Genomic DNA, 115,343 nt, shown 5'->3' with positions numbered 1-115,343 from the left:
CCGGCCCGCCAGCGTCGCCTCCGACAGGGGAGATCGATAGTGCGACCCGGTTGGAGGTCATCGATACGCTGATTGCCAAGCTGAATGCCCACTACGTTTTTCCAGACAAAGCTCAACAAGCCGAAGTCGTCTTGCGCCAGCACCAGCGCGAGGGCAAGTACGATGGGATCACAGACGGTAAACAGCTGGCCAAACAGCTGTCGGATGATATTGAGGGCGTTGTCCACGACAAGCATATGGCGGTATATGTCAGCACCCGCCCGGTGCCGCCCGACGATGCAATGCCGCCGCCACCCCAGACGCGGGCGGAGTGGGAAAAACAGGTGCCGCCTGCCGCTCTTGAAAAGATTCTCGCATCAAACCTTGGCGTGGAAAAGGCTGATCACCTTAGCCCCAATGTTGGCTACCTGCAGATTTCCTCTTTCGGGCCAGTTTTCCTCATATCCGACAAGTTCGCCGCAGTGATGAATAAACTCGCTGACACCGATGGCCTCATCATCGATCTGCGCAACAACGGTGGTGGCGGGGGAGACTCAGTGGCGCTACTGATCAGCTATCTGGTTGACGAGCCCACCCGCCTCAACGACACCTGGGAACGTACGACCGGCATCACCACGCAGTATTGGACACAGGATAAGCTTGACGGCAAACGCTATGGTGGCAAGAAGCCGGTCCTAATCCTGGCAGGCCCCAACACGAAGTCCGCCGCCGAATCCTTCGCATACCAAATGCAGGCATTGAAACGCGCCACGGTGATTGGCGAACGCACTTGGGGCGGCGCTAACGCTTCGCGCCCATATCGTCTCAGCGAGTATTTTGCTGCCTTTATACCAAGTAGACGCTCAATCAGCCCAATCACCCATACAAACTGGGAGGGCGTGGGCGTCATCCCGGATGTTGCGACAAAGCCGGACGATGCACTCGCGGCGGCCAAAGATCTGATGCAGCGACAACTTAATGGCGGCGCACCATCTGCTGCTACGGGTCATTAAAACCTGCTATCAACATGCAGCGTGCAAAGTTCATGTTTTTCACGATGAGGTGCTTGAACTTCCTTCAAGAGAAGACGCCATCGCCTGGGCCGCAGGTATCGCCAAAGCCTGCCGCTGTGATCAGGAACTCAGGGTATTTGGCCTTGGCCCAGAGTCCTGAGGGCGGAGTGTTGCAGGACATTCAAATCAAGTGTTTAGCGATGCAGGCCCGATTAATTTATTTGATGTAATTAACGTCGCGCAAAAACTATCCCTCAGCTTTCCGGAAAAAACGCAGAAACGCATTCAGGGTCTGTTCTGGTGCTTCTTCTGGCAAGTAGTGTCCACATGGCAGCGCGCCACCGCTGACTGCGCCATCAATAGATTTTTCTTGCCAGGTTTTGAGCACATCATAGGTGTTGCCGACAACGCCCTTGGCTCCCCACAATACCAGCAAGGGTGACTGGATTTTTTTGTCGGCGTCGGCGGCGTCGTGTTCAAGGTCTATCGATGCTGCGGCCCGGTAATCTTCGCAGACTGCGTGCAGGGTTTCGGCGGTGTAGCAGCGACGATATTCTGCATAGGCTGCGGGCGTGATTGCGCCGGGGGTTTTGTTTTGCTTGTTGATATGGTGTTCCAGATAAAATTCCAGGTTGGCGCCTATCAATTTTTCTGGCAGCGGTGCTGGTTGTATCAGGAAGAACCACCACACGTAACGGCTGGCAAATGCCATGTTGGTGGATGCATACATGGTGGCAGTGGGGGCGATGTCGAGGAGGGCTGCGCGTTCTATGGCGTCTGGATGATCAAGCAGCATGCGGTGCACAACGCGCCCGCCACGGTCATGACCAGCCACCTGGAAACGTGAAAAGCCCAGTTGCTGCATGACTTCAACCTGGTCTTGCGCCATGAGCCGCTTCGAATATCCTATGTGATTGTCGCCGCCTTCTGGTTTGCCAGAGTCCCCATAGCCGCGCAGATCGGTCAGCACGACCGTAAAATGCTGCGCCAGTGCTGGTGCGATTTTATGCCAGCAAGCCAAGGTTTGCGGATGACCATGCAATAGCAGAAGTGCCGGGCCCTGACCACCCACCAGGGTGTGAATCGTGGTGCCGCTGGTTTTGAGTGTGCGGCTTTTGAAGCCCGGAAACATGCTGGCAATTGCTGATCCTTGTGGAGGCGCGGGTGTATTCACAGGGTATCCTTTACTGGGTAATGTCAGCGTTGCCGCCGATACTGCACCGGCAAGCAGGCTTCTTCTGCGAGTATTGATTTTACTCGCTTCAGTGCTTTCTTTAGTGGTAGTTGCTACTATTGTTTTTGGGGATTCTGGCATGGCGCTCTCCTGATTTTTTCTTATCTGCATCTGTCAACAATTTCTCCAGCGTTTCAGCTAAAAATCTTCATCAATATCGTCGCCATGACTATCATAGCTGCGCCGCCTATGCGGGTAGAAATTTGCGCGAAGGGCATCATCTCCATACGGTTCGAAGCAGACAGGATCGCTACGTCGCCTGTGCCACCAAGCCCGCTATGGCAGGCAGTAACGATTGCTGATTCAACAGGGTACATTTTCATCAAAAAGCCTATGCCAAAGCCACTTGCCACCATCGCCAGAACGATGGAAGCGCAAATCACGAAATAAGAAAAACTCAGCGAATTGACCATCTGGTTCCATGGAACAAACAAAGTCCCCAACCCCACCAATATCGCAAATGTCAGGTTGTTCGTCATGAAGCGGTATATCTGGTAAGCACCAAGCTCCATATTCGCTGGCATGATCTTGCTGACCTTGACCAGGGCCGCACCGATGATCATCAGGATAGGGCCAGGGATGCCCGTCACTGGTGCCAGTACCGAACCCAGAATGAAGAATGCACAGGTCAGCAACAGGCCAGCCCCCATCAGGCTGATGTTGAGTGGCGCTTCGTTTTGTTTGGCCAACAATTCCTGGTCATTACCATTTCTTACCAGGGTGCCGTTCCCACTATATTGCGGGCGCTTCTTGCCAAACCAGCTCAGCGCACCAGCCGACAAAATTGCCACCACATTGCCGATCAGTGCAGCCGGGATCAGGGTGGCAACAATTTGCGCTTGTGGCGTCGTCGTGATCTCTGAATAAGCAATCGACAAGGGCAGGATGCCTTCACCAATACCGCCACCAAGAATGGGAATGATGATGTAGAAGAACACATGCTTCATCTCATAACCCAGCAACATGCCAACAGCCAGGCCAGCACCAACTGCGGCAACAGTACCAACCAGCAGCGGGATGAACATGCGTATGAAACCCTGGACTAGCACCTTGTGGCTCATGCCCAATATGCTGCCGACAACCAGGCAGGCAATGTACAGGTATTGCAGGTTCGCCGTCTTCATTGCTGTCGTCAGTGCCTTGTGCATATCTTGGTCAAACAGGTTGTAGCCAAGCAGCGCCGAAGGCACGAACAGGCAGAGTATGGCTGATCCGCCTATGTGTTTTAGTAGCGGGATTCTGCTGCCCAGGTCACCGAGCAAAAAGCCCGCTAACATCATGACCGCCAAACCACCGATCAAGTCATTTGGCAAACGATGATTGATGGCGGCGGCGATAGTGATTACTGCCAATACGATATACACCGGCAATGGCAATGGCCCGATGCGGATCGCCATCAATTTGTTCCAAAAACCTGGTCCTGCTGGTTCGGCAGGCAAAGCTGTTTCTATATGCATTTTTGTCTCCATTATTTTTAATATTACGCCGCACGAATGTCCGGTCGTATTGCCCGTTATGGTTTGTTCAAACCAGGCTGTCTCTGGTCTTGCTTGCCAGATTTTTTAGCCATGGGCGCTTCTGCCAATGACTTGTTGCAAATTCATTGATCTGCTCTTGCATGGCCAGTGTTGCGCCCACCATATCCAGGCCTTCAAGGAACATGCGGCGATGGCGTTCAGACAGAGAGAATGAGGCAGTCAGACTTTTGCTGCGCACTGTCATGGTCTCAACATCAATCAGCACATGCTTGTCTGAAGGGCTGCTGATATCAGCAAGAAGCAAGTCAATATCAGCCTGCGCAAGTGCCACCAGCATGAGCTTGTTGTTCATGGCGTTGGAATAAAATATCTCTCCAAAACTTGGGGCAATGACAGCGTCAATCCCATACTGTTGCAGACCCCAGACCGCATGTTCACGGCTGGAACCACAACCAAAATTGGGGCCACCCACCAAGATTCTGGTGCCAGCGTATTCAGCCTGGTTAAGCACGCATTCAGGGCGGCTGTTTCCATCCAGATCAAACCGCATATCGTAGAGCAGCCCCTTGGCCAGGCCAGCCTTGTCGATACGCAGCAAAAATTGCTTGGGCATGATTTGATCGGTGTCCAAATTGGCGACTGGCAAGGGGGCAGCAATACCTTCGATTCGGGTTTGAACAGTCATGCCGGTACTCCTAATTTGCGCACATCAGTAATACGGCCAGTCACAGCCGCCGCAGCAGCCATGGCCGGGCTCATGAGATGGGTGATCGCACCGCGACCCTGACGGCCTTCAAAATTGCGGTTAGTGGTAGATGCGCAGCGTTGGCCTGGGCTCAATACATCGTCGTTCATGGCCAGGCACATCGAACAACCGGGTTGACGCCATTCAAAACCGGCATCGATAAAAAGTTGGGCAAGGCCTTCTGCTTCAGCCTGCCGCCTGACCTCGCCTGAACCCGGCACAATCATGGCGCGAACGGCTGGGGCTACGTAGCGCCCTTTGACAATCGCGGCGACTGCACGCAAGTCTTCAATACGCGCATTGGTACAAGACCCAATAAAAACCACATCGACTGGCAAACCTTCTACGCCATCACCAGCCTGTAAACCTGTGTAGTGAAGCGCACGTTCCATAGTGTGACGCAGGGCATTGCCACTGTCTGCTGGCATGGGCGGGATGCGGGCAGTGATGGGAATTGCCTGGTCAGGGCTGGTGCCCCAGGTGACGTAAGGCTCTACATCATTCGCATCAAAATGCAGTTCAAGGTCAAAGCGGGCATCGTTGTCGCTGCGCAGATCAGCCCAGTCCGCTAGTGCCATGGCCAGCATATCGCCGACCAGATCAGGGCAATGCGCTTTCACATAGCCTATGGTCGTCGCATCTGGCGCAATCAGCGCACCGCGTGCGCCTGCTTCGACAGCCATATTGCACAGGGTCATGCGCGCTTCCATGGACAGCGAGCTTATTGCTTCACCACAGAACTCAACAACATAGCCCCGCGCACCTTGCGCGCCGATTTGCCCAATAATCAGCAAGATCAGGTCTTTTGCCGTTGTGCCTGTGGGCAAGCGGCCAGTAACATGGATGCGCATGTCCAGCGCAAGGCGATACACCAGCGTCTGCGTAGCCAGCACATGTTCCACTTCTGACGTGCCGATGCCAAAACCCAGTGCGCCAAAAGCCCCATAGGTGGTGGTGTGGCTGTCGCCACAAAGTATCACCATGCCCGGCCTGACCATACCAAGTTCAGGCGCGATGACATGCTCTATGCCCTGGTAACGGTCATTGGTATCAAACAAGGGTATGCCATGGAAATCACAATTGCGCTTCAGGTTTGATGCCTGCAAGGCAGAATTTGGTTCGGTAATCGTGCGTATCGCCAGTGGGTGGGTGGGGATAATATGATCGACCACCCCCAGGTTCTGGCCAAGCTGGGCAGCCTTCCTGCTGGCATGGGTCAAGGCTGCAAATGCCTGGGGGCTGGTGTATTCGTTCATGATGTGCAGATCGGCATACAGCAACACGTTTTGCGCATCCAGGCGGGCTACCGTATGGGTTTCCACCAGCTTCTGGTATAGCGTTTTTGCTGTACCTGGCAATTCAGTCATGCAAGTCTCCTGTAGATTTAATCTGGATAAACTTCTTGTGCAGGACAAGTTAATTTATTGCGAATTGATTTACAATGACTTGAAAATCAAACTGTTTTTAACTTAAACGCAAAAATGAGCTCAGTATCTGATGTCGCTTTCTTCACCGAAGTAGTGAAAGCAGGCACGCTCTCGGTGGCCGCGCAGGAGCTTGGCGTATCCACCGCCGCCGTCAGTAGGCGGCTCGCCAATCTGGAAGCGCGCCTCAGCATACGTCTGCTGAACCGCACCACCAGACGGGCCGTCGTCACGCCTGAAGGCGAGTTATATCTGGCCGAAGGCCAAAAAATCCTGGCCGCACTGGAAGAGCTGGAACAACGCCTGTCCAGCAGCAAGGCCGTCCCCAAAGGCCTGCTGCGCGTGAACGCCAGTTTTGGATTTGGCAGACAATTCATCGCACCCGCCATCGCAGGCTTTGTAGAAATCTATCCGGATGTTGAAGTGCAGATGCAATTGACAGACAGACCCGTCAATCTGTCCGACGATGGCTTTGATGTCTGCATACGGTTTGGTGAAGTCCCTGACGCCAGGGTCACCTCAAAAAAAATCGCCAGCAACCGCCGCCTCCTGTGCGCATCCCCCATCTACCTTGAACGCCACGGTACACCGCTGACACCAACTGACCTGCAACGCCACCGCTGCATCGTCATTCGCGAAAGTGATGAGACCTACGGCACCTGGCATCTGCACAACGCAAATTCGCAGGCAACCGTAAAAGTGCGCGGCACGGTATCAACCAATGACGGCGAATCAGCAGTCAGTTGGGCCTTGCAGGGCCAGGGCATCTTGCTACGCTCAGACTGGAACGTCGCCCCCTACCTGCAATCCGGCCGGCTGCGTGAAGTGTTAAGCGACTGGAAGCTACCCAATGCAGACATTCACGCTGTGTATCCCATGAAGAACAACCTGTCTGCCAAAGTGCTGGCATTTGTGGGTCATCTGGAAAAATATTTCAGGCAGTATCGTTCGCAGGATGGGGTTGGTAGTGGGTGGTAGAAGGGCTTGAATGGGTAAGCAGGTATCTACGTTTCGCAGGTGGCGTTGATGAGACAGTTACACCCGTTTTAGAATCGGCCAAATGGGGCAATCGTTGAGAAAGGTTACCCTTGCGCGCCTCCACTCAATGGTGGATTAACTATACTTGAGTGTCCTTCGAGAGAAGACGCCATCACCTAGGCCGCACGTCTTGCCAATGCCCGTCGTTGTGATAATCAGCTTCGGATATTTAGGTTTGATCCGGAGTCTTGAGCTTTGAGTGTGTTTGTAGATTCTGCTAGGTCATGACCAGAAAGCCCATGGTAGTCACTTCAAAGAACTGGGCATGTGCCTGTGCAATGTATTGGTCGATTCTTTGTCAGACTGAAATACGGGCTGATATGTACTTTGTTAGGTGATATGTCCTTTTGCATAATGACTGAAAGCGGCGTGAACATTTGACTGTTAGAAATGCTGAATAGCTATTCAGCACTCAACAATAAATAACGATATACTGTATAAAAATTCAGTTGTTGCGGCGAAGGTGGTTAATTTTGCTAGAGTTTTAATCCTATGCAGTGTTATGCTGTAGGTCAACTCCTACATCTAAACGCTTTGGATGAGCTCAATTTCGAAAAATGTTTCCAGTCAGCATCCTCGAAAATCGTTTTCGCCGACGACTATTTTGGCTCTCTGTGCTCAGGTAAGTCAAATCTGCCCTAAATGCGCGAAGCCATTGTTTATTGCTAAGCGGTCTCAGTCAGTCAAAGATTTCGAAATTGCACACATTTATCCTCTGAATCCGACGCTTGAGGAAGTAAAGCTATTGCAAAGCGAATCCAAGCTGTGTGATGAGCCAAACGACGAGCGTAATTTGATACCTCTTTGCTTCACATGCCACAAGCTCTACGACACAGCAAAAACCCTGCAGGATTATCGGGAACTGAAAACGATCAAAGAACAATTGATCAGTCAAACTGCGCAATTACGGATTTTTCACGATTATCAGATCGAAAAAGAAATTACGTTAGTAATTGACGCTCTCATGAAAGATGAGCATCAAGGTGGAGATGAGGTTGAGTATGTCGCAAAAAACATTGACATCAAACTGAATGGAACTATCTCTGGAATGACCAAGCAGAAGATAAAAAACGATGTTTCATCATTCTATTTATTTATCCGCGAGCAGTTTGCGGAACTTGAACGTAAGACGCCGATGCAGGCGGTACTTATCGCAAGTCAAGTGAAAACTTTCTACTTGAAGCAGAAGAATCAGAACTTAAGCCAGCAAGAGATTTTTCAGAACACTGTTCGATGGATACGAAGTAAATCGCCTAACGGAACAGATGAAGCTGCTGCGGCTGTAGCTGCTTTCTTTGTACAAAACTGTGAGCTATTTTGATGATAACCCCAAATAAATTCATTACCCTCAAGCAGTCTGTACTTGGACGATTGCCACTTTTACTAGCTTCATCCAGCCCAATTACATTACATCAGCTATATATGGATCTTGAGAGCGAATTTCCAGATATTAACGAGTTCATTTTTGCACTGGACTCGTTGTATGTGCTGGGTCGTATCCACGTTGATCTGGAAAACGGGATAGTACGACATGTTAATTGAGTTAGAGTCTGACGCCTTTCGCGTGCCAAAAATTGTTCTGCACGAAGGGCTTAACGTTGTTATTGGCGATGCGTCTGCTGCGAATTCGATCGGTAAATCTACTGTTCTAATGATTGTCGATTTTGTTTTTGGTGGTGACTCATTACTAGAGCTAAACGACGATATCGTTCGTAACGTTGGCGAGCACGAGTATCGGTTCACATTTCGCTTTTACGAGAAGCTTTATTATTTTAAACGCGCTACCAAAAACAAGGAATTCGTTGACGTTTGCGATTCAAGTTATGTTTCGGTTCGAACTATTAGTCTCAGCGACTATACATCTTGGCTGATGGATGTCTATGCAACCTCAAAGAGTGAGTTGAGTTTTCGAGCCATGGTTGGCCCGTATTCGCGCGTTTGGCCTAAAGAAAACGTGACAAATGTTCATCGACCTTTGCATGCAGTTCCTCGGCAATCTGCTGGAGATTGCATCGAAACTTTAATTAAGCTATTTGGACGATTCAACGAGGTTCAACAATCGTCGGCAATATTTTCAAAGGCGGAGACTGAGCGTAAAATCTGGCGTAAAGCGGAAGGGCTTGACTACGTTCCAAAGATTAACAAAAAGGACTATTTAGCAAACGAGGTAGAGTTAGAACTGATTAGCGATGAGGTCGCAGAGATCAAGAAGGACTTGGCTCAATATGCACTTAATCTGCGTGCAATTGTCGATCGAGAAGTTATGGATTTGGCACAAGACAAGGATTTGCTGCTTAGAGAGAGATCAAAGGTTCAGCAGCGATTATCTCGAACCCAACAAAACCTGCATTCAAACAAACACGTCAATAGTAGTCAACTTGAGTCGCTGAAAGAATTCTTTCCTGACGTTCAGGTAGATAAGATTGTACGAATTGAAGAATTCCATAGTGCAGTCGCGAGGCTGCTTAAGCAAGAATTAACGAATACTGAGAAGTCTCTCGAATCACAGCTTAGCTCGCTTGATGTCGCGATCGCGCAGGTCAATGCAAAGGTTGCAACAAGATTGTCGGATTATGAAAATCCTAATGTAATTGTCGATAGGGTCTATCACTTGTCTGAGAAATGGCAGGGTCTAAAAGGCGCAAACCGCAATTATGAGAAAAGTTCTTCACTAGACCTTGCCTACAAAGAAGCAAAACAAGATCTAGAGATGATCAAGCAAAAAGTCTTGGACGAAATCGCAGCAAAAATAAATGCAGAATTGGCAAAATTAGTTAGCGAAATTTACGGTCAAGGCGCAAGTGCTCCAAAGCTCACTCTCAGTCAAAATTCATATAAATATGAAATTTTGGATGATACTGGCACTGGTACGGCTTTTGCCAACCTTGTTCTTTTTGATTTGGCAATACTTTCCTTAACTGATCTTCCCTTCTTAGTTCATGATCTTCCGCTTTTCAAGAATGTGGAAAATGATGCTGTGGCCGCATTTATTGTTGAGTACACGAAGTTTTCAACGAAGCAAATATTTACCGTCTTGGATGAGATCGAAAAATATGGCCAAACTACTGTCGAGGTGTTGCGCCGTCGCTGCATATTAGAATTGACTGAGCAAGACGTTCTTTACAAGGTAAAGTGGCGTTCGAGATAGAGGAGGTATCAAGACGATCACTTCTACCTTTTCCGATCACAAAGATAACTGAGATAACTTACATAACTTGAATCTCAAGTTATGTAAGTAAAAAAACCAGCTCTAATCAACAGACTATTCCCACCAGATTACCTGCCCACCTCAGAAAAGACGGATAATACCGCCTACACGATTTTGAACACTATTCTGGAACTCCCCCATGGAAATTAAGGTTAACTTTCTCGATAAGCTTCGTCTTGAAGCCAAGTTCGATGATTTTACGGTGGTGGCTGATCAGCCTATCCGTTATAAGGGGGATGGTTCTGCGCCTGGTCCTTTTGATTACTTTCTGGCTTCGTCGGCCTTGTGTGCGGCTTATTTTGTGAAGCTGTATTGCAATACGCGCAATATCCCTACTGAAAATATACGGTTGTCGCAGAATAATATTGTTGATCCTGAAAACCGTTACGCGCAGATTTTCAAGATACAGGTGGAATTGCCTGCGGACATTTCTGCCAAAGACCGTGAAGGTATCTTGCGGTCCATCGACCGTTGTACGGTCAAAAAAGTTGTACAGGCGGGGCCGGAGTTTGTGATTGAAGAGGTCGAAAACCTGGATGCCGATGCACAGGCTTTGCTGACCTTGAATCCTTCTGCCGATGCGGCGACCTATATCCTGGGCAAGGATTTGCCGCTGGAGCAGACTATTGCGAATATGTCTGGCTTGCTGGCGGGGCTGGGTATCAAGATAGAGATTGCTTCGTGGCGCAATATTATTCCGAATGTGTGGTCGCTGCATATACGCGATGCGCATTCGCCCATGTGCTTTACTAATGGCAAGGGGGCGACCAAAGAGAGTGCGCTGGCATCGGCCCTGGGTGAGTATATCGAGCGTCTGAGTTGCAACCATTTTTATGCGGGTTCGTTCTGGGGTGAAGACATCGCCAATGCCGCCTTTGTGCATTACCCGGAAGAGCGCTGGTTCAAGCCGGGCAAGAGGGATGCGCTGCCTAAAGAGATACTGGATGAGTATAGCCGGGAGATTTACAACCCCGATGGCGAGCTGCGTGGCGCGCATTTGGTCGATACCAATTCCGGCAATGCAGAGCGCGGCATCTGTTCGCTGCCTTATGTTCGGCAGTCGGATGGCGAGGTCGTGTATTTTCCATCCAACCTTATCGAAAACCTGTTCGCCAGCAATGGCATGAGTGCCGGTAATACCCTGGCTGAAGCGCAGGTGCAATGTCTGTCTGAAATTTTTGAACGTGCCGTCAAACGCGAAATCCTCGAAGGTGAGATGGCTTTGCCGGATGTACCGCAAGAAGTGCTGGCGAAATATCCTGGCATTGTGGCTGGCATACAGGGGCTGGAAGAGCAGGGCTTCCCGGTGCTGGTGAAGGATGCATCGCTGGGTGGTCAATATCCTGTCATGTGCGTGACCCTGATGAACCCACGCACGGGTGGTATATTTGCTTCTTTCGGCGCACACCCCAGCCTGGAGGTGGCGCTGGAACGCAGTCTGACGGAATTGCTGCAGGGCCGCAGTTTTGAAGGCCTCAACGATTTGCCGCAGCCTACCTTTGTCAGCAATGCGGTGACTGAGCCAAATAATTTTGTTGAACACTTCATCGATTCCAGTGGTGTGGTGTCGTGGCGCTTTTTTAGTGCCAAGGCGGATTACGAATTTGTTGAGTGGGATTTTTCTGCGCAGGGCAAAGGTGACAAAGCCAGCTCTAACGCCGATGAAGCCGCGACCTTGTTCGGCATACTCAAAGAGATGGGTAAAGAAGTTTACATGGCGGTGTATGACCACCTGGGTGCTACCGCCTGCCGTATTCTGGTGCCGGGATATTCCGAAGTGTATCCGGTGGAAGACCTGATCTGGGATAACACCAACAAGGCCCTGCTGTTCCGCGCTGATATCCTGAATCTGCACACGCTGGATGACGAGCAACTGGAAGATCTGCTGGACCGTCTGGAGAATAATGAACTCGACGAGTACAGCGACATCGCTACTTTGATAGGTATAGAGTTTGACGAGAACACGGTCTGGGGTCAGCTCACGGTTGTTGAATTGAAGCTGCTGATCAACCTCGCCTTGCAGCAATTTGAAGAAGCAAAAGAGCTGGTCGAAACCTTCTTGCAATACAACGACAATACCGTTGATCGCGGCCTGTTTTATCAGGCCCTGAATGTGGTGCTGGAAGTGACGCTGGATGACGAACTGGAGTTAGCTGATTACGTCGTCAACTTCCGCCGCATGTTTGGCAATGAACGTATGGATGCGGTATTGGGTTCAGTCGATGGCAGTGTGCGCTTCTATGGCTTGACACCAACCAGCATGAAACTCGAAGGGCTGGACAGGCATGCGCGCCTGATCGACAGTTACAAGAAACTGCATGCGGCGCGCAGCAAGGTGGCTGCATCGAAGTAAGCTGTTCATGTATGACTGGTCTGCAATGATGATGTTCATTGCAGACCAGGCTGGTGCTTATCCAGTTGCATATTCACTCGTCTATCCACCCTCATATGCAACGACGAGTTTCAGGCCAATGCTCTTTCTCCAGGCCGCAAGGTCAATACTTGTACACCGCTTTTTGTAACGGCGACCGTATGCTCGAACTGGGCTGATAATTTGCCGTCCATGGTGACGACAGTCCAGCCGTCATCTTCTGTGCGTACGGCATGGTGGCCCTGGTTGATCATGGGTTCTATGGTGAAGACCATGCCTTCTTTTAACAACATGCCGGTGTTGGGTTTGCCCCAGTGCAGTACCTGTGGCGGTTCATGCATTTCCTGGCCTATGCCGTGGCCGCAATATTCCCTGACGACGGAGTAACCGCTGCGCTTGGCATGCCGTTCTATGGCATGTCCTATGTCGCCCAGCCTGGAACCGGGGCGCACGGCTTTGATGCCTTTCCACATGGCTTCATAGGTCACTTGCACGAGCCGCCTGGCTGACGGTGATACTGCGCCGACGAGATAGGTTTTGCTGGAGTCGGCGATATAGCCATTTTTTTCGAGGGTGATGTCGAAGTTGACGATGTCGCCATCCTGCAGGATTTCTGCCGGGGACGGCACACCGTGGCAAACCGCATTGTTGCGCGAAGAGTTCAGCGCATAGGCATAACCGTATTGCCCCTTGCTGGCCGGGCGCGCCTTGAGTTCATTGACGATATAGCTATCGACGAGGTCATTTACCTGCATGGTCGATATGCCGACCAGGTTCAGGGTGTCAAGGTGGGCAAATACGCTGGCCAGCAATTTACCAGATTCTGCCATCAGAGCGATTTCTTCGGGGCGCTTGGTCATGCCACTGCCGCCCGGAAAGACTGTGCCTCATCCACCCCGGCGGCGCGTAGCTCGCGCACGACGATTTCGTTAAAACTCAGGGTAGGATTCATTTCGCACAACATACCTATCTTGATCCAGAAAGCAGCTTGTGCATTGATGGAGCGGCAAGCTACCGCGCTTGCCTTGCGTATCTGGTCGTGCAGATCGTCGTCGATGTTGACTATGCCCATGTGGCACCTTTATATATGAAACGTATATGGATTGTATATGCTTCACATGCAGCAATGCAAGCAGCTTTTTGAGTGCAAATCTTGCCTGGGATGTGCTGCGGTGTGATTTTGTCATTGCACTCTGGTCAACAAAGGCACTTGCCTATATAGTCTGGCATAGCCAGTTCTGGTGTTTTACTGGCAAGTTTGACTGGCAATGAGTTGACGAGAATTCTGTTACCCCTGCATCCATCAAAAAAGGAAGAGAATATGGGACCGACCAAGATCATGATCATCCGCCATGCAGAAAAGCCTGGCACTTATGGCACAAGTGTTTATGGTGGCGTCAATTTGCTGGGGGCCAGCGATAATGAGTCCTTGATTACGCTGGGCTGGGAAAGAGCGGGTGGCGTCGCCAGTTTGTTCAACCCCAGCTATGGTCAGTTCCAGAATGCAGAACTGGCTGTGCCCAATTTCATTTATGCGTCCAATCCCGCGACTGCTGGTGGCAAGGAGCCCAGCCAGAGACCGTATCAGACTATCTCTGCACTGGCTGCGAAGTTGAACCTGACGCCGAATACTTCTTTCGACAAAGATCACTATAAACACAGCGATGGCATGGTCGCCAGTGTGCTGGCGCAATCGGGTACGGTGCTCATTTCCTGGCAGCATGAGGACATCTGGCAGGGGCCAGGTCAGGACTCGGTACTGAACGAATTGCTCAAAAAGACAGGCACGGCCAACTTTTCTAATTTGCCGACGCAGCCATGGCCTGGATCGCGTTACGACATGGTGTTCGTGCTCGACAGGACAAGTGGCACGGGTGTGTTTACTGCTTTCACCCAGGTGCCGCAAATGCTGCTTGCGGGTGATAGTACTGCACCGTTTAAATAGCCTGGCAGTTCGTTATGGCAGATTATTAAAGCCAGCCTGCATCACTGGCTATCCTGTAAGCCTCACCGCGGTTCCTGACGTGCAGTTTGCCGATGGCATCTGACAGGTAATTGCGTACTGTGCCTTCGGACAGATGGATTTGCCTGGCGATGTCGGCATTGCCTGCGCCTGAACCTGCCAGGCGCAGTACCTGGCGCTCACGTTCTGACAAGGGGTCGTGCGGGCCGTTCCAGCCTTCCATGGCGAGTTCAGGCGCAATCACGCGGCCACCTGACTGCACGGTACGTATCGCTGCTGCCAGGCTGTCTGAAGGTGAATCTTTGAGCATATAGCCGCGCACACCGCTGGCGGTGGCACGGCGCAAATAGCCTACGCGGGCGAAGGTGGTCAGCATGATGACTTTGCAGGGCAGGCTTTGCTCTGCAATGCTGGCGGCCAGCTCCAGCCCTGTCATGACGGGCATTTCTATATCCGTCAGCAAAATATCCGGGCACTCTTGCTGACAGACTTCCAGCGCTTGCTGGCCATTGCTTGCCAGCGAGATGACTTGCATATCAGGCTCAAAGCGCAGCAGGGCGGCCAGCGCACCCGATACCAGCGCATGGTCTTCAGCAATCACTATGCGTATCATGCTGCACCTTTGACAGGCAGTGAAATTACTATACTCAGGCCATTTGCCTGATGGATATGGATGCTGCCCTTCAAGGCGTGTATGCGTTCTGTCATACCGCCCAGGCCGCAGCCTTTTCTGATTGTCCTGTTGGCATGAATGGTGCCGTCATCTGCGATAGTGAATCTGATATTTTTTGCATCTGACGACAGCGTGATCTTGCATTTGCTTGCCCCGGCGTGACGGATAATATTGGTTACGGCTTCGCGCAAAGCAAGGGCGATGACATTTTCCAGTAACGGCGGGATGCTGCATTGTTCAATCAGGGCAGTCATGTTGACACCGGCTGCCTGCAAGGCTTTTTTTGCTGCATTCAACTCCGCGTTCAAACTGCGAGTACGACAGTTGCGCACTGTTGTGCGCACTTCTCTCAAGATGTTACGTGCACTGTGTTCTATGTCTATTAATTCGTGGGAACAGGCACCTGAATCAGTGTTGATCAGTTTGCGCGCCAGGTCAGCTTTCAAGACGATAACTGACAAGGTATGGCCAAGCACATCATGAATATCGCGGGAAATTCTTTCACGTTCGGCGAGACGGGCCTTATTGGCGATCTCCTCATGCTTCACGAGTAATTGATCGTCTGTGCGGCTATGCTTGTCGAGCAAGATACTGACCAGGCCAACCGGGATGCAAAACAGCAGCGCTGGCAGGAGAAAATCAGATGGTAATTCCAGGGCGGCATTTGCCATCAGCAAAATTGCACACACAATCGACAAGGCAGTGCAGGCTGCGCGGGTATTCTCCAGGCGCTGGCACATGCCAACACCGATCATGACAAATGCGGCAGCACCGGCATTGCAAGGTGCCCACAAAATACCTGTCATGGTGGCAGCGATGATGCAGGCCAGCAGGCGATTGCCATTCACCTGCAAGCTGTATTCAAACAAGATGATGAAGCCAGCCAGCGTCGCGATGACTATCAGCAGTTCGCCTGTTTGCGGGATAGTGCCAGTGTATTTCAATAAAAAGAAGACTGGCAGGATCAGCCAGAAAAAGGAAGATGTTTTACCTTTTTCAGTTCTGACATTTGCATCGCGCATCGCATTCTTTGTTTCAGTCAAAGGCAAAGGCACTGCAGATGCAGTGCTAAAATCGCCGGACTTTTTAAACGCTAAGTTCACTTTGGCATTCCTTTTAAAGCACACGCAAAAAATACATGACTCAGGCCGCTACCGTTGCGCGTGAGGCTGTGATCATGACATTGGCCATCACACCATATACGGTGGCCCACGCATCCCTGGTTTCGCTGGTGAAGCGATCACCCAGGCCTTGCCCCAGTGTTTTAAGCAGTGCAGCACCAACTGTCTGATAGTGTGATTCCTTTACGCCGTAACCATCATGGCGCACGGCCAGGCCCTGCAGTACTGGCACCAGATTATCCAGGTCATTGAGCTTGCCAACCGCTGCACCTATCATCTGCATGAGTTTTCTACCCTGCTCTGTCATGTCACCACGGAACATGGGTTTCAGTGAGGGGTCGGCTGCAAACAGGTTTTGATAAAACAGGGCGGCTGCCTGTGGGGCGATAGTAGCAACTTGTTTCCACGAGTCTTGTACAAGGGTGACGGTGTGTTGATTCATTTTTAAACTCCGGTTGAAATGATAATTGGATTTACTGAAAGTGGATTTGCTGAAAGTTAGTCTAGTCTGCCGTGGCAGCCTTGCTTTGGTACATCTGCAAGTCAGCAGCTTGCAGCCAGGCCTTGGGCGGGCCCTGGGATGTATTCACTTCAGCAAAACCAAGCGCAAATTCCAAAGGAATGGCTACCTGCTCCTGTGAAAAATTCATTTGTAAAACAGGTGTGGCCTGCAATAATTTATTGATGATGGTTTGCGTTTCCTGGGCATTGGTATGCGGCAAAATTACGGCAAACTCATCACCACCAAGTCGTCCCAGTATGTCAGTGGATCGCAAATTGTTTTGCAGATAAACAGCAACCAGTTTCAATGCCTTGTCACCAGCCTCATGTCCATAATTGTCATTGATCTGTTTAAAGCGATTCATGTCCAGCACGATCAGCGTGGTTGGTACTGCATAACGTACCCATCTGTCCCATGCCGTATTTAACTCAGCGATAAAACCACGGCGGTTCAACAGGCCTGTCAATATGTCGGTACGGTTTTCAATTTCCAGATCAGAAATAAAGCGCTTCAGTCGCGATATTTCTTCCATGAGTGCAGCAGTATTCTTGCTGTCATCCTCAGCATGACGCGTATATTCTTTGCCATTGCAAACGGACGCTGCACAGTCGAAATGTGGCGTATGTTTTTTATAAATGAGTCTTTGCGTAGCTTGCATACAATTTCTTTTCATAAGCGATAAATGATGACCTGGCTAGTGGACTGTAACAGTGAAATCGAGAGTGAAGGACATGTGCCCGGCGCATCAGGGCAAGATGCAAAACACAGCGATAGCGGGGCTATCGCGAGTATTTGCAACGCAGCCATGATAGTCGCGCACATGGCAGGCACTCCGATTTTCACTGTTACAGTTCACTAGTATTGGCGAAGGGCAGATGCATTGTTAGATACAAGGCTGTGCTTTCCGCATGAATACAAGAAATTTTCAGAAAGTACGGCGCGCTCAAGGCTTGTTCAGCAGAGTCTGATCATGCCTTAGCATGGGAAGAAGTATGTTGGAGAGGGGATTTTGCAGATAGATACAAGCACTGCTTTTGTCGGTAGATACAAAATAAAAAAACGGGGATTGCCCCGTTTTTTTTGTGCGTCATCTTATGGAAAAGCGCTAATAGAAACCGCGCAGATAAAAACAGAATGCAGTCAATGACTGGCGCAGAGGATCAGTCAGCGGTATCGACGTATTCACGCACACGCCATTCGAGACCAGTGCAATCTGTGGTGTATCGGCTTCTTCCAGCAATGGCCAATTGGCGCGGATTTGTGTCTGTATTTCTTCTGCGCTGATCTTGCCCGGGAGGGGCAACCAGTAACTATAACCGCCGGGCATATCAGCGAGTTTGACGGTATTGCCCAACACCAGCCGCAGTATGGATAAATATTCACCAGTGCGTGTTTTTAATTGCTGGCGGTATTTGCGCAAGTGTGGCACATGGCTGCCCTGTGCCAGGAATTCTGCCAACACGAGTTGTGATAATTCATTGACACTGCTGGCCGATGCGCTTTTCAAATACTCTATGCGTTCACGCCAGCTACCAGCGGCCAGCCAGCCTATGCGCAAACCGGGTGCCAGGGTTTTGGAGCAAGAGTTGACGTAGATGACATTGCCTTTGAGGTCAAAGGATTTCAATGTCAGTGGCCGTGCACCATCATGCTGCAGGTCGCCATAGACATCATCTTCTATGATGGTGACGCCATGTTTTTCTGCCAGCCTCAAGAGATTGCGTTTCACGGGCAAGGGCATCAGTGCACCAGTGGGGAAATGGTAATTGGCGACCAGTAAAAAAACCTTGGGTGGATCTTCACCTTCCAGTATGGCCTGTACTTCTGCCAGAAATTCTGGTGCGTCCACGCTGCTGTTCACGGTCACCGGGGTCAGGGTGAAGGTTTCCAGCAGGCGGCTATACAGGACGCTGACGGGTGCCTGCACCAATACCTTGCTGCCAGCCTCGCTGGTTGCACGCAAGGCCAGCAGCAGTGCTTCTGTCGCGCCCTGGGTCACGATCAATTCATCTTCCTTGAGGAAGCAGCCATTCTCTGCACTGCGCTTGGCCAGCTCCGAACGCAGGCGCGGGTGACCATAGCCCTGAGCATGGCGGGTAGATAAAAAAGGATGGCGGCGTATCACGCTGCCCAGCAGGCTTTGCCAGCGCTGTTCAGGGAACAGGTCTTCTGCCGGCCCCCATTTGAGTACATTGGCAGACATGTTTTGCAAATCTGCCTGGGTATGTGCGGCAGTCGCCACGGCTTCTTGCTTCGCTGGCGGTTTAACAAAATAGCCAGCTTTGCCACGTGGTTCAACCAGACCTTTTTCTTCCAGGGTGTGCAAGGCATTAGTCACAGTGGCAAGACTGAGCTGATGCTGCTGCATGAGTTCACGTACTGAAGGCAGGCGAGCATTAGCCGCCAATTTTTTGTTCAATATCGCATCAGCCAGTTCATCTGCCAATATTTGATACTTGTTCTTTGTCACAAAAAATCCTCAATTTGCAAGAATGAATCAGGCTGCACGCTGATGTACCAAGGGGAGGGGGGCAATGGGGTCTGATGAAATCGTGCCGCAATATTGCCAGCGATACTTATAACATATCCACTACGGGCTTGCGTATCAAAAAGTGCTTCTGGCCGTGCATACTGAAGTATGTATATGCCTGTGCCGGGGTGCTGATTTCTTCTATGTCAGTGAGGATAAGGGATATACTAAGCAACAAATCCGCTTTCAAGTTCATACAAGTCCTCAGACTATTTATCCATCAACGCCAGAATTTATTAATGACTAAAGCACCAGCAGAAAAACCGGCTAAACCAGCCCTTTCTTCCCGCGCGCCGAATAAGGCCCAGCTCGCAGCGGCTGAGCAATGGTTGATGACTATTCAGGACGATGTCGCCGGGCTGATCACATCGGGCTGGGCGGCGGCCATTGTTGCCCCTGGTGATCTGGCGGTTGATTTTTACCGGCATCTGTTTGCTGCAGCGCCTGCGGTGATTGAATTATTTGCCGGTGACATGACAGAGCAACAGGGCCGCCTGACTCACACGCTGGAAGAAACCGTGGCGCTGGTACATCAGCCTGAACATCTGTTGTTGTTATTGCGTGCATCTGGCGTTCGGCATCATCATTACCAGGTACAGCAAGCTTATTTTGGTGTGATGCGCAATATCTTGATTGATACTCTGGCGACGCGCGGCGGTGCCGGGTTTACAGCTGCGCACCGTGCTGCCTGGGAAGGTTTTTTTGATAATATGGCGACCATCATGCAGCATGGCATGGCCAGCGCTGCAAAAAATTAATTGAGAGCTATTGCCGCATGATCAGCTGTCTTTATGAGGCTGCCTTGATACGTTCGCCTGCATTGTATTGCGCGTTTTTATCCGTCGCATCGATCTTGCCGTCAAAGCGTTCAAGCATGCCAAAACTGGCAGCATCTGCCCCCTTGATCAATTTTCCATAATAGAAAACCTGGCGTGAGGTTTTTGCATATCCCATCGCCAGATACTGCAATGAGGCAGCATCGTCTTTGCTGATGACATCGCCACGGTAATAGGCCTTGGTGCCATCAATAGCATAGCCTTGTTCTATTGCTTTGAAGTTGTCGTAGATTACGCCTTTGATACTGCCGTTGACGGTGTAGCCATCGACGTAATAAATTTTTGTGCGGTCCCTGGCATAGTGGGCGTCTATGGGGGAAAAGCTAAGCCCGTCACTGCCTGCAATTTCATTTTCGCAATAATAGCCGCGTAATTTATCTTTGGCAAAAAAATGATCCAGTAGCACAAAGCTGTCTATATCTTGCACCGGCACGATCTTGTCTTGCCTGAACAGGTGTGATTTATCCCTGGCGAGATAGCCATCGCTCATCATGCGAAAGCTGGCTGGGTCGGCATCCCGTATTTTTTTGATGACCGTGCGTTTGATGCTCCAGTATTCTTTGCTGTCACGCTCGGTATCGCAAAAAAATACCATGGACTTGTCCTTGGCATAGTATTTACTCAGAACCTGGAAACTGGCACTGTCGCTGGCATCATTGCCGTTAAAAATAGGCGTGCCCCGGTAATAAGAATAGCTCGCATCTTTGGCAAAATAGTCGTCTATGGGCGTGAAGTTGATGGGCTCATGCTGGCTGTCAATGACCACACCGTCGTAATGCCATTTGCCCTTCTTTTTGTAATAGGCGGATTCATTGCCGCAACCGAACAGGAAAGAGACGATGCCCATGAGGATGACCCAGGGTGGATATTTTTTGAGCTGCCTTAACATCTGCCTGAATCCGGGTTCAGTAAACTACGCAGATAATTCGTGTACCTTGCCAGACTGCTCAAGCCAATGAAGTCAAGAGTCTGGGTAAGTGTGTTTTCATTGGCAGGTGAAACCTGCAATTGCGTGTACACAGTATCAGGATCGCTCTGGCAGCAGTAGCGAAAGAACAGGTTTGGTTGCTGCCCTGCAAAGTGCTGCGCAACCCCTACCGACGCATCTATCATGACGCGGGGTTCCTGCCACTGCTGGGCCAGCACACCTATCGCCTTGATCTGGCTTCCTGAGGATTCTATGACCCAGGTCGCCTTGCCACCGCTGATAGAGGGCAGAAATCTCGCCATGCGGATTTGTTCGAGCAAGGCAGCCAGGCTGGTGTTGGCGGGAACGGCAATATTTTCTGCATGCGACACTGTGTCGTCGCCTGCGTGCACGCTGTCTCTGTCTATGCGTATGTGTAGCATGATTTGTTCTGCATGCCTGCGCGGCTCTTGTCGCGTATTTGACTTGTATCGCCAGCCATAGGCCAGGCCCAGGACAGCGAGACATATTATCCAAAATGCCAAGTCAGACATCGTTTTCTCCCTGATGCTTAAGTGTGGATTCTGTGTCGATGAAGTGTGGATTAACGATGCCTGATCCCGGCAAAAGGAATCAAAATGCTGCGGAGACGCCATCGATACGGTCGAGGCGGATGACGATGCGGCTGGCTTGCTGGTTGCGTCCTATGACGTATTTCTCATCCAGCGCAGTAACGACCATGGCGACATTGGTGCCACTGGCATGCACGGTAACACCCTTGTTTTTCTCCTTGCTTTCCAGCAGCGTGGCACGCAACGGGTCTTTTTCATTCGCAGAAACCGGATCAGCAGCGCCAGCACTGCCCGTGGCGACGACGGACGTGATGACCAGTGCCTGCAGCAGGTGGGTCAGTTTCAGACGGGTCAGTTTGATCATGATATGTCTCTTTCTTGGTTGCTTGATATGGTTTGAATTAAAGCCTGGCAAGTTTGCACCTGGCCGTTGATTAGCGATAGATACAAGCCTTGGTCTAGTGAATAGATACAAGGGAATTACAGGAGAAACACAAGGTAAGAATAATGTTTTCTTTCGTACATTTCTTGAATGAATCTGCAAGACAACATTCTCAGGGCAACTGCGCTTGCCAGATACAGTCTTTCACAGACCGGGGCAGAACTCAATATGCTTAATGTCATATAAAAAAATGACGGCCGACACTTACTTTACAAATTCAGGCTTGTGATGATGCTTGCCAGATTTGAAATTTGTATCTTCATTTTATTGCGGCAGGGTGCATTTTTCATATGTTCATGTCGCTTCGTCAGGAGAAATAGTATGAAACTGCATCAAAATTTACTTCAAAAACTGTCCAGTGCATTGGCCTTTGGCTGTTGTCTGGCCGTCACTTCAGTGACCATCATCTCGCTGTTTGTACAGACAGCAAATGCAGCTACCAGCCCGGCTCGCATAGGTTTTTCATCCAAGGCCGTGGGTTTTGAGGCCAGCAATGCACGTAATGCGGGTTCGATGGAGTATGCACTTATAGAATTTATTACCGAAACCGGCACGACAGATGCGTCGGTGGCGATTACGGTCAGCAGCAGTAATCCTGCGCTGATTACCGTCAGTAAAGTTGCTGTCGCTAATGCATTAGGTAATTATTTGCTGGCAGTGCCGGCCAGTGCACATTCAGGCAGCGCCACCATTACGGCCAGCGTGACTGTGGCGGGTGTAACTTATACCCGTTCACGGGTATTTGTCATTACGGCGGCCAGCACCAGCATCCCGCCGGTTTCCGGTTCATCGACTATCACCAGGGCGACCACGCCGACGATGAATGCAGACCAGTCTGGCTGTGCTGCCATCAACTACTATGATGTAGGCGTGGGCAAGACTTATACCGCATTGGGCCAGTTGCCCTGGAGTTTATTGAAAGGCTGTGATACGGTCAGGATTTATGCCAAGCCAAACAATCTGCCTTACCATGAAATGATCTTGATTTCAGCGGGTACCAATCTGACGCCAACGGCACCGAATAAATTCATGCGTGTGATCGGCATGCCTGATCCTGTGACTGGCGCGCGCCCCATCATTGATGGTGCGCCAGACGCCCAGGGCAAGCTGGCAACGCAACTGGAGACACTGCCAGGCCAGGCTGCCCGCACCCTGCAATATCATGACAATGCCAGTACCACGCGTGCGCTGTATAAACTGGGCCTGGTCATGGTGGGGCCGCAGGCTGGCTACAACTACAATAATGGGCCAGTGGGTTATATCGGCATCGAAAATCTCGACATACGCAACTCTGTGTATGGCAATTCCTTTTCTGATGCACAGGGCAAGAAAACAGATAGCTATGCGTCTTTCGGCACTTGCCTGTTTGTCGAAGCCGCAGCACATTTGGTGGTGAAAAATAATGTCATGCACAATTGCGGTAACGGCCTGTTCATTAATTCCAAAAATGGTACTCTGGTAGAGTTGTCGCAAGATGTGCTGATCGAAGCTAATACCTTCTACAACAACGGCAATGCACCTATTGCCAATGTGACTAACGGTTACTCGGAACACAATAGCTATACTGAAGCACGCGATATTATTTTTCAGTACAACTACTTTGGTGATGTACGCCCTGGTGCTTTTGGTGATTGTTTGAAAGACCGTTCATCTGGCCTGATTGTGCGCTATAACACTTTTGCATCAAGCTGCGGCCTGCAACTGCACTTGATGGATTCTACTGGTGGCAATGCGCTTATCTATGGTGAACCAAACTATGCATCAACCTATGTCTACGGCAATCTTTTTGATGTGACGCCAGGCAGTAATAACACCAACCTGGTCAATTATGGTGGTGACAGTGGCCTGACAGCAAACTACCGTCAGGGTACCCTGTTCTTTTACAATAATACGATGGTGGTAAGGGGGGACGCTACCCATGGTATTTATCCAGAGACACTGATGTTTAATCTGGGTATGCCCAATGCAGTTGCCGACGTCAGGAATAATCTGTTCTACGCACTGCCAGTGACACCCGGTGCGCCAGGCAAAGTGCAGGCCATGGCACTGGGTAAGGGCACCGTCAATATGACGAATAACTGGGTCTCGCCCAATGCCGCACAGTATTGGGAGGGGCATCTGACAGGTGCAGTCGTGAATGGCTGGAGCAGCAATCTGGGTGCCAATAATAATCCGGTATTGGCGAATATTGCACAGCATGATTATCGCCCGGCACTTGGTTCACCCCTGATCAATGCGGGCAATGGATTGGGTAATCTCACATCCAGCTTGCTGCCAGTGGCACAACCTGGTGCGGTGATCTTGCGCAAGCAGGATGGCATGATAGACATTGGTGCGTTTGAATTTTGATGAAGCGATGATTCAGTCATCGTCGATATTGCAGATGTAAAAAAGCCCGCTGCTTGCATGATGATTAATGCAAGCAGCGGGCTTTTAGTTTGCGCTTGGTCTATGAACAGGTCGTCACAGGATTACCGCAATATGAGCCAGGCGGCATCCATGCTTTCGTGTTTTTATATTGTATCTCCAGCCATTCACCATTGCAGCTTTGTACTGATGCGCCAGCATCGGCAGGGATTTTTCCTGTCATGGCGCTCTGCGCCGTCGGGCTGGCACGCAGGCTGACACTTGCTTTTGCATTGATGCCTGTCAGGGGTGCGTATACCCAGCCTTCTCCTTTGAAATATACTTCGCCGCCCACGCCGCTGACCTGGCGAACCCGCAGCCATTTTCCGGCAGAGCCTGTGATTTCCATTTGTGAATCACTGTCTTTGATAGTGGCTATCACCTTGTGTTCAGAACCCGGGCCGCTGCGGATATTGTTGCCTTTGGTGTCAGGGTCAATGGAAAAAACTTTGAGTTTGCATGCGGTCACTTCAGGCTCGGCATGCGCCACATTGCTGCACAGCGTGCTGCTCATGAGCAGTAAGCTGCAAAAACAGCAGGCGCTAGTTTTGGATAGAGAGAGTGGCGTATTCATAGTCACCGCAATTGAGTGTAAAGGTATTAAGTGGATGGAAAACCAGCGCGAAAAGTCTAGCATGCTTTAACCACGGCCAGACAGGAATTGCAGCAGATAAGACAGTTGAATTGAGTTCTGGCTCTTCAAAGAGTGAAACGCTAGGTAATCGCAGCTATGCCAGTGTTTTTTCCTGATGACAGCTTATACTATGCGTCATCCCCAAAAAAATAAATACCTAAGCAATGACTACCTCTACGATCCAGAAAAAAACTGTCCTGCAAGCCACTGATCTGACTTTTCAATATCCCGATCATTCATTGTTTACAAACTGGTCGTATGATATACCCGCAGGTATTACGCTGGTGCTCGGTGGTGATGGCCGGGGCAAGACCAGTTTGCTGCAATTGCTGGCAGGTGACTTGCTGGCACAGAGCGGAAAATTGCAGATTGAAGATGTATCTTTGTCTGCGCAGCCTGAGGCATACCGCAATCAGGTATTCTGGGTAGATCCGCGTACAGATGTTTATGATCAAATGCCGGTGCCTGTTTACTTCGCTACCGTCCGCAAGGCGTATCCTGGTTTTGACGAAGTCATATTGACGCAAGCCATAGAAGGTCTTGGTTTGACACCGCATATCAACAAGCAGATGTTCATGTTATCGACAGGCAGCAAGCGCAAGGTCTGGCTGGCGGCAGCTTTTGCTGCCGGTGCGACCATCAGTTTGTTGGATGATCCTTTTGCTGCACTGGACAAGTCATCGATAGAATTTATCACGGCCATGCTGAATCAGTTTGCCGGGGACGCAGCCAGGGCCTGGGTGCTGGCAATGTATGTGAGGCCGCAAGGCCTGCCCTTGTCTGGCGTGATAGATTTAGGTGACTGAGCTTGGTAACACAATTGATTGACCGAGCTGAGTAAGCGAATTCAGTGCGCTGCATTCGGATAGCTCACAATAATGCTCAGAGCTTCTGTCCCTGTTTGTTTTATACCCACTACTGCACCCTTGTACAAGTATGCGGCCATGCCCGCTTTCAGGGTGGCAGTCTTGCCATCTGAGGTCACGCTGCCTGTACCGGAAAGCACATAATAAACTTCGTCATGGGCAATAGGGTGCAAACCTATTTCTGCGCCGGGGTGCAGTATGCGTTTCCTGAATTCCATGCTGCGCGGTGCAGGTGCTGCATCACTGATGCGGTAAGCCGTGGACATACCTATCGCGCCGTGGGGCGGTGGTTCATCGCGTTTGACTTCTTCTTCATTGATAATGCTCATGACGGGGGCAGTATCCGCTGCTGCGGCCATGCATGTATTGCTGTTTGCCACCAGCACGCAGCAAAATAAGGTGAGCGCTATTCTCATTGATACCTCTGGCTATGTGTTTTGATTTCCTGCACTGGCAAATTCTGCTACCAGCAAGTCGATGAACAGGCGAGTGCGTAGCGGCAGGTAGTGGCGCGATGGATACATGACTTGTATCGGTGCGCTGATATCTGCCCACTCCGGTAAAACTTCAAGCAACTGGCCGCTTTTAAGGGCCGCTGCCATGTCCCAGCAAGAACGCCTGACCAGACCAAGACCCGCACATGCCCAGTCATGGGCCTGTTCGCCATTATCGGTCAGCCAGTTGCCGCGTACCCTGATTGTTTGTTCTTCGCCAGATGTGCTGGAATGAAAATGCCAGTCTGCGTGCATGGCTGCCGATGGCTGCATGAGTATGCAGCTGTGCTGCAACAAGTCGGCAGGTTTAATGGGTTTTCCATGCCTGGCGAGATAGGCCGGGGCAGCGCAAACGATGCGCCTGTTATCTGCCAGTGTGCGCGCAAGCAGGCGTGAGTCGGTATTGGCCCCTATCCTGATGGCGCAATCGTAACCGGATGCGACCAGATCAATGAGCTGGTCGCTGAGCGACAGTTGCACCTGCAGACCGGGATACTGGCCTGCAAATTTCGCCAGTGCCGGGCCTATGTAGTGTCGCCCCAGAGCGACTGGCGAAGACACCCGCAGCATGCCACGCGGTTCTGCCTGGCCTTGTCCCAGTTCAGCTTCTGCATTGGCAACATCCAGCAAGATGGCCTGGCAGCGCTCGAAATACATCGCCCCTTCTTCGGTCAGGCTCAGGTGACGTGAACTGCGTTGTAGCAGGCGTGTGCCCAGCGCAGCTTCCAGCCTGCTCATGCGCTTGCTGCCTACGGCTGGTGAAAAGCCGAGTTCACGGCCCGCAGCAGACAGGCTGCCACTCAGCACAGCCTGGACAAACAGCTTCATATCGGCCAGTTCTATCATGCGTAAATACCTTATCTTTTCCAAAGTGGAATAGATGCTTTGATTATTAAGTATATTTTCAATTAATTGGAATGGTAGCACAGTAGTGTTCAGGCGAATTTCGCTTTACAACTTAGTGAGCTAGCAATGAAAGGAAATATCATGCATGCCAAATTTTTAGCAGGTCTTGGTTTATTATTAAGCATTAATATTTATGTAAGCACAGCTTATGCGCAAGACGACTTGCCGGTGCCGCGTAACATCGTTGCCGACAAGTCCATCCCGGCAGTGCAGCAACAAAGTATGGCACTGGCGGCGCGGCGTTACTATGCTTTCTGGAATACCGGCGACGCGCAGTTTGCACAAGCGGCGCTGGCAGATAATTTCATGGACAGGAATTTGCCTGCGGGCCGGCCACAAGGTCCTCAGGGCGCCTTGTTTGCCTCAAAAAATTTTCGCGCAGCCGTACCTGATCTTAAGCTGGAGGTGGAAGAGATGTTGCTGGTCGGTGACCGTGTTGTAGGCCGCCTGCATTTTACTGGCCACTTCAGTGGCAGCTTCCATGGTCAGCAAGGCGATGGTCGCAAGGTCGATTTCATTGCAACCGATATTTACCGCGTCGCCGATGGCCGCATCGCAGAGAACTGGCATCTGGAAGATAACCTGGCTTTGTTGCAGCAACTTGGCATCATCAAAAATTAATAGAGGGAGTTGACAATGACAAACAAGATCAATCTGCCTGATGGGCAGTTCTGGCCAGATGGCATACGCATGGTGGTCTCTGTTTCCATGCAGTTTGAAGCTGGTGCGCAATCAGAGCACGAGAATGGTTCACCTTTTCCTGCCATGGCAGACACCAGTCTGCCTGATTTGCCAGCCCGCACCTGGTTTGAATATGGCGCACGTGAAGGCATACCGCGCATGCTGGATCTGTGGGACAAATTCAAGATACCCGTGACTTCGCATATGGTTGGGCAGGCGGTATTGCAAAGACCGGAGCTTGCCAGAGAAATCGTGCAACGTGGCCATGAAGCGGCCGCGCATGGCCATAGCTGGACGCCGCACTGGACCATGACTGAGGCAGAAGAGCGCGCATCGTACATCGCCAATATCGCAGCGATAGAAAAAGCAACAGGCACGCGGCCTGTCGGTTTTAATGCCTTCTGGTTACGTGGCACTCCGCGCACACTGGGGATATTGCAGTCACTGGGTTTCACTTATCACATCGATGATCTCAGTGCTGATGAACCGATGACGACCATCGTCAATGACCAGGCCTTTGCGATTGTGCCTTACACCTTGCGCAATAACGACATTGCCCGCTTCGGGGCTGAGGGGCCATTGACAGCACAAGCCTTTGGCCAGGAGTTGCGTGATGAATTTGATCAGTTGTATATGGAGTCAGGATACAGGCGGCGCATGATGTCGCTTTCCCTGCATGACCGCATAGGCGGCACCCCGGGTCGTGTAAAAATCCTGGGAGAATTCTTGCAATATGCGCTGCAACATCCCGGTGTAGTTTTCATGCGCAAGGACAAAATAGCTGAACTGGCATTGAATCTGCCGGATGTACCAGTGAAGTAATTAAGGACTAAGCTGGGAATGGGGGATGCTGTGTGTGAAAGCATCACCCAGTCAAAAGCTGTTGAATGCCAGAGTCAATCTTTGGTTTATACACCGCCAAAAAAGCGTACCCATTTCGACACTTCATCATCAGGGCCTACACTGCGCTCAGTGCAGATGTTTCTCCGGCCTGCGCCATTGTCTTTTAACTCGCCGGTATCGGTGATGTAATACGCAGTGCGATACCACTCTTCTTCATTCTTGAAGTTGGGTTTGTGGATGATCATGGTTTGTATCATGGTCGGCATGACTTTGCCTTCCTTGGTTTTACAATTCCATTTGACGGCTGCACCGGTGTCATCCCCTTTGATGCCAACCACCTGATTGCCATTGAATTGCTGCCAGCGTATCTGGTAAGTCACATAGGGCAGCTTGCTGGCAACCGCCTTGAATTCGGGGTTATCTTTATTCGCGGGCACGGTATCGACGACAACCAGCAAGATCTCAACATTGCGTTTGAAGGGCATCGTGCGTCGGTTTGGGTATTCCTTTACCCAGTAAGAGACAAAATACTTGCCTGCCCTGGCTTCATAGACTTTGCGTAATTTTTTATCCGTGAACAATGCGTCGCGTGATTCCAGCACCAGTTTGTAACCTAGCTGTTCGCCGCGGATATTGATGGCAGCGTAGGCAAATTCACGGTATTTCTTGTCAGTTGCCATGCGGCTGTATATGGGGCTGTCAGCACGCTGGGTGATGACATCGGCTTTCTGGTCTATGCTTGGCAGGTCAGTCCAGATTTGTGCTTGCGCTGCCGCACTGAGACCGCAAAGGGCAAGGCTGATTAACTTGTGTGAAGTTTTCATTCTGTCGCTATAAAAAACTATTCGTTGTCATGGCCTGTCGTCAACGAGAAATGTTGTCACCGTAATGAAGCCCTTGTTTTACAAGGGTAGTACTTGCGCCATATTTTGCGTGTAGATTACCCGCACTGGCTGACCTATGTAATAGGAATCGCGCCCCTGTTGTTCCTGGGTGACAGTGATGAGGCTGCCGTTACTGCGCAGGCGCACTACAATTTCCAGTCCTGGCACGTTAACCATGGAGTTTTGTTCAGCAACAGCATTGCCAACCACACCACCGACGACGCCGCCTAATACTGTGCTGACTTTCTTGCCGTTGCCTTTGCCAATCTGATTGCCCAGCGCTGCACCGGTGACCGCGCCGACCACTGCACCAGTCGCACCTGTCCGGCCTTGCTTTTGCAGTGTCGTTCTGCGCATGTCCTGGATATCACCTACTTCAGCATTCTGCTGATCCTGAAATCCACCAGCCCTGACATTACGCGGTTCATTTTGTGCTGGTGATGTTGTACAGGCAGATGCAACGAAAATAAACATTGCCAGTGGGATATATTTTTTCATTTTATATAGCAGCCTCATGCGGGTTTCACGGAAATTTGATTGTGTTTTTCCGACCTATTATAAATATCAAACTATAAATAATTGCCGCTTTATATTGTAAGTTTGTATTTCAAATTCAAACTTAATGAAATTTTTGACAATGTTTTTATTGTAATATTATCCAGCATTCTGAATAGTGGCCGCATGCGCTATTTGCTTGTTGCATGCCGAAAATAAATTCCGGGCTGGGGCTGGCTTCATTTTCTTGATAAGCAAATTCGAAATGCTTCCTTGTTATTTAAAGACAGTATTTTTATGATCAATTTCCTCATCCGAACGCATTATTAAAATAAAAGGACATCTTGATGAAGCTGGAAACCATAGCAGTACATGGTGGTTACACACCTGATCCGACTACGCGCGCGGTTGCCGTGCCTATTTATCAGACCGTCGCCTATGCCTTTGACAATACCCAGCATGGTGCGGACCTGTTTGATCTCAAAGTGCAGGGCAATATTTATTCACGCATCATGAATCCCACCAATGATGTGCTGGAAAAGCGCGTGGCTGAGCTCGAAGGCGGTATTGCTGGCCTGGCCCTGGCATCTGGCCAGGCTGCAATTACCTATGCGATACAAACCATTGCCGAGGCAGGTGACAATATCGTCTCTGCCTCTACCCTGTATGGCGGTACCTATAATCTGTTTGCCCATACCCTGCCGCAATTCGGCATAGAAACCCGCTTCGCTGATTACCGTGACCCTGAGTCCTTTGCCAAACTGATTGATGGCAAAACCAAGGCTGTGTTTGTGGAATCTATCGGCAATCCACTAGGCAATATCACTGATATTGAAGCCATCGCCAAAGTCGCCCATCAACATGGCGTTCCATTAATTGTGGATAACACCGTGCCTTCCCCTTATCTGTTGCGCCCAATAGAATTTGGTGCCGATATTGTCGTGCATTCGCTGACTAAATACCTCGGCGGGCATGGCAATTCCATAGGTGGCATCATCGTTGATTCTGGCAAATTCCCCTGGGCTGAGCATAAAGAAAGATTCAAACGCCTCAATGAGCCTGACGTGTCTTATCACGGTGTGGTGTATACCGAAGCGCTGGGGCCTGCAGCGTATATAGGCCGCGCCCGCGTCGTACCTTTGCGTAATACTGGTGCTGCGCTGTCGCCCTTCAATGCCTTCCTGATCTTGCAAGGCATAGAAACCCTGGCCTTGCGCCTGGACAGGATTACCGACAACACCATCAAGATTGCCCATTACCTGGACAAGCATGCGAGGGTGAAGTGGGTCAATTATGCCGGCCTGCCTGAACACAAGGACCATGCGCTGGCGCAGAAATATCTGGGCGGCAAGCCTTCCGGAATCCTGACTTTTGGTCTCGAAGGCGGGCGTGACGCCGGTGGCCGCTTCCAGGATGCCCTGCAATTATTCACCCGTCTGGTGAATATAGGCGATGCCAAGTCGCTAGCCTGCCATCCGGCCAGCACTACACATCGTCAATTGAACCCTGAAGAGCTGGCAAAAGCCGGTGTCACTGAAGACACCGTGCGTCTGTCAATAGGCATAGAACACATTGATGACCTGATTGCTGATCTGGAGCAGGCATTGGCTGCAACCTAGTCGACAGCCTTTCAGCCTAGCTTGCCTCAATGACGCTGGCGGCACTTGATGAAGTGGTACCAGCCAGCGGCAGTTCAAAAAAGAACTGGCTGCCTACATCCACCGTGGAGGTGAAGCCTATGCTTCCTTCCATTTTTTCTATGATGGTTTTGCAGATATTCAAACCCAGGCCAGTGCCACCTTTTTTTCGGGTGTTGGAACCATCGACCTGACTGAATTTCTGGAATATCTTGCTATGGAAATTGGGCGGTATGCCGCAGCCATGATCAGTAACAATCACCTTCACTCTTTGTCTGGCCAAATTCATTTCCACTGTCACTTCTACTTCGCCCCCTTTGTGCGAGAACTTGATTGCGTTTGACAAGAGATTGGCAAGTACCTGGCCAACGCGATGGCGGTCAACGTTGACCATCATCTCGGCATACGCTTCGTGCCAGTTGATGCTGACACCATATTGATCCGCATAGGATTTGTTGGCACTGATGGCATCCTGGATCATGGGACCAATCTGGCTGAGCTGGAAATTGAATTCCATCTTGCCGGAGGCGATTTTTTCCAGGTCGAGAATATCATTGATCAAGTGCAGCAGGCGGTCACCATTGCGCATGGCAACCGTGATCAGTTCCTGGGCTTTCTCCGGTACTTGCCCGGCAACACCAGCAGCCACCAGGCGCAGCGAACCATTGATGGATGTCAATGGTGTACGCAGTTCGTGGCTGACCATGGAGACGAATTCATTCATCATCATCTCTACCCGCTTGCGGTCAGCAATATCAAAGCTCATCGCATAAAACCCCGTGACTTGACCGGCATCGTCATAGGCTGGTACATACACAGACTGATAATAGTAGGTACGTTTATTTAATTTACCCTCGCCTTCAAAGCTGACACGTTCACCCGCCAATACTGCCTGCACATGAGGTGCATGGGCCTTGTAAAATTCATCGCCAACAGCTTCACGCAAAGTGCGCCCCAACAGATGCTCGGGCTTGATGCCAAATTCTGTCGTGACGAAAGCATTCACGAATAGATAGCGTTCTTGCCTGTCCATGAAAGTGATAATGCAGGGCAGGTTATCTGTAATGGCTTGCAAACGGTTTTGTACAACGCGCTGCTCTTGCAAGGCATTTTCCAGCTGGCTGGCTTTCAGTTCAATTTCTCGCGTGCGTTCAACCACGGTTGCTTCAAGGTCTTGATTGCTGCGTTCGATCTTGGTCAGGTACTGCTCTTCTTTTTCCAGCATTCCCGCTATCGTGGTCGATAATAGCTGGGCTTCATGAAAGCCGTGAACCACAACCGGGAAGACAGGTTGCGCTGCCTGTGAGTCGCGGTTTTGGGTACGCTGCTCCATGAAGCTACTGAGTTTGGTGAGCGAAGACGACATGCGTCTTGCCATCAGTGATGCCAGCAGTGCCAGCACGACGCACAGTATGGCGCCAGAAATCAGGATTTCACGCTGCAGGTTATACAAACCAGCCATGGCAACATCTTTGGGCTGGCGTACCAGTATGCTCCATTGCAAGGCAGGATAATTGCGTGCCTGTCCACTCATGGTATAGGCAGTCAGATATTTCTGCGGGCCGTCCCATACTTCTTCCGTCACGCCACTCTTGCCAGAACGCGACAGCTTCAGGCTGTTCGGGGATATTTTGCTTTCTTCCATCTTCAGAGGACCGAGCAAGACGGTACCGTCTTCCCTCGCCACCATGATTTCTGCCGCATATTGTTTGTCAGCGGGTGCCAGTATGTTTTGCACCAGATTGCGCGTCCAGTTCCAGCTCAGGTGCACGCCCAGCACGCCGCGCAGCTTGCCTTCAGAATTGTAGACGGGGATAGATACATCGACAAAGCGCCAGGGGTCTATGCTGTAAGGCAGCAGCTTCTGCAACAACAGGGCAGGGTGGTAATCACCCGCATACAAGGCCTTCTTGCCTTCAATAAACCAGGGCCGCTTGCTGACATCTTGCCCTTCCAGCATACCCTTGGTAGATGCCAGCACTTTACCGTCGGGGTCGGCCAAACCTATCCAGGCATAGTCAGAGAAGTTGTGTTGCAAGTGATCAAGGATACGGCGTACATCGGCAGGCTCTTTACCGTCTTTGACTTCATTCAGTTGCGATAGCAGTTGCACATCGCTGACTGATTTTTGCATGACCTGGTCTAGGGAATCGCGCATTTGCCAGGCAACTTGCTGCAGTCTTTGCTCTGCTTCTTTCTGTGCATAGTTTTTAGCGAAGTGGTCAACCAGCAGCAAGGCCGACAGGACGGTACACAATACTACCGCACTGACGCCCAGCGTCAGCAGTGTCGTTAGCCTGGGATACGAGGTAGATTTAGCTGTAGCCATAGTAGCGATAAAGTAGTGGGATTCTAATATCATACGCCTAACAGACTGCAATACCATATTTGCGCAATGCAGCAAATGTCGGCTTTGTGGCAATAGCTACAGCATATTTGAATTTCGGATAATTAACTTCATTTTTATTCGTTTTCTGTCTTAGGTATTTTCTGTACATTCAATCTCTGTGATGAAAAACATGAATACAGAGAACGTGTATGACAGCTTCCCCCACAATCGAGACTATAACTGAATCACCTGTGCTGGCTGCGGCCCGCCAGCGCGCCAAAGATGCCGGCCTGCCATTTGCTGGCAGCGTGTCCCCGACAGATGCCTGGGAGTTGCAGCAGCAAGGCCTGGCCGTGATTGTTGATGTACGTAGCAATGAAGAACGCAAGTTCGTCGGTCATTTGCCAGACAGCCTGCATGTAGCCTGGGCGACAGGTACAGCACTGACACGTAACCCGCGCTTTGTCAAAGAGCTCGAAGGCAAGCTTAAGGAAAAGCAGGCCGTGGTCTTGCTGCTTTGTCGCAGTGGTAAACGCTCGGCATTGGCAGCAGAAGCCGCCAGCAAGGCCGGTTTGTCGAATGTCTTCAATATAGAACAGGGTTTCGAAGGCGATCTGGATGAGGCGCAGCAGCGCGGGCATCACGGGGGCTGGCGCTTCCACAAACTCCCCTGGGTGCAGGATTGAATCAATTCAAAAATCAGTAATAGAGAAGGCAGCTCATCATGGGACAAGTATTGCAACAGACTAAAGAGATACGCGCCTCGCTGTTCGGCATAGAGCAGGTTGTCAGCGAGCTGGCAGTAGTGCGCCATGCCTGGCGGCGTCGCCAGCAAAGATCAGCCGAACCTGGCGGGCGTGAATTGCCATCGCGTGATGCACTGGCAAAAATCCTCAATGACTTGCGTGGTGCCTTGTTCCCCATGCGCTTGGGGCCGCCTGAATTGCGGCAAGAGAGTGAAGACTTTTATGTAGGCCATACACTCGATACTGTCCTGCATTCTCTGCTGGGTCAGGTCAGGCTGGAACTCAGCTATGCCTCGCGCTACCACGAAGAAGAAGGTCTGCATATCGATGACCGGGCCCTGACGATAGTACGTGAATTTTCCCGCGCTTTGCCTGGCATACGCTCATTACTGGACAGCGATGTCATCTCAGCCTATCAGGGTGACCCGGCAGCCCGCACGGTCGATGAAGTCTTGTTGTGCTACCCCGGCATACTGGCGATGATACATCACCGTATTGCCCATCAACTGTACCAGCTCGGTGTGCCACTGCTGGCGCGTATTGTTGCCGAGATTGCCCATGGACAGACCGGCATAGACATCCACCCCGGTGCCAGCATAGGGGCAGGCTTTTTTATTGATCATGGTACTGGCGTGGTGATAGGAGAGACTGCCGTTATCGGCCAGCGTGTGCGTATCTATCAGGCCGTTACGCTGGGGGCAAAACGCTTCCCCAGCGATGATGATGGCAAGCTGCAAAAAGGTTTGCCACGCCATCCCATCGTTGAAGATGATGTGGTGATCTATGCCGGTGCCACAGTACTGGGCCGCGTCACCATAGGCCGTGGTGCCATCGTCGGCGGCAATGTCTGGGTCACCAGCGATGTGGCAGCAGGCAGCCATGTAAGCCAGGCCAGCTTGAGGCACGAACAGCAAAATCCCGTTTCTTTGGTTTGAATAAGTGAGCTTCAAATAAACAGCCGTGAACTACATAACACGGCTGCTTATCCCCGCACGCCTGTTCATGTTTATTTTTCGATACACTGACTTTCATGGAGTAGAGTAATGACAGATGTAAGTAATGAAGTAACTGCAGGTAATTTCGCCCTCAGCGACAATGCCGCCAGACAGTTAGCAAATGCGACCAAGACCGTTCCACAGTTATCCACCATCTCGCCACGCTGGCTGGTGCATCTGCTGCAATGGTTGCCGGTAGAGGCAGGTATCTACCGGCTCAACAAAGTAAAAAATCCCAAGGATGTGCGGGTAGCTTGTTCACAGCGCGATGAATCTGAATTGCCGCAAACCTTTGTCGATTATGACGAACAGCCGCGTGAGTATTTCCTCAATGCGGTAGCGACCGTGCTGGATGTACATACGCGCATTTCTGATCTGTACAGCAGCCCGCATGACCAGATCAAGGAGCAATTGCGTCTGACAGTAGAAACCATCAAGGAAAGGCAGGAAAGCGAACTCATCAATAATCCTGATTATGGTCTGCTGGCAAATGTGCATGATGATCAACGCATCTCCACACTGACAGGTGCGCCTACACCGGATGATCTTGACGACTTGCTGACCAAGGTCTGGAAAGAGCCTGGCTTCTTCCTCGCACACCCATTGGCGATTGCTGCTTTTGGTCGTGAATGCACACGCCGTGGTGTGCCACCTCCGACAGTCAGCCTGTTTGGTTCGCAATTCCTGACCTGGCGCGGCGTGCCATTGGTACCGTCTGATAAATTGCCTATCGAAGACGGCAAGACAAAAATTATCCTGTTGCGTGTTGGTGAAAAACGCCAGGGTGTGGTTGGCTTGTTTCAGCCTGGCCTGGCGGGTGAACAAAGTCCTGGTTTGTCTGTGCGCTTCATGGGCATCAACCGCAATGCGATTGCCTCTTACCTCATTTCCCTGTACTGCTCGCTGGCAGTATTGACAGATGATGCAGTGGCTGTTCTCGATGACGTAGAGATAGGTAAATACCATGACTATCCTGACACCTACAAATAATACTGGCGCGGCAAACTCAGGTTTGCCGGATGAAGCCGCACTGAACCGCATGGCATCAGAATTTTTTGCGCTGGTGCCAGGTGCGGCGCAAGCGGCTGCGCAATTCTTGCCGGGCTTTAGCCAGGGCAATACACCTGAAGCACCACCGTCGGCGCGTACGCCAGTCCACGATAGCACCTCGGTACAAAGCCAGCCTTCTGTCTCTGCCAGTGGCGTACCACAAAATGCTGGTAGCAGCCTAGCACCATCGCGCCCGCAAGCGGGTGGTGCCAGTTCCAGCACGCCCTATTATTTTGTCGGGCAAGAGCATGGCTATCCAGTTGCTGACAATAATCTTGATAGCCTGGCGGCGCAAGGAACAGGTGCGGGCACAGGCAAGCAATCCGGCGCGAGTGCTTTCAACGTGCCGGGGCAAGAGCAATTGCAACGCATACTGGGTGAACTGTATTCAACAACGCCAGCTACGTCGGCCACGTCTGTGCCCGCACCGCAATCTGGTGGCAATGCTACACAGCCAGCGTATTATTTCCAGCAAGGCGAGCAAGACTATTGGGATCAGGCACCAAGGGCAGCTAATCCATCCTTGGCCGCACCCTTTGACATCAATGCCGTGCGCAGGGATTTCCCTATCCTGGCTGAGCGTGTCAATGGCAAGCAACTGGTGTGGTTTGATAATGCCGCCACCACGCACAAGCCAAAGTCGGTGATAGACCGTATCAGTTATTTCTATGAGCATGAGAATTCAAATATACATAGAGCGGCGCATGAACTGGCTGCACGTGCCAGCGATGCTTATGAGTCTGCACGTAAGAAGGTAGCCAAATTTCTTGGTGCTGCCAGCGAACAGGAAATCATCTTCGTGCGTGGCGCGACTGAAGGTATCAATCTGATCGCGCAAACCTTTGGCAAGAAGTTCATAGGCGCGGGTGATGAGATCATCGTCTCTGAGCTTGAACATCATGCCAATATCGTGCCCTGGCAACAACTGGCGGCTGAGAAGGGTGCAGTCATACGCGTCATTCCCGTGGATGACAGTGGCCAGGTCTTGCTTGACGAGTACCGCAAGCTCCTGAACAGCAAGACCCGTCTGGTGGCGGTAACGCAAGTGTCAAATGCCCTGGGTACTATCGCCCCGGTGCATGAGATTACTGCCCTGGCCCATGCTGCCGGTGCCCGCGTACTGATCGATGGGGCGCAAGCCGTGTCACATCTGCGCGTGAACGTGCAGGCGCTGGATGCTGACTTTTATGTCTTCTCCGGTCACAAGATATTTGGCCCGACTGGCATAGGCGTGGTGTATGGCAAGAAGGCCTTGCTGGAACAACTGCCACCCTGGCAGGGCGGTGGCAATATGATTGCAGATGTGACTTTCGAGCACACCCGTTATCAGCCAGCACCGGCACGCTTTGAAGCTGGTACTGGCAATATCGCCGATGCCGTCGGCCTGGGAGCCGCGCTTGATTATGTCGAGCGCATAGGCCTGGAAAATATCGCCCTGTATGAACATGCCTTGCTGGAATATGCAACGCATGGGCTGAAGAGCATACCTGGTGTACGCCTGGTCGGTACCGCGCATCAAAAAGCCAGTGTCGCTTCTTTTGTGCTGGCAGGATATGAAACGGCAGAAGTTGGCAAGGCACTCAATGAAGAGGGAATCGCAGTACGTTCCGGCCATCATTGCGCCCAACCCATCTTGCGTCGCTTTGGTCTGGAAGCAACGGTACGGCCTTCGTTTGCTTTCTACAATACTTGTGAAGAGATAGATCGCCTGCTGGCTGTGGTACGCAGGCTGGCGAATAATCGGAAGTGAATTTACAGGGGGGTAAATTGATTTAATGCATCATCTGCCCGTTAGAAATAACGGGCAGTTTTTTTACTTCTTTATTATTTCTGTACCGCTTTCAACACAAATTCACTGGTGTCACGCAATACTGCTTTGGCATTCGCCGGTTTGTCCATCATGCGGGACAACAGCAGGCCACCTATCAGCGAAGACAAGACGCCATGCGCGGTAGCCGCGTCATCCTTAGCACCTGAACGCTGCAATTGCTTGCTGATGATGGCTAACAGCTGATCAACCCCTTGCGCCATCACTTCCTTGCTTGCCGCCTCGCCACGCGCTGCTTCTGCCCCCAGTGCCGCAATCGCACAACCATGGCCGGGATGCTCACTATGTGCCCGGCTCAGGTAGCTATGCACCAGGCTGGCGATGGCTTCTTCGTCGCTGACCAGTTCTGTCTTGCGCAGCAGTTCTGTACGTGTGCTTTCGAGCGCGGTACTGCAGGCTTCGGCAATCAGGGCTTCCTTGGATTCAAAGTGCTTGTAAAAACCGCCATGCGTGAGCCCGGCTTCTTTCATCAGGTCTGCCACACCTATGCCATTGATGCCATGTTCACGATACAGGCGGGCAGCGGTTTCTACTATGCGCTCGCGGGTTTGCGCAGCTTGTTCGCGGGTAGTTCTCATTTGCTCTATTCCTAAAAAATCTGCCAACCAGAGTTTTCATTTTAATACTGGTTTTAATCAGGTTTGACATGAATCTCTATTTTAGATGATAATCAACATCCATTGGATTATATTCGTCATCTAATTTTGAGGCCAGCATGAATACACCAGTCAAAGAAGCAAATAATGCAACAAATAAGCCCATCATCGACATGATCTTGCAGGCATTCACCCGGCCGCAAAGGCAGGCAGAAACTGAAGATGATAAAAAGGCACTGGCGCAAGCGCGCCTCGTCAGCATTCCCTATGCCGGGCTGGAATTGCGCGCCTGGACCTGGGGACAGGGGCCGCAAGTCTTGCTGCTGCATGGCTGGGAAAGCCGGGCCAGCCACATGGCAGGCTTTGTCGTCCCTTTGCTGCGGGCAGGTTTTAGTGTGACGGCGCTGGATGCACCCGCGCACGGTGCATCGCAAGGCGAAACGACCAATGTACTCGACTATGGCAAGGCCGTCGTCGCGGTAGCAAAACATCTGGGGCCGCTGACTGCCACGATCGCCCATTCAGTAGGCTCCGCCGCCAGTCTGTATGCATTTGCGCAAGGCGTACAGGTCAAGGCCAGTGTGCATCTGTGCGGCCCGGCCTCGCTGACGCGAGTATTCCAGCATGCGGCCAGGGCAGGTGGTCTGGATGAAACAGCCAGGCAGCAACTGGAAGACATGCTGGCAAGCAGCATAGGCGTACCACTGTCAGCCATGGATTTGTCCCAATTGCAGCAAGGCATGCGTCACCCCGCCCTGATCCTGCATGACCCGGAAGATAAAGAAATGCCCTACACCGAAAGCCAGGCCCTGGCTGCTGCCTGGCCGCAAGCCAGTCTGGTGCCAAGTGCAGGAACCGGACACAGACGCATCTTGCGCACGCCAGAGATACATGCGGCAGCAGTCAGCTTCATCATTAATAAACTTGCCGCCGATATTGTTGAACGAGTGGTAGAAGCCGGAGAAACATCATGAAAAATATCAGCCCCTGGCCGACCTTTGCCCTTGCCAGCGTTGCCGTATTTCTGGTGTCGCTTGATGCCACCATAGGCTTCGCAGTTTTCCCTGCCTTGCGCCATGCCTTTCCCGATGTCCGGCCTAGTGAGCTGTCCTGGGTACTGAACGCCTATACCATCGTCTATGCGGCATTACTGGTACCCGCCGGTCGCCTGGCAGATTTATTGGGACGCAAGCGCTTGTTCATACTTGGTGTAGGCGTGTTCACCCTGGCATCCGGTTTGTGCGGCGTGGCTGGCAGTACAGGCATGCTGATCTTCTTCCGTGTCTTGCAAGCTGTTGGTGCGGCCCTGCTGACGCCAACTTCGCTGGCGTTGGTGTTGCAGGCTTTTCCTATCGAGAAACGTGCCATTGCCGTCAGCCTGTGGGGAGCGGTTGCTGCGCTGGCCGCTGCAGTCGGGCCTAGTGTGGGTGCGCTCATCATAGAGAGCATTAACTGGCAATGGGCATTTTTGATCAATGTACCTATAGGCATCATCGCCATGATCAGGGCGGCGCTAAGCCTGTCAGAATCGCGTAACCTGGAAACCGGCCATCGCTTTGACTGGCCAGGTGTGTTTTTGCTCATTGCAGGCAGTGGCTTGCTGATACTGGGCATAGTCCAGTCTGACAGCTGGGGCTGGCTGGCGCCATCTACTCTCGCCACCATTAGCGCTGGCGTAGCTATACTTCTTGTCTTTATTTTCTGGGCCAAGGGCAAGCCACATGCGGCAGTCGATTTGAGTTTGTTCGAGGACAGGAATTACCGCTTTGTGAATGCCGCCACTCTGGTATTTGGTGCAGCTTTTACCGCCATGTTCCTGAGTTTCTTTTTATTTATGACAGCAATCTGGCATTACGGTCTGACCAAGGCTGGTTTTGGTATCACGCCTGGCCCTTTGATGGTCATGCCGGTGGCAATTATTTCTGGCCGCTATGTTGCACGCTTTGGGCACAAACCCTTGCTGGTCGCCGGTGGATTGATCTATGCCCTGAGCGGCTTGTGGTTTTATCTGAATACCAGTCTGACCGCCGATTATCTGACTGTCTGGCTGCCCGGCATGCTGCTCAGTGGCATAGGTGTAGGCCTGGTGTTGCCATCGCTGTCAGGCGCAGCTGTGGCACGCCTGCCTGCCAAGCGCTTTGGTGTGGGTAGTGCAGTGAATCAGGCGGTACGCCAGTTTGGTTCTGCCCTCGGTGTGGCTTTTACGGTGACCATACTGGGTGGACAAGTACAAAATCTGCAGCAATTCCGCTATGTTTATCTTTTCCTGATTGCGGGTGGCGTACTGACTGCCTTATTAAGTATGTTCATCAGGACGCAAGCCGTGCAGAAACCTCAGGTACAAACCGATGCAACAGCAACAGCCTGATCCAGATCGCCAGGCTCATGCGTCGGGATAAATCAACAAATCCCGTGCATGGGCAAGCGCATCATCGAGCCTGTCATTGCCCCAGTACATCTGCTCGCCGACAAAAAAAGTCGGCGCACCAAAGATGCCCTTGCTCATGGCCAGTTCGGTTTGCTTGCGTAACTTCAATTTGTTTTCATCGCTCAGGGCTTGCGCGATGATTTCAGTTGCGGGCAAGCCCATGTCGTTCAGCACAGCAGCGACCACTTCTTTGTTATCGATATCCCGGTCATGCGCAAAATTCATTTGCATGATGCGGCGACAATAATCTGCCATCCAGTTTTGCTCCGCACCCAGTACCGCTACCCTTAGAGGCAAGATTGCCGGGCGCGGGAAATTGCCGGGCTTTTTCCAGGGCAGGCCATACTTGCGGCATTGTCTCTCCATATCCAACCAGACATAATCGCCTTTGGCTTTCTGCAATACAAAGGGCGATGTCTGCCATCCCAGAGCCTGGAATATGGGGCCAAGCAGGAACGGTTGCCAGCGCACCCTGACACCCGCCCTGGCCGCATCCTGCTCTATGCGCATGACGCTGAGGTAACTGTAATTGCTGCCAAACTCAAACCAGAAGTCAATGACAGGCATGGTCGTAATGGGCGTATCCATCATGATCTCCTTTTCAAAATACCACCAGGCAGCGCAGCTCTATGCTTTCTCTTGGTGGTGCATCATCAGGAGCATGTGGGTGATCAAATGCAGCATGCGGTGTAAAGCGTGAGACGCCGCTGAACTGGCTGTCATATTGCTTGAAGATCAGTGCTTCATGCGGCTGCATTTCAGCGAAGTAAGACCAACGATGTCTTGGTGAAAATCTGGACAGATAAATTTCACCAGTGCGGTTAGGGTACTTGACATCGCAAGCCAACAGATGCGATTGCCGGACAGTGCGTGCATCACAAATTGCCAGCGGCGTATCAAGCACGGTGTTGTGGGTAGGTCGCCAGATGTTGATGATGCAATAGCGCCGTATCTGCGCCATCACTTCCAGATCCCGGATCACCAGGCCAAGGCGCTTTTGCCCAGATTGTTCAGTGTAGTCATTATGTATGCGCCCATTGGCGGCCGCCAGACCATTCTCTGCCCGCTTGCCAAATGACAGCGTGACTTGCCTGGTTTCGCGTCGCCTGACGAGGTGGTCAAAGACATAGGCTTGTTTACCGCCAGTAACTGCCAGCGCGAGTTCACGCGCTTCCTGATAATAGTCAGATCTGACTTCTTCATGGTCCATGAAGTTTTTGACGGAAGTGGGCGCATCCCATAATTCAAAACCCTCACGTTCAAGCTGCGGTTCCTGTTCGGCCTGCCGCGCATCATGTATCGCCACCTCACGCAAATCGTAAGTGGCGTTTTCCCAAGGGATGCCGGCCGGTGGCTCAAAGGTATAACTGACAGGTCGCTGACCATCAGGCAAAACATAGCTCATCGGCGCCAGCACATAACTGCTGCCAGGCATTGATACCGGTAGTGAGAATTCCCTTTGATGTTCAGTAAAGACATCCATATTGCCTCCGTCCATATTGCGACGAAGCCGGGCTTCCGGATGGTAAGTTCAGGGCTGTCGTCTATGGATATTTAAACGGATGCGAGGCTGATATTCAAACGAGATTTTTGCGTGATTCGCATGCTTGGTGTGCATGTCAAACGCAGGAACGATAAATGGATTCAACTGGCATCAATAATTGCTCCTGCTGATCAACATGCGGGAGCTGCTGCAACACAAACGGCGTGACATCGATGATTTCCAGTATTTCTTTTTTCCCATAGCGTGCCAGCATTTCTCCGCGCAAACCTAATTGCAGCGCGCGCCGTGGCAGGCAGTTGCCCGCAGGGTCGTGATCAGGGTCCCACTGCAAACGCACGTCTGAGGTTTCTATCGCCTGCTTCCATACTTCTTGTGTGGCAAATTCTGAGGCGGCAAAAGAGGATGGAATAGCCTGCGATAAAATTTCATCAAAAAAGCTGCGCTTGATGCGTATTGCCAATACGCGTTCCTGACCAGGTTTTTGCGCCCAGCCAGAGCGGAACATCATCCATAAAAAATTGGGCTTGATCCAACTCATGCGTGTATAGCTGTATGCACCGCCAAAGTATTGGTGCTCAATTGCAAAATCGGCGATGGCATCAGAATATGCCTGATAGACGATAATAGTATCCTCGTCAAATTGCGCCATGATGTGCTTGCCATTCTCTGGCCATTGTTTTACTTGGTTTCTATAAGCTTCAAATTTCATTTTTCAATATTTTTGTTCAGACAGTAGTCTGCTCCTGACTTCCATCAAGGCAAAACCCAGCAAATTCAAGCCTTGCCAAAGTTGCGGCTTATTACTGTCAGCATGATCTTGTGCCAGACCCGTACCCCAGATTCTATCCAGCGGGCTGGCTTCGACGATGATCTTGTCTGCGGTACTTAACAGATACTGCTTCAGTTTTGGGTTTTGTGAAAATTTCGCATAATTGCCTTCGACTACTATCTGGAAGCGGTGTTGTACCCATGTTGCTTCATCATAATTTTTCACCTTCCTGCCCAGGCGTTTCACCATATCCGGGTCGCTGGTAGCCAGTATTTCTTTGAACACGACCTCGTCACCGAACAGCCTGGCCTTGCCAGCCATCATATAATGTTCAGCCGTAGGGTAAGTGATGCCATCGATCTTGAACGGCGCAACAAACCATTGACTGAAGCAGGCTTTATCCGCTTGCAAACCGCGCTGTTTATGACCCCAGAAATGCAGATAGTTGAACTGCTTGCCCTCGTCTATCTGCTTTAATAATTCTTCTCGTGTATTCATGTCTTTCCTGTACGGTCTGAATTGCTATCCACAGGCCAGGCCAGTACCCAGGCATGCTGTTCTGTGGTTTGTGGTGTCTCTGGCCAAAAGTTTTTCTTTTCCATCTGCTGCCATAATTGCGCCAGTTCCTGCAAACCTGCCTTACTGTTCTGATGTTGCTCTGCCAGATAGCAGCCGATGACCGTGCCAGTCCGGCCTATGCCGCCAAAGCAATGCACATACACGGTATGCTGCTTTACCAGTGCTTCGTGCAGTGTTTGCAGAATTTCCTGCATCTGCCCTCGCGACGATGGTGTATGTCGGTCTGGTATGGCAAAGCGGCGGTGCTGGGCCTGCATGCCGCGTTCTTTCGCCAGCTTTATCAACAGCGGTGCGTAAGGGTCCAGTTCATCTTCTTCTGTCAGGTCGATAAAATAATCAACGCCGCAATCGAGATATTGCCCCAGCCTTTGCTCTGCCGTGTTTGCATCCAGTGCGCCCGGATATTCACCTGCCAGTAATTGTCCGGGCCTTACCCAATAAGTATTCTGATGTGGTCGCTTGGTTGTCATCATTCAATTCATCCTGATCAAATATGTTGGTGGCACGCTGTCGCATAACCATACACCATTTGCCGATACAAAAAACTGAAAGCCGTCTTCCTGCATCTGTTTTGCCATGACCTGCAAGATAACCGGCGTACCGTGCCGCGCGCCTACCGTGCGCGCCGTTGTCGTATTTGCCGACAGGTGCACATGATGACGCGAGCCCGGGCGCAACCCGTCTTTCATGATGGAAGCGATAAAACGGCTGGCCGTACCATGATATAAAACGTCTGGCGGCACTGTCACAGGCAATGCCAGATCCACCGCTACTGAATGCCCCTGGTTTGCACGTATGCGCAAACCATCTTCACTGAGGGCAAAGCGCTGTTTGTCAGAAGTGCGCACCGCTTCATACAAGTCTTCCAGCTTGAAACGCTTGCCATGCTTCGCGGCCTGGCTCATTAATGTAGTTATTTCTGTCCAGCCCTGTGCATCCAGTGTAATGCCTATGGAATCTGGCTGGTGGCGCAGTACGTAGCTGAGGAATTTGCTGAAGTTTTTTTGAGATTGAGTTATTTGCATTTTATTTTTCTTTTTATGAGTTACCTGTCTTGCAGGATTAAACTCACTATAAATCAAGTTAGTTGTAAAAATCAACTAAGATAGTTTCATAATTTAACTAAGATTTATCCAATTGTTGTTTTCACGCATTTCCAAGACGGAGTAAATGCTCAATTAGGATTAAGTGACATCAGAAAGTAAATGCATTGAACGTGCAATTTATTGTATTTTTTGATTCAAATCCTTCGACTTTGCAAGTAATTGTAATCGCCAGGGGCAAGGAACATGCGAAGTGTGAAACCTAAGATTTATGCTAAGTTATTGAAAATAAAAACTTATTTTTCACTCTGGACGCTATTTTTAGCATTGATAAGGCGAGCAAAAAGAAAATACGGCGACTTAGTTGCAAAAAATAACTAAGTGACCTACAATAGAATCAGCCTCACAAGAAAAGGAAACATCATGAAACGCAATTTGCAAGTCCTCATCATTGATCCGCAAAATGATTTCTGTGATTTACCGCCAGCTTATCTGGCAAGGGATGCGCATAGCGCTGAACCATTATCGCCAGCCCTGCCTGTGCCTGGCGCCCATGCCGATATGTTGCGTGTGGCCGAGCTCATCAATAAAGGTGCGGATGGCATCAGCGGTATCAGCATCACTCTGGACGCTCATCATCGCTATGACATTGCCCACCCCACTTTCTGGAGGACAGGGCAGGGCGCGGCAGTGTCACCTTTCACAAGCATTTCTGCAAGCGCGGTACGCGCTGGCGAATATCAGCCACGCCAGCCAGAGGCTTTACCTCGTGCGCTGGCTTACCTGGATGCACTGGAAGCCGAAGGCCGTTATCAACTGATGATATGGCCAGTGCATTGCGAAATTGGCTCTTGGGGGCAGAATGTGCATGCCGATGTGCGTGCAGCCTATAATGCCTGGGAAGAAAAACAACTGGGCGTGGTCAACAAGATCAACAAGGGTTCCAATCCGTGGACTGAGCATTATTCAGCAGTGAAGGCAGAAGTACCAGATGCCACTGACCCGGATACGCAACTGAACCAGCAATTGATTACCGAACTCAGTAAGGCTGACCGCGTGTATATTACTGGCGAAGCAGGCAGCCATTGTGTGAAGGCGACCACAGAACATCTGGTAGAAAATTTCGACGCAGCTGATTTGCACAAGCTGGTATTGGTGACTGATTGCATGAGTGCAGTCACAGGTTTTGATGCACAGTTTGAAGGCTTTGTGCGCGACATGGGAGCCAAAGGTTTGCAGATTGCGAAGATGGCAGATGTATTGCCTGAGTTGTTGGCGAATGCATAAAGGCTAAGAAGATAAACGCGTAGGGTGCGCCGTGCGCACCGCCTCTTTGTCAAAAAAACGAGAGTTGATTTTGCTTGTGAGTACGTCAAACAATGTTGCGTATGGCGTATCCTACTTGCCGGTCATGCTTCATCTTGCAACAGCTTTTAAGTGACACTAGAAAAGAAAAATATGAAACCCGTAGTTCAAAGTTTGCTGGAAACTGATTTATACAAATTCACCATGTGGCAAGCCTTGCTGCATAGCCATCCAAATGCCCAGACTGAATATGCTTTCGTTTGCCGCAATTCCACGGCTTATCCACTGGCTGAATTGAAGGAAGATGTTGAACGTGAACTTGATCACTTGTGCGCATTGAACTTTACTGAAGATGAACTCGATTATCTGCGTTCCTTGCGCTTCATCAAAAGTGATTTCACTGACTTTTTAACGGTTTTTCATTTCCAGCGTAAATTCATCAAGGTCAGTACCGATGGCGACAATTTGCAAATCGTGGCAACCGGCCCGCAAGTGCATGTCATGGGTTTTGAAATCTTTGTACTGCATATCGTCAATGAATTATATTTCCGCCGCTTGCAAACAGAGCAGTCTCTGGTTGAGGGGAGAAACAGGTTGGCGGCCAAGATAGAACAAATTCGTGAATTTGGAAAAGAAGCGCCAAGAGCTCACACTTTTGAATTCTTTGATTTTGGTTTGCGCAGGCGCTTCTCTGGTGAATGGCATGATGAAGTCGTGGCCACGCTGGCGCGTGAAGTACCGCAATTCTTCAAGGGTACATCGAATGTCTATCTGGCCAAGAAACACAAGCTGGTGCCGATAGGTACGATGGCGCATGAATACCTGCAGTCTTACCAGTCCTTTGGCGTGCGTCTGCGTGATTTCCAGAAAGCGGCGCTGGAAGACTGGGTACAGGAATACCGTGGCGACCTGGGCACTGCCTTGACAGATGTGGTCGGCATGGATGCCTTCTTGTCTGACTTTGACCTGTACTTTGCCAAACTGTTTGATGGCCTGCGTCACGACTCTGGTGATCCTGTGGTCTGGGGTGAAAAGGCCCTTGCCCACTATACCAAGTTGCGTATAGATGCGCACACCAAACGCCTGGTGTTTTCTGATGGTCTGAATCTGGAAACTGCTTTCAGTCTGTATCGCCATTTTGCTGACCGCACCATGACGGGTTTTGGCATAGGCACGAACCTGACGAATGACACAGGCATCAAAGCCTTGAATATCGTCATGAAGCTCATGTCCTGCAATGGCCAGCCAGTCGCAAAATTATCTGATTCTGCCGGCAAGACCTTGTGTACTGATGAAACCTTCCTCGCTTACCTGCGTCAGGTTTTTCATCACCCTATAATTTAAATTCAGGACTTTTTCATCATGTTGAAACTGGCAGTTGCACAATTAAATTATATGGTGGGTGATTTTGCTGGCAATACTGCCGCGATCATCCAGCATATGCAAAAAGCTGCGGCGGCAAATGCCGATGTCGCGGTGTTCAGTGAACTCTGTGTATGCGGCTATTACCCCGGCGATTTGCTCGAAGACAGCGCTTTTTTATCGAAGGCTGAACAGGCATTGGCCAGCATCATGCAGGCTTCCAAAGATTGCCCTGATCTCGTCAGCGTTATCGGCACCGTGCGTCCAAACAAAGGGCAGGGCAAAGCTTTGCATAATGCTTTGCTGGCGATACGCAATGGTGAGATTGTTGCTGAATACTATAAACAATTGCTGCCGACTTATGGCATCTTTGATGAGCGCCGCCATTTTGAACCGGGGCGGGAAGTTGCCAGCACGCTGGATGTCGCTGGTCATAAACTGGGTTTCATGGTCTGTGAAGATGGCTGGAATGATGAAGAGCATGATTACCAGGTTAATCCCTTCAACGCACTGACAGTAGCCAAGGTCGATTTGATCATCAGTATCAATGCCAGCCCTTCAGATATAGGCAAACGCCAGCAACGACATACGATGTTTGCCAAGGCCGCTGCGCATCATCAATTGCCCCTGCTGTATGTGAACCAGGTTGGTGGGCAAGATCAACTGGTGTTTGATGGCGCTTCTTTTGCGGTCACAGCTGATCATGGCGTGACTTTTGAGGCAGCACGTTTTGAAGAAGATTTTCAGTTGCTGGGATTTGCAGACAAGCAGTTTTCTGCGATCGATGGTACTGCATTAGTCAAACCGGATAGTGCGGGCTTGACTGTGCCAGAATTTACCCGTCGCCAGATCGTTTTGGGTCTGCAAGACTATGCGCGCCGTTGTGGCTTCAAGCAAGTGGTAGTCGGTTCTTCTGGCGGTATTGATTCAGCATTGACGATTGCCCTGGCAGTACAGGCGCTGGGGGCAGAAAACGTCATCGCTATCACCATGCCATCGGCGTATTCAAGCGCAGGCTCAGTATCTGACTCCGTCAAATTATGCGATAACCTGCAAGTCAAACTGTATACACATCCGATACTGAGTTTGGTGGAGCAGTATGCCAAGGGTTTTGAAGATGCATTTGCATTACCCTTGCGTGGATTGACGCAAGAGAATTTGCAGGCCCGCATACGCGGCACCATACTTATGGAATACTCAAATGCCTTTGGTGCGCTGTTGCTGACGACAGGTAACAAGAGCGAGATATCGGTGGGTTACTGTACCCTGTATGGCGACACCAATGGTGGCCTTGGTTTGATAGGAGACTTGTACAAGACAGAAGTGTATGCCTTGTCGCAACATGTCAACAATGCAGCCGGGCGTGAAATTATCCCGCAAGATGTATTGACCAAGCCACCGTCAGCAGAGCTGGCACCTGATCAGCTTGATACAGACAGCCTGCCACCTTATGATGAGCTTGATGAAATGCTGAAATGGCATATAGAAGGCAAGCGCCTGCCTGCCCATGAATTGGTCAAGGCGCAGGCCTTTGTGGAGAAATTGCAAAAGACTGAAGCTGGCCAGAAGAGCCTGAGCCGTATCATGGGCATGGTGGCGCGCAATGAATACAAGCGCCGCCAGGCACCGCCCATCATCCGCGTGCGTGGTCGTGCTTTTGGTAGTGGACGCCAGATGCCGATTGCGGCAAAGTACAGCAATTAAGATTAATCAAAGTTTTATTTTATGAAGTCAGCCATGCAAATCGACGTTGCAGTATTGATAGGACGCTTTCAACCATTTCATAACGGCCATGCCACACTCTTGCAACTGGCGCTGGAAACGGCAGAAGAAGTGGTCGTGGTACTGGGTTCATCCTTCCATGCGCGCAGTACCAAAAACCCTTTCACCTGGCAAGAGCGGGCAGATATGATCAATGCGACGCTGACGCCTGCTGAGCGTGACCGGGTGTCGTATATTGCCGTGCGTGATTATTATGATGATGCGCGCTGGGCGACAGCGGTGCGTGGCAAGGTGGAAAGGCACTTCCCCTATGCAAAACGCATTGCCTTGATAGGTCACTTCAAGGATGCTTCCAGCTATTACCTGAACCGTTTCCCGCAATGGCAACTGGTCGCTGCTGAACAATTACTGGCGATAGATGCCACTGTCATACGCAAGGTATTGTTTGAGGCAGAAGACATGCGTGTGTCACTTGATGTGATTGCCCATTACCTGCCACAGAGTGTGCGCCAGTACCTGAAGGCCTGGAGCATCTTGCCGCACTACGCGGTGCTGGTGAAAGAGCATGCGCAATTGCTGGCTTATCAGGAGGCATGGAAGGCAGCTCCCTATGCACCGACATTCGTGACTCTGGACGCCGTGGTCAAGGCGGCTGGTCATGTCTTACTGGTGCAGCGGGGAGGTTTTCCGGGCAAGGGCTTGTGGGCACTGCCTGGTGGCTTTCTCGATCAGAATGAAAGACTGTTCCAGGGCGCGATACGCGAATTGTTTGAAGAAACCAATCTGGCGGTACTGGCATCCACGCTTGAGCATGCTTTGGTCGATGTCAAAGTGTTCGACCATCCAGGCCGCAGCCTGCGTGGCCGCACTATCACTCATGCGCATTATTTTGATTTGCAGACTGATCACTTGCCCGATATTCGCGCAGCCGATGATGCAGCCCAGGCAGCCTGGGTCAGCATAGACAAACTGGAAGGCATGGAGGAATTATTCTTTGATGACCACTTCCATATTCTTGACCAGTTCCTTGACCTGACGGCTGGTGAATGAAAAAGGGCAGACAAATAAACTTTGTCTGCCCTTTTGATTTTGCAACAGCTTCTTATTTCCTGGTTTAATCTTTGTATTGCGGCGTCGTCAGCAAAAAGCCACCGCCCTGATAAATAGTAGTGATATCGTCTTTGGCCGGATACTCACTGCTGTCTGGATACAGATGAGAAAAAACCGTAGAACTGTCTTTTGCCTTGTAACCCAGATGTGCAGCCTTTTTGTTGTCCCACCACTTGCCCGGATTTTCAGATACACCAAAGGCAATAGTGTGACCCACGCGCTGTGCAAAGATAGAGCAGCGCAGCATTTCAACCAGATCATCGTAACTGAAATAAGTCACCAGCATACGGCGTGTCGTTGGCACAGGGAAGGATGAACCTATGCGTATGCAGACTGTTTCTATACCAAATCTGTCATAGTAAAAACGGGATAAGGATTCACCAAAACATTTGCTGATGCCATACATGCCGTCAGGACGGGTAGGCATGTCAGCATCGATATAATCCGTAGTACGATAAAAACCGACTGCATGGTTAGAGCTGGCAAATACCACGCGCTTGACATTGTGCTTGTGCACCGCTTCATAGATATTGTAGGTGCCCTGTATGTTCGCATGCATGATGGCTTCAAAATTGGCTTCAGTAGAAATACCGCCAAAATGCAGTACCACATCCACGCCCTCCATCAATGCCAGCACCGCAGCTTTGTTGGCCAGGTCACATTGGACGACTTCTTCGCCTTCACCCGCTGGGCCAAGATCGGCGATGTCGCTGAGGCGCACGATATTGGCCCAAGCCTTGATACGTTCACGCAGAACTTTGCCTAGGCCACCGGCTGCACCGGTCAGCAAAATGCGATTGAAAGGTTTTTCAGTAATATTGGTGTTCATGGGATTCTTTCTCTTCTATTGAATTCTTGAAACGCGTTTTTGCTTAGATTTCCTGCTGAGACTATTGATCAGGTAATCGGTGCCGGGTTGAACAACACCAACGCATTATGCAATTTCCAATGCTCGGCCCAAGTTTCCTTGCCACTGGCGACATCCAGCAGCATCTGGAACAATTCCCAGCCCACATCAGCTATCGTGGCTTCGCCGCTGGCGATTTTACCGGCATTGATATCCATGAGGTCATTCCAACGTCTGGCCAGATCATTCCTGGTCGCGACCTTGATGACGGGGACTGCGGCAAGACCATATGGTGTGCCACGCCCGGTGGTGAATACATGCAAATTCATGCCCGCTGCCAGTTGCAAGGTGCCGCAGACAAAATCGCTGGCTGGCGTAGCAGCATAGATCAAGCCTTTTTGTGTGAGCTTGTCGCCCGGTGACAAAACGCCAGAAATGGTGGAGCTGCCAGATTTGACAATGGAACCCATGGCTTTTTCAACGATATTTGACAGTCCACCTTTTTTATTGCCTGGCGTGGTATTCGCGCTGCGATCGACGCCGCCACGTTTCAGGTAATCGTCATACCAGGCCATTTCCCTGATCATGGCGGCGGCCACTTCCGGGTTGGCGGCGCGTGAGGTTAACTGGTCTATGCCGTCACGTACTTCTGTCACTTCAGAAAACATGACCGTCGCACCGGCACGCACCAGCAAATCTGTCGCAAAGCCGACAGCCGGGTTGGCTGTCACGCCTGAGAAGGCATCGCTGCCGCCACATTGCACACCGACTACCAGCTCTGACGCAGGGCAGGGTTCGCGGCGGCGCTTGTCCAGCTCGGCCAATTGTTTTTCTGCGGTGTTCATGATCGATGCGATCATGGAGTTGAAGCCTACGTGCACCTGATCCTGCAGACATACAAGTGCAGGTTCGCCGCTGCCTTCATCTCCCTTCTTGATGGGAATACTGCCCTTGGGGAATAAACGTGTTGGTTGCAGTTTTTCACAGCCCAGGCTGACTACCATGGCTTGCCCACCAAAGTTAGGGTTCAGGCTGATATTGCGCACCGTGCGTATGGGAATATTGGCATTTGGTGCGTCAATCGCGACGCCGCAGCCATAAGTATGCTCCAGGCCGACGACATCATCAACGTTGGGGTACTTCGGCAAGAGTTCTTCCTTGATGCGCTTTACTGCATGCTCAACCACACCGGATACACATTGCACTGTCGTCGTGATGGCTAGTATATTGCGCGTACCTACACTGCCATCTGCGTTCCTGTAACCCATGAAGGTATAGCCTTCCAGTGGTTCAGTGTTGGGAGCATGCACGGTAGCGATGGGCAAATCTACCAGTTCTCTGGCGGGGGGCATGCGTATCAATGACTCTTCTACCCAGCTGCCCTGTGGGATGGCGCGCACCGCATAACCTATGGTGACGTTATAGCGGTTAATGGCGGCACCCTCAGCAATATCCTGCAAGGCCAGTTTATGCCCTTGGGGAACATGCTCCAGCAAGCTCAGGCCACAGGGGAAAACCGTCGCCGCTGGCAAACCACCATCATTGGCAACAATCGCCACATTGTCCTTGTCATGCATGCGTATATATAGCGGCGAGCTGAGTGGCCGGCTGATGCTGGATACCGTCATTTTGTATTCCCCCTTCTTTGCCACTTGTGGCTATCAATGCACAAAGAGATGAGCTGTGCACAATTATTTTTATTGAAAAACCTGGTTTTCATCAAAGTGGTCATACCAGAAAGCAATTGGCATGAAACTTTGCAAATATAGTTCTGGCCGCGTTGGTAATTTGCATCATTACTGCCAAGAGACCGGCTTCCCCTATGAAAACCTTCTATTTATACCGTCAGATTTTTCTTTTTCTACAGGAGGAAATGCAGAGTCCGCTATAATCCCTCTCGTATCATTTGTGGCGAGTATGCCACCAAATAAAAAATCTGGCTAGTCCACATTGCAAATTTGGTCTGACCACATTAGAATGGTCTGACCGAATTGCTTTTATTAAGCTTTTCTACGGGTAGCAAACACCATGATGAAAAAAAATAGTTCACAGAACGAAGGGCTGACGCATGAGCCCAGGTTGTACCGCGTGGTAGCAGACAGGATCCAGGCCCTGATCGCTGAAGAAAATATAGCTGCCGGTGAGCGTTTGCCTTCTGAGCGCGATCTGGCAACCAAATTGAGTGTGAGCCGCGCATCTTTACGTGAAGCACTGATAGCGCTGGAACTCGGTGGTGTGATTGAAGTAAGAGGTGGCTCTGGCGTCTATGTCAGTGAGGTGCCTGAAGCCCAGGCGAATGTGCCTGAAGCCGGGCCGGGGCCGTTTGAAGTGTTGTCGGCGCGTCGCCTGATAGAAGCAGAAGTGGCAGCAATTGCGGCAAGAGTAGCAACAGATTCGGCAATAGATGAAATCTTGAAAGCAGTACTGGAAATGGAAAAACATCATGCCAATTATTCCAGTAATGAAAACGCAGACAGGAATTTTCATCTGGCCATCGCCAGGGCAACCGGCAATAGTGCGCTGGTGGGCACGGTTGAATATCTGTGGAACCAGCGTGGCCGTTTATGGCATAAATTGAAGGAGCATTTCCAGACAGAAGACTTGCGCCAGGAAACGTTGACTGATCATAGAAATATTCTGGAGGCAATTGCTTCGCATGATCCGGCAGCTGCGCGCAAGGCGATGCGGGCGCATCTTGAAAGGGTAACCAGGACTTTCTCACGCGGCTGAATGCATAACAATACATAAGCTGTGCATTGGCAACACAAAGCGATGCAAAAGCAAAAGAGCAGATAAGTCATCAAGCAAAGAAAACATTTGCGACTTTATTTGTGGTAATCGGATTTTATTATTTTTGACCGGCTGTGACCCCGGTGGGGCTTTTGCGCCCATCTTCGTCGCAGCGGCACAGAGTACGCGAGGTGCTCCAACTAGTGCTCCATACCCGAAGAGGTATGGACGCGAGAATTCTATGAAAACTGGAGGAGACTGCAAAATGAAACACGATAAGAAATTCCAAAGGCCCATGTTTGTATTGTCATCGATAGCGCTGGCAGTGCTGACTATGGTCAATCAGGCTCAGGCGCAAGAAGTGCAAAGGGTGGAAGTGACAGGTTCATCCATCAAACGCCTGGCATCAGAAGCATCATTGCCAGTCACCATGGTGACCGGTGAAGAGCTGGAAAAACGTGGCATGACCACACTGGCAGATTTGATGATGTCCCTGCCGGAATCCAGTTCTCTGGCGCCATCAAATGCTGGTTCCGGTACTAACATCAATCTGCGCGGCCTCGGTGTTAACCGTACCCTGGTCTTGCTGAATGGCCGCCGTCTGGCCAATGAAGCGATTGCCGATGGTTATGCCAATCTTGATGTGATCCCTATGAGCGCAATCGCCAGGGTAGAAATCCTGCGTGATGGTGCATCGTCCATTTATGGTTCTGACGCGATCGGCGGCGTGGTCAACTTCATTACCAAGCGCACAGTGGTTGGTAATTCTGTTTCTGCACAATATGTCAAACCACAGAAATCTGGTGGTGGTGATGAGCAGCGCCTGAGCGCCACCGTTGGTGTCGGTGATCTGCAAAAAGATGGCTGGAATTTGTACGGTACAGTAGATGCGCATCGCCGCACCCGCTTGCTGGCTTCTGACCGTGCCGAACTGAGCACCACAGATATACTGACCAGCATAGGCCGTGCGCCTACTTTGGGTAGCGGTGGTTATGCCATGCCAGCGAACTTCACGACGGCAACCAATAAAACCGCTGCCAATCCTTACTATGCAGCAGGTTGCCAGGGTCCATACAGCATACAGGGTGCCAAGAATACCTGTATCCTGAATGCGGCTTACTACGGCACAGCATTGTATGGTAACGAGCAGGTCACCTTCTATGCCAAGGGCACGAAGAAATTCAGTGATGATCATACCCTGACTATCGACTACATGCGCGGCCAGGAATACATCCTCGGTACAAAAAATCCAACCACCAGCCTGACAGCAAATGGTGTCGCAGCCCTGATACCATCGACCAGCAAATGGTATCCAGGTAACTCTGGCGGCGTACCTGCTGTAGCAGGTCTCAAAAGTGAGCCACTGACAGTCACATGGAGCGTCGCCGACCTGGCAGAAGCCACGACCAAGGACGTACAAGTCAACCAACGCGTCAGCGTCAATGATGAAGGCCGTTTTGGAAACTGGGACTACAAGGCTGGTTTTGTCTATGGTCACAGCCAGCGTGATAACTACTACGAAACAGGTTATGTGAATGGCCCTGGCCTGCTGACAGGCATAGCCAACGGCACGCTGAATCCTTTTGGTTTGCAGGATGCTGCAGGTAAGGCTTACCTCGCAAGTATCTCGGTAGATGGCGCATTGAATCGCCATTCCATCAGTACCTTCACAGGCATAGACCTGACTGCCTCCACTGAGTTGACTACACTCGCTGGCGGACCATTGACACTGGCTTTGGGTGCCGATGTGCACAGAGATACAACAGAAGATACCAAGACTGATATCACCTCAGTCGTAACTTACGCGGCTTCTGGTCCATCGCATGGCCAGGGTGCACGAAATGTCGCAGCGCTTTATGCCGAGATGGAAATCCCTGTCACCAAGGAATTGAATTTCAACGTTGCCGTGCGTGACGATCATTTCAGCGATTTTGGTAATACCATCAATCCCAAGGCCAGCTTCCGTTATCAGCCGATGAAGTCTTTGATGTTCCGTGGTTCTGCCAATACCGGTTTCCGTGCACCGACACTGTTTGACCGCTATGGCTATCGAGTAGCAGGTGCAAATACCACGACAGCTGCAAAATGGGATGATCCCGTGCAATGCCCGGGCGGCACTCCTGGTGTAGCCGGTACCGGCAAAGCCTTGCCTGGTCTGGTCGCATCAGCAGTATGTAATGTCGCTCTGCCGCGCCAAACCGGTAGTAACGCTGATCTGAAGCCAGAAACATCCAAGGGCTTTACTCTTGGTATCGCTGCTGAGCCTTTGCAAAACCTGACGGTGTCAGCTGATTACTGGCATATAGAAATGAAGGACATGCTGGCTAATTTGCCTGAGCAAGTCTATTTCCTGAACCCAACCAAGTACGCTGATCTGTTTGTGCGTAATGCTGATGGCTCACTGGCTTACATCAAAAATATCACGATGAACCTGGGTGGCCAGAAAGCTTCTGGTATCGACGTTGCCCTGGCTTATTCCATTCCTAAAACATCCTTGGGTAATTTCAAGTTTGAGTTGAATGGTACTTATCTGACGCAGTTCGATAACCAACTGGAAAAAGACAGCGCTTATGTCTCCAACGTGGGTCGCTTTGGTGTCGCCAGCAATGGTACGACCAGCAGCTTGCCTATCATTACTTTCCGCTGGAAACATACGCTGACGATGGCATGGAATTATGGTAACTGGAGTTCTCAACTGACGCAAAACTATAACACTGGCTACCATGACCAGAATTTGATTGCGGCAGAATACTTCAGGGACATCGAGCCATACCAGGTCTGGAATTTGACAGCAAGCTACCGTGGTTTCAAGAACCTGACTTTGTCAGCCGGTATCACCAACTTGCTGGATGCCAAACCACCTGTCACCAATCATAGTGGTTATACCTACGGCTATCTGAGCAGTGCAGCCAGCCCTATAGGCCGTGCATTCAATGCGCGTCTGACTTATAACTTTTAAGCATTAACGTAGTGATGTAGTCATTTGACAGAGACAGGGTTTGTTCGCAGACCCTGTTTTTTTAAGAATCCAGAAAATCCCATGAAACTTATACTCCGCACTTTCGCCATGACTGCGATAAGCGCATTGATGCTGTGCGCTTGCAGCCAGACACGGCTGGCAGAATCGCCAGGTCCTGCGTTGTCCACGAAGCCCACGCAGCCCACACGCATCATACTCGTGGGTGACTCCACCATGGCACCCAAAAGTGGCTATGGTGATGCCTTGTGCGCACGCTTCAAGCCTGAGGTGACTTGTCTTAATCTGGCAAAAGGTGGCCGCAGCTCTGGCAGTTACCGTGCCGAAGGTTCATGGGAAGTAGTACAAAAGCTCATGGCAAGCAATACACAGTTCAGCCAGACTTTGGTATTGATACAGTTCGGTCACAATGACCAGCCCGGCAAGCCCGGTCGGTCTACCGATCTGGCGACAGAATTCCCTGTCAATATGGCAGCTTATGTCAATGATGTGCAAACTGCCGGTGCGCAAGCCGTGCTGGTGACGCCGTTGACCAGGCGCAGCTTCAAGGGTACGCAATTGCAAAATGATTTGCGGCCCTGGGCAGATGCCAGCATGAAAGTGGCAGACGACAAACATGTACCCATGATAGATTTGAATGCCATCAGTTATAGCTCAGTGCAGGCGATGGGCGAGGCTGAAGCCGATACGCTGGCAATGGCACCACCTCCTGCCGCATTGCCAGCAGACACGGGTGACCTGGCAAAGACGGAAAGAGCCGGTGCAGCGAAATCTGCCTTTGACCGTACCCACCTGGGCAGCAAAGGTGCAGCGCATTTTTCTGCCATGGTGCTCAAGGAATTACTGCTGATAGCGCCGAATTTGCAAGCACATGTGAATGCAGGGAACAGATGATGAGCAAGCGAAAAAAATCTTCTGCATTAGCTGTTGTTGCTGCACTGGCCTCATCAGGCTGTTTGTTTGCCAGCTCAGTGTTTGCGCAAGATAGCCGCCTGGTAAAAGAACCACAGACACCGGCAATCTGCAGCGTGCTGGCAGCGCAACTGGAGAGTGGCAAGCAAAATGCTGTATCTGGCCGCGCACCAGATACACACAGTTTGCAAGCCGCAATAGACGCCTGCCGCCCTGGCCAGGCAGTGCGCCTGAGCAGCCGTAATGGCAAGGCCGCCTTTCTGTCTGGTGCTTTGCAATTGCGCAGTGGTGTTTCACTTTTGCTTGATGCAGGTGTGACCTTATATGCATCGACGCACCCGCTCGATTATGACCGTGGCACAGGCACCTGCGGCATCAATGACGACAAGGGCAAAGGTTGCAAACCTTTTATTACGATTGAACGCGCCAAAGGCAGCGGTATTTATGGTGAGGGTGTCATCAATGGCCAGGGTGGCGAACGTATTACCGGCAAGGAAGAAAGCTGGTGGCAGATCGCCCGGCGTGCACAGAAAGAAAACAATCGCCAGAATGTGCCCAGACTCATAGAAGTCACGCAGTCGAATGATTTTACCCTGCACAATATTACCTTGCGCAATTCACCAAATTTTCATGTCACCCTGAACCAGGTTGATGGCTTTACCGCCTGGGGTGTGCGCATCGATACGCCCGCCAATGCCAGAAATACCGATGGCATAGACCCTATCTCTTCGCGCAATATCACGATTGCCAATAGCTATATCCGTACCGGTGACGACAATGTCGCCATCAAGGCGGGTAACAACGGCCCGACAGAAAATATCACCATCCGCAATAACCATTTTTATTCCGGCCATGGCATGTCCATAGGCAGTGAAACCAATGGTGGTGTCAGCAATGTGCTGGTCGAAAATCTCAGCATGGATGGAACGACTTCAGGCTTGCGTATCAAGAGCGATGTCTCGCGTGGTGGTTTGGTACAAAACATTAACTATCGCAATGTCTGTATACGCAACGTCAAGGCACCGATAGACTTTGATACCCATTACGGTAAAACTGCCACAGGTAATCTGGTGCCACAATACCGTAATATCAGTCTTGAACATGTACAGTCTTTAACACCAGGCAAGATCATCCTGCAAGGCTATGACGCAGAACATGTCATTGCACTTAAAATGAAGGATGTCAGCGTAGCAGACAAGAGCAGCAGCCAGTTTGAACACGTGCAACTGGAAGGTCGTGATAAAGTAGTTTTCAATGCAGTGGCTGCCAATCCTGGACAGTGCGAAAAGGCATTTGCTGCATATCCAGAACCAGGTAGTGCAACTGATAATAGCAAGCGTCCGCAACTTGATGCGCAGGCGGCCAAGAATTTTTCCTATAGCGAAGTTTTGAAATATGCAGGTTTGCCGGGTAAGGAGCAGCTTGCACCATGGGACCCGCTGTCTGCCCCGATTGCCGGCGACCCGCAACTGGTGCCGGACTATGTCGTTGATGCCAACGCCACACCAGATGGCATCAGGGTATTCAGGCAAGTGCAGGCTGCAGTTAATCAGGCTGTTGGCGATATAGAAAAATCGAAAGCAGGCAAGCAGCGTATTCACATCTACATCAAACCTGGTACTTACCGTGAACTGGTGTATGTGCCTGATACGGCTATTCCCATCACCTTGTATGGCAGTGATGCCGCTACGACGCGCATCAGTGCCAATCTTGATGCGGCAACGACAGGCAGCACTTACAGCTCGCAATTTTCTGCACAGTTTGCGAGTGTGCACAGCAACATCGCCGCCATGTACAACAGCATCAAAGACCGGCCAGCACTGGGTACTTTTGGCACTGCCGTATTGTGGGTCAAGAGTCCCGGCTTTCAGGCAAAAAACCTGACGATAGAAAATGCCTACAACAAAGACCAGGGTAATGCCCGCGCAGATTGTCAGCCGGGTAATTGTCCTGATGAAAATGGCATTTATGCACGCAGCCAGATGGTGCATCACCAGGCGCTGGCCGTCATGCTGGATGGTGCAGATAAGACGCATTTTGATGGTGTACGCATGCTGGGCTTCCAGGACACCCTGTACATGAAGTCAGGCAAGGATGGCCAGACTGCCAGGCAGTTTTTCCAGCGCTCCTACATAGAAGGCGATGTCGATTTTATTTTTGGTGATGCCACGGCCTACTTTCTTGAAACTGAAATCAAATCCCTGGGTGACCGCAATTCTTCCTATGTTGGTGCCCCCAACACCAATGTGAAGTCGCGCTACGGTTTTGTGTTTGACCATTGCCGCTTCACCCACGACGGCAGCAGCAATGCCCTTGCAGGCAAATTCAGCCTGGCGCGCCAGTGGTTCCATAACGAGCGTTGCACACCGTATGCGCCTGTACTTGTTGTAGGCTATGACTGCCAGATAGGCGAGGTCGATGTATTCAATTCACCGACAGGTACGATCAGGCGGCAAACGCTGGAAACGGTGGGCAAGATGGTCGTCATGAATTCTGTCATCGGTGCACATATCAATAAAAAGCAGCCCTGGTCAGACTGGAACAAGAAGGGCACCTTGCCTTACCGTCCTGCGCAATTTACCAGTGATGATTACTGGGCGAATTTACTGGCAGCAAAAATTGATCCTGTAAAGCAGATGGGATATGACGGGCCTTTTTCACCTGTGCGCATATTCCTGGCTGAATTTAATAATACTGAAGAGTAAACCGGTAACAGCATAAGAGAGACAAGATGAAACACGAAAAAAATACAGTGGCAAGTCAGGAAGCGCGCCGCAACTTTATCAAGACGATGTCCCTGGCTGCCGGCAGCAGCTTGCCAGCAAGCCGTGCCCTCGCCGCGAGCATGATAGAAGACCCCTGGCAAAAGGCCCAGGACATTGTCGATCGTCTTGCCAAGCCCCTTAAATTTCGCGCTGCTGATTACCGCATCACTGATTTTGGTGCTGTCACTTGTGAATTAAAAAAAGTCAAATCCTGGATCTCTTTTGAAGAGCAGGATAATTTATCTACACCAGTCGCGAATGCCAAAGATATTTATCCTGCGATCGCTCAGGCGATCAAGACCTGTCATGAAGCAGGTGGTGGCCGTGTGATCATCCCTGCCGGTAACTGGTATTGCGCTGGCCCCATCGTCTTGCTGTCGAATGTGAATGTGCATCTACAAAAGGGTGCGCATATCTATTTCAGTAATAATCCTGAAGACTATGCTAAATACGGCAGCTTTGACTGCGGGCCAAATGGCAAGCTGGTCATATCGCGCTGGCAGAGTAATGACTGCCTGAATTTCTCACCCATGGTATACGCCTATGGTCAGGATAATATTGCTCTGACGGGTGATGACTGGAGCAGCATACTCGACGGCCAGGGTGGTGTTCCCTTTGATGATAATGGTGATTGCTGGTGGACCTGGAAGGGCAAGCAAAAAACCATCAATTCTGTGGGACAAAATACCACGCCGAATTACAAGCTGGGCAAGCGCTCAGAAAATACCGCAAATGATTTGAATGCGACCAGCCTGGAAAAAATCGCACCGCAACTCGATGAAAAACAGAGGCTGCGCATACAGGGCGATAACGATAAATGGCGTGCCGATGCGAATTATCTGCCATCCCTGTCTGAAGCGGGTGTGCCCGTGGGCAAACGTATCTTTGGCATGGGCCATAATTTGCGTCCGCCGATGATACAGTTTATTAGTTGCACGAATGTCTTGATGCAGGGCTATCAGGTGAATCATACGCCGTTCTGGCAACACCATCCTGTGCATTGCCGCAATGTCGTGATACGCAATGTCCTGGCGAAAAGCCATGGCCCGAACAGCGATGGCTTTGACCCCGAGGCCTGTGATCATGTACTGGTTGAATCCTGTACCTTTGATTCTGGTGATGACTGCATCGCCATCAAGGCAGGCAAGAATCTGGATACCCAGTATGGGCCTTCACAAAATATTGTCATCCAGAATTGCACCATGCAAAGCGGTCATGGCGCGGTGACACTGGGTAGTGAAATGGCGGGCGGCATACAGAATGTGTATGCGCAAAATCTCTTGTTCGAAAATATCAACTGGGCCACCAATCCACTGAACACAGCGATACGCCTGAAGACCAATATGAACCGTGGCGGTTACCTCAAGAATTTCTTTGTACGCAATATTACGATTCCGAATGGTGTGCAGACCAGCCCGTCTTTCTACACGTCGCTGCCTGGCTCACCGATACAATCCAAGACAGTCGCCACCGCTGCCGGTGCCGTCATCACCTTTGATTGCGATTACGCACCTGTCAGTGACAATGTCAGGACCAGGCCACCGGTGGTGACCAATGTGCATATCTCGAATGTCAAAGTGGGTAATGTCACGACCAAAAACGGCAAGTTCTCGTGCTTCCAGGCCATCGTCATCCTTGGCCCTGTCGCCTCAGACTATAACGGTGACGACAAGAATCCCATGATCTTCCCGGTCACTAATGTGACCATCAGCGATTGCCAGTTTGGTACGCCAGTGAATGCTGCCAGCCCATTGTATCTGTACAACGTCAAGGGCCTGGAATTGAAGAATGTGCAGATAGGTGACAAACTGCACAATAGCCAGCTCTCAGCATAAAAAAATGCGCATAAGAGATGTTATCTCTTATGCGCTCAAGTACCGCTGCGCTTTCAGGTATTAAATAAATCAGTTTGCGAATCTTGTTTCTGGCACACCTGCCACACCCGGCCTGACCAGCACCAGGCTGCCTGCCCATTGATCATGTTCCGCCTTGCCAGCACCTATGGAGCTGACCAGTAAGGTACTCATGTCCGGCCCGCCAAAGGTGCACATGGCGGGTTTGTTCATCGGCAGGGCGATAGTACGGTCGAGCTTGCCTGCAGGCGTGAAGCGCAGCAGGCAGGCGCCATCATTGCCGCATATCCAGTAGCAACCATCAACATCCATGGCGGCACCGTCAGGGCGGCCAGCCATGGGTTTCATGTCGGCAAAGACGCGTTTGTTATGTGGCATGCCATCTTCCACATCATAGTCAAATGCCCAGATAGTCTGGCTGGCAGGATGGGAATCCGACAAATACATGGTCTTGCCGTCAGGTGACCATGCCAGGCCATTCTGGGTCAGCAGATTACTGACGACAGGGGCCGACAGTCCTTGCGCTGTTGAATAGCGGTAGAGATTACCTATCGCTTTCGCCGCAGCCATGTCCATGAACATGGTGCCACTCCAGAAACGTCCCTGGCGGTCACAGCGGCCGTCATTGAAACGCATGCCTGTCCCGCTCCCCATCAGCTCTGCTGGCGCTGCCAGATGGGTTTGCCGGGCATGTGAGTTTTCACCCAGATGCAGGCTGAAAATACCGCTCTCCATACCCGCAATAAAATCGCCGTCCTGTTTCAAGGCGATGCAGGCCACCATTTCCGTGGTCAGCCAGGACGTCAGGCGGCCATTTCTGGCATCGAGTTTCCAAATGGTTTTCGCCGGTATATCAACCCAATACCAGGCCGCCTGCTCCGCATGCCACAGAGGGCTTTCACCGACGATGCAGTTCACGGCTGGTATCGATTCTATGTGTGAAAATTCAGTCATCTTACAGATCTGTGATTTCTTTATGGGTAGGCACCAGCGCCTTCATCATGCCCCATGCCAACAGATAGGCAACTGCGCAGAAAGTAAACATGATGGTGTAGCCAGTCTGTATATGACCCAGCTGACCATAATAATCAAACAGCCAGCCGCCCGTTTTGGAGACCAGTACACCACCAAGACCACCGGCCATGCCGCCTATGCCGACGATGGATGCCACCGATTTTTTCGGGAACATATCAGATACGGTGGTGAAGATATTCGCAGACCAGGCCTGGTGGGCAGAAGTGCCTATACCGATCAGCAATACCGGCACCCAGAAGCCGAGGTAACCAAATGGCTGTGCCAGCAAGACCACCAGGGGGAACAGGGCAATTACCAGCATGGCTTTCATGCGGCCATTGTAGGCACTGTCACCACGGCGCATGAAATAGCTGGGGAAATAACCTCCGCCTATACTGCCTATCATGGTCATGCTGTACAAGACTGCCAGTGGCAAGACGATCTCGGTCTTTTGCATCTTGTACTGCGCTTCCAGATACTTGGGCAGCCAGAACAGGAAGAACCACCACACGCCGTCGGTCATGAACTTGCCTATGACAAAAGCCCAGGTTTGTTTGTAAGACAGCAGTTTGAACCAGGATACTTTTTTACCTGCATCGCTGGTGGTACTTGCTGTCTCTGCTGTTTGTGTGTCACCACTGTTGATGTAAGCGAGTTCTGCTGCCGAAAGATATTTTTGCTGTTCTGGTTTGTCATAGAACATCTGCCAGAAAATCATCCAGACAAAACCTATCGCGCCTATGATGATAAAGGCAGACTGCCAACCCCACTGAGCAGCGATAAGCGGCACAGTCAAAGGTGCCAGGATCGCGCCGATGTTGGCACCAGAATTAAAAATACCAGTGGCGAAGGAGCGTTCATGTTTGGGAAAATATTCTGCGGTGGCCTTGATCGCTGCAGGAAAGTTACCGGCTTCACCTATTGCCAGCACTGCACGTGAAATCATGAAACCTGCAACAGACACTGGAATCGCGGCAATGCCGAGTGCGGTCAGCGCACTGACCATGCCTTCGCCCAGCATGATGGAATAAGCATGCATGACCGCACCAACCGACCAGACTGCAATGGCGATCAGATAAGCTTTCTTGGTACCTATCTTGTCGATAAAACGACCGGCGAACAGCATGGAGATGGCATATACAAACTGGAATACCGCCGTGATATTGGCATAGTCAGTATTGGTCCAGCCAAATTCTTTTGATAAATCGGGTGCTAACAGACTGAGTACCTGGCGATCCAGGTAATTAACGGTGGTGGCAAAAAATAGCAGGGCACAAATAGTCCACCGGTATTTTCCTATAGCTTGCTGGCTCATGCGAGCGTCTCCTGATGATGATTTTTATTGCCATGTCTGCACTTCTTTTTGAGTACTGTGTACATGAGCTCATTTTGCAAAACATTTACAAAACAGCCCGGGCATGCCCGGGCCATTCCACATCTTCATCTTTCTTTAAGCGAGTGTCAGTTTCCCATCCATCATACGTGCAAGTTGCAGAGGATTGCTATCCTGCAGTGCCGTCGGCAACAAATCTGCCGGGAAGCCTTGATAACAAACCGGGCGCAAGAAGCGCTCGATCGCTGATGCACCAACTGAAGTGCTGCGGCTATCCGAGGTAGCCGGGAAAGGGCCGCCGTGTACCATCGCATGCGCGACTTCTACACCAGTAGGGAAACCATTGAACAGGATGCGTCCGGCTTTTCTTTCCAGCACTGGCAATAGCTTCCTTGCCTGGGCATGATCGTCAGCGACTGCATGTACGGTTGCTGTCAATTGCCCTTCCAGCGAAGAGGCGACGGCGACTACTTCATCAAAATCCTTGCACAGAATGGCGATGGAAGAAGGTCCAAAAATTTCTTCCTGCAAGGCTGGCGTGCTCAGGAAGGTGCTGCCTGAACATACAGACAACATTGCCTGTGCTGCGCATGGGGATTCTGCCTGCTGGCCTTTGGCCACCAATTGCAATTGCGCGATGTCAGCCAGATGCGTAGTGCCTTTGACATAGGCCTGGTGTATGCCTGGTGTCAGCATGGTCGCTGCATGTTTATCTTCCAGTGCATTGGCTGCATCCTGCAAGAACTGACGTGCTGTTGCACTTTCTATGGCGATTACCAAACCAGGGTTGGTGCAGAACTGGCCAGCACCCAAGGCCAGTGAATCGACAAAGTTTTTCGCCAGTGTCGTGGTTTGTGCTGTCAGTGCATGATCCAGCAAAAATACAGGATTGATACTGCTCATCTCTGCATACACCGGGATAGGTTCTTTGCGCTGGCTGGCAGTTTTTACCAGTGCCAGACCACCGGAGCGGGAGCCAGTGAAGCCCACTGCCTTGATGGATGGATGATCAACCAGTTGCTGGCCGACCTGGCTGCCAGCGCCTACCAGCATGGAGAACACGCCTTCATGCAAGGCGCAATCTGCCACTGCTCTTTGTATGACGCGGCCTACCAGTTCTGCTGTGCCTAAATGAGCATTGTGCGCCTTGACGACGACAGGGCAGCCAGCAGCCAGAGCAGATGCTGTGTCGCCACCCGCTACTGAAAACGCCAGCGGGAAATTACTGGCACCAAATACAGCAACCGGGCCCAGGGCGATTTTTTGCAAGCGCAAATCCGGGCGTGGTGGTGCGCGTTCTGGCAAGGCGCTATCTATGGTTGCGTCCAGCCAGTGTCCATCACGTACTACTTTGGCAAACAGGCGCAATTGATTGACGGTGCGGCCACGTTCACCTTCGAGGCGGGCGACAGGCAAGCCGGTTTCCTGTGCTGCACGTTCTATCAGTGCAGGGCCCAGATCCATGATGCCTGTGGCGATCGCTTCCAGGAAGCGTGCCCGCAGTTCCAGGCTGGTCGTGCGGTAGCTGTCAAACGCCTGTTCAGCCAGCAGGCAAGCCTGCTCAACTTCATCTTTTGTAGCGAAGCCAAAAACAGGTTCGATTTCCTGATTGGTGGATGGGTCTATGGCTTTGACATTACCTGCCAAACCAAAAACCGCTTTTTTACCGATCAGCATTTGCCCGGTGATTTGCATTCTGTACTCCCTTTGCTTCTGAATTTATTGTGGACCTTGCGCCAAAATCAATTTGTGCAGCATGGCATCTTCTTCCTCTGTCAGGTCGGTCAGTGGTGCACGTACCGGGCCTGCGCTATGGCCAACCAGACGCGCACCAGCTTTGACGATACTCACTGCATAGCCGGCTTTGCGGTTACGGATTTCGAGGTAAGGCAGGAAGAACTGGTCAAGCAGGCGATTCGATGTGGCATGGTCATCTGCTGCGATGGCGTGGTAAAAATCCATCGCCAGTTTTGGTACGAAGTTGAATACGGCAGAAGAATAAACCGGTGTGCCCAGTGCCTTGTAAGCAGCTGCATAAACTTCTGCAGTAGGCAGGCCACCGAGATAGCTGAAACGGTCACCCATACGGCGCCAGATCGATACCATCAATTCGATATCGCCTATGCCGTCCTTGAAGCCGATCAGGTTAGGGCAGCGTGCTGCCAGTTTTTCCAGAGAATCAGCAGTCAGGCGGGAATTACCACGGTTATACACAACCACACCAAATTTAACAGAAGCGCAGACTTCTTCTACGTGACGGATCAGTCCGTCCTGGCTGGCTTCGGTCAGGTAATGTGGCAGCAGCAAGATGCCGTGTGCGCCCAGGCGTTCTGCTTCCTGTGCATAGGCAATGGCCTGGCGGGTAGGGCCACCGGCACCGGCCAGGATAGGCACTTTGCCACGGCAGGTATCGACGGCAGTCTTGATGATGTCGGAATATTCACCACCGGTCAGTGAGAAAAATTCACCCGTGCCACCGGCAGCAAACAAGGCGCTGGCACCATACGGGGCCAACCATTCAAGACGTTCTGCATAAGTCTTGGCATTGAAGTCGCCAGCTGCGTCAAAGTCAGTCAGAGGAAAAGACAGCAGGCCAGAGGACAGGATTTGTTTCAGTTCTTGAGGATGCATGGTAGCTCCGGAAATGGAAACCTGGATTCGTCATGACCAGGTTTGGTCGGGTTTTAAAAAGTAAGTGCGTAAGCTTATTTATTTCTTTAAGTCATACGTCATCGTACAACTTAAAATAAGAGAAGACAAGCACACTTTTAAAAAATCTGAATTTAAACCTGGATTAAGCGGAGATCAGCTTGCAGGAGCTTCTATACGCTGTTGCGCCTGTCGCAATCTTTCCCGGCTATTGCTTAGGTGGGTACGCATGGCAGCGCGGGCGGCTTCCGGGTCTTTGCGCTGTATGGCGAGGTAAATATCCTCATGCTCGCGGTTGACCCTTTCGAGGTAGCTACTGCCACTGTTGCTATTTTGATTGGTATTCCCGGTACTGCTTTCCAGTGTCAGCATCGCAGATTTCAATCTGGCGCGCGGGATGATGGTGGTGCCAAGGTTGCTAAGGATGTCAACAAAATAACGGTTGCCTGTAGATTGTGCAATCAGCAGGTGAAAGCGCACATCGGCATTGACCGAGGCATTTTCTTCGGTCTTGTTGGCCAGGATTTCTTCCAGCGCCTTGCCCAGCGCTACCGCCTGCTCTTCTGTACGGCGCGAAGCGGCCAGCCAGGCAGCCTCGGTTTCCAGGCTGATCCTGAGTTCCAGTATGTCCAGCACATCCCTGACAGTGACGATGGCTTCGCGCAACATGCCGGTGCTGGCAGCCTGGCTGGGTTCAAGGATGAAAGTGCCTATGCCATGCCGGGTTTGCACCAGCCCGGCAGCCTGCAGATGCGAAATGGCTTCACGCACAACGGTGCGGCTGACATCATACAAAGTCATGATGGCAGACTCAGTGGGCAGCTTTTCACCCGGCTTCAGAATGCCATTCTTGATGTTATTGCTGATACTTTCTACCAGCCCCTGAGACAGGCTCTTATGCCGTCTTTTGGTAGGCAGAGCGTTGGCGTAGTCTTGAGTTTCCATGAACCGGGTATTGTTCTGATGAGTAATTGATTGTTATAGACTGATTCTAACTTAAAAAGCCTGCATAAAGTTGTATGACAACATATGAGGTTTTTTCCTGGTTTTATTGAGAAATAACATCTGCAATCAGCTCACTTTTCAATATCAGGCCTGATTGCCTGCCGCTACCCAGCAAGAATACGCCGCGTCCATTTGAATAAACAATGCTGCCGTCAGCACGTATATCGTAAGCGGCTACATTGGTTGCCAGCACAGTTTCATTGCCCTGGCGGTTGCGGCTGACTAACTGCCACGAAGCCGGTACTAATGAAGGCACGCCATTGACCATGGCCTCTTTTTTCAAGGCTTTTTCAGCATCGATGCGTTTGCCCTTGAGGATGATTTCTTTTAAATCTGCATTCAAGGCCGGGCCGGATGCGCTGGTCAAAGGCTTGCGGCTATACATCATGGAGAAAAAATTCAGGTAATGAAACACTGCACGCAATAAACGAAAAGGAAAAAACAAGGCATCGAGCAGCGCATTGCTGGTGTCATATTGGGGTACTTCATAAGGACGGCGGATGAAGTGCAGATTACCTTGCGGGCAGACACGTGGGTGCAGGAAATCATATTGAGGATCATCCAGCACCGGCGTAACAGCGCCGTTTTTTACATCCAGCATCTGTATGCTGGCATTGCCATAAGCGAGCGTGACGCCACTTTGATTGCGGGCGATGCCGGTGGATTGATACAGGATCTGCTTTCCTGCATCCGGTATCCAGCAGGGGCTGGTGTCAAGGGTATCGCCACCAGTCAACTCCCGGTATTCATCACCTTCGCGATTGCACATGACCAAGTTGGCGATGCCGGTTTTGTTCATCGATGAGGCCAGCAGTTTGCCACTGCCCTGGTCCAGATGCATGTCTGTCAGTGCCAGGTTTTGCCTGTGCAAGATGCGCTTTTCGGTGCCAGTTTCCAGATCATACGAAAACAGGCCACCCATGCCGGCATCCTGCAAAAAATACAGGATGCGGCCCTGCTCATCAAATTGCATAGAGGTCGCATTGATCTGCGCGCCTTCGCCATCAAACTGACGCCAGGCACCTGAGGCAGAAACCCCAAAACTGGTGTTTTGCTTCCATGCATGTCTTTCCCTGTGTTTTTCCATCTTGTCCAGCATCTCTTGCACATAGGGGCTGTGCAATTGCCTGGTTTCACCATGGGCTGCGCGGTAAAACAATTTACCTTCCGAGATAAAAGCCACTGCCTGTGCACTGGCAGTACGGTCGAGATGGCTTTGATGTGCCGCATCACGGCCAGCCGCAGGCAAGGACTTTCCGTCCTGCGCATGATTGTTCTTTTGCATGGCCTGATTCAGAAAATAAGCCAGGGCCAACAAGGCAATGACGATAATGAGTAAGTGCACTGAAGAATCTCCTGTCCTTGGCCGCCTGAGCGAACCGCATTGCAGGCAAATTTGCCGACAATTACAAAAGCGATATTATGCATGCAAGTGAGACTCACTATGCCAATTACATTTTTGCATCCGAAAAAACCATGACATTTGTCACCGCCAAGTCCTGACACTTTGCTCTGATATTACACACTCTGTTTCGGCATACTGGCAGCAATTCAACAAGGAGTACTCATCATGTCTGCAATCAACGCTGCCACATTTTCTTCCCACGCTGCCCGTGCCAAAGGCGCAATGTTCTTTGCTGTCTTTGGCGCTGCCTGGATGGTGTTATGGAACCAGCGTGCCATGCAAGGCAAAGGACTGGTCTATCTGATCATCGCCATTGCAGGGTTGACGCTGGCCGGGTTGGCAGTCCAGCGTCACCGGCAATACAAGGCTTATGCTGACGACAATAGCCCGGCTGCGCAAAGGGCAGGGCGTCTGTTCCATGTCATTAATGCAGCTCAGTGGGCCATCATCCTGGTCGGCGGAAATGTGCTGGCGAATATGGGCCTGGCCGGGTGGGTCACACCATTCGCCATGCTGATCATTGGCCTGCACTTCCTGCCTTTGGCCAGCGTGTTCAAAGTGCCAGGTCACTTCTGGTTTGGGCTGGTGATGAGTGTGTTTGCCGTTACCTATCCGTTTTTATTTCCCCAAGGGGCGGCTGATCCTTATGGCTGCCTGGGTGCGGGCTTGCTGTTGTGGGGCTATGCCTTGTTGAAACTCATGGCTATCCCGGCAGTGCAGGATATGAAAGCAATTTGAAATAGACCCTCTAACTGCTTTGCTGCAGAATCGCTGGCGTACAAAAATATAAAATGGAGACACCATGCCAGCGAACTTCCTGCCGCCTGCACCCGCTCAAGTCCTGCATCCTGATGGTCAGGTGCGATTTGGCAAATATGCCGGTGCACCAACCATCATAGACTGGACCAGTCTGGCCGCACCACACAGGCGCGGCAAGCTGTGGCAAACCTTGCACCACAAGCACTGGCATTATGTGGCGCTGGCGACAGAAGAAATATTTTGCGGTATCGCGATTGTTGATGTGGGCTGGACCAACACCGCCTTTGCCTATGTGTTCGACAGGCTGGCAGGCAAGCTTATTGCCAGTTATTCCCAGGATGGTCTGCCAGGTCTGACAGCAACACTGAATGCGCATCCGGCAGAACAGGCCAGTTCCGCATTTAGGTTTTTTGGCAAGCGCATACGCTTTCAGCATCTGCCAGCCAGCGGGTGCTATGAATTGCAATTGCACTGCGGTTCATTCAGCATCAATGCCATGCTGGATGCCAAACCGGCTGCGCCTTCCTTGCTGGCAGTTGGTGAAGTGTTGGGCGGTACTGTGCATGCAACCGTCAAATCTGCGGGCATGCCATTGAGTGGCGAAGTACGTGTGGGTAGCCGCAGTTTCAATTTGCAGAAAGGTGTAGGCAGCTATGATCATAGCAATGGATTCCTGGCGCGTGAAACTGGCTGGCGCTGGGCATCAGCACATGCGCTGGACATAGGTTTCAACTTGCAGGCCGGGTATTTTTCCAGTCACGAAAATGCCTTGTGGCTGGATGGCCAACTCATTTCACTGGGCGCTGCACAGTTCGACTTTGATCCCGGCCAGGCCATGGCTGACTGGCATATTTATACTGATGATGGTTTGCTGGACCTGCATTTTCATCCCGAAGGTTTTCGCGCAGAAAATAAAAACCTCGTCATCGCCAGCAGCCGTTATCTGCAACCCATAGGTGTTTTCAGCGGCTGGGTCAGGGCAAGTCTGGATGCACCCAGGCGGCAGATAGAAAAACTGGTGGGTGTGACAGAAGACCATTTCTCCAAATGGTAATATGAGTCTTGGCCTCACCGGATAAAAATCTAACGCAAGCGACCTATATAGGTTTGATCGACCATGGCATTATGATCAAGCACAGGCGCGGGTATCCTGGTCATATCCGGCATGCTGCTCTCGTCCAGCTTGTTGCTGGACTGCTTTCTGACTGCCAGTCTGTTGAGCAAAGGAGTGGGGGGCGGTGGCGTGACGAACAAGCCATCTTCGCCAAAATAAATCTCATCGAGCTTTTGACAGATATCGTGCAAATCCTGATTCGGTAATGCCAGCGCCATGTCCAGTATGCTGCGGCAATAGCCAGGGTTGACGCGCATGTACTCTATGTCAGTCACGCGGCCATTTTGTCGCCGTAAAATCACGTGCAGTCTTGCCATGAGGGAGAAGGCAAGATTGTCCGACATGGCATTCTGTATCAGGCTGCTGGTACTCATAAGATATGCTCCCCGTGAAGTTCAAGATCAAGTCCTTCTCTTTCCTGCTCATTGGTCAGGCGCAAGCCAATGCTCACTTTGATCAGCCATAAAATGACGGCAGTCACAGCGCCCGAATAAATCACAGTGACGATGACACCAAAGGCCTGCGTTGCCAAGCTGCCGTCAGCACCGCCTATGCTCTTCATTGCAAATACGCCAGTCAGCAAGGCCCCGACTATGCCACCGATGGCATGCACGCCAAATACATCCAGTGAATCATCGTAGCCACCCAAGGATTTGAGTGAAGTCGCTCCCCAGTAACATGCGACGCCAGCGACTGCACCTATGACCAGTGCACCTGTCAGATCAACAAAGCCGGATGCCGGTGTGATCGCGACCAGGCCAGCGACAGCGCCAGAGACTATGCCCAGCACCGATGGTTTGCCACGGCGCAGCCATTCCACGAGCATCCAGGCCAGTGCCGACATCGCAGTCGCCACCTGTGTCACCAGCATCGCCAGCCCGGCGCGGCCATCTGCCGCACCGGCAGAACCGGCATTGAAACCAAACCAGCCCACCCATAACAGTGATGCGCCTATCGCAGTAAGTAATAAATTATGCGGCGGCATGGGTTCCTTGCCAAAACCCAGGCGTGGCCCGACGATCAAAGCAGCCACCAGGCCAGATACACCGGCATTGATATGTACAACAGTACCACCGGCAAAATCCAGCACACCACGCGCCGCCAGCCAGCCTGCCGGTTCCCACACCCAGTGCGCGACCGGTACATACACCAGCAAAGACCACAAGGTGATGAACAGCAGCAACGCAGAAAATTTCATGCGTTCAGCAAAGGCACCGGTGATCAGGGCAGGGGTAATGATGGCGAATGTCATCTGGAACATCAGGTATACGCTTTCCGGTATCGTCGGTGCCAGTTGATGCACGCTGAGCTGCCCGGCTTCTTTCAAGAAGCTCACGCCGTGCAGCATGAACCTGTCCATGCTGCCCAGATAAGGCGAACCTGCGGTGAATACCAGGCTATAACCCAGCACCACCCACAAGACCGTGACGATGCAGGTGGTTGCCAGACTATGCGCCATCGTGCCCAGGGCATTTTTCTTGCGCACCATGCCAGTGTAGAACAGGGCCAGGCCGGGTATTGTCATCAGCAATACCAGTGCAGTCGAGGTCAGCATCCAGGCGGTGTCGCCAGCGCTGATCTTGTCGGCGGCGATCATGCCCGGCTTGGTCATGGCTGGTGGCGTGGCCGTAGCCACTACAGGTGCTGTTGTGGCACTTGCTGCAGAACTCGCTGGCGCAGTTTCTTGTGCATAGCTGTTGCCCCCATACAGGAAAAGGCTGATGGAGAAAAAAAATGAGAAGAAAAATGAGAGAAAAAGTGAGACAGAAAGCGGGAAGCTGGAGAGCACGCGTATTTTCATCAGGCTGGCCTTTTCAAAAACATCGTCAATGACACACAAGCATGTGCATTGCAGCATTTTTCATGCCAAGGCTGATACCAGTGATTTTGATCTTGCTCGCAACTAATCAGGGAAAGAAATTGCTTGTGATACCAGTACGGGCAGGTGCATGCACCAAAATGTAAGCAAATATTTCTGCATAGCATGAGTTTGCACGCAGAGAGTGCCAAATCAAATTCGATGCTCATAATTCCATTTTTGGGAATAATGAATTCAATATTATGGCTATTCTTTACTTTAGTGACCTGAATTAAAGTGCCTGTCATTCGCTGTGCATGAGCAAGGCGAATCTCAAATCCGCTTTCAACCATATAAAGGAGCACGCTGTGTCACTCACATCCATATCACTCACATCCATATCACGCACTTCCAGCAGCCTGGTCAGCAAAATCAAATTCATCTTCTTTTCCGCAGTAGCCGCATTGTCCATGGCAGCAGTGCCGGGCATCAGCGCTGCTGATACGGTCACCAATAGCGTCATAGGCGCACGGGGTTACGATCTCACGACTTTCTTTACCAGTGAAAAACCAGCGCATGGTACTGGTCATCATGTGGCAACTGTAGATGGGGTTGAGTACCTGTTCACCAGCGAAGAAAACAAAAAGACTTTCCTGGCCAACCCAGAAAAATACCTGCCAGCTTTTGGTGGCTACTGCGCTTATGGTGCTTCCATAGGCAAGAAATTTGTTGCTGACCCGGACGTGTATGACATCGTCGATAACAAACTCTACTTCAATCTCGATACCAAGATCCGTGCGATCTGGGCAAAAGACATTGCAGGCAATATCGATCTTGCAAAAACCAACTGGAAAACCATCGCCAGCAAGAAGCCATCTGAACTCTGATTGCCTGCACATATGAAAACGCCGCTTTGCCCAAGGGCTAAAGCGGCGTTTTTGTATTCAGAGCAGTGATTTACACAGGTAAGGCAATCTGGTGATCAACACTGAATTGATAATCGCGGAACACATGTTCTGCACTCAGCAATTCATAAGTGCCATCCGGCAGCTTGCGGGTCGTGTCTTTCAGGCGGTAAGTCATCTGGCCGCAAGTCCAGCAATTAAAGTTGCGCATATGGGTGCACAGGCAAGTCTTGTCCATGACCGAGACTTTCTTTGCATCGGGATGGGCTGCCACTTCACGGTTATACGAAGTGATGTAAGCGCAGTTGCCATTGCCATCGAGCAGGTAGCCATAGGATTCACAACCAGGGCGTATGCCATCGCCTATGGCAGGCGTGTTCTTCAGCATGCGCATAGGGTAACCTGTAGGCGAGATATTATTGACTTCGATATCGCCTTCGCTGGCCTTGAAGTATTCCTGCTTGACGCTGGCAGGCAAGCCGCACTCATTGGTGACCGTAAAGCGCGTAGCCACTTGCACCCCGGCAGCGCCGTTTTCCAAAAAGGATACGGCATCGCTGCCTGTGAAAATGCCACCAGCGGCTATCAGCGGGATATCCAGGTTTTCTGCTTTCAGGTACTGGACGATTTCAGTAATGATGGTTTGCAGGTCATATTCAGCCCAGTCCATGCCAAAACCGAGGTGGCCGCCAGCCAGCGGGCCTTCGACAATGACATAGTCGGGCAAACGGTTCAGGCGGGAATTCTTGCGCAGGAATAGTTGCAGCGCACGTACTGAAGAAACGATGATGCCCAGTTTTGCATCGCGGAAGCGCGGGTGATCAGCGATGAGGCCAAAAGAACCCAGATGCAGGCCGGCACTCATGGTGATGCCATCAATACCAGCATCAAGTGAAGACTCCAGGCGCACCTTCAGTGTTTCGCGTGGGCCATTCATAGTCAGCTTTTCCATGCAATTGACAAAGATCATGCCCGTGCCTTGCTTGGCTTCCATGGTCTTGCCCACGTGCATACGGGTTGCTTCTGCCAGTTGATCCAGGTTGAACTTGATGTCAGTCTTGTCGGAATTGTTGATATTGTATTTGTAGAATTTGGTCTTTTCCTTGACAAAGCTGGTGTCAAAACGACGGTCAGAGACATCCTGCACCATGGCATCAGAGATATGGCCTATACCGCCCAGACGTGCAGCAACCAGAGCCAGTTCAGCAGTGGAAATATCGACGCCCATGCCACCGATCATGATAGGAACCAGCTCATCTTTGCCCAGCTTCAGGCGGAAATCATCTACACGTTTCATTGTTATCCTTGATACATTTTGCTCAAAAGTAAATCACGCGACGCTATATTCAGTACTCTCTCAATACCCTTAGTGCTCTGACTCTACAGATACATATTGCATATTTCTTGTTGATTCTGCGGGCTGCAAACCGGCAGACGAACGAGATTGTAAGCCAGGGCTAGCCGCTACAGCTAAGATTATATTCTGTAAGGGAGGCAAATACCCAGGCGCAGGCTTTATCTCTTGCTATTTGACCAACGTAATTTGGCCCAGGCAGCCTGTTGGCTTGCATTCAGGAAAGTCCAGGCAACCAGACGGCTCTCTTTATTGCCCTGGCTCATGATAATGGTTTTTTCATTAAGCACCTTGACCTGCTTCAATGCCGCATGGATTGCGGGTAAATTGGCCGACTTTGATACCAGGGTAGAAAACCATAAGATTTTTGTGGGTATGGCCGCACTTTCAGTGATCATTTTCTTGATAAACGCCAGTTCTCCGCCTTCGCACCAGAGTTCTGCAGCCTGCCCACCAAAGTTCAATACGGGTAGCGCCTGCTCTGCCTGGCTAGTTTGCTTCAGGTTCTCCCACTTGCGCTGGCTGCCAGCTCTTGCTTCTTCAGCAGAAGCGTGAAAAGGCGGGTTGCACAGGCTGACATCAAACCATTCATCATCACCAACAATGCCATGGAACAGGGATGCCGCATTGGCCTGTTGACGTAACTGTATCTGCTGGCCCAGGCCGGGATTGTGTTCCAAGATGGCCCGTGCATTAGCCAGCGAGGCGGGATTGATGTCGCTGGCGCAGAATGACCAGCCATATTCGCTGGCACCGAGCAGGGGGTATATGCAACTGGCGCCAGTACCAAGATCAAGGGCCAGTATCTGCCTGCCTTTGGGCACACGGCCCTGATTGCAGTCAGCCAGTAAATCAGCCAGATAATGCAGGTAGTCTGCCCGGCCCGGCACTGGAGGGCAAAGATTCTCAGAGGGGATATCCCAGCCACGCACGCCATAGCTGCTGTGCAAAAGAGCCTTGTTGAGCAGTTTGACTGCCAGCGGGTCGGCAAAATTGATGCTGGTTTCGCCAGCCGGGGTGCTGACAAGCAGAGATGCAAGCGCTGGCTCAGCCTTGCTCAGGGCCGCAAAATCATAGCGTCCCTGATGGCGGTTGCGCGCATGCAGTAATGAGCTGCCAGCGCGGTTTCTTGCATCTTTCTTGTTCTTGTTGCTCATCTGGCCTGATCCATCATCCTTGATGCCTGCTCATCTGCAGGCGAATCCCGCATTGTCCCACGAAGGCCCGTGGCCTGCTGACCGAAAAAATCCAGGCTGCAGGCGATTTTCGCCGATGTTGCTGATATTTTACTCATACTTTGTTCATACTTAAGTAGGGGGCTTGTTCTCCTGACAAAGGATGTAAAATTCAGTAAGTGTTTTATTTGTTTTGAAACACCATTGCTAAAATTTGGCGGCTCTAATTGAAAGGTATAAGAAATGAAAAAAAACGCTATCGCGGGCAGTATTGCTACTGCTGCCATCCTGTCAGCCTGCTCGACTGCGCCTGTTAAACATACAGCTGACCCAGTTGCACCTGCTGCCCAGGTCGTTAGCGTGCCAGCCAATCTCAAAGCACCTGCAGGTGAAGTACTGGCCTTCCAGATGGCTGCTACCGGCGTGCAGATTTATGATTGCCGTGCCAATAAATCAGGCCCTAAAAAGTTTGAATGGGTATTCCGCTCACCAGAGGCTGAGCTATATGCCAGCCATGACCCTACCAGCCCCAAACTGGGCAAGCATTATGAAGGCCCGACCTGGGAAGCCGCGGATGGCAGCAAAGTAGTCGCTGAAGTAGTCGCCAAGAGCGACAGCGTCGATACCAATGCCATTCCCTGGCTGTTGCTGAAAACAAAATCCAGCTCGCCTAACGGTACTTTTTCCAAGGTCACCAGCATACAGCGCGTGGTCACCGTTGGCGGCAAGGCACCTTTGACTGGATGCTCGGATTTCCAGATTGGGGCAGAAACACGCACACCTTATAAAGCCACCTATTATTTCTTCAAGGCAAATTAATTGCCACTTTGTTTCTAATTGCTTCAGAGTAAGCAATTGATTTCCAATGGGTTCATAATAGGCTTCCCCATCATGAACCCCTATTGCGATGATACTGGATGGTTTTGATCTTGCCATTTTGCGCTACCTGCAAAAGAACAGCCGCCATTCAGCCGAGCTGATAGGGGCAGACATAGGCTTGTCTGCCACTGCCGTGCAGCGGCGCATACGCAAGCTCAGGGATGAAGGCGTCATCAGGGCAGAGGTGGCGATAGTCAGCCCCCAGGCGGTTGGCTATCCCCTGACTGTGATGGTTGAGGTTGCTTTCAAAAAAGGCCTGGGCAATGTCATAGACAGCTTCAAGCAAGACATGCAGGCCCTGATCGAAGTACAGCAGTGCTTCTACCTCGCGGGTGATTTTGACTTCATGCTCATCGTGCAAACCACGGACATGGCAGCTTATGAACGTTTTACCCGTGCCGTATTGTTTGTCAATGAGAACATCCTCAAATTCCGCACCACCGTGATCATGGATACCGTCAAGCAAAGTTACTGTCTGCCGATTTAAGCTTCAGCATCCAGCGCAGCAAATACTTCTTTCGCCGCAAACAAGCCATTCAGCGCCGCAGGAAAGCCGGCATATACCGCCATTTGCATAATCACTTCTGTCACTTCTTCGCGCGTGCAACCCACATTCAGGGCAGCCTGTATATGCACCTTGAGCTGGGGTGTGGCATTCCCAAGCGCCGTCAGTGCTGCAACCACGGCGATTTCGCGTGACTTCAAGTCCAGTTGCGGGCGTGAGTAAATATCCCCGAAAGGGAATTCAATCAGGTAACGTGCAAAGTCGGGCGCAATATCTGCCAGCGCGGCGATGACTTTTTCTCCTGCTTCGCCATCAATTTCCCTGAGCTTTTCCCAACCGCGCTGATAACGTTCATTGATGGATACATTGCTGTTTTGATGCATGATCAGACTTTCTTTTTCCGGCCAGCCTTATCAACTATCATTGTTTGATAAATCCGGATTTTGTCATCCAGGGCGCTGGCATTGGCTGCAAGCTCAGACATGGTGGTGGCCAGGCGCTGACGATGGAGCTCAAGCATAGTCAACCGCTGTTGCAGACTCATTTCTCCTGCTGCCCTGAGCTGCGCATACTCACGTATGTCCGCCAGTGGCATGCCGGTTTGCTTCAGGCGCAGCACAAACTCCAGCCACAGGACGTCCTGGCTGTTGTAGCGTCTGTGGCCGTTGTCTGCCCGTTTGGCTGCCTGCAAGACCCCGGCCTTTTCATAGAAACGCAGGGTATATGCAGACAAGCCCGTCAGGGCAGCCAGCTCGCCTATGGAAATGAATTGTCTGGTCACGGTATGATCTTAGAACTTAGAGTGGACTCTAAGTCAAGCATACAGGACATCTTTTTCCCTGCAAATTTTAAATTGATAATGGCAGTTCAAAACGATAGCCTACGCCATATACAGAATGCAGGCATTCATTGCCCGGCAGTTTTCCCTGTATCTTTTTGCGTATGTTCTTGATGTGCGTATCCACCGTCCTGTCATTGATATCGCGCTGGTCTTCATGCGCAAAATCAAGCAATTGCTGGCGTGAGAACACCCGTTCAGGATGGCTGATGAATTCAGACAGCAAGCGATATTCTACCGGCGTCAGATTCAGAGGTTGGGCATCAATCAGTATGCGCAGTTGCTCTTTATCGATAGCAAAACGTGATTGTTCAGAAGCTGGCTGCCTAATCAGACCAGTCAGACCAGTCAGACCAGCCATGCTGCGGCGCAAATGCACCTTCACACGTGCGACAACCTCACGTGGGCTGAAGGGTTTGCAGACATAGTCGTCAGCCCCGGTTTCCAGTCCCAGCAAGCGATCTACCTCTTCCACTCTCGCAGTCAGCATGATGATAGGCACTTCGCTGAATTTGCGTACTTCCTTGCAGATACTGATGCCATCCAGTTCTGGCAACATCAGGTCCAGCAAGATCAGGTCGGGTGCGGACAGGCGCAGTTGTTCCAGTGCCAGCCTGCCATTTGCTTCATGGCTTACCTGGTAGCCCGCCGCGAGCAGGTAGTCCTTCAGCAGGGCCGCGATTTTCAAGTCATCTTCAACAATGAAGATGTGGGCGCTATTGTCCATGTGATGATTTATGGTGTCTTGATAAAAGGCAATTGCATGAGAATTTTCACGCCACCCAATTGTGAGGCAGATGCACTGATACGTCCACCATGTGCTTCAACGATGACCTTGCAGATCGCCAGCCCCAGGCCGCTGCCACCGCCGGCGCGGTTGCGTGCACTGTCGGCCCGGTACAGGCGGTCAAATAACAGCGCATGGCTGGCATCCGGCACACCAGGCGCACTGTCTTCGATACTGAGTTCAAGCAAGGCGCCATTACGTGTCAAGGTGCACAGGATCACCCCGCCGTTATCGGTATAGCGTATGCTGTTTTCCAGCAAATTACTGAGTACCTGGGTCAGGCGTCCGCCATCGGCATTGATCCATGCTGGCATGTCGCCCAACTGGCTGTCAAGGTGCAGGCCAGCCTGCTGCATGCGTAGGCCAAAGCGTTGCAACAGGTCTGCCAGCATCGGGCGCAAGTCCATGGGCTGGAACTGATAATGCAGCTCACCGGCATCGGCCAGCGTCAGTTGGCGTAAATCATCGACGAGCTTGTTGATGTGGCGCACTTCTGCATGCAGGGACTCCAGCGCTGCGGGTGTGATGTGGCGCACTCCGTCCATCAGGGCTTCTACCTCACCCTGTATGACAGTCAGCGGCGTGCGCAATTCATGCGAGATATCAGCCAGCATCTTGCTTCTTTGTGCCTCGTTTCTCTCCAGGTTTTGCGCCATGCTGTTGATGTCACGGGCGAGATCACCTAGCTCGTCCTGGCTGATCATTTCTGCCCTGGCATCAAGCTGCCCCTTGGAAATTTTTGCCGTGACCTGATGCAGGGATTTTAAAGGGCGCAATAAATGCCTGGCCAGCCACAGGGAAAATGCCAGCGATACCAGTATCAGTGTCAATGCCAGCCATAAGGTATGACGTATTTGCACGCTGACAAAATCCATCGCGCTCGCGTTCGAGATTTGCCGCAGAGGGGCCAGCCTGAGCATGCCTACTTTTTGATTGCCTAGCATGATGGGCACGATGCTGCCACCGGGCGCATCGCCGGGGCCTATCAGGGCTATACCATTCTTGTCTATCAGCGACAGTCTTTGCCCAAAGCCCATCGGATCTATCGGCGGCCTTTGTTCTGGTGGTGCATCGCGTGGTGGCCTGTCCTGGCCTCTTGGTGGTGGAGGCGGCGGGCGCCTGTCATGTTGGTCTTCAGTCCCGTCTTCACGCGGCCTTCTGGGTGGCGGCGGCGGAGCATCTTCATTTTGTGGACGTGGCTGGCTGCGTATCTGATCAAGCAAGTCGCGCATGGGACGGCGGTTGGTCTGAAAACGGTCAAAATTGCCATTTTGACGATAATCTTCCGCCAGCAAATTACTAAGCCTGACCAGGTCTTGCCGTTCCAGATCACTTAGATAGGCGATGAAACCACTTTTGAGGTTTTGACTGGTGACCCAAGCGAGCGTGCCTATGCTGATAATCACAATTGCCGTAATGGCCAAAGCAAGCTTGCGGGCGATGGTCAGACGCATACTTCAGGGCTCCCGGATTGTATAGAACTCATTTCATAAATAGGATGAGATGCGTTTGCCTCATAACGTGGGCTGGCAAGGCGGACGAGGCAGTCAATAGCTTTGCCTATTGACAACGAGTTCAACGCAGTCCAGCGCACGTTATGAGGCAACCCCTCCGGGAACTGACGATTTGGGCGCATTGCTGCGTTGTGCCGCTTGCTAAGGCGGACGCCTTAGCTGCGCGTCACGCCTTGCACTGCATCCCAAATCGTCTTGTTCGCACTCATCCTATTTATGAAATGAGTTTTAAAGTATTGATTTGCCATGGTGCCAGCCAATTATGGAGGAATCATGAAGTAAAGACGATACGCAACAAAAAAATATTTTTATAAAAAAATACAGATGGAATTTCAAAAAAACTGCTTTCTTCATTTTTTCTTCACATTCAGAAATCATCCTGTCTCCAGTCTCAGAACTTAGCGCAGAGAATGCCGGGCTTCTTGAGTAGAAAAATCGAAACTTCAAGGGGGCTAGAAATGAAATCACAAAGAATATCGAATTTGCATGTCATGGCTGGCGTGCGGGCAAGAGTACAGATAGGTAGTGCCATGCTTATGCTGGCAAGCCTGGCTGCCTGCGGTGGCGATGCCAGTACGGCAGGGTCAGCAAGCAATGCTACTAGTGTGCAAGCAGCACCGCCTGTAAGCACAACTGCACTCCTTGCGCCTGCCCCTGCAGATCCGCCTTCACTCGTGCCTATTGCCAATGGCGAGGGAGCTGCTCTGACAGTATCCACGACTGGCAGCATAGATAGAAACAATCCTTTCTTTAAAGCCTTTGGCAATGGCCGCAGTTGTGCCAGCTGCCATCAGGAAAGCCAGGGCTGGAGCATACGTCCTGACGACCTGCAACTGAGATTTACTGCCAGCAATGGCAATGACCCGGTATTCGCCCTCGTCGATGGAGCAAACTCGCCGACTGCCAAAGTGACCACGCTAGATCAAAAGCGTCAGGCTTATAACATGTTGCTGTCCAAGGGCCTCATCAGAGTGGGTTTGCCAATACCCGCTGATGCTGAATTTATACTGGATAAAGTAGATGATCCCTATGGGTACGCCAGCGCCAAAGAAGTATCGCTATTCCGTCGTCCTATGCCCACCACGAATCTCAAATTTCTGAGTACCGTCATGTGGGATGGCCGTGAAACTTTCAGCGATGCCAGGTCCAATCTGTGTATACGCAATACCCGTCCGATACAATGTTTTTCCACCACTGATTTCGATTTGCTGCACCAGTCAAATAGCGCAGTCACTGGTCATGCGCAGGCAGCGCAGGGCTTGACTGCAGCAGAGCAGCGCAGCATCGTTGATTTTGAAAAAACTTTATTCACAGCACAGATCAGCAGTCTGACAGCAGGTAATCTGACAGACCTTGGCGCCAAAGGTGGCCCTGTTGAACTGGCAAAGAATAATTTTTATTTTGGTATCAATGACCTTGATGGCGGTGACTATATAACGGGAGCACCATTCGACCGCAATGTCATGAACATGTTTGCCGCATGGCGCGGGCTGGACAGGCCGGCGCCACCAAACCCGCCAGTGCAAGGAAGGCCACCGCAACCACCACAGCCACCATCGGCAATCAATATTGCCAGGGCATCGATAGCCAGAGGCGAGCAGATATTCAATAACAAGCCTTTCACTATCACACGCGTCGCCGGCTTCAATGATGAATTGCGTGTTGGTTTGCAGCGTACAACCTGCGCCAGTTGCCATAGCGTAGGTAATGTGGGTACGCATTCTGTACCGCGCCTGTTCAATACCGGTGTATCAGATGCCAGTCTGCGCACACCTGATATGCCCTTATATACACTGAGGAATAAACTGACTGGTGAGTTGCTACAAACAACGGACCCCGGCAGCGCCATGAACACAGGAAAATGGAAAGACATAGGCCGCTTCAAGGTACCCAGCCTGCGTGCCATAGAAGCACGCTCCCCTTACTTCCATAATGGTGGCATGGTGGAGATTACAGATGTCGTGAAATTCTATGACAAGCGTTTTAATATAGGATTTACGCCGCAGGAGATTATTGATCTGGCGGAGTTTTTGAAGGTATTGTAAAACTTGTTTGGAATACGTAAAAAGAGCAGGCTCGAGGGCCTGCTCTTTTGTTTTAGAAGGCTGCGTATTATTGTTAGCCAGCGTAAAAGCAGCGGCCACATACATGTTGATAACGCTCATTTCCACCAATATCAATTTGTTCGCCAGATTTCATGCGTCTGCCATTTTCATCAACGCGGATATTCATCGTGGCCTTCTTGCCGCAAGCGCAGATGTTTTTTAATTCTTCTATATCGTCCGCGAGCGCCAGCAAATATGCCGAGCCGGTAAATGGCTCACCCAAAAAATCACTGCGTAAGCCATAGCAAATCACTGGCACACCGCGCACCTGTGCCAATTGATGTAGCTGGCGTACTTGGTCAGCAGACAGAAATTGCGCTTCATCAACAAGCACGCAACTGACCTTCGGTGTCTCTGCCAAAAAATCGAAATTCGTATCGAAAACTTCAGCCTGCCTTTGTGGCCCCAAGCGTGAAGTGACTTTACCTGCACCATAACGGTTGTCTATGGCAGCGGTATAGAGAAGGACTTTTTGTCCCTGCTCTTCATAGTTGTGTGCCACCTGCAAAAGTGCGGTGGATTTCCCGGCGTTCATTGCTGAGTATCTGAAGTAGAGCTTGGCCATGCCTGTTTCCTGTTTGGTTCCTGGTGGACTGTTGTCAATCTTGTTGATGATGACAGTCGATTTATTGTCAATTTTATTGAAGATGGGACTTCCGCAAAACCGCCCCAGCTGCGTTGCAGCTCCTAGCCGTACTTAAAGTACTGTCTTCGTCGCTACGCCTTGCTGGGACAATTTTGCGTAAGTCCTAGAAGAAAAATTTTTTATAAAAGGCTCTTGAAACTCTTTGTACCAGTACCATTTTCTACTCAGCAGATGCTCAAAAGCGAGGTTTGCTGAAGAAGTAAAAGCAGTAGTGTCAAAGTAGTAGCTTCAAAGCAGTAGTTTTAAAAAAAGTTTCTAAACATTTAATTTATATCGCTTCAATTTATAAGGATATTATCATGCGTAATTTTGACTTCGCTCCTCTGTACCGTTCCGCTATCGGTTTTGACCGTCTCGCACAATTGTTTGATGACGCACAACGTACAGAAAATGCACCCAGCTATCCCCCCTACAATATTGAGTTGATTGCAGAAGATAAATATGCAATCACCATGGCAGTTGCCGGCTTTGACCGAAGCGAACTCGACATCGAAACCGAGCGCGATACCCTGAAAATCGTAGGCCGCCGTCAAAAGGCAGAAGGTGCACGCAACTTCCTGCACCGTGGCATTGCCTCACGTGATTTTGAACACCGTTTCCGCCTGGCTGACCATGTCAAAGTTGTCACTGCGCGTCTCGATAATGGTTTGTTGAGCATTGAACTGGTACGTGAAATTCCAGAAGCACACAAACCACGTCGCATCCTGATTGATGCCGAGAATCTGCAACTGGTAGAACAGCAGGCTCAGGTGCAAAACCAATTGCAACGTCAGGTTGCTTAAGTAATATCAAGCAATATCAAGCAATAAATCTGGCCCATGCGTAAACATGGGACTGTCTCCAAAAATGAAGCATAAAAGCATGGGCTTGCCCATGCTTTTATGCTACGCTTGCCTGTAATGTGACAAGCTTATTTTTCCCTTATTTCATCTGATAAGCAGTGCTTTGTTGCAGCTTGATTCTGGCCATCGCCAAAGTAGCTTCTGCCTGTAGATAGGCCTGATAAATTTCATCGGCATTGCGTTGGGCATTCAAGAGTTCCAGCATCGACGCTGCCCCTTTGCGATAGCTGGTACGCACGCTCTGTAGCAAACGGTCAGAATCCTCAAGTACGTGTTCCTTATAGTTTTTGATATTTTGCAAAGCAGCCTGATATTGCAGATAGCTACCCCTGACCTCGGTTTCTGCCTTCATCAAGGTTGAGCGCAATTGCAGTTGCGCCTGTGTCAGCGCTGATTGCGCCTGGCTTAATTCGCCACTTTGCATGCGTGAAAAAGGAATAGGAATCGTGACCGTCAGGCTCAGCGGACTCGAACGTTCAGCCGGAGAATTCGTGACTGTACCGCTGGCATTCTGTATCGCGTTGACCCTTGGCGTGTTCTTGATACCAAGGTTGACCACAGGATCGATCCAGCGATTGGCTCTTGCCAGTTCTATATTGTCCTTGGCATTTTCACTGGCTGAACGCGCCACTTGTATGTCTTCCCGTTTTTCCAGGGCTTGCCGTGTCAGGGTGGTCAGATCTGCCGTCATCTCATCCTGGCTGCCGCTGCAATCGATTTTCCTGTCTGCAAAAATCTCTTGATAGCTTTTTCCGAGGAAATTCGATAATTCCGCTTCAGCATTAATGGTATCAGCGCGGGCGCTGGTGACATCCATGGCAAAGCGATCAGCTTCGACTTTTGATTGCACTAGTTCCTGCTTGCCTATGTCGCCGGTTTTGAAACGTGTTTCATTCATCTTCACAATATCGCGCATGGCATTCAGGCTGCTATCCCGACGTGCCAGCGACATGGCAGAGCGGCAGGTTTCTGTAAAAGCGTTTGAGGCATCGCTCAATAGCTGCCGCCGGTAGGCTGAGACACCGGCTTCGGTCAGGCGTACATTGCTCTCCGCTGCCTGTATTCTTGCACCTCTCTTGTTGGCAGTTTCCACAGTAATGGCGATACCTGCTATCGACGTGGTCGCAGTATTGGGCTTGTTTGGGCCATACATTTCTCTGGAGTCAATACCTGCCGTCAATTGTGGGTCTGGTCGCACACTGGCGATGGAGATGCCGGCCCTGGCACTGGTGACGAGTTCTTGCTGCGCTTGCAGATCGAGGCTATTGTTTTCTACTGCAGCCAGGTATTGCTGCATGCTGACTGTATTTGTCTGCACATTGACCTGTGCATGAACCGGCAACTGCAACAACAATGGCAGCAGGCCGCACATCAGCGGCAGTCCATGAGATTTTTGTTTCTTAATTTTTTGCATGATGATTCCTTACACTGCATCTGCTACGCTGGCTTCATGGTGCGCGGCAGCTTTACTGTTTTTGTTTTCTATATATTTTTCTATCAGGTAATAGAGACCTGGCAGCCATACCAGGGTCAGGCCGGTTGCCGTGATCAAACCACCCACCACAACCGTGGCCAGCGGACGCTGCACGTCACTGCCCAGACCGTGGGCGATGGCAGCGGGCAGCAATCCCAGGGCAGCAACGCTGGCCGTCATCAAGACCGGACGGAAGCGTTCGCGGGCGCCATGCAATACCACGTCCCGCAATGACAATTTACCTTCGGCACGCAGACGATTCAGGTTCGACACCATCAAAATCCCATCCATCACGGCCACCCCAAACAGGGCGATAAAACCCACCGCGCTGGATACATTCAGCGTCATGCCGCGCAAATGCAGGGCGCACAAACCACCGATAGCACCGAGTGGCACGGCCATCAATATCAATGCCGGTTGACGCAGGTTCCTGAATTGTCCAAACAGCAGAATGAACATCAAGGCCACTACAACAGGCAAAATCACCGCCAGTCTGGCCTGGGCACGTTGCTGATTTTCAAACTGGCCACCCCAGGTAATCTGGAATTTGGAATGATCGTAGTTGACTTTGGCTTCCACCTGTTCCTTGGCGTCATCGAGGAAAGAAGCCAGATCACGCCCTTTCAGCCCCAGACCGACAGTCAGGTGACGCTTGCCCATTTCCCGCGTGATGGTGCTTTCACCATCATCCAGACGTATGCTGGCTACCTGCGCCAGCGGTATCCTGGCACCGCTGGAGGATGTCAGCATCAGATTGCCCAGCGCATCCGGTGTACTGCGCGATGCTTTGTTGAAGCGTATACCGATGTCATAGTGACGTTCATCAATAAACAACTGGGCTATGGGTTTGCCACCTATGCCCGTGCCTATCAGGTCGGTGATATCGGCAACGTTGACGCCATACCTGGCAGACGCGGCGCGATCGACTTCTATGCGTATCTGCGGCAAAGGTGGTTCCTGTTCGATAATGACATTTTCTGCACCAGGTACGGCTTTCAGCGTGTTTTCTACTTCTTTGGCAATACGGCGGGATTCCTTGAAATCATTGCCATACACTTTGGCGACCAGATCACTGTGGGCACCGGCAAGCTTGTCCAGTACGCCATCTATCATGGGTTGTGTGAAGCCGACATGGGTACCAGGCAGCTTCTCAAAACGCTGTGCCATTTTTTCTATGAGTTCTTGTTTGCTCCAGCCAGATTTCCAGGTGTCATACGGGTGCAGGGTGACGCTGACCTCGATGTGGGAAGGCGTCCATGGGTCCGTGCCTTCATCGTTGCGCCCCAGTTGCGTGACGATGGCGGACACTTCCTTGAACTCCATCGTGGCTTTTCTGAGTTCATCAGACATGCTGCCAGCTTTTTCCAGCGAGATACCTGGTGGCAAAGTGACCTGCAGCCAGATCGAACCCTCATCCAGAGTGGGCAAGAAATCGCGGCCTATACTGGCACCCAGTCCCACGACAGCGGCAAAGGCAAACACAAAGGCTGCAATCGTCAAGCGCGGTGAGTTGACAACTTTTTCCAGGACGGGTTTATAGATGGAGGAAAATTTTTCCAGCACCGGGTTGTGGAATACCTTGCGCGGCTTTTTATAGGCTACATAGGCCAGCCCGGGTATCAATACCAGTGAAACCACCAGTGCACCGAGCAGGGCAAAGCCGATCGCAAATGCCATAGGCGAAAATAATTTGTACTCTATGCGCTGGAACATGAACAGCGGCAGGTAGGCAGTGATAATCACGACCATACCGAAAAAGATGGGTTTGCTGACTTGCAGGGCAGCCGTCATGACATCTTTTGCTGTCAGGGGTTTGCCGCCATCTTCTTCAAACTTGCGCAGTATCTGTTCCATGACCACAATCGCACCATCTACCACGATACCGAAATCGATGGAACCCAGCGACAGCAAATTGGCCGGTATCTTGAAGTGATGCATGAAGATGAATGCCGTCAGCAAAGACATGGGTATCGTCACTGCAACAATCAGTGCAGCACGCGGGCTACCGAGGAAAAGCAGCAGCACCAGTGTCACCAATATCATGCCTTCGAGCAGGGTCCTGCCTACCGTGTGCAGGGTGGCCTTCACCAGCATGGTGCGGTCCAGGTAAGGCACGACCTTGACATCCTTGGGCAAGACATTTTCGTTCAAGTCTTTGACTGCGGCGTGCACGCCTTCCAGTACCTTGGATGGATTTTGGCCCTTGAGCAGCAAAGTGATGCCCTCTACCGTGTCCGGATTTTCATTCTTGCCGAGTATGCCACTGCGTTCCTGATTGCCGAGCTTCACCTCACCCAGGTCTTTCAACAAGACCGGCACGCCGTTTTTTTGCGTGATCATGATATTGCCCAGATCATCGAGGCCACTGATCAGGCCTATGCCGCGCACGACAAAACCTTGCTGCCCGCGTGTCAGTATGCTGCCGCCAGCACTGGCATTATTGGCATTGATGGCTTGCGTGATTTGCGCCAGGCTCAGGTTATATTTGCTGAGTTTTTCTGGTTCAAATTCCAGCAGGAACTGGGTAGTGATACCACCAAAATTGGTGACGTCGGCCACACCCGCCACCTGCTTCAGGCGCGGGATTACCTTCCAGAACTGCAGTTCGGACAGTTCACGCAGGTCACGGCTCTTGGATTCCAGCGTGTAGCGATATATCTCGCCTATGGGCGATGTCAGCGGATCAAGACCAGGCTGCGCACCATAGGGCAGGGTAACGGCGCTGATGCGCTCCTGCAAACGCTGGCGTGACCAGTAATCTTCCGTACCATCCTGGAACACGACGGTAATCAGGGACAGGCCGAAAGTGCTTTTGGAACGCATCACATGCATGCCGGGCGTACCCATGATTTCGCGTTCCAGCGGTATCGTGATCTGCTTTTCAACTTCTTCGGCCGCCAGGCCGCTGACCTGTGTCACTACCTGTGAAGTGGTGTCGGCGATATCGGGATAAGCTTCCAGCGGCAACTGATTCCAGCAGTAGATGCCATACATGGCGACCAGGATAAAGACGAGCCAGACAATGCCGCGTCTGGCGAAGCTGACTTTGACAATATTTTCAATCATTGAGGAGCACTCCCTCTTTGATGACGATGCGCTCGCCTGCTTTCAGGCCGGACAGGATTTCCAGTTTGTCGCCCACTTGGGCACCGGTCTTGACGATGCGCGGTTCAAATACCCAGGGTGTTTTTTCTACAAACACACGTGTATTAAAACCATTCTGCACTACGGCTGACGCGGGAATGGCAGGTGCCTGATGGGCCTGTCCACTCAAATTGACCTTGGCATACATGCCAGGTTTGAAACGCCCAGCCTTGTTGTCAATTGCAATCCTGAGCTTGACGCTGCGGGTATCTGCATCAATGACATCACCGACATAGCGTATCTTGCCTTCAAAGACTTCATTGTCATAGGCATTCAGGGTGATTTTGGCTGCTTGTCCGGCAAACACCAGTGGCAGGTCTTTCTCGGTGACGCTAGCGGTCATCCAGACAGTGGACAAGTCAGCCACGGTCATCAGGGGCGCATTGGTATCATTCCAGAAACCACCTTGCGCGGCGCTTAATTCAATGACCCGTCCGGCTATAGGAGAACGCAACTGGTAATGGTGACCGGTAGCGCCATCCTGGCTGACGCCTAGCTGTGCCAACCGGGCTTTGGTCCTGCCTACTTCCGAGCTGGCCTGGGAATAATCTGCTTCTGCCTGTTCATAATCTTTGCGTGCAGCAATTTCTGCGTCTACCAGGTCTTTCTGGCGCTGCAGATTGCGTTTAGACAATAAAAGCGCACTTTGTGCCTTGCTGGCATCACTGTAGGCCGTGGCAATATCGGCAGAGTCTATAGAAAACAGTACATCACCCACGCTGACTTTGTCGCCCAGACGTTTGTTCAATTGCAGTATGCGCCCGGCTACCGGGGGAACTACCTTGATGGATGTTGCCGCATCCAGCTCTATCGTGCCGGGAATGATGATGGCGCGTTCTATCGTCTGTTCAGTCACGGCAGCGACCGCTATTGATTTTCGTAATGGCGATGCCTCAGGCAGGCGTATCCCTGCTGCTTCCCGGATCAGGGGTAACTTGGCTTCGTCCGCCGCCTCTTTTTTGGATGCTGGTGCCTCTGCCTTGTTGCAGCCAGACAGCAGCATGCTCAGACAGACGGGGGCGAGCAGTACGCTTAGCGTATGCAGACTGGTATTGTTCTTATTCATTTCCACCTCAAGGGAATTCACCTGACAGCAAAGCAAACTAAGGCAGCCAGGTGTTTGCCGCAGCAAATAGTCAATTACAAATTTTGAGGCAGGATAGCAAGGCATTCTGTCGTCAACATGACAGAAGGCTGACAATAAGCTGACAATGAAAAATAAGCGGGAGCAGGCTTGGAACAGAGGTCAAAGAGGTAGAATATCCAGGTTGTTCATATGCTCATTCGGATATTTTATGCATGTCTTGTTGGTTGAAGATGACACCGTGATTGCGGATGGCATCTCCAAAAATCTCAAAGCTCACGGTATGGTGATTGATGTCGTCCATAATGGCCTCGATGCGCTGGCGGCATTGCAGCGGTCAGAGATTTCCATCATGGTGCTTGATATCGGTATTCCTGGCATTGATGGTTTTGAGGTTGTCAGACGCTTACGTAGTCAGAATGCCAATTTGCCAGTGCTGTTGCTGACAGCAAGAGATTCCATCCAGGACCGTGTACACGGGCTGGAACTGGGTGCCGATGATTATTTGGTCAAGCCCTTCGCCACGCCAGAACTGGTGGCGCGTATCAAGGCGCTGGTCAGGCGCAGTTCACCAGAAGCTACCGCCATGCAACTGGCGGGACTGACGCTGGACCAGACTGCCAAGCGCGCCCGCGTGAATGGCCAGACAATTGAATTGTCGGTACGCGAATGGGCTGTTCTCGAATACCTGATGCTGCAGGTCGCCCGCGTGGTATCCAAGCAGCAAATCATAGATGCCATCCTGCCGTGGGGTGAGGACATCACGCTGAATGCGGTCGAAGTGTATGTCTCACGCATACGCAGCAAAATCCTGGATGCCGGTGTCACCATCAGGACAATCAGAGGCTTTGGCTATATGCTGGAGAAAGCCAGTTGATGAATGCCAGCATACGCCTGCGATTACTGAAATGGCTGATCGCGCCTTTGTTGATCACCAACATCCTTGGCGCCATCCTGATTTATCGCCTCGCCTGGGGGCCTGCCAATGCCGCTTTCGATGAGGGCTTGACAGATACGGCCTGGGCATTGGTGCCAAGGTTGAAACTGGCCAGTGCCGATGTCGCCATTGATTTGCCACCGCAAGCAGAGCAGGTTCTGCGTGTCGGCCATTTTGACCCCATCTATTTCATCGTCAGGAATGTCGCAGGAAAAACTATTGCTGGTGATAGCGATTTCCCTTCCTTGCGCACATCCGAGCAATTGAATGAGCCCCTGGCCTACGATGGCATGATGCGCGGTGGCGGGATACGCGTTATTTCTCTTAAAGCCATGGTCGATGGCAAACCGGTTTTTATCGGTGTAGGTGAGACCCTGAGACGCAGGAATAATATCCGTTCCGAGATTTTTACTACCCTGCTGCTGATGGAGGGCTTGCTGGCAGTCATGTCCATCCTCATCGTCTGGTTCGCAGTGTCAAAAGGCTTATTACCTTTGAAGAAAATGCGCGCTGATCTGGATTCGCGCAGTTATGATGATTTGTCCCTGATTGACGTAGAACATAACGCACTGGAATTGCAGCCATTGGTCATGGCACTCAATGACTTGCTGAGCAAAGTGCAGGTAGGCGCTGCTGCGCAGCGTGATTTTGTTGCGAACGTGGCGCATCAGTTGAGAACACCACTGGCTGGCCTGAAAATGCAGATAGAGTGGCTGCAGCAGCGCTATGTAGCCGATGAAGAAACCAGTCGATCAATTGAATTGATGCTGTCATCGAGTGAGCGCGTGATACGACAGACCAACCAGTTCCTGTCACTGGCCAGGGCAGAGCCCAGCCAGTTTGTTGAAGCTTACCTGGAGAAGGTGGCGCTCGAAAAACTGGTGGAAGAAGCGATACAGCATTTCATAGAAGAAGCCGACAAGAAAAATATTGATCTGGGTTTTGATTTGTCCCCTGGCGATATCATGGGAAACCGCTTTTTGTTGCGCGATCTGATTGATAACCTGATCGACAATGCGGTTCGTTATACCCCGGCACAGGGAACTATTACTGTCAGTTGTCTGAGCCTGCAAGACCAGGTATTGCTGAAAGTCGAAGATTCTGGCCCTGGCATTGCGCCTTCAGATCAAGAGTTGATCTTCAACCGTTTTTATCGTATCAGCGATCAGTCAAATGGCAGCGGCCTGGGGCTGGCCATCGTCAGGGATATTGCAACAGACCATAAGGCAGAGATCAAGGTGCTGACTGGCAGCCAGGGGCAGGGAACGATTTTTGAGGTGATATTTCCCCGGTATAAAAACTAAAGCGCAACGCGTATTGTTTTATACCGGGTGTTGCCATTAAGTCCGTATGACTTAAGCACGTATGATTTAAGCACGTATGATGTTCGATGCGTTGACTTCACGAATATCCTTTGTCCCCGTCAAAGCCATGCTGACATCCAGTTCTTTTTGCAGGATTTCCAGCATGGTCGTGACACCTGCCTCACCCATCGCACCCAGACTATACAAAAAGGCACGACCTATCATGCTGCCCTTGGCACCCAGGGCAGTGGCCTTGAGTATGTCTTGTCCTGTGCGTATGCCACCGTCAAACCAGACTTCGGTCTGATGGCCCACCGCATCGACGATCGCTGGCAATGCCTGTATCGATGACATCGCGCCATCAAGCTGGCGGCCACCGTGGTTGCTGACGACGATGGCATCAGCACCGGCAGCGACTGCCAGTTTGGCATCTTCGACATCGAGTATGCCTTTGAGTATCAGCTTGCCGCCCCATTCTTTCTTGATCCAGGCGACGTCATCCCAGCTCAGCGTGGGGTCGAACTGGCTGGCTGTCCATTGGCTCAGCGTGACTATGCCATCGCCACCTTTGACGTGGCCTACAAGGTTGCCAAAAGTCTTGCGGCCAGTCAGCGCACGCAGGGCCCAGGCTGGTTTGGTGGCGAGGTCGATGACGTTTGCCAGGGTAAGCTTGGGTGGTACCGACATGCCGTTTTTCAAGTCTTTATGGCGCTGTCCCAAAATCTGCAAATCCAGCGTGAGTACCAGGGCCGAGCATTTGGCGTTCTTTGCTCTTTGTATGAGTTCTTTGACGAAGCCGCGGTCACGCATGACATACAGCTGGAACCAGAACGGCTTGGTGGTCACACTGGCGACATCTTCTATTGAGCAGATGCTCATGGTTGATAAGGTAAAGGGGATGCCGAATTTTTCTGCCGCAATCGCCCCCAGCATTTCACCATTAGCCCATTGCATGCCTGTCAGCCCCGTCGGTGCTATCGCTACCGGCATGGCGACTTCCTGGCCTATCATGGTAGTGCGGGTAGTGCGGTGTTCTACATTGATGGCAACCCGCTGCCTCAGCCTGATGGCTGCCAGATCGCTGGTATTGGCCTTGTAAGTCGATTCTGTGTAAGAACCGCTGTCTGCATAATCATAAAAAGCTTTTGGGACGCGCTTTTTGGCGAGCAGGCGCAGGTCTTCTACACAGGTAATGACGGGCATGGTTTACTCCAGCTGATTAATTATTTTTACAAGTGTAGGGGATAAGCTACATTGCATGGCAGAAAAGCTTTCAGAGTTTACATGAAGGATTTTCAGCATTGCCCTTGTCGCACAGCTTCACTCAAGAAATTGATCAGATATAAGGCTGCGCATCCACTGATTGCCTGCATCCTGATTGTAGCGCCTGTGCCAGAACATATTGGTCTGCAGGGCAGGTAAGCGCAAGGGAGACTTGACATAGCGCAAGCCAAATGGCGCGGCTGCGCGCTCCGCCAGTTTCTGTGGCACGGTTACCAATAAGTCATTGCAACTGACTATATACGGAACGGCAACGAAATGCGGCACGCGCAGATGACTGGCGGCGCTGATACCGGCTTTTTCCAGACTTTGGTTGACTTTAGCATAAGGATTTTCCCTTGATGCAACGATCAAGTGTCGTGCCGCCAGAAAATCCCTCATCTCCAGCCTGTCTGCCGCCAGCGGATGGCTTTGCCGGAACATGCAAACATAGTTTTGCCTGAACAAACGGCGCTGATACCAGGCATCGGACAAATGATCAAAAGCACCAATCGCCAGATCAACGCGGCCCGATTCCATTTCTGTTTTCAAATCAATATCACTGGCACGTACGGTAGATAACTGTAATTGTGGTGCCAGGCTATGCAGATGATCCGCCAGAATAGGCATGAAATACACTTCACCGACATCGGTCATGGCAATTGTGAAATGGCGCTTGCTGCTGGCAGGGTCAAAACTCTCTTGCCGGTTCAGTGCCTGGGTGATGTGGGTCAGTGCCAGTGCCACAGGCTCGGCCAGTTGTTCTGCCAGCGCCGTCGGTTGCATGCCTGTTGCCGTACGAACAAATAATTCATCATCAAAGCTGCGCCGCAACCGTGCCAGGGCATTGCTGACCGCTGGCTGCGACAAGCCCAGCTTGCGGGCGACAGAGGATATCTGGCGGTCTTGATACACTTCCTGGAAGATCACCAGCAAGTTCAGGTCTATGTCTTTGGGTTCCAGCATCAGTGTCCAATATTATTGTCGAGCATTATTGATTTTATGAATGTAGTACATTCTTGTATTTATATCGTAAAACAAGGCGCTTTGCATTAAAGTTCAAGTCTGTTCAATCAAGGATGGCAGGATCAGCTATGAGCAAGCATGACGCAAGAGAAGTTCAACTGCAGTACCAGACCGGTTTTGCGAATGAATTCGCTACCGAGGCATTGCCAGATGCCTTGCCCAAGAGCCAGAATTCCCCGCAGAAATGCGCCTATGGCCTGTATGCCGAGCAAATCTCAGGCACTGCCTTTACCGCCCCGCGCCATGTGAACCGCCGCTCCTGGGTATACCGCATACGCCCGGCTGCCATGCACCAGCCTTTCCAGCAAGCCAGCAATGGCCGCATGACAAATGATTTCGGCGCGACACCAACAACGCCAAATCAGTTGCGCTGGGACCCCATGCCCGTGCCGACTGAGGCAACTGATTTTGTCGATGGCTGGATGACCATGGCAGGCAATGGCTCTGCCGACGCGCAGACAGGTTGTGCCATTCATATCTACACAGCCAACCGTGACATGACGTCACGTTTCTTTTATGACGCCGATGCTGAGTTGCTCATCATCCCCCAGCAAGGCCGCCTACATATCCGTACCGAAATGGGTTTGCTCGATATAGAACCGCAAGAAATCGCCGTGATACCGCGTGGCGTGCGCTTCCAGGTGCACCTGCCTGATGGCGAAGCACGTGGCTATGTCTGCGAAAACTTTGGTTCCATATTGAAGTTGCCTGACCTTGGTGTTATTGGTTCCAATGGCCTGGCCAATCCACGAGATTTCCAGACGCCAGTTGCCTGGTATGAGGATAAAGAAGGTGATTTTGAATTGCTGGCCAAGTTCAGCGGTAATCTGTGGTCGGCAAAAATAGGTCATTCACCATTGGATGTGGTCGCCTGGCATGGCAATTTTGCGCCTTACAAGTATGATTTGCGCCACTTCAATACCATAGGCTCTATCAGCTACGATCATCCTGATCCATCTATTTTCCTGGTCTTGCAGGCTGCCAGCGATACGCCGGGTGTGGATACGATAGATTTCGTGATTTTCCCGCCACGCTGGCTGGCGGCTGAAAACACTTTCCGCCCACCCTGGTTCCACCGCAATATCGCCAGTGAATTCATGGGACTTATCCATGGTCAGTATGATGCCAAATCTACCGGCTTCCGCCCCGGTGGTGCCAGCCTGCATAATTGCATGAGTGGTCATGGCCCCGATGCACCGACCTTTGACAAGGCATCGGCAGCAGATACCAGCAAGCCACATAAAGTCGATGATACGATGGCATTCATGATAGAAACGCGTAATATCATCAAACCTACCCGCGCCGCCATGGAAGCGCCGCAATTGCAGGCTGACTATTATCAGTGCTGGCAAGGTATCAAGAAAAATTTTAATCCGGAGCAAAAATAAATGACGGTACAACTTAACGAAACCCATGATGTAGGCTTACGCAGCTGGGTAGCATCCGCGAATCAGGCTGACACGGATTTTCCGCTGCAGAATTTGCCGTACGGCGTGTTTCGTCGCCAGGGCAGCAACCAGACATTTCGTATCGGTATTGCGATTGGTGACCAGATACTTGATCTGGCAGCCGCCCATGCCGCCCATGCTTTTGCCGGTTATACCGAATTGCAGGGTGGCCATTTCACCAATGCCGTCAATGCCAGCAATCTCAATGCCCTGATGGGTTTGGGCGCGCCCGTATGGTCGGCATTGCGCCTGGCCCTGTCACGCGTCTTGCGTGAAGGTGCGAGTCTGCAAGGTGCATTGCAAGCCTGCCTGCTGGCACAAAGCGCAGCAGAGTTTGCCTTGCCTGCGCAGATTGGTGACTACACTGACTTTTACACATCCGTCCATCATGCCACGGCGGTTGGCAAATTGTTCCGCCCTGATAATCCTTTGCTGCCGAATTACAAATGGGTGCCGATTGGTTACCATGGCCGCGCCTCATCTATCGGTGTGTCAGGTCAGCAATTCCGCCGCCCGGTAGGCCAGACCAAACCGCCGACTTCTGAAACACCGGTGTTTGGCCCTGCCAAACGCATGGATTATGAAATGGAAATCGGCATCTTCGTTGGCCCCGGCAATGCGCTTGGCGATGTCATCAATATGGACAAGGCAGAATCGCATATCTTTGGCCTGTGCCTGTTGAATGACTGGTCAGCCCGTGATGTGCAGGCCTGGGAATACCAGCCGCTAGGCCCATTCCTTGCCAAGAATTTTGCTTCTACCATTTCCCCCTGGGTAGTGTCGCTGGAAGCGCTGGCACCCTACCGCCATGCCTGGACCCGCGATGCAGAAGACCCGCAACCCATGGCTTATCTGGACGCACCGGATTTACGTGACAGCGGTGCCTTTGATGTACAGCTTGAAGTCTTGCTGCAAACGGAAAAAATGCGTGCAGCAGGTGTGCCTGCCGAACGTTTATCCTTGTCGAATTTCCGCCATTCATACTGGACGATAGCGCAGTTGATTACACATCATACTGTCAATGGTTGCAATCTCAATCCTGGTGATCTGCTGGGCTCGGGCACGCAATCCGGTCCATTGGCTGAAGAAGCCGGTTCCTTGCTGGAACTCACTGAAGGTGGCAAGAAGGCATTGACCTTCAGTAACGGTGAGCAGCGCATTTTTATGGAAGATGGCGATGCCATCATCATGCGCGGCTGGGCACAGAAAGACGGTTGTGCACGGATAGGCTTTGGTGAAGTGGTCGGGACATTGTTGCCAGCCAGGACGTAAATTTTCGATTGACTTTGACTTTCTGCAAATAATAAAACGGGACTTTTCAGTCCCGTTTTTTTCATGCTAATTAAGCCAATCAGTTGTGGTGTTATTTAAATCTGCACCCAGTTACCTTTGAATATAATCGGCCCAGATGGTTTCTCAGGATTACCCGATCCACCTTTTGGTTCCAGCGTTACTGCCAGCAAAGGTACGCTGTCTGCGGTCATGTCTTTAGGCATGGGCAGGGTGATGATGCCTTTGTCTGCCACCAGGCCCAGGGATTTGACCTTGCCATCTTTACCCACTGCCCATAATTCCAGGCTCTTGTCAGCAGCGATGTTTTGCGCTGTCACCATGCGTATCTGTAACTGGCCGCGTTTGCTGTCGCCGGTAATCACTGCGATAGCCTGTGCCTTGTCATCTGACAAAGTGGCGACGTAATTGGTTTGCGGTGTTGCCTGCTGTTGATCCGCCTGTTTGCTCAGCAAGACAGATACCAGCACCACGGCGGCTGTGGTTGAGAACATGCCCAGGCCGCGCCAGAACGCCAGGTCTTCGCGCAGTTTGCCCCAATTGCGCCAGTAGGCCCATGGGTCTTTGGTGGTGCTTAGGTTCAGGCGTTTTTCCAGTGCTGGCCAGACGGTTGCCGGTGCTGCCACGGGAGGGGTAAATTCTGCCATGGGCACGAGGTGTGCTTCCCATTGGCCGACGACCTGGCGCAAGGCTGCATCTTGTTTGAGCCAGGCCTCAAAGCGGCGACGTGCACCACCGCGCAGGGTGCCCAGCACATATTCAGAGGCCAGTTTTTCTTGCAGGCCTGGATTATTTTTTATCTGGTGCAAATTCATCATGCCTCCAGACGTGTAAGGCAGGTGCGCAATTTATCGAGTCCGCGCCTGATCCAGGTTTTTACCGTGCCTATCGGCAGTTTCATGTGTTCTGCCACTTCGCTGTGTGACAGATCATGGAAAAATGCCATCGCCATTGCCTGCCTGTGCAAACCTTCCAGACGTGACATGCAAGACGCCAATGCTTTGGCATCCTGTGTCAATTCCAGCGTCTGTGCTGGTGTCGGTTCAGTGCTTTCCATGGCTTGCATGATTCCCATATCAAAATTATCAGCATCGATTTCCACATCGTGATCAACACGACGCAAAAGGTCGAAAGCGCGATTGCGTACGATAGTTGTCATCCAGGTCATTGGTGCTGCCAGACCTGCCTGATAACTGCCCGCGTTATTCCAGATGTTGACAAAACTCTCTTGTAAAACTTCTTCTGCCAACTCACGCTTAACTAATATACGCAGCGCGAAGCCAAACAGTTTCGCTGAAGTGGCGTCATATAGAAATTTAAATGCCTGAGCGTCTTTGCGGGCGACGGCGGCTAGCCAGTTTTGTAACTGGCTGGTATCCAGAGCGGCAGTGGGCAATTGCTTATCCAATCTTGGCTGTCGGTTATATGAGGGGCTTGCGTGCCAGGAAACGCTGATGCAGGTACAGGTTACCTGATTTTAGTCGATTTCCAGTTTGTAACGCAGTGTACGATATCAGGACTTGCTACTTTCTGCATGCATAAACAGAGATGGATGTTGTTCTGCATATTCGCGCAGCAGGTTCCAGACCACCCGCACCCTCTGCAAGCGATACAGGTCGCTGGGCGCGGCCAGCCAGTAAGAGCGCTCGGTAAAGAAGCTGTCTTGCAAAACCGGCACCAGGGTACCGCTGGAAGGGATGGCATAAGGCGGTGCCATGATCAGGCCCATGCCAGCCGCTGCTGCCTCACATTGCGCCATCATGCCTGTGCAGCATAAGCGCCTTTTGGGGGTAAAGCCCAGTTTGTCGAGGAAGTTGAGTTCATTGCTGGCCAGGCGGTCTTGTACGTAATCGACAAATTCATGCTCAGCCAGATCTGCTTCGCTGCGTATGGGCGGGTGGCGTGCCAGATAATCGGGCGAGGCATACAGGTTCAGGCGGAAAGTTGCGAGACGGGTGAACACATAGCGGCCGGTATTGGGTGGGTCAAGCATGACACCGAGGTCGGCCTCACGCGTCGCCAGGTTGGCAAAACGCGGTTGTACCAATAAATCCACACTCAATTCGGGATGGTCTTTCAGCAAATGTACCAGCAAGGGAGCAATCACCAGCGTGCCAAACATTTCTGGCACTCCCAGGCGCACGACACCGTGGGCCGAGACACTGGCAGCACCCAGTTGATCAGTCGCTGTCAAGGCGGCGCTCTCCATGGCTTCGGCATGGGGGAGCAGGGCATGTCCCATCTCGGTCAGTTCATAGCCTTCACGGCTGCGGTCAAACAGGGTGGAGCCTAGCTGGCTTTCCAGCCGGTCTATGCGGCGTGCTACTGTCGTATGTTCCACGCTCAGACGACGGGATGCACCAGACAGCGTGCCAGCGCGGGCAAGCTCCAGAAAGTAACGCAGGTCAGTCCATTCAGGCATGCTATTCATGCCCTAATTGTGCACCAATTGTGCGGCAAAGCACATACTGCAACAGCTCATTCTCCATTTCTGCTTTGCAGGAAACCAAGAAATGCGGGTTTTGCACAACAACTGGGCAGTTTTAATTGCTCTACCTTCACTCTGATGTGCATTTATGCACAAACGGTGGGCGTACATGCGCTTTCTGGGTTTTTTCTTTCCGTGCACACTGCCTGCCATGCGACATACAACAATGTATACGGCGCACATAAAAAATACAGGAGACAGAAATGAATCAGAGCAAGAGAAGGCAGAAATTCTTACGTCGGTCCGCTGCAGCATTGTTGGTCGCATCAGGAACAGTCACAGGCAGTGGCATCAGCCAGGCTCAGACTACGACACCGCCAGCAACGACTGAAACAGCCAATGCCGAGCCAACCACGGTAGTCGTTACCGCCCGTCGCCGCGAAGAATCCCTGCAAGACGTGCCAGTTTCTGTCACTGCTTTCTCTGCCGATCAGCTCTCCAAGACAGCGATCCCCGACATCGTCGGCCTGGTGCAAAGCTTACCGAATACCACGATGAAGGCATCGCGCGCCACCAATTCGACGCTGACCGCCTTTATCCGTGGTGTTGGTCAGCAAGACCCGCTGGCTGGCTTTGAAGCTGGCGTCGGCATTTATCTCGATGATGTGTATATCGCCCGCCCGCAAGGTGCCGTGGCTGATATCTATGATGTAGAACGCATAGAAGTCTTGCGTGGCCCGCAGGGCACCTTGTATGGCCGCAATACCATAGGTGGTGCCGTCAAATATGTGACACGCAAACTGCAGCCAGAAACCGATGTGCGCCTGAAAGCCACGGTAGGTACTTATGGTCAGACCGATGCGGTATTGACGGCCAGTACACCTGTATCCGATACCCTGCGGGTAGGGGCCAGCCTGGCAAAGTTCAAGCGTAATGGCTATGGCAAGAACCTGCTGACGGGTGCTGAGAATTATGACAAGGACGTTGCCGCTGCCCGCCTCAGTGCAGAATTCACGCCAACTTCCAGCCTGTTCATCCGCCTCTCTGCCGATACCAGCCAGGATGATTCCAGCCCCAAGAATGGTTATCGCCTGACCGTGGGCAATCTTAGCAAGGCACCGATACTCGACAATGTCTTTGATACTCGTGCCAATCTGACCTCGGCACTCGGCCATCTCCAGCAAGTCAAGCAAACCGGCGCTTCTGCGCTGGTGGAATGGCAGATCAATAATGAGCTGACACTGAAATCGATTACTGCCAGCCGCCGCGATACTTCCTATGCGCCTATCGATTTTGATTCTTTACCGACGGTCGATCTGGAAGCTCCCGCACTGTACAAGAACCGCCAGTTCAGCCAGGAACTGCAACTCAGCTACAGCGGCAAGACCATACAGGGTGTGGCTGGCGTGTATTACATTGATGCCAATGCCTATAACAAATTCGATACCCTGCTCAATGGTGCATTGCCACTGTCTGTGTATACCATGGGCGATGTTGATACCAAGGCCTGGGCTGTATTTGCCGATGGCAGCATGAATTTGTCAGACACGATCAGCGTATCTGCCGGTGGCCGTTATACCTCGGATACACGTCAGGCCGCAGTCTTGCGCCAGCTATATCTCGGCACCAAGGGTTCACCTGAAATGGGCAACCCCGGTGCAGTGCTGTTCCGCACAGACACCAATCTGACGAAGAGCGATCTGGACCGTACTGACACGAAGTTCACACCGCGCCTGTCACTGAACTGGAAAGCCAATGCCGATAACAATGTCTATGCATCCTGGTCACAAGGTTTCAAGGGGGGTGGTTTTGATCCACGTTTGAATGTGGTTGGCACCAAGATCAGCCTTACTAAAGCAAAAAGTGGTTATGAGCCAGAAGAAATCGAAACCGTGGAACTGGGCTTGAAGTCGCAATTCGACAAGGGCCGCATCATGACTAATGCTGCCCTGTTCTTCAGTAACTACAAGAACGTGCAGATACCTGGCTCAGTCGCAGTGGATACCGATGGTGACGGCAAGGATGACAACTTCGCCGGCGTCACCACCAATGCAGGCAAGGCCCGCATCAGGGGCTTTGAGCTGGAAGCAACTGCGCGCATTACCGACGCCTTCCGCCTGTCTGGCATGTTCAGCTATATCGATGCCAAGTACACGCAATTCATTGTCGCCGGTGTCGATGTCGCCAGCCAAAAGGTATTCCAGAATACCCCGAAGCAATCTGCCAACCTGACAGCCAGCTATGACTGGCCGCTCAACATGATAGGCAAGAACGGTACGCTGTCGCTGATCTCCAGTTATTCCTATCGTGGTGCGACCAACCAGTTTGAGACACCAAATGCCCTGCTGGATCAGGATGCGTATTCGCTATGGGATGCCAGCCTGGTCTGGACCAGCACCGACAAGCGTCTGCGTGCTGGCCTGCATGGCAAGAATCTCAGCAATACCAAGTACAAGGTAGCCGGTTACCTTTTCCCAACCCTGGGCCTCGAAGGCAGCACGACCGCCTTCTACGGTAATCCACGCACAGTATCGGCCACGGTCGAATACCGCTTCTGATACGGTGACAGCAGGAGAATATTGAGTGACTGATTTCGCCGACATCAGCTTTACCAGTAGCGATGGCCTGCAACTGTATGCGCGGGATTATGCCTCGCATGGCGGGCAGGCCAAATGTGCAGTTATCTGCATCCACGGCCTGACCCGTAATTCTGGCGATTTTGAAGAGCTGGCACCGTGGATAGCAGAACAGGGCAGGCGCGTGATTGCGGTCGATGTCCGGGGGCGCGGGCGTTCCCAGCATGACGCCGACCCCGAGCACTACAATACTGTCACGTATGCCAATGATGTCATCAAGCTGTCCCGTGACCTGGGCATAGGCCGGGCGGTATTCATAGGCACTTCTATGGGTGGCCTCATCACGATGACGGTGGCAGCGCGCAAATTGAATTTGATTGCGGCTGCTGTCCTTAATGATGTTGGGCCAGCTCTGTCTTCCAAAGGATTAGGTCGGATCGCCGGTTTTGCTGGCAAGACTGTGGAAGTGCAAGACTGGGAAGAGGCTACGCAATACATACGCCAGGTGAATGTGTCTGCTTTTCCTGACAACAGCATGGAAGAATGGAGCAAGTGGGCCAGGCGGGCTTTTGCTCAAAATGTCGATGGCAAGCTGGTGCTGCAATATGATCCGAACATTGCTCGCCCCTTGCAAACTGGTCAGTTAAAAAGTAAATCCTGGGTCGCCAATTTCGCTTTCCGCCGTCTTGCCAGAAACCGGCCTACGTTACTGATACGCGGTGATCTGTCCGATCTGGTCGAGCCTGAGCAGCTCGCTTATATGCAAGACCTGGCACCCGACATGCAATATGCAGAAGTCAATGGTGTGGGCCATGCGCCGATGCTGATGGAAGCACAGGCACAAAAAGCCATCAGGAAATTTTTAGCCACAGTAGATTAAGCGAATTGCAGTATGCTTATGCGCACAGTCAAAAAAGAGCATGTGAAATGCCGCTGACAAATTGCATGCAGTTCCACAACGTAAAATTAGCAGGAGACAAAATGCAACAGAAAAACCGCTTTAAACTCGTCTGCCTGAGCCTGGCACTGAGCAGTGTGTTCGCCTCAGCCAGCAGCCTGGCACAGGATTTGAAAATCGCCCTCATCGCTGGAAAGACCGGCGCACTCGAAGCCTATGCCAAGGAAACTGAAACCGGCTTCATGATGGGCCTGGAATACCTGACTGGCGGCAAGATGGAAATCAATGGTCGCAAGATCAAGGTCATCGTCAAAGACGACCAGGGAAAACCAGACATAGGCCGCACCATGCTGGCAGAGGCTTTTGGCGATGATAAGGCTGACATAGCCGTTGGTACCACTTCTTCCGGCTCGGCGATTGCCATGCTACCCGTGGCAGAAGAATACAAAAAAATACTCATCGTTGAGCCCGCAGTGGCAGATGCGATTACCGGTGAAAAATGGAACCGTTATATCTTCCGCACCAGCCGCAATTCCACCCAGGATGGCCTGGCTGGTGCCAGCACCATCAAAGCTGGCGGCAGTATTGCCTTCCTGGCGCAGGATTATGCTTTTGGCCGTGAGGGTGTCAAGGCTGCCAAGGATGCACTGAGCACGGTTGGTGCCAAGGCCAAGGTAGTTCATGAAGAATATGCAGCGCAAAATACTACCGACTTTACCGCAGCAGCACAGCGTATTTTTGATGTGCTCAAAGACAAGCCGGAACCGCGTGTATTGCAAATCATCTGGGCTGGCGCCAGCCCCATGAACAAGCTGGCGGACATGAAGCCAGAACGCTTTGGCATTACCCTGGCACCCGGTGGCAATATCCTGCCCATCATGAAAAACTGGAAAACCTATGCAGGTACCCAGGGTGCAATTTATTACTACTACGATTTTCCAAAAAACAAGATAAATGACTGGTTTGTGGCCGAGCATAATAAGCGCTACAAGGCACCGCCTGATTTCTTTACTGCGGGTGGCTTCGCTGCTGCAAGCGCAGTCTATACAGCCATCAGCAAAGCCAAGTCCACGGATACTGAAAAACTCATCACGGCCATGGAAGGTATGGAATTTGATACGCCTAAAGGCAAGATGAATTTCCGCAAGGAAGATCACCAGGCCATGCAAGCCATGTACCATTTCAAGATCAAAAAAGACCAGAAGAATGAATGGGATTTGCTGGAACTGGTCAGGGAAATTCCTGCCAGCGAGTTGCCAGTCCCGGTCAAGAACAAGCGCTGATGATGGCAGGAGTACAGATGAGTGGTACGCCCTCGCTATCTACACGTGACCTCAGCATACGGTTTGGCGGCCATGTGGCCGTCAACCAGGTCACGGCAGACTTTTATCCCGGCACCCTGACTGTCATCGTCGGCCCTAACGGTGCGGGTAAAACCACTTACTTCAACCTGATGTCGGGTCAACTGCCTGCCAGCTCAGGCAGCGTGCATTTGTTTGGCGTGGATATCACCAGCAAAGGGGCGGCTGAGCGCACACGCAGGGGCATAGGCCGGGCTTTTCAACTGACCAATCTTTTTCCTAATTTGTCTGTCATGGAAAATGTGCGTCTGGCTGTACAAAGCAGGGCAGGTCTGGGTTTGAGCATTTTTTCTCTATGGTCTGCGCATGCCAGTCTGTTGAAGCGGGCAGAGCATTACCTGCACAAGGTTGCCCTGGCTGACCGCAAGTCCGACAAAGTCGCTGCACTGTCACATGGAGACAAACGCAAACTTGAAGTCGCAATCTTGCTGGCACTGGAACCAGAAATCATGATGTTCGATGAACCCACCGCAGGCATGAGTGTCGATGAAGTGCCGGTAGTGCTGGACCTGATCTATCAGGTCAAGGCAGAGCGCAAGAAAACCATTTTGCTGGTTGAGCACAAGATGGATGTCGTGCGTTCACTGGCTGACCGCATCATCGTCTTGCATAACGGTGCGCTGGTAGCAGACGGTGAACCAGTCAGCGTCATGGCATCTGCCATCGTGCAAGAGGCCTATCTGGGCGTTGCCCCGGAAACCAGGGAAGAGCAACATGTCTGAAGCCATACTGACACTGGCCGGTGTGCATACCCATATCGGCGAATACCATATCCTGCAAGGTGTGGATATGCAGGTGCCACGTGGTGGCCTCTCGGTTTTGCTGGGCCGCAATGGTGCAGGCAAGACCACGACCCTGCGTACCATCATGGGCCTGTGGAAAGCCAGTCAGGGCAAGATACATTTTGATGGCCGCGATATCACTGCCATGGCAACGCCGGACATCGCCCAGTTAGGTATCGCCTACGTGCCAGAAAGCATGGCGATATTTTCTGACCTGACAGTCAAGGAAAACCTGCTGCTGGCCGCGCGCAATGGCCCGCTCGATAATAATCGCGTCGAATGGATATGCGGCTTTTTCCCTGCCTTGAAAAAATTCTGGAATTACCCGGCAGGTAATCTGTCCGGCGGACAAAAGCAAATGGTTGCGATTGCCCGCGCCATCGTTGAACCGCGCAAACTGATACTGGTGGATGAACCGACCAAGGGCCTGGCACCTGCCATCATCCTCAGTCTCATGGCTGCCTTCAATGAATTGAAAGCCAGCGACACTACCATCTTGCTGGTCGAGCAGAATTTCAATTTCGTGCGCAAGCTGGGGGACACGGTAGCCGTCATGGATGATGGCCGTGTCGTGCATACCGGCGGCATGCAGGCCCTGGCTGATGACAATGACTTGCAACAGCATTTGCTGGGCTTGTCACTGGCTGCGCATCAATAAAGCAAGAGGAAGAATAATGACAGATACTGTTCTGGATAATAACGCCAAGCCAGAAATCGCCAGCCTGCCGACAGCGCCACGCGATATCTGGCCGCTGGTACTCGTGCCAGCCCTGGCCTTGCTGATGCTGCCGCTGGTTGGCAGCTTTCCGACCTGGATCACCCTGACCGTCGCAGGCCTGGCCATGGGCATGATGATCTTTATCATGGCCAGTGGCCTGACCCTGATCTTTGGTTTGATGGATGTATTGAATTTTGGCCATGGCGCTTTTGTGTCCGTCGGTGCCTTCGTCGCCACTCTGGTGCTATTGCCCATGCATGGCTGGACGGAAGCTGATTCACTGCTCATGAATTTGAGCGCACTGGGCCTGGCTATCCTGCTGGCGATGCTGGCAACCGGCTTGCTGGGCTGGGCTTTCGAGCGCGTCATTATCATGCCCGTGTATGGCCAGCATCTGAAACAGATCCTCATCACCATGGGTGGCATGATCGTTGCTGAACAGATGATCAATGTCATCTGGGGTGCAGAGCAAATCCCGCTGCCCTTGCCTACCAGCTTGCGCGGCTCCATCCTGCTTGGTGATGCTGCCATAGAAAAATACCGCCTGATCGCCGTCGTGGTTGGCTTGCTGGTATTCGTTGCCATGTTCCTGGTACTGAACCGCAGCAAGCTGGGTTTGCTGATACGTGCCGGTGTAGAAAATGGCGAGATGGTGGAAGCACTTGGTTACCGCATACGCAGACTGTTCGTGCTGGTGTTTGCTGCCGGTTCGGCACTGGCTGGCCTCGGTGGTGTCATGTGGGGCTTATACAAAGAGAGCCTGACTGCAGCCATGGGCGGCGACATCATGGTCATGGTGTTCATCGTCATCATCATTGGTGGCCTGGGTTCAGTCGGTGGCTGTTTTATCGGTGCCTTGCTGATGGCACTGGTCGCCAATTACGCCGGATTCCTGGTGCCCAAGCTGGCACTGGTGTCGAATATCCTGCTGATGATCGCCGTGCTGCTGTGGCGCCCGACTGGCTTATATACCATGGTAAGGCGTTAAGACATGAATGCAATGAAACAAATCCTGTCGGATGATTTTCCGCGTAACCGCTGGCTAGGACTTATCCTGGTGGCGATATTTTTCGGGCTGGCTTTTGCCCCCTTCATCACCAGCGGTGCACGGCCTTTGAATACTGCAGCCACCATCTGTGTCTATATTGTGCTGGTTGCTTCGTATGACTTGTTGCTCGGTTATACCGGCATAGTCTCTTTTGCTCACACCATGTTTTTTGGCATAGGTGCTTATGGCATAGGTCTGGCTTTGGCCAGTGGCACGCCATCCTGGGGACTAGCCGCTGTAGGCTTGCTGGCAGCATTATTGGTGACACTGGTGCTAGCCCTGATCGTCGGCTTGTTTGCCTTGCGTGTACGGGCAATTTTCTATGCCATGATCACGCTGGCGGTGGCCTCATCCTTTGCTGTGCTGGCATCGCAATTGTCAGATTTTACCGGCGGTGAAGACGGCAAGACTTTCAGTGTGCCTGCGTTGTTGTCGCCTGCTTTTCGCTTGTTTGAGAGCGAGATATTTGGCCGTGTTGTCGATGGCAAGGTAATTACCTATTACATCGTTTTCATAGGCTGCGCCCTGTTATTCCTGTTCTTGCTGCGCGTCGTCAATTCGCCTTTTGGCCGGGTCTTGCAGGCCATACGCGAAAATGATTTTCGTGCCGAGGCACTGGGTTACCGCACGGTGTATTACCGCATTCTGGCGAATTGCATTGCGGCCCTGATTGCGGCAATGGCGGGTGCCCTGATGGCTTTGTGGCTGCGTTATGTCGGGCCCAAGACCATGCTGAGTTTTGAAGTCATGACAGATATTTTATTAATCGTTGTGATAGGTGGTATGGGGACCATGTATGGAGCGGTAGTCGGTGCAACCTTGTTCATACTGGCGCAGAATTATTTGAAGAGCTTGATGGGCGTGGCGTCGTCGTCTTTGGCTGATGTGCCTTTGCTGGCGAATGCCTTGCATCCGGATAGGTGGATGTTGTGGTTGGGGTTATTGTTTGTGGTGTCGATTTATTTTTTTCCGGCAGGGATAGTGGGGAAATTGAGGGGTAGTGGGAAGTGAGATTGATTACTCACGCGGTATGTCGATAAGCGGTAATCTACATGTCGTCGCTCCAGCGTAGGCTGGAGCCTAGTGGCGTTCGTTGCATACTTGTAGCGTGTGTAAAACGATTGCCCTCTGTGGATACAAGCCGGGTCTCGGCCCGGCGGCCGAAGTACTTTCTTTGGTCGCCAAAGAAAGTACTCAAAGAAAGGCGACCCAGGCGTAGCCGCCCCTAAAGGGGTTCCCGTTTGTGCAGTACAAAAAATGGGAAGGCCCGAAACTCGCTTCGCTCAAACAGCGGTCCTTCTTGATCCATTTTCTGTACAGCACAAACGGCGTCTACACATGGGAACTGCGGAAAGTCAAAAGCAACCCCAAAGTCAAAAGCAACCCCAAAGTCAAAAGCAACCCCAAAGTCAAAAGCAACCCCAAAGTCAAAAGCAACCCCAAAGTCAAAAGCAACCCCAAAGTCAAAAGCAACCCCAAAGTCAAACCCCGCAGCGTTGGCAAGCTCACCGCTTTACGTGATTTTTATCTCTTAGTTTTTGCAATCGGCAGGCCATCTGCGTACTCCCCATACAAAGCCTGGCCTGTCGTCCTTGCAAATCAGCGGCTATCCTGTTTCGAACCAAACTCCCTGTCCAGCAAGGAGTAGCATTTAAGATCAACATAGCGCCCATGCTTGTATTCGCATTCACGCAAGACACCCTCAAGCCGGAACCCCAGTTTTTCTATCAAACGCCAACTGGCGATATTCTCTGGCTCAACCATGGCTTGCAAGCGGTGCAGGCCGAGGTGTTTAAAGCAATGGGTGATGATGACGTTCATGCATTCAGAAATCACAGCCTTGCCCCAGTGATCGGGTGAAAGCCAGAAGCCGGTTTCGGCGCAATGGTGTTCCTGTTCCCATTCATGCAGGCCGCAAGTGCCTATCAATTGTTCAGGTTTCTCTTTGCTGCAAATGCCCCACCACAGGCCTGAGCCGTCCAGCCAGACTTGTTCATACCAGTCCATCTGTTCCTGGCTTGATGCCAGGGTGTCGTAGCTGATGCCATAATATTCAGTGACACGCGGGTCGGATAAACCACGGAAAATTGCAGGCATATCAGTGGCGACTATGCGACGCAGTTGATAGTTGGTGGTCTCCAGTGCGGGGAAGAGTTTGGTTTCAGGCATATAAGCTTTGCAATAACAGGTAACAATCAGACATTCTAATGCCTGTAGAGGCATGGAGTTGCGCTGTTCTGTAACTCCTTAACAATGCAAAATCTGGGATAATCCGTCTGCTCGTTATCAGCGAGTGAATTGATTAACAATATTGAAGAAATAATGAGCCCAGAGCAACGCAAAGAAGCTTCCGAACTGGAATTGCATAAACGTGGTATCCGCATCAATGTGCAATTGCATGTGATTGAGTCTGATGAAGAAGTGGAACTGCGCACGCCTGAAGAATTGATGCAGCGCATGCTGGCCTTGTGGGCGGTGACTGCAGTAGCTGCTGGTGGTGATGTTGTACACTATCGCGCCTATCTGGAAACGCATGGTCTGAAGTCTTGTTTATCAGCGCAGGAAAACGCATTTCTGTTTGCGGATGGCATCACCGAAGAATTGCGTGCGCAATTTCTGCAAAGGCAGGAAGCCCTGTATTTCCTCGCCTGGGCTGCGGGTTTGACAGACAAGCTGGCAGTTCCTACGCAAGCGGCGAACCTCAAGCAAATTCTGAAACTCTTCCCGCATGCGATGGAAGCACCCGAGCGTTTGCAGGCTGCCCTTAAGCCGCGTCGCAAGGGGCAAGTGCTGGACTGGTCGGACTTATTGTACCGCCTGCACTGGGCGGTTCGTCATGCACACATCACTGGCCGTGATGCTCCGGGTAATCTGAATGCAGATGCGGTGCGCGAATGGCATCAGGCTGCCAACTGGCTGTGCCAGTATGAAGAAGAAAATGACTGGGACAAGGTCAGCACAGAAACTTGAAGCAAGCGCCATGAAAAAAGATACTCAATAGGACTTGCGCAAAATTGTCCCAGCAAGGCGTAGCGACGAAGACAGTACTTTAGTACGGCTAGGAGCTGACAACGTAGCTGGGGCGGTTTTGCGCAAGTCCTATTCAAAAAGACTTGATGCTTTTGCGTTCTGTCTTGCAGACATTCACTTCTTCCTGGACCTTCTGACAGCGCGGGCCTGAGAACTCAGCCTGCAAGGCATCCAGGAAAACCCGTGTGCGGGCAGGCATCAGGCGGCGGCCAGGGAATACTGCCCAGACAGTGACTTCAGGCAGTTTCCAGTCTTCCAGCAAGGGTACCAGTTCACCTTTATGCACATGCTGACCGGCAAAGTGGTCAGCCAGCATGGTGATGCCTTTGCCACGCACGGCCAGGCGCGTCAGCAATTCGGGTGAGTTAGCACTGGCCCGGCCAGGGGGTATGCCTTCCCAGACTGCGCCATCTTTTTCCATGCGCCAGACCGAGGCTTCGCCATTGCGGGTATTCAGTCTCAGGCAATCATGCTCCATCAGGGCCTCAGGCTCTGCTGGCGCACCATGCAGTTTCAGGTAGGCAGGTGACGCATACAAGCCCACACTGAAACGTACCAGCCCACGGGCCGCGAGTGAGGCATCGTCCGGCAAGTCGCCAACGCGTATGGCCACATCAAAATTCTCACCTATCAAATCCACCCGGCGCGGTGATAAATCCAGTTCCAGGTTTACCGCCGGGTATTTGCTGATGAAGTCAGATAACAACTCACCCATCTGATGATTGCCAAAATCACCAGGCATGGATACCTTCAGCTTGCCGTTCGGCTCTACCTGCCTGTGCTGGGTCAGGGCCAGCGTGGCATTCACTTCTTCCTGCACATGTTGGGCATGCAGCAAAACATTTTGACCCAGGTCAGTCACCGTCAGCTTGCGGGTGGTGCGCAAGATCAGGCGCTCACCCAGCTGGGCTTCAAGGGCAGATATACGGCGTGACAAGGTCGATTTGGGTACGCCCAGCTTCTCTGCCGCCTTGCTGAAGCTGCCTTCTTCAACCACGCGGGCAAATAGCAAAAGGTCATTGGCTTCGAGGGTCATGATCGCGCCTCCATACTATTTTCCTATTTTTGGAACAATGATATCCATTTTAACGCCTTCCGGATTGTTTTTGGAACGATTAAAGTACGTCCATCAACTCTTTATCTGAAAGGAACACAAAATGAACATCCTGCAAATCAACTCCAGCGCCCGTGCCCAAGCTTCTCATTCCACTCAACTGGCAAATAGCCTGGTTGAGGCTTTACTGGAAACATCTTCTGGTGCCACTGTGAATGTACGTGACTTGGGTAGTAATCCTCACCCCATACTTGATGAAACTGCACTACAAGCCCTGTTCACACCGGCAGATCAGCGCACGACAGAACAGCAAGCCCGCGTTGCCCTGGATGATGCATTGATTGCAGAAATCCAGTCCGCAGACGTAGTGGTACTCGGCGCACCGATGTATAACTTTGGTATTTCTGCTCAATTGAAAAACTGGATCGATGCGATTTCCCGCGCCCAGGTCACTTTCCGTTATACCGCCAATGGCCCTGAAGGTCTGTTGACTGGCAAGAAAGTGTATGTGGTATTGACACGTGGTGGCCTGTATCGCAATACGCCAAACGACACGCAAATGCCTTACCTGAAAACCTTCTTTGGCTTCCTGGGTATGACCGATGTAGAGTTTGTCTATGCAGAAGGTCTGGCCATGGGCCCGGATGCAGAAAAGGCATCTCTGGCTTCGGCACACCAGCAAATTAATGATTTACTGCCTGCTTAATAATTTACCGGCAATCTATCAGGACTTATGCAAAATTGTCCCAACAAGGCGTCAGCGACGAAGACAGTACTTTAGTACGGCTAGGAGCTGCAACGCAGTTGGGGCGGTTTTGCGTAAGTCCTATTTACAAGGATTATGGATCATGGAAACGAAAGATGTAGTTGCAAGCAATACAGCAGTTCAACAAGCGGAAAACGTAACAAATTCACGCGTGGTGGAGCAACTGGTCGCCGGGCAGCCTACTTCAGATGGTGCCGGTGTCAAGCTGACACGGGTATTGACGCAGCCACTGCAATACCGGCTGGACCCCTTCCTCATGCTGGATGCTTTCGGCAGTGATGAGGCAGGTGACTACATCGCCGGTTTCCCCAGCCATCCGCACCGTGGTTTTGAAACCATCACCTATATGCTGGCGGGACGCATGCGCCACCGCGACAGTGCCGGTAATGAAGGCTTGCTGCAAAACGGCGGTGTGCAATGGATGACAGCAGGTCGTGGCGTGATTCACTCCGAAATGCCGGAACAGGAAGAAGGCCGCATGGCAGGCTTCCAGTTATGGCTGAACCTGCCAGCAAAAGACAAGATGATCGCCCCCTGGTATCGGGATATCCAGAGCGACACCATCCCTGAATTGCTGACAGCAGCCGGTGTCAAGGTGCGCATCATCGCAGGTAGCAGCCATGGTGTGGCAGGTGCCGTACAGCGTGAAGTGACCCAGCCGCTGTATCTGGATATACACATGCCAGCCGGTAGTAGTTTCAGCCACAGTCTGCCAGCCAGTTTCAATGCCTTTGTGTATGTGTATGAAGGTGAAGTGCAGATAGACGAACGTGAGGTGCCGGTGCAACGCATGGCGATATTGAAAAAATCGCCGGATGCAGATGGTGTGGTGATAGATGCCAAAGTTGATAGCCGCTTGTTGTTGATTGCCGGCCAGCCTCTTGGTGAAACCATCGTTCAATATGGGCCATTTGTGATGAATAGTCAGGCGGAGATATTCAAGGCGATAAGTGATTTTCGCGAGGGAAAACTGGTGAGTACTGATTGAGCTGCTGCGCGACGCGATTTTGAGCCTGCGATGCTCGCCGTACTAAAGTACGACTGCGCGTCCGAATTTCAACTTCGTCAAACTAGCGCCGCTCGCTACGCTCACTCAGCACTCACGAAGCATTTGGTTTTCGAGAACAAAAAACCAGTTGTAGGTTGGGCTACGCTTCATCAGCCCAACACTCGGCGTTTAAATGACGTTCACGTTTGCAGAGGCCCAGTGTTGGGCTGGTAAACCGTAGCCCAACCTACGAAGCCAGGCTCTCACTACCGATAATCAAAATCTACATGTAAGGAAAACAAAATGAAACAAACAGAAACCATAGGACCCGTCTTCAGTTCCTTCATCGCCCGCGTCCTGATCGCCCTGATTTTCGTAGCATCTGGCGCAGGAAAAATAACTGGCTTTGCGCCTACGGTTGCTTATATCGCCAGCAAGGGCCTGCCTTTTCCAGAACTGGCTGCCATCGCCGCCATCGTGGTAGAACTTGGTGGTGGTCTCATGCTCATCGTCGGCTGGCGTGCACGCTGGGCAGCTGCGGCAATGATACTGTTCACACTGGCAGCGGCTATCATCTTCCATAATTTTTGGGGTGTACAAGCAGATGCAGCACAAAACCAGATGATACATTTCATGAAAAATATCTCCATGGCAGGTGGCCTGCTGTATGTCCTGATATATGGCAGTGGTGGTTGGAGTCTGGATGGCGGCCGCAAAGCCTAGCCTGATCAGGAATATCTTGCCCGGTTGCAATAGTTAAAAACAGCG

General features: G+C 51.4%; 104 protein-coding genes and 1 pseudogene (1 of these 105 running past the window's edge). 51 read left to right on the top strand and 54 right to left on the bottom strand.

The features are described from left to right. Together ACO0LL_RS01660 and ACO0LL_RS01655 are read left to right on the top strand one after the other, a co-directional pair. Nucleotides 1-992, top strand: the 3' portion of a protein-coding gene (locus tag ACO0LL_RS01660) for a S41 family peptidase (protein WP_422949151.1). The gene continues 61 nt to the left of window position 1, outside the view; the window shows 992 of its 1,053 coding nt (coding positions 62-1,053); the start codon falls outside the window, past its left edge; the stop codon is at nt 990-992. Nucleotides 993-1,041: 49 nt separating this feature from the next. Further along, nucleotides 1,042-1,152, top strand: a pseudogene (locus ACO0LL_RS01655) (transcription initiation protein); the annotation flags it as partial. 87 nt (nt 1,153-1,239) lie between these two features. On the opposite strand, the gene ACO0LL_RS01650 reads toward ACO0LL_RS01655, so the two are convergent. From ACO0LL_RS01650 to leuC, 4 genes are all read right to left on the bottom strand, one after another. Continuing rightward, a complete protein-coding gene (locus tag ACO0LL_RS01650; protein ID WP_422949323.1) occupies nt 1,240-2,124 on the bottom strand; it encodes an alpha/beta fold hydrolase in 885 nt (294 codons plus the stop codon). Between the two features lie 236 nt (nt 2,125-2,360). After that, on the bottom strand, nt 2,361-3,683 hold the full coding sequence (locus tag ACO0LL_RS01645; protein WP_422949150.1) for a 2-hydroxycarboxylate transporter family protein: 1,323 nt from the start codon (nt 3,681-3,683) through the stop codon (nt 2,361-2,363). A 67-nt stretch (nt 3,684-3,750) separates the two neighbouring features. Beyond that, complete coding sequence (gene leuD, locus ACO0LL_RS01640) at nt 3,751-4,389, bottom strand: 3-isopropylmalate dehydratase small subunit (protein WP_422949149.1); 639 nt, start codon at nt 4,387-4,389, stop codon at nt 3,751-3,753. Then, on the bottom strand, nt 4,386-5,816 hold the full coding sequence (leuC, locus tag ACO0LL_RS01635) for a 3-isopropylmalate dehydratase large subunit (RefSeq protein WP_422949148.1): 1,431 nt from the start codon (nt 5,814-5,816) through the stop codon (nt 4,386-4,388). Before leuC ends, leuD begins: the two co-directional genes overlap by 4 nt. Before the next feature lie 114 nt (nt 5,817-5,930). Here leuC and ACO0LL_RS01630 point away from each other — a divergent pair, with 114 nt between their 5' ends. From ACO0LL_RS01630 to ACO0LL_RS01610, 5 genes are all read left to right on the top strand, one after another. Next, nucleotides 5,931-6,851, top strand: a complete 921-nt coding sequence (locus tag ACO0LL_RS01630) for a LysR substrate-binding domain-containing protein (RefSeq protein ID WP_422949147.1) — start codon at nt 5,931-5,933, stop codon at nt 6,849-6,851. A 598-nt stretch (nt 6,852-7,449) separates the two neighbouring features. Next, nucleotides 7,450-8,232, top strand: a complete 783-nt coding sequence (locus tag ACO0LL_RS01625) for an ABC-three component system protein (RefSeq protein WP_422949146.1) — start codon at nt 7,450-7,452, stop codon at nt 8,230-8,232. Beyond that, nucleotides 8,232-8,453, top strand: coding sequence for an ABC-three component system middle component 7 (locus ACO0LL_RS01620; RefSeq protein ID WP_422949145.1), 222 nt, complete (start codon nt 8,232-8,234; stop codon nt 8,451-8,453). Before ACO0LL_RS01625 ends, ACO0LL_RS01620 begins: the two co-directional genes overlap by 1 nt. After that, complete coding sequence (locus ACO0LL_RS01615) at nt 8,443-10,059, top strand: DUF2326 domain-containing protein (protein WP_422949144.1); 1,617 nt, start codon at nt 8,443-8,445, stop codon at nt 10,057-10,059. The genes ACO0LL_RS01620 and ACO0LL_RS01615 overlap by 11 nt, the downstream gene beginning before the upstream one ends. A 199-nt stretch (nt 10,060-10,258) precedes the next feature. Further along, nucleotides 10,259-12,472, top strand: coding sequence for an OsmC domain/YcaO domain-containing protein (locus tag ACO0LL_RS01610; RefSeq protein ID WP_422949143.1), 2,214 nt, complete (start codon nt 10,259-10,261; stop codon nt 12,470-12,472). Nucleotides 12,473-12,582: 110 nt separating this feature from the next. Here ACO0LL_RS01610 and map read toward each other — a convergent pair whose 3' ends face one another. Continuing rightward, nucleotides 12,583-13,350 carry a type I methionyl aminopeptidase gene (gene map / locus ACO0LL_RS01605; protein WP_422949142.1) on the bottom strand — a complete coding sequence of 256 codons (768 nt, stop codon included), beginning with the start codon at nt 13,348-13,350 and terminating at the stop codon, nt 12,583-12,585. Further along, entirely contained in the window at nt 13,347-13,562 is a 216-nt protein-coding gene (locus ACO0LL_RS01600; RefSeq protein WP_422949141.1) for a ParD-like family protein, read from the bottom strand. The genes map and ACO0LL_RS01600 overlap by 4 nt, the downstream gene beginning before the upstream one ends. 249 nt (nt 13,563-13,811) lie before the next feature. Here ACO0LL_RS01600 and ACO0LL_RS01595 point away from each other — a divergent pair, with 249 nt between their 5' ends. Continuing rightward, nucleotides 13,812-14,435: a hypothetical protein gene (locus ACO0LL_RS01595; RefSeq protein ID WP_422949140.1), complete on the top strand. Its 624-nt coding sequence runs from the start codon at nt 13,812-13,814 to the stop codon at nt 14,433-14,435. A 25-nt stretch (nt 14,436-14,460) separates the two neighbouring features. Here ACO0LL_RS01595 and ACO0LL_RS01590 read toward each other — a convergent pair whose 3' ends face one another. The 5 genes from ACO0LL_RS01590 to ACO0LL_RS01570 all read right to left on the bottom strand — a co-directional run bounded on the left by ACO0LL_RS01590 (nt 14,461) and on the right by ACO0LL_RS01570 (nt 19,219). Next, a complete protein-coding gene (locus ACO0LL_RS01590; RefSeq protein ID WP_422949139.1) occupies nt 14,461-15,066 on the bottom strand; it encodes a response regulator transcription factor in 606 nt (201 codons plus the stop codon). After that, a complete protein-coding gene (locus ACO0LL_RS01585; protein ID WP_422949138.1) occupies nt 15,063-16,229 on the bottom strand; it encodes a sensor histidine kinase in 1,167 nt (388 codons plus the stop codon). The genes ACO0LL_RS01590 and ACO0LL_RS01585 overlap by 4 nt, the downstream gene beginning before the upstream one ends. A 40-nt stretch (nt 16,230-16,269) precedes the next feature. Continuing rightward, nucleotides 16,270-16,689 (bottom strand): globin family protein, encoded by a 420-nt coding sequence (locus tag ACO0LL_RS01580; RefSeq protein WP_422949137.1) that lies wholly within the window; start codon nt 16,687-16,689, stop codon nt 16,270-16,272. A gap of 61 nt (nt 16,690-16,750) precedes the next feature. Next, nucleotides 16,751-17,407: a GGDEF domain-containing protein gene (locus ACO0LL_RS01575; protein ID WP_422949136.1), complete on the bottom strand. Its 657-nt coding sequence runs from the start codon at nt 17,405-17,407 to the stop codon at nt 16,751-16,753. A 447-nt stretch (nt 17,408-17,854) separates the two neighbouring features. Beyond that, nucleotides 17,855-19,219, bottom strand: coding sequence for a PLP-dependent aminotransferase family protein (locus ACO0LL_RS01570; RefSeq protein WP_422949135.1), 1,365 nt, complete (start codon nt 19,217-19,219; stop codon nt 17,855-17,857). Nucleotides 19,220-19,518: 299 nt separating this feature from the next. On the opposite strand from ACO0LL_RS01570, the gene ACO0LL_RS01565 reads away from it, so the two are divergent. Continuing rightward, nucleotides 19,519-20,037, top strand: coding sequence for a globin domain-containing protein (locus tag ACO0LL_RS01565; RefSeq protein ID WP_422949134.1), 519 nt, complete (start codon nt 19,519-19,521; stop codon nt 20,035-20,037). A 31-nt stretch (nt 20,038-20,068) separates the two neighbouring features. Here the strand turns inward: ACO0LL_RS01565 and ACO0LL_RS01560 are convergent, their stop codons facing one another. The 3 genes from ACO0LL_RS01560 to ACO0LL_RS01550 all read right to left on the bottom strand — a co-directional run bounded on the left by ACO0LL_RS01560 (nt 20,069) and on the right by ACO0LL_RS01550 (nt 21,958). Further along, entirely contained in the window at nt 20,069-21,004 is a 936-nt protein-coding gene (locus tag ACO0LL_RS01560; RefSeq protein ID WP_422949133.1) for a DKNYY domain-containing protein, read from the bottom strand. After that, nucleotides 20,998-21,576 carry a hypothetical protein gene (locus tag ACO0LL_RS01555; protein WP_422949132.1) on the bottom strand — a complete coding sequence of 193 codons (579 nt, stop codon included), beginning with the start codon at nt 21,574-21,576 and terminating at the stop codon, nt 20,998-21,000. The genes ACO0LL_RS01560 and ACO0LL_RS01555 overlap by 7 nt, the downstream gene beginning before the upstream one ends. Before the next feature lie 79 nt (nt 21,577-21,655). Beyond that, complete coding sequence (locus ACO0LL_RS01550; protein ID WP_422949131.1) at nt 21,656-21,958, bottom strand: hypothetical protein; 303 nt, start codon at nt 21,956-21,958, stop codon at nt 21,656-21,658. A 399-nt stretch (nt 21,959-22,357) separates the two neighbouring features. Here ACO0LL_RS01550 and ACO0LL_RS01545 point away from each other — a divergent pair, with 399 nt between their 5' ends. Next, nucleotides 22,358-24,385, top strand: a complete 2,028-nt coding sequence (locus ACO0LL_RS01545; RefSeq protein ID WP_422949130.1) for a hypothetical protein — start codon at nt 22,358-22,360, stop codon at nt 24,383-24,385. 100 nt (nt 24,386-24,485) lie between these two features. On the opposite strand, the gene ACO0LL_RS01540 is transcribed toward ACO0LL_RS01545, so the two are convergent. Further along, nucleotides 24,486-24,956 carry an SH3 domain-containing protein gene (locus ACO0LL_RS01540; RefSeq protein ID WP_422949129.1) on the bottom strand — a complete coding sequence of 157 codons (471 nt, stop codon included), beginning with the start codon at nt 24,954-24,956 and terminating at the stop codon, nt 24,486-24,488. A gap of 284 nt (nt 24,957-25,240) precedes the next feature. On the opposite strand from ACO0LL_RS01540, the gene ACO0LL_RS01535 reads away from it, so the two are divergent. Next, a complete protein-coding gene (locus ACO0LL_RS01535) occupies nt 25,241-25,882 on the top strand; it encodes an ABC transporter ATP-binding protein (protein ID WP_422949128.1) in 642 nt (213 codons plus the stop codon). 41 nt (nt 25,883-25,923) lie between these two features. On the opposite strand, the gene ACO0LL_RS01530 is transcribed toward ACO0LL_RS01535, so the two are convergent. Continuing rightward, nucleotides 25,924-26,358: a cupin domain-containing protein gene (locus tag ACO0LL_RS01530; protein WP_422949127.1), complete on the bottom strand. Its 435-nt coding sequence runs from the start codon at nt 26,356-26,358 to the stop codon at nt 25,924-25,926. 12 nt (nt 26,359-26,370) lie between these two features. After that, on the bottom strand, nt 26,371-27,282 hold the full coding sequence (locus ACO0LL_RS01525; protein ID WP_422949126.1) for a LysR family transcriptional regulator: 912 nt from the start codon (nt 27,280-27,282) through the stop codon (nt 26,371-26,373). A gap of 141 nt (nt 27,283-27,423) precedes the next feature. On the opposite strand from ACO0LL_RS01525, the gene ACO0LL_RS01520 reads away from it, so the two are divergent. Further along, nucleotides 27,424-27,963, top strand: coding sequence for an ester cyclase (locus ACO0LL_RS01520; protein ID WP_422949125.1), 540 nt, complete (start codon nt 27,424-27,426; stop codon nt 27,961-27,963). Nucleotides 27,964-27,978: 15 nt separating this feature from the next. After that, a complete protein-coding gene (locus ACO0LL_RS01515) occupies nt 27,979-28,845 on the top strand; it encodes a polysaccharide deacetylase family protein (RefSeq protein WP_422949124.1) in 867 nt (288 codons plus the stop codon). An 86-nt stretch (nt 28,846-28,931) separates the two neighbouring features. On the opposite strand, the gene ACO0LL_RS01510 is transcribed toward ACO0LL_RS01515, so the two are convergent. Both ACO0LL_RS01510 and ACO0LL_RS01505 read right to left on the bottom strand, forming a co-directional pair. Then, nucleotides 28,932-29,690 (bottom strand): hypothetical protein, encoded by a 759-nt coding sequence (locus tag ACO0LL_RS01510; RefSeq protein ID WP_422949123.1) that lies wholly within the window; start codon nt 29,688-29,690, stop codon nt 28,932-28,934. A 78-nt stretch (nt 29,691-29,768) separates the two neighbouring features. After that, nucleotides 29,769-30,248 carry a glycine zipper 2TM domain-containing protein gene (locus tag ACO0LL_RS01505; RefSeq protein ID WP_422949122.1) on the bottom strand — a complete coding sequence of 160 codons (480 nt, stop codon included), beginning with the start codon at nt 30,246-30,248 and terminating at the stop codon, nt 29,769-29,771. Between the two features lie 344 nt (nt 30,249-30,592). On the opposite strand from ACO0LL_RS01505, the gene ACO0LL_RS01500 reads away from it, so the two are divergent. After that, complete coding sequence (locus ACO0LL_RS01500) at nt 30,593-31,864, top strand: O-acetylhomoserine aminocarboxypropyltransferase/cysteine synthase family protein (RefSeq protein WP_422949121.1); 1,272 nt, start codon at nt 30,593-30,595, stop codon at nt 31,862-31,864. 16 nt (nt 31,865-31,880) lie between these two features. Here the strand turns inward: ACO0LL_RS01500 and ACO0LL_RS01495 are convergent, their stop codons facing one another. Beyond that, nucleotides 31,881-34,211, bottom strand: a complete 2,331-nt coding sequence (locus ACO0LL_RS01495) for a sensor histidine kinase (RefSeq protein WP_422949120.1) — start codon at nt 34,209-34,211, stop codon at nt 31,881-31,883. 209 nt (nt 34,212-34,420) lie between these two features. Here ACO0LL_RS01495 and ACO0LL_RS01490 point away from each other — a divergent pair, with 209 nt between their 5' ends. From ACO0LL_RS01490 to ACO0LL_RS01475, 4 genes are all read left to right on the top strand, one after another. Continuing rightward, a complete protein-coding gene (locus tag ACO0LL_RS01490; RefSeq protein ID WP_422949119.1) occupies nt 34,421-34,897 on the top strand; it encodes a rhodanese-like domain-containing protein in 477 nt (158 codons plus the stop codon). 38 nt (nt 34,898-34,935) lie between these two features. Continuing rightward, nucleotides 34,936-35,892: a serine O-acetyltransferase EpsC gene (gene epsC, locus ACO0LL_RS01485; RefSeq protein ID WP_422949118.1), complete on the top strand. Its 957-nt coding sequence runs from the start codon at nt 34,936-34,938 to the stop codon at nt 35,890-35,892. 108 nt (nt 35,893-36,000) lie between these two features. After that, nucleotides 36,001-36,942, top strand: a complete 942-nt coding sequence (locus ACO0LL_RS01480; RefSeq protein WP_422949117.1) for a family 2A encapsulin nanocompartment shell protein — start codon at nt 36,001-36,003, stop codon at nt 36,940-36,942. Continuing rightward, the gene (locus ACO0LL_RS01475) at nt 36,917-38,752 is read left to right on the top strand and encodes a family 2A encapsulin nanocompartment cargo protein cysteine desulfurase (protein ID WP_422949116.1); all 1,836 of its coding nucleotides are present in this window, start codon (nt 36,917-36,919) and stop codon (nt 38,750-38,752) included. Before ACO0LL_RS01480 ends, ACO0LL_RS01475 begins: the two co-directional genes overlap by 26 nt. A gap of 74 nt (nt 38,753-38,826) precedes the next feature. On the opposite strand, the gene ACO0LL_RS01470 is transcribed toward ACO0LL_RS01475, so the two are convergent. Beyond that, nucleotides 38,827-39,408, bottom strand: a complete 582-nt coding sequence (locus ACO0LL_RS01470; protein ID WP_422949115.1) for a TetR/AcrR family transcriptional regulator — start codon at nt 39,406-39,408, stop codon at nt 38,827-38,829. A gap of 137 nt (nt 39,409-39,545) precedes the next feature. Between ACO0LL_RS01470 and ACO0LL_RS01465 the strand changes: the two genes are divergently transcribed. Next, complete coding sequence (locus ACO0LL_RS01465; RefSeq protein WP_422949114.1) at nt 39,546-40,400, top strand: alpha/beta fold hydrolase; 855 nt, start codon at nt 39,546-39,548, stop codon at nt 40,398-40,400. Beyond that, nucleotides 40,397-41,794: an MFS transporter gene (locus ACO0LL_RS01460; RefSeq protein WP_422949113.1), complete on the top strand. Its 1,398-nt coding sequence runs from the start codon at nt 40,397-40,399 to the stop codon at nt 41,792-41,794. Before ACO0LL_RS01465 ends, ACO0LL_RS01460 begins: the two co-directional genes overlap by 4 nt. A 15-nt stretch (nt 41,795-41,809) precedes the next feature. Here the strand turns inward: ACO0LL_RS01460 and ACO0LL_RS01455 are convergent, their stop codons facing one another. From ACO0LL_RS01455 to ACO0LL_RS01430, 6 genes are all read right to left on the bottom strand, one after another. Beyond that, nucleotides 41,810-42,442, bottom strand: coding sequence for a 2-hydroxychromene-2-carboxylate isomerase (locus tag ACO0LL_RS01455; RefSeq protein ID WP_422949112.1), 633 nt, complete (start codon nt 42,440-42,442; stop codon nt 41,810-41,812). A gap of 13 nt (nt 42,443-42,455) precedes the next feature. Continuing rightward, nucleotides 42,456-43,337, bottom strand: coding sequence for a CmcJ/NvfI family oxidoreductase (locus ACO0LL_RS01450; protein WP_422949111.1), 882 nt, complete (start codon nt 43,335-43,337; stop codon nt 42,456-42,458). Nucleotides 43,338-43,473: 136 nt separating this feature from the next. Beyond that, the gene (locus tag ACO0LL_RS01445; RefSeq protein ID WP_422949110.1) at nt 43,474-44,067 is read right to left on the bottom strand and encodes a DUF4291 domain-containing protein; all 594 of its coding nucleotides are present in this window, start codon (nt 44,065-44,067) and stop codon (nt 43,474-43,476) included. Nucleotides 44,068-44,070: 3 nt separating this feature from the next. After that, nucleotides 44,071-44,625, bottom strand: a complete 555-nt coding sequence (locus tag ACO0LL_RS01440; protein ID WP_422949109.1) for an NADAR family protein — start codon at nt 44,623-44,625, stop codon at nt 44,071-44,073. Next, the gene (locus ACO0LL_RS01435; protein WP_422949108.1) at nt 44,622-45,179 is read right to left on the bottom strand and encodes a protein-tyrosine phosphatase family protein; all 558 of its coding nucleotides are present in this window, start codon (nt 45,177-45,179) and stop codon (nt 44,622-44,624) included. Before ACO0LL_RS01435 ends, ACO0LL_RS01440 begins: the two co-directional genes overlap by 4 nt. Continuing rightward, on the bottom strand, nt 45,180-45,731 hold the full coding sequence (locus tag ACO0LL_RS01430) for an RNA 2'-phosphotransferase (protein ID WP_422949107.1): 552 nt from the start codon (nt 45,729-45,731) through the stop codon (nt 45,180-45,182). It lies immediately after the preceding gene. Nucleotides 45,732-46,172: 441 nt separating this feature from the next. Between ACO0LL_RS01430 and ACO0LL_RS01425 the strand changes: the two genes are divergently transcribed. The 4 genes from ACO0LL_RS01425 (at nt 46,173) to ACO0LL_RS01410 (ending at nt 51,188) form a co-directional block, all read left to right on the top strand. Continuing rightward, a complete protein-coding gene (locus tag ACO0LL_RS01425; RefSeq protein WP_422949106.1) occupies nt 46,173-47,036 on the top strand; it encodes a cysteine hydrolase in 864 nt (287 codons plus the stop codon). A gap of 171 nt (nt 47,037-47,207) precedes the next feature. Beyond that, nucleotides 47,208-48,398, top strand: a complete 1,191-nt coding sequence (gene pncB / locus ACO0LL_RS01420; RefSeq protein WP_422949105.1) for a nicotinate phosphoribosyltransferase — start codon at nt 47,208-47,210, stop codon at nt 48,396-48,398. 18 nt (nt 48,399-48,416) lie between these two features. Beyond that, nucleotides 48,417-50,120, top strand: coding sequence for an NAD+ synthase (locus ACO0LL_RS01415; RefSeq protein ID WP_422949104.1), 1,704 nt, complete (start codon nt 48,417-48,419; stop codon nt 50,118-50,120). Nucleotides 50,121-50,153: 33 nt separating this feature from the next. Next, nucleotides 50,154-51,188: a bifunctional nicotinamide-nucleotide adenylyltransferase/Nudix hydroxylase gene (locus ACO0LL_RS01410; RefSeq protein WP_422949103.1), complete on the top strand. Its 1,035-nt coding sequence runs from the start codon at nt 50,154-50,156 to the stop codon at nt 51,186-51,188. A gap of 64 nt (nt 51,189-51,252) precedes the next feature. Here ACO0LL_RS01410 and ACO0LL_RS01405 read toward each other — a convergent pair whose 3' ends face one another. Next, nucleotides 51,253-52,077: an NAD-dependent epimerase/dehydratase family protein gene (locus ACO0LL_RS01405; RefSeq protein ID WP_422949102.1), complete on the bottom strand. Its 825-nt coding sequence runs from the start codon at nt 52,075-52,077 to the stop codon at nt 51,253-51,255. A gap of 68 nt (nt 52,078-52,145) precedes the next feature. Then, complete coding sequence (garD, locus tag ACO0LL_RS01400; protein ID WP_422949101.1) at nt 52,146-53,723, bottom strand: galactarate dehydratase; 1,578 nt, start codon at nt 53,721-53,723, stop codon at nt 52,146-52,148. Nucleotides 53,724-54,123: 400 nt separating this feature from the next. Between garD and ACO0LL_RS01395 the strand changes: the two genes are divergently transcribed. From ACO0LL_RS01395 to ACO0LL_RS01375, 5 genes are all read left to right on the top strand, one after another. Beyond that, complete coding sequence (locus ACO0LL_RS01395) at nt 54,124-54,825, top strand: FadR/GntR family transcriptional regulator (RefSeq protein ID WP_422949100.1); 702 nt, start codon at nt 54,124-54,126, stop codon at nt 54,823-54,825. Nucleotides 54,826-55,090: 265 nt separating this feature from the next. Continuing rightward, the gene (locus ACO0LL_RS01390) at nt 55,091-57,784 is read left to right on the top strand and encodes a TonB-dependent receptor (RefSeq protein WP_422949099.1); all 2,694 of its coding nucleotides are present in this window, start codon (nt 55,091-55,093) and stop codon (nt 57,782-57,784) included. Between the two features lie 81 nt (nt 57,785-57,865). Continuing rightward, a complete protein-coding gene (locus tag ACO0LL_RS01385; protein WP_422949098.1) occupies nt 57,866-58,696 on the top strand; it encodes a rhamnogalacturonan acetylesterase in 831 nt (276 codons plus the stop codon). Continuing rightward, nucleotides 58,696-61,419, top strand: coding sequence for a pectinesterase family protein (locus tag ACO0LL_RS01380; RefSeq protein WP_422949097.1), 2,724 nt, complete (start codon nt 58,696-58,698; stop codon nt 61,417-61,419). The genes ACO0LL_RS01385 and ACO0LL_RS01380 overlap by 1 nt, the downstream gene beginning before the upstream one ends. A gap of 26 nt (nt 61,420-61,445) precedes the next feature. Beyond that, a complete protein-coding gene (locus ACO0LL_RS01375; protein ID WP_422949096.1) occupies nt 61,446-63,314 on the top strand; it encodes a glycoside hydrolase family 28 protein in 1,869 nt (622 codons plus the stop codon). Between the two features lie 69 nt (nt 63,315-63,383). Here ACO0LL_RS01375 and ACO0LL_RS01370 read toward each other — a convergent pair whose 3' ends face one another. From ACO0LL_RS01370 to ACO0LL_RS01345, 6 genes are all read right to left on the bottom strand, one after another. Then, entirely contained in the window at nt 63,384-64,286 is a 903-nt protein-coding gene (locus tag ACO0LL_RS01370) for an SMP-30/gluconolactonase/LRE family protein (protein ID WP_422949095.1), read from the bottom strand. 1 nt (nt 64,287) lies between these two features. After that, nucleotides 64,288-65,661: an MFS transporter gene (locus ACO0LL_RS01365; protein ID WP_422949094.1), complete on the bottom strand. Its 1,374-nt coding sequence runs from the start codon at nt 65,659-65,661 to the stop codon at nt 64,288-64,290. 135 nt (nt 65,662-65,796) lie between these two features. Then, a complete protein-coding gene (locus tag ACO0LL_RS01360; RefSeq protein ID WP_422949093.1) occupies nt 65,797-67,374 on the bottom strand; it encodes an aldehyde dehydrogenase (NADP(+)) in 1,578 nt (525 codons plus the stop codon). 24 nt (nt 67,375-67,398) lie between these two features. Continuing rightward, complete coding sequence (gene kdgD, locus ACO0LL_RS01355; protein WP_422949092.1) at nt 67,399-68,310, bottom strand: 5-dehydro-4-deoxyglucarate dehydratase; 912 nt, start codon at nt 68,308-68,310, stop codon at nt 67,399-67,401. 174 nt (nt 68,311-68,484) lie between these two features. Then, nucleotides 68,485-69,273 (bottom strand): FadR/GntR family transcriptional regulator, encoded by a 789-nt coding sequence (locus ACO0LL_RS01350; protein ID WP_422949091.1) that lies wholly within the window; start codon nt 69,271-69,273, stop codon nt 68,485-68,487. Nucleotides 69,274-69,376: 103 nt separating this feature from the next. Continuing rightward, nucleotides 69,377-70,678 carry a TolB family protein gene (locus ACO0LL_RS01345; RefSeq protein WP_422949090.1) on the bottom strand — a complete coding sequence of 434 codons (1,302 nt, stop codon included), beginning with the start codon at nt 70,676-70,678 and terminating at the stop codon, nt 69,377-69,379. Between the two features lie 225 nt (nt 70,679-70,903). Between ACO0LL_RS01345 and ACO0LL_RS01340 the strand changes: the two genes are divergently transcribed. Then, entirely contained in the window at nt 70,904-71,476 is a 573-nt protein-coding gene (locus ACO0LL_RS01340) for a hypothetical protein (RefSeq protein WP_422949089.1), read from the top strand. 64 nt (nt 71,477-71,540) lie between these two features. Next, nucleotides 71,541-72,551: a DUF2804 domain-containing protein gene (locus ACO0LL_RS01335; RefSeq protein ID WP_422949088.1), complete on the top strand. Its 1,011-nt coding sequence runs from the start codon at nt 71,541-71,543 to the stop codon at nt 72,549-72,551. 29 nt (nt 72,552-72,580) lie between these two features. Here ACO0LL_RS01335 and ACO0LL_RS01330 read toward each other — a convergent pair whose 3' ends face one another. Both ACO0LL_RS01330 and ACO0LL_RS01325 read right to left on the bottom strand, forming a co-directional pair. Further along, nucleotides 72,581-72,985: a hypothetical protein gene (locus ACO0LL_RS01330; RefSeq protein WP_422949087.1), complete on the bottom strand. Its 405-nt coding sequence runs from the start codon at nt 72,983-72,985 to the stop codon at nt 72,581-72,583. Further along, complete coding sequence (locus ACO0LL_RS01325; RefSeq protein WP_422949086.1) at nt 72,982-74,412, bottom strand: ammonium transporter; 1,431 nt, start codon at nt 74,410-74,412, stop codon at nt 72,982-72,984. Before ACO0LL_RS01325 ends, ACO0LL_RS01330 begins: the two co-directional genes overlap by 4 nt. A gap of 365 nt (nt 74,413-74,777) precedes the next feature. Between ACO0LL_RS01325 and ACO0LL_RS01320 the strand changes: the two genes are divergently transcribed. After that, nucleotides 74,778-75,296, top strand: coding sequence for a YHS domain-containing (seleno)protein (locus tag ACO0LL_RS01320; RefSeq protein WP_422949085.1), 519 nt, complete (start codon nt 74,778-74,780; stop codon nt 75,294-75,296). 70 nt (nt 75,297-75,366) lie between these two features. Here the strand turns inward: ACO0LL_RS01320 and ACO0LL_RS01315 are convergent, their stop codons facing one another. Next, the gene (locus ACO0LL_RS01315) at nt 75,367-76,611 is read right to left on the bottom strand and encodes a nitronate monooxygenase (protein WP_422949084.1); all 1,245 of its coding nucleotides are present in this window, start codon (nt 76,609-76,611) and stop codon (nt 75,367-75,369) included. 218 nt (nt 76,612-76,829) lie between these two features. Next, on the bottom strand, nt 76,830-77,825 hold the full coding sequence (gene rlmF, locus ACO0LL_RS01310; protein ID WP_422949083.1) for a 23S rRNA (adenine(1618)-N(6))-methyltransferase RlmF: 996 nt from the start codon (nt 77,823-77,825) through the stop codon (nt 76,830-76,832). Between the two features lie 261 nt (nt 77,826-78,086). On the opposite strand from rlmF, the gene ACO0LL_RS01305 reads away from it, so the two are divergent. Both ACO0LL_RS01305 and ACO0LL_RS01300 read left to right on the top strand, forming a co-directional pair. Then, nucleotides 78,087-78,662, top strand: coding sequence for a DUF3455 domain-containing protein (locus tag ACO0LL_RS01305; RefSeq protein WP_422949082.1), 576 nt, complete (start codon nt 78,087-78,089; stop codon nt 78,660-78,662). An 88-nt stretch (nt 78,663-78,750) separates the two neighbouring features. Continuing rightward, nucleotides 78,751-79,209 (top strand): Lrp/AsnC family transcriptional regulator, encoded by a 459-nt coding sequence (locus ACO0LL_RS01300; protein ID WP_422949081.1) that lies wholly within the window; start codon nt 78,751-78,753, stop codon nt 79,207-79,209. Here ACO0LL_RS01300 and ACO0LL_RS01295 read toward each other — a convergent pair. The 4 genes from ACO0LL_RS01295 to ACO0LL_RS01280 form a co-directional block, all read right to left on the bottom strand. Next, nucleotides 79,206-79,610 (bottom strand): carboxymuconolactone decarboxylase family protein, encoded by a 405-nt coding sequence (locus tag ACO0LL_RS01295; protein WP_422949080.1) that lies wholly within the window; start codon nt 79,608-79,610, stop codon nt 79,206-79,208. The two genes, ACO0LL_RS01300 and ACO0LL_RS01295, sit on opposite strands and share 4 nt — an antisense overlap. Before the next feature lie 2 nt (nt 79,611-79,612). Next, the gene (locus tag ACO0LL_RS01290) at nt 79,613-80,008 is read right to left on the bottom strand and encodes a MerR family transcriptional regulator (protein ID WP_422949079.1); all 396 of its coding nucleotides are present in this window, start codon (nt 80,006-80,008) and stop codon (nt 79,613-79,615) included. A 67-nt stretch (nt 80,009-80,075) separates the two neighbouring features. After that, entirely contained in the window at nt 80,076-80,792 is a 717-nt protein-coding gene (locus ACO0LL_RS01285) for a response regulator (RefSeq protein ID WP_422949078.1), read from the bottom strand. A gap of 8 nt (nt 80,793-80,800) precedes the next feature. After that, a complete protein-coding gene (locus tag ACO0LL_RS01280; protein ID WP_422949077.1) occupies nt 80,801-82,306 on the bottom strand; it encodes an ATP-binding protein in 1,506 nt (501 codons plus the stop codon). 518 nt (nt 82,307-82,824) lie between these two features. Here ACO0LL_RS01280 and ACO0LL_RS01275 point away from each other — a divergent pair. After that, complete coding sequence (locus ACO0LL_RS01275; protein WP_422949076.1) at nt 82,825-84,411, top strand: cytochrome C; 1,587 nt, start codon at nt 82,825-82,827, stop codon at nt 84,409-84,411. A gap of 73 nt (nt 84,412-84,484) precedes the next feature. Here the strand turns inward: ACO0LL_RS01275 and ACO0LL_RS01270 are convergent, their stop codons facing one another. Beyond that, nucleotides 84,485-85,036: a thymidine kinase gene (locus ACO0LL_RS01270; protein WP_422949075.1), complete on the bottom strand. Its 552-nt coding sequence runs from the start codon at nt 85,034-85,036 to the stop codon at nt 84,485-84,487. A 380-nt stretch (nt 85,037-85,416) separates the two neighbouring features. Here ACO0LL_RS01270 and ACO0LL_RS01265 point away from each other — a divergent pair, with 380 nt between their 5' ends. Continuing rightward, nucleotides 85,417-85,899: an Hsp20 family protein gene (locus ACO0LL_RS01265; RefSeq protein WP_422949074.1), complete on the top strand. Its 483-nt coding sequence runs from the start codon at nt 85,417-85,419 to the stop codon at nt 85,897-85,899. Between the two features lie 139 nt (nt 85,900-86,038). Here ACO0LL_RS01265 and ACO0LL_RS01260 read toward each other — a convergent pair whose 3' ends face one another. Genes ACO0LL_RS01260 through ACO0LL_RS01250 form a run of 3 tightly spaced genes read right to left on the bottom strand, consistent with a single transcriptional unit; the run spans nt 86,039 to nt 91,643 of the window. After that, on the bottom strand, nt 86,039-87,373 hold the full coding sequence (locus tag ACO0LL_RS01260; protein ID WP_422949073.1) for a TolC family protein: 1,335 nt from the start codon (nt 87,371-87,373) through the stop codon (nt 86,039-86,041). 9 nt (nt 87,374-87,382) lie between these two features. After that, complete coding sequence (locus ACO0LL_RS01255) at nt 87,383-90,499, bottom strand: efflux RND transporter permease subunit (RefSeq protein WP_422949072.1); 3,117 nt, start codon at nt 90,497-90,499, stop codon at nt 87,383-87,385. After that, nucleotides 90,492-91,643 carry an efflux RND transporter periplasmic adaptor subunit gene (locus ACO0LL_RS01250; protein WP_422949071.1) on the bottom strand — a complete coding sequence of 384 codons (1,152 nt, stop codon included), beginning with the start codon at nt 91,641-91,643 and terminating at the stop codon, nt 90,492-90,494. Before ACO0LL_RS01250 ends, ACO0LL_RS01255 begins: the two co-directional genes overlap by 8 nt. Before the next feature lie 229 nt (nt 91,644-91,872). Here ACO0LL_RS01250 and ACO0LL_RS01245 point away from each other — a divergent pair, with 229 nt between their 5' ends. Together ACO0LL_RS01245 and ACO0LL_RS01240 are read left to right on the top strand one after the other, a co-directional pair. Beyond that, nucleotides 91,873-92,538 carry a response regulator transcription factor gene (locus tag ACO0LL_RS01245; protein WP_422949070.1) on the top strand — a complete coding sequence of 222 codons (666 nt, stop codon included), beginning with the start codon at nt 91,873-91,875 and terminating at the stop codon, nt 92,536-92,538. Continuing rightward, nucleotides 92,538-93,902 (top strand): sensor histidine kinase, encoded by a 1,365-nt coding sequence (locus ACO0LL_RS01240; protein ID WP_422949069.1) that lies wholly within the window; start codon nt 92,538-92,540, stop codon nt 93,900-93,902. The genes ACO0LL_RS01245 and ACO0LL_RS01240 overlap by 1 nt, the downstream gene beginning before the upstream one ends. Nucleotides 93,903-93,968: 66 nt before the next feature. Here the strand turns inward: ACO0LL_RS01240 and ACO0LL_RS01235 are convergent, their stop codons facing one another. Both ACO0LL_RS01235 and ACO0LL_RS01230 read right to left on the bottom strand, forming a co-directional pair. Then, nucleotides 93,969-95,105, bottom strand: a complete 1,137-nt coding sequence (locus tag ACO0LL_RS01235) for an alpha-hydroxy acid oxidase (RefSeq protein ID WP_422949068.1) — start codon at nt 95,103-95,105, stop codon at nt 93,969-93,971. A gap of 117 nt (nt 95,106-95,222) precedes the next feature. Continuing rightward, complete coding sequence (locus ACO0LL_RS01230; RefSeq protein WP_422949067.1) at nt 95,223-96,128, bottom strand: LysR family transcriptional regulator; 906 nt, start codon at nt 96,126-96,128, stop codon at nt 95,223-95,225. Between the two features lie 128 nt (nt 96,129-96,256). Between ACO0LL_RS01230 and hmgA the strand changes: the two genes are divergently transcribed. Both hmgA and fahA read left to right on the top strand, forming a co-directional pair. Then, on the top strand, nt 96,257-97,576 hold the full coding sequence (gene hmgA, locus ACO0LL_RS01225) for a homogentisate 1,2-dioxygenase (protein ID WP_422949066.1): 1,320 nt from the start codon (nt 96,257-96,259) through the stop codon (nt 97,574-97,576). Next, nucleotides 97,577-98,908: a fumarylacetoacetase gene (gene fahA / locus ACO0LL_RS01220; RefSeq protein WP_422949065.1), complete on the top strand. Its 1,332-nt coding sequence runs from the start codon at nt 97,577-97,579 to the stop codon at nt 98,906-98,908. Nucleotides 98,909-99,003: 95 nt separating this feature from the next. On the opposite strand, the gene ACO0LL_RS01215 is transcribed toward fahA, so the two are convergent. The 3 genes from ACO0LL_RS01215 to ACO0LL_RS01205 form a co-directional block, all read right to left on the bottom strand. Next, the gene (locus tag ACO0LL_RS01215; protein ID WP_422949064.1) at nt 99,004-99,741 is read right to left on the bottom strand and encodes an anti-sigma factor; all 738 of its coding nucleotides are present in this window, start codon (nt 99,739-99,741) and stop codon (nt 99,004-99,006) included. Then, nucleotides 99,741-100,322 (bottom strand): sigma-70 family RNA polymerase sigma factor, encoded by a 582-nt coding sequence (locus ACO0LL_RS01210; protein ID WP_422949063.1) that lies wholly within the window; start codon nt 100,320-100,322, stop codon nt 99,741-99,743. The genes ACO0LL_RS01215 and ACO0LL_RS01210 overlap by 1 nt, the downstream gene beginning before the upstream one ends. A 117-nt stretch (nt 100,323-100,439) precedes the next feature. Beyond that, the gene (locus tag ACO0LL_RS01205) at nt 100,440-101,348 is read right to left on the bottom strand and encodes a LysR family transcriptional regulator (protein ID WP_422949062.1); all 909 of its coding nucleotides are present in this window, start codon (nt 101,346-101,348) and stop codon (nt 100,440-100,442) included. Between the two features lie 269 nt (nt 101,349-101,617). On the opposite strand from ACO0LL_RS01205, the gene ACO0LL_RS01200 reads away from it, so the two are divergent. The 7 genes from ACO0LL_RS01200 (at nt 101,618) to ACO0LL_RS01170 (ending at nt 109,748) form a co-directional block, all read left to right on the top strand. Beyond that, nucleotides 101,618-103,912 carry a TonB-dependent receptor gene (locus tag ACO0LL_RS01200; protein ID WP_422949061.1) on the top strand — a complete coding sequence of 765 codons (2,295 nt, stop codon included), beginning with the start codon at nt 101,618-101,620 and terminating at the stop codon, nt 103,910-103,912. A gap of 25 nt (nt 103,913-103,937) precedes the next feature. Then, on the top strand, nt 103,938-104,810 hold the full coding sequence (locus tag ACO0LL_RS01195) for an alpha/beta fold hydrolase (RefSeq protein ID WP_422949060.1): 873 nt from the start codon (nt 103,938-103,940) through the stop codon (nt 104,808-104,810). 101 nt (nt 104,811-104,911) lie between these two features. Continuing rightward, on the top strand, nt 104,912-106,111 hold the full coding sequence (locus ACO0LL_RS01190; protein ID WP_422949059.1) for a substrate-binding domain-containing protein: 1,200 nt from the start codon (nt 104,912-104,914) through the stop codon (nt 106,109-106,111). 17 nt (nt 106,112-106,128) lie between these two features. Continuing rightward, a complete protein-coding gene (locus tag ACO0LL_RS01185; RefSeq protein WP_422949058.1) occupies nt 106,129-106,911 on the top strand; it encodes an ABC transporter ATP-binding protein in 783 nt (260 codons plus the stop codon). Then, nucleotides 106,904-107,629, top strand: coding sequence for an ABC transporter ATP-binding protein (locus tag ACO0LL_RS01180; RefSeq protein WP_162057308.1), 726 nt, complete (start codon nt 106,904-106,906; stop codon nt 107,627-107,629). The genes ACO0LL_RS01185 and ACO0LL_RS01180 overlap by 8 nt, the downstream gene beginning before the upstream one ends. A 16-nt stretch (nt 107,630-107,645) precedes the next feature. After that, complete coding sequence (locus ACO0LL_RS01175) at nt 107,646-108,677, top strand: branched-chain amino acid ABC transporter permease (RefSeq protein WP_422949057.1); 1,032 nt, start codon at nt 107,646-107,648, stop codon at nt 108,675-108,677. A 12-nt stretch (nt 108,678-108,689) separates the two neighbouring features. Next, complete coding sequence (locus ACO0LL_RS01170) at nt 108,690-109,748, top strand: branched-chain amino acid ABC transporter permease (protein ID WP_422949322.1); 1,059 nt, start codon at nt 108,690-108,692, stop codon at nt 109,746-109,748. Nucleotides 109,749-110,336: 588 nt separating this feature from the next. On the opposite strand, the gene ACO0LL_RS01165 is transcribed toward ACO0LL_RS01170, so the two are convergent. Further along, nucleotides 110,337-110,906, bottom strand: a complete 570-nt coding sequence (locus ACO0LL_RS01165; RefSeq protein ID WP_422949056.1) for a GNAT family N-acetyltransferase — start codon at nt 110,904-110,906, stop codon at nt 110,337-110,339. Between the two features lie 153 nt (nt 110,907-111,059). Between ACO0LL_RS01165 and ACO0LL_RS01160 the strand changes: the two genes are divergently transcribed. After that, nucleotides 111,060-111,707, top strand: a complete 648-nt coding sequence (locus tag ACO0LL_RS01160; RefSeq protein ID WP_422949055.1) for a DUF4272 domain-containing protein — start codon at nt 111,060-111,062, stop codon at nt 111,705-111,707. A 133-nt stretch (nt 111,708-111,840) separates the two neighbouring features. Here the strand turns inward: ACO0LL_RS01160 and ACO0LL_RS01155 are convergent, their stop codons facing one another. Further along, nucleotides 111,841-112,803: a LysR substrate-binding domain-containing protein gene (locus ACO0LL_RS01155; RefSeq protein WP_422949054.1), complete on the bottom strand. Its 963-nt coding sequence runs from the start codon at nt 112,801-112,803 to the stop codon at nt 111,841-111,843. A gap of 121 nt (nt 112,804-112,924) precedes the next feature. On the opposite strand from ACO0LL_RS01155, the gene ACO0LL_RS01150 reads away from it, so the two are divergent. From ACO0LL_RS01150 to ACO0LL_RS01140, 3 genes are all read left to right on the top strand, one after another. Beyond that, nucleotides 112,925-113,527: an FMN-dependent NADH-azoreductase gene (locus ACO0LL_RS01150; protein WP_110254932.1), complete on the top strand. Its 603-nt coding sequence runs from the start codon at nt 112,925-112,927 to the stop codon at nt 113,525-113,527. 142 nt (nt 113,528-113,669) lie between these two features. Beyond that, nucleotides 113,670-114,575 (top strand): pirin family protein, encoded by a 906-nt coding sequence (locus ACO0LL_RS01145; protein WP_422949053.1) that lies wholly within the window; start codon nt 113,670-113,672, stop codon nt 114,573-114,575. Nucleotides 114,576-114,878: 303 nt separating this feature from the next. Further along, entirely contained in the window at nt 114,879-115,298 is a 420-nt protein-coding gene (locus tag ACO0LL_RS01140) for a DoxX family protein (RefSeq protein ID WP_422949052.1), read from the top strand. Nucleotides 115,299-115,343: the final 45 nt, after the last annotated feature.

This window comes from Undibacterium sp. TC4M20W, assembly GCF_049340245.1.
Classification (GTDB): Bacteria; Pseudomonadota; Gammaproteobacteria; order Burkholderiales; family Burkholderiaceae_D; genus Undibacterium.
Note: the sequence above shows the minus strand (reverse complement) of the source record. Positions and strands in the feature narration are given on the sequence as shown.

Excerpts from the sequence above, each read along its gene's own strand:
- ACO0LL_RS01650 (WP_422949323.1), bottom strand. The coding sequence starts at position 2,124 with ATGTTTCCGGGCTTCAAAAGCCGCACACTCAAAACCAGCGGCACCACG.
- ACO0LL_RS01645 (WP_422949150.1), bottom strand. The coding sequence starts at position 3,683 with ATGCATATAGAAACAGCTTTGCCTGCCGAACCAGCAGGACCAGGTTTT.
- leuD (WP_422949149.1), bottom strand. The coding sequence starts at position 4,389 with ATGACTGTTCAAACCCGAATCGAAGGTATTGCTGCCCCCTTGCCAGTC.
- leuC (WP_422949148.1), bottom strand. The coding sequence starts at position 5,816 with ATGACTGAATTGCCAGGTACAGCAAAAACGCTATACCAGAAGCTGGTG.
- ACO0LL_RS01630 (WP_422949147.1), top strand. The coding sequence starts at position 5,931 with ATGAGCTCAGTATCTGATGTCGCTTTCTTCACCGAAGTAGTGAAAGCA.
- ACO0LL_RS01625 (WP_422949146.1), top strand. The coding sequence starts at position 7,450 with ATGAGCTCAATTTCGAAAAATGTTTCCAGTCAGCATCCTCGAAAATCG.
- ACO0LL_RS01620 (WP_422949145.1), top strand. The coding sequence starts at position 8,232 with ATGATAACCCCAAATAAATTCATTACCCTCAAGCAGTCTGTACTTGGA.
- ACO0LL_RS01615 (WP_422949144.1), top strand. The coding sequence starts at position 8,443 with ATGTTAATTGAGTTAGAGTCTGACGCCTTTCGCGTGCCAAAAATTGTT.
- ACO0LL_RS01610 (WP_422949143.1), top strand. The coding sequence starts at position 10,259 with ATGGAAATTAAGGTTAACTTTCTCGATAAGCTTCGTCTTGAAGCCAAG.
- map (WP_422949142.1), bottom strand. The coding sequence starts at position 13,350 with ATGACCAAGCGCCCCGAAGAAATCGCTCTGATGGCAGAATCTGGTAAA.
- ACO0LL_RS01600 (WP_422949141.1), bottom strand. The coding sequence starts at position 13,562 with ATGGGCATAGTCAACATCGACGACGATCTGCACGACCAGATACGCAAG.
- ACO0LL_RS01595 (WP_422949140.1), top strand. The coding sequence starts at position 13,812 with ATGGGACCGACCAAGATCATGATCATCCGCCATGCAGAAAAGCCTGGC.
- ACO0LL_RS01590 (WP_422949139.1), bottom strand. The coding sequence starts at position 15,066 with ATGATACGCATAGTGATTGCTGAAGACCATGCGCTGGTATCGGGTGCG.
- ACO0LL_RS01580 (WP_422949137.1), bottom strand. The coding sequence starts at position 16,689 with ATGAATCAACACACCGTCACCCTTGTACAAGACTCGTGGAAACAAGTT.
- ACO0LL_RS01575 (WP_422949136.1), bottom strand. The coding sequence starts at position 17,407 with ATGCAAGCTACGCAAAGACTCATTTATAAAAAACATACGCCACATTTC.
- ACO0LL_RS01565 (WP_422949134.1), top strand. The coding sequence starts at position 19,519 with ATGACTAAAGCACCAGCAGAAAAACCGGCTAAACCAGCCCTTTCTTCC.
- ACO0LL_RS01560 (WP_422949133.1), bottom strand. The coding sequence starts at position 21,004 with ATGTTAAGGCAGCTCAAAAAATATCCACCCTGGGTCATCCTCATGGGC.
- ACO0LL_RS01555 (WP_422949132.1), bottom strand. The coding sequence starts at position 21,576 with ATGTCTGACTTGGCATTTTGGATAATATGTCTCGCTGTCCTGGGCCTG.
- ACO0LL_RS01550 (WP_422949131.1), bottom strand. The coding sequence starts at position 21,958 with ATGATCAAACTGACCCGTCTGAAACTGACCCACCTGCTGCAGGCACTG.
- ACO0LL_RS01545 (WP_422949130.1), top strand. The coding sequence starts at position 22,358 with ATGAAACTGCATCAAAATTTACTTCAAAAACTGTCCAGTGCATTGGCC.
- ACO0LL_RS01540 (WP_422949129.1), bottom strand. The coding sequence starts at position 24,956 with ATGAGCAGCACGCTGTGCAGCAATGTGGCGCATGCCGAGCCTGAAGTG.
- ACO0LL_RS01535 (WP_422949128.1), top strand. The coding sequence starts at position 25,241 with ATGACTACCTCTACGATCCAGAAAAAAACTGTCCTGCAAGCCACTGAT.
- ACO0LL_RS01530 (WP_422949127.1), bottom strand. The coding sequence starts at position 26,358 with ATGAGAATAGCGCTCACCTTATTTTGCTGCGTGCTGGTGGCAAACAGC.
- ACO0LL_RS01525 (WP_422949126.1), bottom strand. The coding sequence starts at position 27,282 with ATGATAGAACTGGCCGATATGAAGCTGTTTGTCCAGGCTGTGCTGAGT.
- ACO0LL_RS01520 (WP_422949125.1), top strand. The coding sequence starts at position 27,424 with ATGCATGCCAAATTTTTAGCAGGTCTTGGTTTATTATTAAGCATTAAT.
- ACO0LL_RS01515 (WP_422949124.1), top strand. The coding sequence starts at position 27,979 with ATGACAAACAAGATCAATCTGCCTGATGGGCAGTTCTGGCCAGATGGC.
- ACO0LL_RS01510 (WP_422949123.1), bottom strand. The coding sequence starts at position 29,690 with ATGAAAACTTCACACAAGTTAATCAGCCTTGCCCTTTGCGGTCTCAGT.
- ACO0LL_RS01505 (WP_422949122.1), bottom strand. The coding sequence starts at position 30,248 with ATGAAAAAATATATCCCACTGGCAATGTTTATTTTCGTTGCATCTGCC.
- ACO0LL_RS01500 (WP_422949121.1), top strand. The coding sequence starts at position 30,593 with ATGAAGCTGGAAACCATAGCAGTACATGGTGGTTACACACCTGATCCG.
- ACO0LL_RS01495 (WP_422949120.1), bottom strand. The coding sequence starts at position 34,211 with ATGGCTACAGCTAAATCTACCTCGTATCCCAGGCTAACGACACTGCTG.
- ACO0LL_RS01490 (WP_422949119.1), top strand. The coding sequence starts at position 34,421 with ATGACAGCTTCCCCCACAATCGAGACTATAACTGAATCACCTGTGCTG.
- epsC (WP_422949118.1), top strand. The coding sequence starts at position 34,936 with ATGGGACAAGTATTGCAACAGACTAAAGAGATACGCGCCTCGCTGTTC.
- ACO0LL_RS01480 (WP_422949117.1), top strand. The coding sequence starts at position 36,001 with ATGACAGATGTAAGTAATGAAGTAACTGCAGGTAATTTCGCCCTCAGC.
- ACO0LL_RS01475 (WP_422949116.1), top strand. The coding sequence starts at position 36,917 with ATGACTATCCTGACACCTACAAATAATACTGGCGCGGCAAACTCAGGT.
- ACO0LL_RS01470 (WP_422949115.1), bottom strand. The coding sequence starts at position 39,408 with ATGAGAACTACCCGCGAACAAGCTGCGCAAACCCGCGAGCGCATAGTA.
- ACO0LL_RS01465 (WP_422949114.1), top strand. The coding sequence starts at position 39,546 with ATGAATACACCAGTCAAAGAAGCAAATAATGCAACAAATAAGCCCATC.
- ACO0LL_RS01460 (WP_422949113.1), top strand. The coding sequence starts at position 40,397 with ATGAAAAATATCAGCCCCTGGCCGACCTTTGCCCTTGCCAGCGTTGCC.
- ACO0LL_RS01455 (WP_422949112.1), bottom strand. The coding sequence starts at position 42,442 with ATGGATACGCCCATTACGACCATGCCTGTCATTGACTTCTGGTTTGAG.
- ACO0LL_RS01450 (WP_422949111.1), bottom strand. The coding sequence starts at position 43,337 with ATGGATGTCTTTACTGAACATCAAAGGGAATTCTCACTACCGGTATCA.
- ACO0LL_RS01445 (WP_422949110.1), bottom strand. The coding sequence starts at position 44,067 with ATGAAATTTGAAGCTTATAGAAACCAAGTAAAACAATGGCCAGAGAAT.
- ACO0LL_RS01440 (WP_422949109.1), bottom strand. The coding sequence starts at position 44,625 with ATGAATACACGAGAAGAATTATTAAAGCAGATAGACGAGGGCAAGCAG.
- ACO0LL_RS01435 (WP_422949108.1), bottom strand. The coding sequence starts at position 45,179 with ATGATGACAACCAAGCGACCACATCAGAATACTTATTGGGTAAGGCCC.
- ACO0LL_RS01430 (WP_422949107.1), bottom strand. The coding sequence starts at position 45,731 with ATGCAAATAACTCAATCTCAAAAAAACTTCAGCAAATTCCTCAGCTAC.
- ACO0LL_RS01425 (WP_422949106.1), top strand. The coding sequence starts at position 46,173 with ATGAAACGCAATTTGCAAGTCCTCATCATTGATCCGCAAAATGATTTC.
- pncB (WP_422949105.1), top strand. The coding sequence starts at position 47,208 with ATGAAACCCGTAGTTCAAAGTTTGCTGGAAACTGATTTATACAAATTC.
- ACO0LL_RS01415 (WP_422949104.1), top strand. The coding sequence starts at position 48,417 with ATGTTGAAACTGGCAGTTGCACAATTAAATTATATGGTGGGTGATTTT.
- ACO0LL_RS01410 (WP_422949103.1), top strand. The coding sequence starts at position 50,154 with ATGCAAATCGACGTTGCAGTATTGATAGGACGCTTTCAACCATTTCAT.
- ACO0LL_RS01405 (WP_422949102.1), bottom strand. The coding sequence starts at position 52,077 with ATGAACACCAATATTACTGAAAAACCTTTCAATCGCATTTTGCTGACC.
- garD (WP_422949101.1), bottom strand. The coding sequence starts at position 53,723 with ATGACGGTATCCAGCATCAGCCGGCCACTCAGCTCGCCGCTATATATA.
- ACO0LL_RS01395 (WP_422949100.1), top strand. The coding sequence starts at position 54,124 with ATGATGAAAAAAAATAGTTCACAGAACGAAGGGCTGACGCATGAGCCC.
- ACO0LL_RS01390 (WP_422949099.1), top strand. The coding sequence starts at position 55,091 with ATGAAACACGATAAGAAATTCCAAAGGCCCATGTTTGTATTGTCATCG.
- ACO0LL_RS01385 (WP_422949098.1), top strand. The coding sequence starts at position 57,866 with ATGAAACTTATACTCCGCACTTTCGCCATGACTGCGATAAGCGCATTG.
- ACO0LL_RS01380 (WP_422949097.1), top strand. The coding sequence starts at position 58,696 with ATGAGCAAGCGAAAAAAATCTTCTGCATTAGCTGTTGTTGCTGCACTG.
- ACO0LL_RS01375 (WP_422949096.1), top strand. The coding sequence starts at position 61,446 with ATGAAACACGAAAAAAATACAGTGGCAAGTCAGGAAGCGCGCCGCAAC.
- ACO0LL_RS01370 (WP_422949095.1), bottom strand. The coding sequence starts at position 64,286 with ATGACTGAATTTTCACACATAGAATCGATACCAGCCGTGAACTGCATC.
- ACO0LL_RS01365 (WP_422949094.1), bottom strand. The coding sequence starts at position 65,661 with ATGAGCCAGCAAGCTATAGGAAAATACCGGTGGACTATTTGTGCCCTG.
- ACO0LL_RS01360 (WP_422949093.1), bottom strand. The coding sequence starts at position 67,374 with ATGCAAATCACCGGGCAAATGCTGATCGGTAAAAAAGCGGTTTTTGGT.
- kdgD (WP_422949092.1), bottom strand. The coding sequence starts at position 68,310 with ATGCATCCTCAAGAACTGAAACAAATCCTGTCCTCTGGCCTGCTGTCT.
- ACO0LL_RS01350 (WP_422949091.1), bottom strand. The coding sequence starts at position 69,273 with ATGGAAACTCAAGACTACGCCAACGCTCTGCCTACCAAAAGACGGCAT.
- ACO0LL_RS01340 (WP_422949089.1), top strand. The coding sequence starts at position 70,904 with ATGTCTGCAATCAACGCTGCCACATTTTCTTCCCACGCTGCCCGTGCC.
- ACO0LL_RS01335 (WP_422949088.1), top strand. The coding sequence starts at position 71,541 with ATGCCAGCGAACTTCCTGCCGCCTGCACCCGCTCAAGTCCTGCATCCT.
- ACO0LL_RS01330 (WP_422949087.1), bottom strand. The coding sequence starts at position 72,985 with ATGAGTACCAGCAGCCTGATACAGAATGCCATGTCGGACAATCTTGCC.
- ACO0LL_RS01325 (WP_422949086.1), bottom strand. The coding sequence starts at position 74,412 with ATGAAAATACGCGTGCTCTCCAGCTTCCCGCTTTCTGTCTCACTTTTT.
- ACO0LL_RS01315 (WP_422949084.1), bottom strand. The coding sequence starts at position 76,611 with ATGAAACGTGTAGATGATTTCCGCCTGAAGCTGGGCAAAGATGAGCTG.
- rlmF (WP_422949083.1), bottom strand. The coding sequence starts at position 77,825 with ATGAGCAACAAGAACAAGAAAGATGCAAGAAACCGCGCTGGCAGCTCA.
- ACO0LL_RS01305 (WP_422949082.1), top strand. The coding sequence starts at position 78,087 with ATGAAAAAAAACGCTATCGCGGGCAGTATTGCTACTGCTGCCATCCTG.
- ACO0LL_RS01300 (WP_422949081.1), top strand. The coding sequence starts at position 78,751 with ATGATACTGGATGGTTTTGATCTTGCCATTTTGCGCTACCTGCAAAAG.
- ACO0LL_RS01295 (WP_422949080.1), bottom strand. The coding sequence starts at position 79,610 with ATGCATCAAAACAGCAATGTATCCATCAATGAACGTTATCAGCGCGGT.
- ACO0LL_RS01285 (WP_422949078.1), bottom strand. The coding sequence starts at position 80,792 with ATGGACAATAGCGCCCACATCTTCATTGTTGAAGATGACTTGAAAATC.
- ACO0LL_RS01280 (WP_422949077.1), bottom strand. The coding sequence starts at position 82,306 with ATGCGTCTGACCATCGCCCGCAAGCTTGCTTTGGCCATTACGGCAATT.
- ACO0LL_RS01275 (WP_422949076.1), top strand. The coding sequence starts at position 82,825 with ATGAAATCACAAAGAATATCGAATTTGCATGTCATGGCTGGCGTGCGG.
- ACO0LL_RS01270 (WP_422949075.1), bottom strand. The coding sequence starts at position 85,036 with ATGGCCAAGCTCTACTTCAGATACTCAGCAATGAACGCCGGGAAATCC.
- ACO0LL_RS01265 (WP_422949074.1), top strand. The coding sequence starts at position 85,417 with ATGCGTAATTTTGACTTCGCTCCTCTGTACCGTTCCGCTATCGGTTTT.
- ACO0LL_RS01260 (WP_422949073.1), bottom strand. The coding sequence starts at position 87,373 with ATGCAAAAAATTAAGAAACAAAAATCTCATGGACTGCCGCTGATGTGC.
- ACO0LL_RS01255 (WP_422949072.1), bottom strand. The coding sequence starts at position 90,499 with ATGATTGAAAATATTGTCAAAGTCAGCTTCGCCAGACGCGGCATTGTC.
- ACO0LL_RS01250 (WP_422949071.1), bottom strand. The coding sequence starts at position 91,643 with ATGAATAAGAACAATACCAGTCTGCATACGCTAAGCGTACTGCTCGCC.
- ACO0LL_RS01245 (WP_422949070.1), top strand. The coding sequence starts at position 91,873 with ATGCATGTCTTGTTGGTTGAAGATGACACCGTGATTGCGGATGGCATC.
- ACO0LL_RS01240 (WP_422949069.1), top strand. The coding sequence starts at position 92,538 with ATGAATGCCAGCATACGCCTGCGATTACTGAAATGGCTGATCGCGCCT.
- ACO0LL_RS01235 (WP_422949068.1), bottom strand. The coding sequence starts at position 95,105 with ATGCCCGTCATTACCTGTGTAGAAGACCTGCGCCTGCTCGCCAAAAAG.
- ACO0LL_RS01230 (WP_422949067.1), bottom strand. The coding sequence starts at position 96,128 with ATGCTGGAACCCAAAGACATAGACCTGAACTTGCTGGTGATCTTCCAG.
- hmgA (WP_422949066.1), top strand. The coding sequence starts at position 96,257 with ATGAGCAAGCATGACGCAAGAGAAGTTCAACTGCAGTACCAGACCGGT.
- fahA (WP_422949065.1), top strand. The coding sequence starts at position 97,577 with ATGACGGTACAACTTAACGAAACCCATGATGTAGGCTTACGCAGCTGG.
- ACO0LL_RS01215 (WP_422949064.1), bottom strand. The coding sequence starts at position 99,741 with ATGAATTTGCACCAGATAAAAAATAATCCAGGCCTGCAAGAAAAACTG.
- ACO0LL_RS01205 (WP_422949062.1), bottom strand. The coding sequence starts at position 101,348 with ATGCCTGAATGGACTGACCTGCGTTACTTTCTGGAGCTTGCCCGCGCT.
- ACO0LL_RS01200 (WP_422949061.1), top strand. The coding sequence starts at position 101,618 with ATGAATCAGAGCAAGAGAAGGCAGAAATTCTTACGTCGGTCCGCTGCA.
- ACO0LL_RS01190 (WP_422949059.1), top strand. The coding sequence starts at position 104,912 with ATGCAACAGAAAAACCGCTTTAAACTCGTCTGCCTGAGCCTGGCACTG.
- ACO0LL_RS01185 (WP_422949058.1), top strand. The coding sequence starts at position 106,129 with ATGAGTGGTACGCCCTCGCTATCTACACGTGACCTCAGCATACGGTTT.
- ACO0LL_RS01180 (WP_162057308.1), top strand. The coding sequence starts at position 106,904 with ATGTCTGAAGCCATACTGACACTGGCCGGTGTGCATACCCATATCGGC.
- ACO0LL_RS01175 (WP_422949057.1), top strand. The coding sequence starts at position 107,646 with ATGACAGATACTGTTCTGGATAATAACGCCAAGCCAGAAATCGCCAGC.
- ACO0LL_RS01170 (WP_422949322.1), top strand. The coding sequence starts at position 108,690 with ATGAAACAAATCCTGTCGGATGATTTTCCGCGTAACCGCTGGCTAGGA.
- ACO0LL_RS01165 (WP_422949056.1), bottom strand. The coding sequence starts at position 110,906 with ATGCCTGAAACCAAACTCTTCCCCGCACTGGAGACCACCAACTATCAA.
- ACO0LL_RS01160 (WP_422949055.1), top strand. The coding sequence starts at position 111,060 with ATGAGCCCAGAGCAACGCAAAGAAGCTTCCGAACTGGAATTGCATAAA.
- ACO0LL_RS01155 (WP_422949054.1), bottom strand. The coding sequence starts at position 112,803 with ATGACCCTCGAAGCCAATGACCTTTTGCTATTTGCCCGCGTGGTTGAA.
- ACO0LL_RS01150 (WP_110254932.1), top strand. The coding sequence starts at position 112,925 with ATGAACATCCTGCAAATCAACTCCAGCGCCCGTGCCCAAGCTTCTCAT.
- ACO0LL_RS01145 (WP_422949053.1), top strand. The coding sequence starts at position 113,670 with ATGGAAACGAAAGATGTAGTTGCAAGCAATACAGCAGTTCAACAAGCG.
- ACO0LL_RS01140 (WP_422949052.1), top strand. The coding sequence starts at position 114,879 with ATGAAACAAACAGAAACCATAGGACCCGTCTTCAGTTCCTTCATCGCC.